A 115,343-nucleotide genomic window follows, 5' to 3' on the forward strand; every position below is an offset into this window, starting at 1 on the left:
CGGCCAGGAGCCGGATCAGTTCCGCGACCGGAACCGGGCCGGGCACGAAGCGGCCGTACGCGCCGTAGAGCGTGACGATGAGAGACCGTGGAGCATGCTGGTCGGACACGTTGATCATCTTAGGCCGACAGCATCGCCGCTGGTCACCTCGGGTGCGTAACCTGAACTTTCACAGTCCGCAGGTCACCGCGAGGGGCGGGAACGGTCAGGCGGCGACGGCGAGTCGGTCCGCCGGCACCCGGTGCGGGGCGACGATCCGGCCGTCGGGAAGCACGGCGCCCAGGTCGTCGAAGACGATCGCGCCGTCGCACAGCAGCGTCCAGCCCTGTTCGGGGTGGGCCGAGACGATGTGCGGGGTGGTGGTGTCGGCGGCGGTCACGGGGCACGAGGACTGGTGGGAACACATGGCGTACCTCCACGTCGGATGCGATCCGTTCCGGCGGCTCCGTCACCGCCCGCATCGCATATACAGACCATCCTCCCGCCGCGAACTCATCGGAACCGCCCGCTGTGAAGCGTGACAACACGCGGACAACACTCGGACCGTTCCACGACGCTCGGTGCGGAGTCGCCACCTGAGGAGTGACGATCAAGGCGCGGTGCGGACTCGCCACCGAAGGAGTGAGGATCACGGGAGTCGGGGCGGTCGGGCGGTACCAGTGGAGCCTCAACTCCAGGAGGTTCTCCATGTCCATGCGTTCCGTCCTCGGTACGGCGGCCGGTGCCGCGCTGCTCCTGCTCGCCGCCGCGCCCGCCGCCACCGCGTCCGCCGCCCCGTACGAGACGGTGACGGTCGACCCCACGGGCAGCATCGCCCCGGACGGCACCGTCACCCTCTCCGGCACCTACCGCTGTCTCGGCAACTCCGGTGCAGCCTTTGTCAGTTCCTCCGTCGTCCAGGGCGACTCCCCGGTCCGGCACGGCATCGGCGGCACCCGCGCGGTCTGCGACGGCATGGAACACACCTGGGAGAACTCGGGCAAGCCGTCGTCCGACCCGCTCACCCCCGGCGCCGCCAAGGTCGAGGCCACGGTGATGGAACTGTCCTCCGGGGGCGGCCTGCCGCTGCCGCGCTTCCACGCGGTGCAGCAGCAGGACATCACCCTCGCGAAGAGCTGAGCCCGCGGCATCCCCGTACCCTGAAGCCCGCCACACGACTCCGGCCCGACCCCAAGTGGGGCCGGGCCGGAGGTAGTTGGATCCGTCAGTGCTGGGTGTTGCTGGCCCAGATCGCGGTCGAGCCGCCGGAGTAGATCACCATGTTGCCGTCGCCCTGGAGGCGGAGGATGGCGCCGTCGTGGCCGCCGGTGTTGCTGGCCCAGACGGGCTTGTTGGCGGAGGTGTAGACGACGAGGTTGCCGTCCGCCTGGAACACCGCGTGGTAGTTCGAGCCGAAGGTCATGGTGGCCCAACGGGCCTTGTTGTTCTCGTCGTAGAGCACGAAGTTGCCGTCGGACTGCATACGCAGCCGCGCCTTCTTCGCGTTGATGGACTGGCCCGCCTTCAGCACCCGGGTGGCCGTGACGAGGACGTCCGACGGATAGCTCGATGTGGTGGTGGTGCTCGACTTCGTCCCGGACTTGGTCGTCCCGGACTTGGTCGAACCGGACTTCGTCGTCGTGGACTTCTTCGTCGGCTTCGCCGCCGAGGCCGGCTTGTTCGTCTTGACCGTCGTCGGCTCGCTCACCGGCTGGGCGACGGTCCCCTTGCCGGATGAGGTCTTGTGCGGTGTGGCGATCTTCGGTGAGGCGTGTCCGGCGGGGGCGGTCGGGGTGCCCGAGGCGTACGCCCCGGCGCCCGGTGTCGCCGCGCCGTCGCCGAGAATCGTGCCCGCCTGGTCGGCGACCACCCGGTTGTGGGTCTCCGGCGTCTTGTCCCGGCTCATCAGCAGTCCCGGCACCGCGATCAGCAGCGCGCCGAGCACGGCCGCACCGGCCAGCAGCGGACGGCCCGGACGGCCGACGGACGCGGTCGCCGTGTCTTTGGGGGTCGGTCCGTCGCCCTCGGGCATGCTCGCGGCCAGCGCCCCGACGGGGGCCTCGGCCTCGGCTTCCGGCCGGGCGGCGGCCGCGGGTTCCGGGCCGGCCGGCTCCGCGGGCTCCTCCCGCGTACGGCCACCGGCGAGCGCCTCGGTCTCCGCCGCCGAGACCGCGGGACGACTCAGCTCGGCCGCGACGGACTCCGCGGAGAGAGCTCCGGGGGACCCGAGTGAACCCGCAGCCCCTGAACGGGACTTGGGCACCTCGCCGGCCGTACTCGCCGCCGCTGCCTCGCTCGCCGTGGTCGAGGTCTCCTCGGCGGACGCCGCCGCTGATATCGATGTCGATGCCGTCGGGTCCGCCGCCGTCGCCTCGCCGGCCGGGGCACCCGTCACGGAATTCTCTGCCGTGTTCTCTGCCGCCGTATTCCGCGCGGCCGGTCCGGTTCGGTCTGTCATCCGCCCTGTCCGCTCTCAATCGTCCAGCAGTTCGTCGTACGTCTGTGTGCGCAATCCTATTCACGTCCCATCACGCTCATGAGCCAACAGCGGTTCCTTTCACCGGAGTTAACAATCGACACGCACAAGCCCCGGCGCTGGTACGGCCGTTGCGCAACAGCCCATAATTCGCCGTACGGCACTGTTGTGCCGCACCGCGCACCCCCGCTCCGGACGTTCCGCTTTCCGGACCGGAGTGGGAACGGGCGTGCGGGGACGGCATGATGGGGTTGCCGCAACCGACAGGTGCCGACACGAGGAGGTCAGCTGAGTGCGCCAGGTACTGACGGTCTGTCCGGAGGGCACCGGGGACGCCCGGACGATCGGAGAGGCCCTGGCGAGGGCGCGCGGAGGCGCGGTGCTGAGTGTGCGCCCGGGGACGTACGAGGAGAATCTCGTCGTCACCACCCGGGTCACCATCGTCGCCGAACAGGCGCGCGGCACCGTCCGGTTGGCACCGCGCAAGGGCATCGTGATCTCGCTGCGCGTGGACGCGGTGATGCTGACCGACCTGGTGGTCCAGGGCCACGACGAGGAACAGCCGGCCGTGGACGCCTCGCACGGGCAGGTCGCCATGCAGGGCTGTGATCTGTCCGGCGCCTCGTGGACGACCGTACTGGCCCGCAACTCGGGCTCGCTCGCGATGCGCGAGTGCCGGGTGTCGAACCGCACCGGCGCCGGTGTCGTGGTCACCTCGTCCACGGAGAGTTCGCTGGAGTCCTGCACCTTCGAACACTTCGGCACCAGCGGCGTGGTGATCAGCGAGCGCGGCCGGGCCACCCTGCGCGGCTGCACGGTGCGGGACGCGCGCGGCAACGGCGTGCTCGCCAACGGCGACGCCCAGGGCTCCGTGGAGGACTGCGACCTCGCCTCAACCGACAAGCCCTCACTGGCACTTGAGGAGCGCAGCGCGATACGGGTGCTGCGGACCGTGATCCGCGACACGTCGATCGGTGTGCACATCACCAGCACCGCCCGCTGTGAGCTGGAGGAGGTGCGGGTCACCGGCTCCAGCGGGCCCGGCATCATCGTCTCGCACGGCAGCGACCCGGTGCTGCGCCGCTGCCGCACCGCCCGCACCACGGGCAACGGCCTGCTGGTGACGGACCGTTCGCGCGGCACCTACGAGGACTGCTGGCTGACCGGCGCCCAGATGTCGGCGCTGCGGGTGGCCGGGGCCTCCTCGCCCACGCTGACCTCGCTGACCGTCCGGGACGGCGAGTCGGACGGCGTGCTGCTCGAAGAGGACGCGGCGGCCGAGCTGGAGCGCGTGGAGATCATCGACGTCAAGGGCGCCGGTGTGGTGATCCGCGGCAACGCCAACCCGCTGGTGCGGCGCGCCAGGATCACCGGCGCGGGTGGCTGTGGCGTCTCGGTGCGCGACGGCGGGCGCGGCCGGGTCGAGGACTGCACGGTGGAGGCGCCGGGCGGCGCGGGCGCGGAGGTCGCGGCGGGCGGCAACGTCTATCTCGCGGGATTCAAGGTCAACAACCCCGGCGGTGCCGGTCTGGAGATCGGCGGCGAGGGCACGGCGGCGCTGCGTGACGGCGAGCTGGTCTCGGCCGGCGGCTGCGGTGTACTCGTGGACACCGGCGGCGAGTTGACGGCGAACCGGGTGCGGACCGCCGCGTCCGCCGAGCACGGTTTCCTGGTCCGTGACGGCGGCCGGGCCTCCCTGAACGGCTGCGAGGCGGCAGGCAACGACCGCGACGGCATCCGCGTCGAGTCGGAGGCACCGGTGTCGGTCGTGGGCTGCACGGTCCGCGACAACAAGGGCGGCGGCCTCGTGCAGGCCAAGGCGGGCGGCCGGCTCGCGGTGGAGAACCTCACCAGCACCGGCAACGAGTCCCGCGACGCCTGGGGCTTCGGCGAGGCCGAGGGCACCGACCCGGCAGGCACCGTGTCCGCCTCGGACGGCCCCGGACGCCCCGACGGACCGATGGCCGCGCTGGAGAGTCTGATCGGCCTGGACAACGTCAAGGAACAGGTCCGCACCCTCGTCAACCTCACCCAGCTCGCCGCCCGCCGTGCCCAACTCGGCATGTCCGCACCGCCGATGAGCCGCCACCTGGTCTTCGCGGGCCCGCCCGGTACCGGTAAGACCACCGTCGCCCGCCTCTACGGCACGATCCTCGCCGAGCTGGGCGCCCTGCGCTCCGGACACCTCGTCGAGGTCTCCCGCGCCGACCTCGTCGCCCAGGTCATCGGCGGAACGGCCATCAAGACCACCGAGGCCTTCGAACGGGCCCTGGGCGGTGTCCTGTTCGTCGACGAGGCGTACACCCTCACCTCCGACTCCCGTGGATCCGGGGCCGACTTCGGGCGCGAGGCCGTCGACACGCTGCTGAAGTTGATGGAGGACCACCGCGAGGACGTGGTCGTCGTCGCGGCGGGCTACTCCGACGAGATGCGCAGCTTCCTCGGCTCCAACCCCGGTCTGGCGTCCCGCTTCTCACGCACCGTCGAGTTCGAGAACTACTCGGTGCCGGAGCTGGTCGAGATCATGGAGAGCATGTGCGTACGCCACCAGTACGCACTCGCCGACGAGACCCGACTCGCCCTCGCGGTGCACTTCGAGCGCATACCCAAGGACGCCGGGTTCGGCAACGGCCGTGCCGCACGGCAGGTGTTCGAGGAGATGGTGGACCGGCAGGCCGTACGGCTGTCCGCGCTCACCGACGTCACCGAGCAGGACCTCTCGCTGCTGCTGCCGCAGGACATCAGCGAGGAGGCGGCCCGCACCGCCGCCGACGGCCCGAACGCCGTCGACCCCGGCGACGACGCGCTCAGCAGGCTGGACGCGCTGGTCGGACTGCACGCCGTGAAGCGGGACGTCACCGACCTCGTCAACCTGGTGTCGACCGCCAAGCAGCGCGAGGCCGCCGGACTCCCGGTACCCCGGCTCAGCCACCACCTCGTCTTCACCGGCCCGCCCGGCACCGGCAAGACCACCGTGGCCCGCCTCTACGGCGAACTCCTTGCCTCCCTGGGCGTGTTGCCGCGCGGCCAGCTCGTCGAGGTGTCCCGCGCCGACCTGGTCGGCCGATACGTGGGCCACACCGCGCAGTTGACCCGGGAGGTCTTCGAACGGGCCCTGGGCGGCGTCCTGTTCGTCGACGAGGCGTACACCCTCACCCCGCGTGAGGCGTCCGGTTCCGACTTCGGCCGGGAGGCCGTGGACACCCTGCTGAAGCTGATGGAGGACCACCGCGACAAGGTGGTCGTCATCGTCGCCGGGTACACCCAGGAGATGGAGAACTTCCTGGCCTCCAACCCGGGCCTGTCGTCGAGGTTCTCGCGCCGGGTCGAGTTCGCGGACTACTCCTCCGACGAGCTGGTCACCATCGTCCGCGAGCACGCCGTACAACTCGGCTACGAGTGCGCTGCCGGACTGGGACCGGTCCTGCGGCAGTACTTCGACTCGCTGCCCCGCGACCGGTCGTTCGGCAACGCGCGCACCGCCCGTCAGATCCTGGAGCGGATGATGACCCGACAGGCGGGCCGGCTCAGCCGACTGGCCGTCCCCAGCCTCGACGACCTGCGAATCCTCCTCCCGGAGGACCTCGCCGACCCGACGGCCACCTCTCCCTCCTCCAGCGGGGCGGCCCGCGCATGACGACGATGTACGGCAAGGTCTCCGCCACCGGTCTGGCACTGCTGCTGACGGCCGCCGCGAGCGCCGTCGGCACCGGATCCGCGTCGGCGGCGGGAAGCACGGTCCAACTCCCCGTGCTGGCCGCGCGGTTGGACTCCGACGCGGCCTGTGCGGCGGGCTCGGACCAGCGCGCCACCGACGTGCCCTGGGAGCAGGTCTCGCTCCAGCTCAGCCGCACCTGGTCGTTCGCGTCGGGCGCCGGGGTGACCGTCGGCGTGGTCGACACCGGGGTCTCGTCCTCCGCACCGGCGCTCAAGGGGCGGGTCACGGCGGTCGGCGACGCCGGGACCGACTGTGTGGGACACGGCACCTTCGTGGCCGGGCTGGTCGGCGCCGCCGTAGCGGACGGTGTGCGGTTCGCGGGGGTGGCGCAGCAGGCGCGGATCCTCGCGGTGCGCGGCAGTGACGCGCGCGGGGCGGTCACCGCCGAGCGGGTCGCGGACGGCATCCGGGCCGCGGTGAACGGCGGGGCGAAGGTGGTGACGGTGTCGGCGGCGCTCGCGGCCGACACCCCCACGCTGCGCTCGGCCGTCGCGCTGGCCGCGAAGAAGGACGTCCTGGTGATCGCGGCGGCCGTACCGGACACCCCGGCGACGGCGACCTCGACGGACACCCCGCCCGCCCGCGACTACTACCCGGCCGCCGACGACGGTGTCCTCTCCGTCCTCGACGTCGACGTCTCCGGCAAGCGGCCGACCGGTGCGTACACGACCTCCAGCGCCTCGATCGCCGCCCCCGGGGACGGAGTTGTCGGCATCGGTCCGAAGAAGGCCGGGCACTACATCGGCTCGGGCGCGTCACTGGCCGCCGGTTTCGTGGCGGGGGCGGCGGCACTGGTCCGCTCCGTCCACCCGGACCTGACGGCCACCCAGACCGCGGCCCTCCTCCGCTCCTCCGCCTACCCGGCCGACGTCCCCCGCCTCGACCCGTACGCGGCGGTCACCTCGGTCCTGACCGGCACCGCCGCCGCACCGGCCCGGGGCGACTCGGGCACCCCGGTCCACCTCCCGGAGGACAAGGCGGCAGGCCCCCTCCGCCGCGCCCTGTGGCCCGCGTCGGCAGGCCTCGCCGTGATCATCGCGGTGGTGTGGCTCGGCCTGATCCTGCCCCGGGGGCGCCGCTTGGGCTGGCGTCCGTCCAAGCCGGAGCGTACGGCCGGGCCCCAGCCCGAGAGCGCGGAGAGCCCGGTTCCGGTGGGCACCGGTGCTCAGGGGGCCTCGGAGAGCTGACGGCCGGCAGCCACGCAGGTGTGAAACGGAACGGCCCCGGGCGACGAACAGTCGCCCGGGGCCGTTCCGTTCAGTGCCTACGCTTCCTCTTCCGCTCCCGCCGCCAGTGCCGTCTGGATGAGGGACGGCTTGCGGCGGACGATGTGGAGGGCTCGGCCCGGGGGGAGGACCCGAGGCTTGACGTTGCCGAAGACATAGCCCTCGGACGGGGAGCAGGACATCAGGATGCCCGGGGTGTTGACCTCGTCCAGGCGGCGCAGGAGCTGGTCGTTCAGGCCGCGGCCGGCGCCCGTGGCGGAGCGGGCCACGACCACGTGGAGGCCCAACTCGTGGCCCAGGGCGAGGTGTTCGAAGAGCGGGGCGAAGGGGTGGTCCATGACCGTGCCGCCGCCGACCATGTCGTAGTCGTCGACGAGGACGAACAGGCGGGGGCCCGTCCACCAGTCGGCCTGGCGCATGCGGGCCGGGGTGATCTCCTGGCCGGGGACGCGGGTGCGGAGGGCCTTCGCCGAGCCGCCGACCAGTTGTTTCAGGGCCTCCAGAGCCACCGCGTGGCCGAGGCGGTACTCCTCGGGGACCGCGTCGACCAGGCCGCGGCGGTAGTCCACGACCAGGATGCGGGCCTCGGCGGGGGTGTAGCGGGCGATGACCGCGTCCGCGACCAGCCGGAGGAGGTTGGTCTTGCCGCTTTCCGTGTCGCCGACGGCGACCAGGTGCGGGGTGCGGGAGAAGTCGTGCCAGACCGTGCCGAGGGTCTCCTCGTCCTGGCCGAGCGCGAGCTTGAGGCTGACGCCGTCGCCGAGTTCGGGCTCGGCCAGTTCGGCCGCGGGCAGGCGGTGCGGGAGCATCCGGACCTGGGGGGCGCGTGGGCCGTGCCAGGCGGAGGCGATGCGGTCGACCAGGTCCGCTACGCCCTCGCTGAGGGTTTCGTGGTCGGTGGAACCGTCACCTCGGGGCAGCGCCGAGAGGAAGTGGAGTTTCGTCTCCACGGTCAGACCGCGGCCGGGTATCTGCGGTACCGCGCTCGCCTTGCGGATGTCCACGACGGAGTCCATCGTGTCGCCGAGCCGGAGTTCGAGCCGGGTCGCGGACTGGTCGCGGACCGGGGCGGTGAGTTCCAGCCAGCGGGCGGTCGCGACGATGAGGTGGATGCCGTAGTTGAGACCGCTGGTGGCGATCTGGTTGAACGTGGGGATGAACTGGTCGAAGTTCTGCCGGACCGCCGACCAGCCGTCGATCACCAGGAAGATGTCGCCGTGCGGTTCGTCGGGGAACTCCCCGGCCGCGCGGCGGCGCCGGTAGGTGGACATCGAGTCGATGCCGTTGTCGAGGAAGAACTGCTCGCGCTGGGTGAGGACGGCGGTGACCTCGGCGACCGTACGGCTGATCCGCTCGGTGTCGAGGCGGGCCGCGACCCCGCCGACGTGCGGCAGACCGGTGAGCTGGGAGAGCGTGCCGCCGCCGAAGTCGAGGCAGTAGAACTGGACTTCGCGCGGGGTGTGGGTCAGCGCGAGCGCCATGATGAGGCTGCGCAGGACGGTCGATTTGCCGCTCTGTGAACCGCCCGCGACGGCGACATGGCCGCCCGCCCCGGCGAGGTCCACCACGAGCGGATCGCGGCGCTGGTCGAAGGGCTTGTCGACCAGGCCGACCGGGACCCGCAGCTTCCCGGCGCCGACCCAGCGGGACGCGCTCAGACCGCGGTCCGGGTCCTCGGCGAGACCGCCGAGCAGGACGTCCAGCGGGGAGGCGGTGTCCAGCGGCGGCAGCCACACCCGGTGGGCGGGCGGTCCGGAGTCGCGCAGCCGGTCCAGCGCCACCGCCAGCAGGCTCTCGGCGGCCTCCTCCGCCTCGGGCTCCGGCGCCGCGATCGCGGCCGGTGCCGGAGCGCGCGGCACGATGTACCCGGTCGACCAGGGCACCACCTGGGTGGCGACCCGGGCCTGCGCGACCGCGCCACCGCGCCTGCGGTAGGGGCCGGAGACGTAGGCGGCGCGGAAGCGGGTCAGGGCCTCGATGCCGGACTTGAGGTAGCCGCTGCCGGGCTGCGAGGGCAGTTCGTAAGCGTCCGGGACCCCGAGCACACCCCGGGACTCCATCGCGGAGAAGGTGCGCAGACCGATCCGGTACGACAGGTGCGACTCCAACTGGTGCATCCTGCCCTCGTCCAGGCGCTGCGAGGCGAGCAGCAGATGCACGCCGAGGGACCGGCCCAGGCGGCCGATCATCACGAACAGCTCCATGAACTCCCGGTGCGAGGCGAGGAGTTCGCTGAACTCGTCGACGACGACGAACAGGCTGGGCAGCGGGGCGAGATCGGCGCCGCCGGCCCGTGCCCGCTCGTACTCCAGGGCCGAGGTGTAGTTGCCGGCCGACCTCAACAGCTCCTGGCGGCGGATGAGTTCACCGTGCAGCGCGTCCTGCATACGCTCCACCAGGGCGGCCTCGTCGGCGAGGTTGGTGATGACGGCGGAGGTGTGCGGGAGTTCGTCGAGACCGAGGAAGGTCGCGCCGCCCTTGAAGTCCACCAGCACGAAGTTCAGGGTCTCGGAGGAGTTGGTGAGCGCCAGGCCGAGGACCAGGGTGCGCAGCAGCTCGGACTTGCCGGAACCGGTCGCGCCGATCAGCATGCCGTGCGGGCCCATGCCGCCCTGCGCGGACTCCTTGATGTCCAGCTCCACGGGCCGGCCGTCCGCGCCGACGGCGACCGGGACGCGCAGTCGGGCCGAGCCGGTGTGCCGCCGCCAGATCGTGTCGGGGTCGAGCCGGTGCAGGTCGGCGATGCCGAGCAGCGTGGTCAACTCCGTGTCGTTCGACAGCGGTTCGACCGCGTCCGAGGAGAGCGTCATCCGGTACGGCGCGATCAGCCGGGCCAGCGCCTCGGCGGCGACCGGGCCCACCCGGTCGGGACGGCCCAGCACGGTGGACTGTTCCTTGCGGCTGCGGTCGGTGCGGACCAGGGCGACCGCGTCCGGGGAGACGTCGAGGCGCAGCGTGGTGCGGCCGGGGCGCCAGGTGAGGCTGTCGGAGAGGTCCACGACGACGGCGTTGCGGTAACCGGGGCCGTCGAAGCGGTGGCCCGCCGGGATGGCCGCGCCGTCCACGATGACGACCACCAGTGGCTCGTCACGGCCGGGCACCGCGTCGGGGTCGAACGCGGGCCGCTCGGAGAACTCGCTGCCGAGCTGGTCCTCCAGATCGGTGAACGCGGAGGCCACCATGCGCAACGGGCCCGCGCCGTCCGTCTCCTGGGGGTGCTGGTTGTGCGGCAGCCACTTCACCCACTCCCACTCGGCGCGTACCTCGTCAGCGGCACAGACCGCGATCCACAGCTCCTCCGGCGGGTGGAACAGGGCCAGTTGGGCCAGCGCGGCGCGCAGCATCCCGCGGGCGGAGTCGTGGTCGCCGTGCACCAACACCCGTGACCAGGACCGCAGATACAGCGCGATGGGCTGACCGGGAACGGTGCTGTAGGCGCGGATGAAGCGGCGCAGGGCGTGCGCGCACAGCGGTTCCAGGTCCTCAACGGGCTTGCTGGAGACGGGAGTCAGCCGCATGGCGAGCTGCTGGTCGCCGACCGCGATCCGCACCTCGCCGAAGTCCTCGTCCTTCACCCGGCGCTCCCACAGCCGCGTGGTGCGGACCATGGTGCGCAGCACCCGGGGCTCGGGATGCCGCCAGGCCAGGGCGAGCTGCTGCTCGATCACGGCACGCTGCACCGTACGTCGACTTTGCGCCAAGTACCGCAGATAGTCCCGGCGTTCGCCGCGCAGCCGCTGCTTGCGGTCGCCGGCCTTGCGCATGACCTGACCGATCATCATCGCACCGGCGGCCATCACCATCATGCCGAGCGCGATGTACATGAAGATGCCGCTGGACTGTCCGCCCGACCGCATGAACATCATCATCATCGAGACCGACATCATCGCCATCGGCAGATACGTCCACACCGCGGACGTGTCCGGGACGGTCTCCATGAGGGTCGGCGGCTCCTGGAGGACCAACTCGCCGGCGGGCATGTCGGGTCCGCGACGGCGGGCCGGACGACGGAACAGGACCACGCTCAACGCTTGGGGCTCCTAACGGACTTCGCGCACCGCGGCGGCATGTGGGGGCATGCACCGAAACTGGCCTCGGTACTGGCACGGTGGAGGACGCTGTCAACACCGTTGGTGGGGGCTCCCGTTGACACGAGTCGTAGGGAGTGTCAGTAGTGTGCACCCCGTCAACTCTGTACGTCCATGTCACCCCCCGCTTCACCGGCACCCTGTTTCCCTCGTTTTCTCCTCGTTGTCCCCTCGTTGTCCCCTCGTTGTTCCCCTCGTTCCCCCCACCCCGCACGCCGCGCCGCGTGCCCCCGTTTCGATGTCCAGGAGACGTGAGCCCCGGTATGACCGACACTTCCGTGACCGGCCTGTGCCATCTGACCGTGCGGGCCCCCGCCCGCACCATCGACCTCGCCGTGCCGTCCGACGTGCCCGTCGCCGACCTGCTGCCCACGGTGCTGCGGTACGCGGGGGAGGAGGCCGAGGAGACCGGTCTCGAACACGACGGCTGGATACTCCAGCGCCTCGGCGGACGGCCGCTCGACGACGAGGCGACCCTCGCCTCGCTCGGGCTGACCGACGGCGAGGCGCTCCATCTCCGGCCGCGCACCGAGGCGTTGCCCGAGGTGCGCCTCGACGACCTGGTCGACGGCATCGCCGCGGTCACCCGGGACCGGCTGCACGGCTGGAGCCCCGAGGCGGCGAGACGGCTGCTGCGCGGCCTGCTCGCGGTGGCGGTGCTGGCCGGTCTTGTCCTGCTGGCCCTGCCGGGCGCCCCGGCGTCGCTGCGCGCGGCCACCGCCGTGGGAACCGGCCTGCTGCTGCTGGCCGGGGCCGCGTCGGCGAGCCGGGCGGTGGACGACCCGATGACCGGCGTGGTCCTGGGCCTGCTCGCCTCCCCGGCACTCGCGCTCGCGGGCTGGCTGGTGCCGGGCGGTGAGCTGAGCGGTCCCCAGGCCCACCAGGTGCTGGGGGCACGGCTGTTGGGGGCGGCGGCGGCCTGGGCGGGCGGCGCGGTGCTGGCCCTCGCGGCCTCCGCGGCCCGTACCCCGCTGTTCCTGGCCTCCGCGCTGGTGGCGCTCGCGACGGCGGTGGGCGGCGTCATGATGACGGTGTTCGACGTGCGGGTGGCGGGCGCGGCCGGTGTGGTCGCCGCGCTGACGGTGCTGCTGGGCGGTCTGGTGCCCGCGCTGTCGTTCAAGTTCGCCGGGATGCGGATGCCCGCGCTGCCCACCAACGCGGAACAGCTCCAGGAGGGCATCGACCCCTACCGGGGCAACGACGTCGCCGTGCGCACCGAACTGGCCGGCGAGTGGATGACCGCGCTCTACGGCGCGACGGGCGTGCTCTCCTCGGCCTGCCTGGTGGCGCTGGCCCGCCGCCCGAGCCTCCCGGCGCTGCTGGTCGCGCTGGTCCTGTCGCTGCTGCTGCTCCTGCACGGCCGGGGTCTGGTGAACACCGCGCAGCGGCTGGTGCTGGTGCTGCCGGGCGCGTGGGGTCTGCTGCTGCTCGCGTTCGGTTGGGGGCTGCGGCTGTCCGACACCGAGCGGATCCTGCTGGTGGGCGGGCTGCTCGCGGTCGCGGCGACGCTCACGGTCGCGGTGTGGACCGTACCGGGACGGCGCATGGTCCCGTACTGGGGGCGCGCGGCGGAGATCCTGCACTCCCTGCTGGCGATCGCCCTGCTGCCACTGACCCTGTGGCTGCTGGGCGTCTTCGGCACCCTCCGCGGCATCTTCGGCTGACCACGTGTCGGTACTGCGGACGAGAAGCGGGTGAACTGGCTCCCGGCGCGGGCTGGTTGGCGACCATCGGTCCTGACCGGTCCGGGAACCGCCGGTTCGCGGGCAGGTCCCTGGCCCGCGGAGCGGGACGGGAGACGGAAGCGGGGCGCGGGTGGACTCGCTCGTCGTTCCGTGACGGGGACCGGGTGAACTGGCCGCCGTTCCGGTCCGGTTGGAGAACCGTCGGTCTGCGAGCAGGTCCGGGGCACGCGGAACGGGACGGGGGCCGGAAGCGGAGTGCGGGCGGATTCGCCCGCCGGTCCGTGACGAGGATCGGGTGAACTGGCCGTCGTTCCGGGCCGGTTCGAGGACCGGTGGTCCGCGAGCGCGGGCCGGGCATGTCGAATGTCGAATGTCGAACGAGAGCAGGAACCGGACGCGGTGTCACGGGCCGATCGGCCCGTTGATCCGTGAGCAGGGTCCGGGCACAGCCGAGCGAACAAGAAGCTGAACGACCAGCCGGGAGGAAAGCGTGCGGTCGAAGCGCGACCAGGTGCAAGCGCACACGTTCATGATGGGCCGCCTGACCTCGGGCATGCTGCTCGCCGACCCGGACGCACCGGAGAGCCCGCTGAGCCGTACCAGCCGGGGCGCCCTGGTCGGGGTGATCGTCGGGGTGCTGTTCTGCGGCGGGGCGCTGGTGTTCGGGCTGCTCAAGCCGGGCGGCAACGACGCCTGGCGCAGCGGCGACACCCTGATCGTCAACAAGGACACCGGCGCCCGCTACCTGTACGCCGACGGCAGGCTGCGCCCGGTGCGCAACTACGCCTCGGCCATGCTGATCGGCGGCGCCGACCTGACGACCACGTCGGTCGGCTCGAATTCGCTGGCGGGCACGCCGGTCGGCCGGCCGGTCGGGATCACCGGCGCCCCCGACTCCGTACCGGGCACCGGCGACCTGGAGTCCTCGCCGTGGGAGGTCTGCTCGACGGGCTCCGGCGCGCAGACGACCCTCGTGCCGGGCGCACCGGTGGAGACGGACTCCGTCGGCGCGAAGTCGGCGCTCGTGGTCAAGGGCCCTGACAAACACACCTACTTGGTGTGGCAGGGCAGCCGCCTCGAGCTGGACGAGGACTCGGGCGCCGCGGAGTCCCTCGGCTACGCGCCCGTGACACCCCGCCCGGTGTCCGCCGCCTTCCTCGACGCCCTGGTGACCGGCCCCGACCTGGCCACCCCGAAGGTCGACGGCCGCGGCACGACCGGGCCCGAACTGGGCGGCCGGGCCACCCGGATCGGCCAGGTGTTCCGCGTGGTCGCGGGCTCGGGCAACCAGGAGTACCTCCTCCAGAAGGACGGCCTGCACCCGGTGACGGACACCCAGTCCGCGCTGCTGCTCGGCGATCCGGACACCCGCAAGGAGGCCTACGACGGCGGGGCCCCGGACGTCGTCACCCTCGACGTCTCCGACCTGCGCGCCCACCAGGCACCGGGGACGGCCGGCACGGACGCGTCGGTCGCCGGGCTGCCGGACACTCCGCCGAGCGCGCTGTCGCTGACGGCGGGGCAGGCGGTGTGCGCCCAGGTCGACCCGGCCGACGGACAGGTGAGGGTGACCTCGGTACGGGTCCAGGAGACCGCGCTGTCCCCGGCGGCGCAGGCCGACCCGACGGCGCTGACCCCGGCCTGCGTGCCGGTGGACCAGGTGGTGGCGCGGCCCGGACACGGCGCGCTGGTACGGGCGTTGGGCGCGGCCGGCGGCACGGTCGGCGACACCACGTTCCTGGTCGGCGACGACGGGGTGAAGTACCGCATCCCGGACGCGAGCGCGCTCGCCGCCCTCGGCTACGGCGGGGCGACGCCGGTGGAGGTGCCGTCCACGCTGCTGTCGATGCTGCCGACCGGGCCCGAACTCAGCGCCCGGGCCGCGGCGTCGGACGCGGGCTCGGTGGGCGGGGCCATGGGCGGCGCGGCGACGCAGTGCGGCACCGGGACCGGCGGCGGATCCGAAATCGGCGGCGGCGTGGGCTCCGGCCTGCCCGCGATCGCCGGGAGTGTCCCGGCGGGCGGTGGTTCCGCAGCCGTACCGCCGTCGGACTCGAAGGCGGGCTCGAAAGCCGAAGGGGCCGCCAACTCGGCCTCGGGAACGGCGAACTGACGAAATCACGCCGATCGAGATCGTGTTCACGCCAAACCGGATTCGCTCTAGAACCGTCTGCCACGGAATCGCGTGTTCCGGTCAAGTTGCATACCGGTAAAAGCCTTTGAGCGGAACCTGTCGGCAACCTCAGATCTTCCTCAGTTCGTTGTCAGCGCAACTACCGTCAATCTAGGCTCAGTTGCACTCGTACCTCAGATCGACTTACGAAAGGTGGGACGATGGCTGGAGATGGCCAGCAGTCAAGCGAAGGTTCGACCCGGAACGGAATCCAGGCCCTGGAGAGCGCTTTCAGCGGCATCGTGAAGATCCGTCAGGACGTCGACAGCACCCGTTCCACCCTGGGCAGCGGCTACCAGGGCAGCGACGGCGGCCAGTACGGCCAGCTCCTCGCGCAGTGGGACGGCCAGTGCAACGTCATCCTCAAGAACCTCGAGGACGTCATCGACCGGCTGAACCAGAGCCTCGTGGAACACAACAAGACCCAGGGTTCCTCGAACGACTCCATCAACCAGGCGTACAACGCGTCGCAGTCGGCCTTCGACCAGCTCGCCGGCTGACCGACGCCCGCTTCCCCGTGACCTCGCGGTCACCTTCGATCCCCCATCGCGTAAGAGAGGCAAGCTGTGGCAGACAACCTGTCCGACGGTGTCATCTACGTCAGCTACAACCACATGTCGAACGCCGCGGACGACATGGTGGCGCAGACCAAGGCGATCGCCCAGACGCTCTCCAGCCTTGAGCAGGAACTCGGCGAGCTGTCCAAGACCTGGTACGGCAACGACGCCGACACCTACCGCCAGAAGCAGGCGGCCTGGGACGGCGCGGTGCAGAACATGGAGACGCTGCTCACCTCGCACTCGCAGCTCCTCAACGAGATCTCCAGCAGCTACAAGTACAGCGAGAACTCGCTCAGCCAGATGTGGTCCGAGGTCACCATCGGCCGCTGAGCCGGCCGGCTCCACCGCACCGACCGGTCTCCTCGCGGTCGGTGCGGGTCGTCCAGGCTCCTTCCCGTTCCGTCGCCGCGCCCTACGCCAGGGCCGGCGCGTTCCGCCCGCGGAGGCATCCATGGCAGACCTGACCCATCTCGACTCGACCGCGCTGAAGAACTTCAAGAACACCGACGTCGCCGACTTCATCAGCGATCTGCTGGAGATCCGCAAGGACAACCCGGCGGGCGTCCGGTCCCTGAAGAACCTGATCGCCGAGACCGGTGCCGGCTCCGCCCAGGGCCTCGCCAAGATCCTGCGCATCGGCCTGATGAACGGCGGCGACAGCTCGGACCCGGTCGGCGGGGGCACGCTCGTGGAGGCGCTCAAGACGCAGGCGACCGCGCTGGACAAGATCCTCACCGGCCAGAAGACGCTCTTCGACGACATCGACTCCGCGCTGGACGAGACGATCACCACCCTGCTCAAGACACAGGGCGACAGTCTCGACAAGATCGACGGCGAGAAGCTGCTGGACATCTTCGACACCGTCGACGGCGACATGAGCGGCAGCGACTCGAAGACCTCCTGAGCCCGGTGCGGCGCCCGCCGGCTCCTGCTGAGCCCCGGGCCCCGCACTCCGCTCCCTCCCCGTCCTCGCCCCCACATTCCCAGCAGCGGAGTTCCGCCTCATGAGCACTCCTCCCTCCGGGTCCCCCACCATCGACCCGGACGACTACTTCGCCCAGGCCGTCACCTACTTCACCGGCTATACGATCCCGACCCGGTCGAGCCTGTTCACCAAGCTCAGCAGCAAGAGCGACGACTCCTTCGGCGACCTCAAGCTGTTCCGGATGGAGATCTCGGGCATGGACATGCGGTCGGTGACCGCGGCCGACTACTCGGCGATCGGCGGCTGGCACGTCAACTCGGGCGAGGACTACGACCTCGCCTTCTACGACGCCGGCGGGGACGGCAAGCACAACAGCGTGGAGATGAAGAAGGCCCGGATCGTGATGATCGGCGTCACCGTCGACGAGAACGGCCGCGCCACGCTCTGGAGCGGTGGGGACATCGTCAGCGGGGGTGCGTTCGAGGGCTCGTACTCGCACACCCAGTGGGACTCGGGGCCGATGGCCCAGTACATCTCGGGCAGCAAGCTGGTCCTCGACCACCTGCTGGCGGCGCCGTACTCGACACAGGGCTTCTCCTACAGCGGAATGTCGGTCGTCGACGCCAACGCCGTCGACATGCTCTCCTTCGAGAACACCGGGCAGTCCTTCGACCGGGTGGTGCAGTTCTTCAAGGACCACTCGGACATCGTCAACCAGTGGATGACCTCGCTCGGCGAGGACCAGGCGGCCTGGAAGGGCAAGGCGGCCAGCCTCTTCTGGCATCTCCTGGACGAGCTGAAGACCAACTACGACGGCTACGTCTCCCAGTTGGGCGGCCGCGACTACACGGCGACCAACAGCACCCTCGGCGGCTACGTCCCGAAGTCGAAGCTGAGCGACGCGCTGGCCGCCGCGCAGCTGGCCCTGAAGAACGCGGTCACCGCGATGCAGGCCGCGTGGAGCGACTGGGCGTCGGACGGCCAGCACGACCCGCACTACCACGTGAAGAAGATCCTCGACGAGATCAGTCAGTGGGTCATCAACAACAACATCAACCACGTGCTGGAGGAGACCACCGCCGCGGGCGAGGCCGTCGTCACGACCTATTCGACCACCGACGCGTTCAAGCAGAACGTCCCCGAGTACGGCGACCTCACCCAGAAGACCACCTGGCAGAAGGTCGCCGACGCCGCCGTCAAGAGCTGGTCGGACCACGCGGACTCCAAGCTCAAACAGCCGTCCATCGACGCGCTCAGCGCCGTGAAGAACGCCTGGGCCGATGTGCAGGACGCCTTCGCCAACGAGATCACGAACAAGAACAACGAGACGCTCTCCGAGGTCCTCCAGAAGGAGGAGAACGAGATCGCCGAGGACGAGGCCAAAGAGAACCAGGACAAGCTCAACGAGGACCTCAACAACCTCGGGAACAACGTCAACAACCTCGGCAACAACCTGAACAACCTCAACGACAACATGAACGACAACCTCAACAACCTGGGGGACAACCTCAACAATCTGAACGACGGCCTGAACGACAACCTCAACAACCTCGGCGACGGCCTCAACAACCTCGGCACGAACCTCAACACGAACCTGAACGACAGCCTCAACAACATCGGCGACGGCCTGAATTCGAGCCTCAACAACCTGAACGACGATCTCGGCAACAGCCTGAACAACGTCGGCAGCGGGCTCGACGACCTCAACAACCTCGGTGGCGGCAGCGACAGCCTGCTGAACGGCGACGGTTCGAACGGCACCGACCCGAGCCAACTCGCCAGCTCCATCCTGAACGGCGGCCTCAGCCCGTCGCTCCTGAACGGCAACGACTCCACCAAAGACGGCTCGACCACGCTCAACTCCCCGACCGGGGGCACCACTCAGCTCAACGGCGACGGCACGCTCACCACGACGTTCCCGGACGGCTCCACCCAGACCATCGACCCGGCGACCGGCCTCGTCACCACCACGAACCCGGACGGCACCACCTCGGTCGGCCAGCTCAACCCGGGCACCACCATCACCAACCCGGACGGCTCGACCACCACGCTCAACGACGACGGCACGCTGACCACCAAGTTCCCGGACGGCACGAGCCAGACCATCGACCCGACCACCGGCCAGGTCAGCACGCTCAACCCGGACGGCACCACCTCGCTGTCGCAGCTCAATCCGACCGACGGCTCCTTCACCACCCCGGACGGCTCGACGGCCCAGCTCAACTCCGACGGCTCGCTGACCACGCACTTCCCGGACGGCTCCACCGAGACGCTCAACCCGGACACCGGCCAGGTCACCGTCACCGACCCCTCGGGCAACGTCACCACCACGCATCTCAACCCGGGCGACTCCTTCACCAACCCGGACGGCTCGACCACCACCCTGAACGACAACGGCACGCTGACCACCAAGTTCCCGGACGGCTCCGTCCAGACCCTCAACCCGGACACCGGCCAGCTCACCACCACCGACCCGTCGGGCCACACGACCACCACCGACATCGACGGCACCGACCTGCCCTCGTCCTCGATCGACACCAGCAACCTCAACGGCAGCGGCATCGACACGAGCGGTCTGAACAACGGCAGCAGCCTCGACACGAGCGGTCTGAACACAAGCGGCCTGAACACGACCGGGCTCAACAGCGGCGGACTGAGCAGCGGTGGTCTCAACACCTCGGGCAGCGGCCTGGATTCGGGCCTCGACAGCGGCTACGACGACTACGACAGCACCCCCTACACTGGCGGCCCGCTGCGCTCCGACGCCCTCGACACCGCCTCCCTCGCCGCCTCCACCGGAGAGCAGAGCGCGTCGAGCGGCACCCCGCTCAACCCGATGGGGATGGGCGGCATGGGAGGCATGGGCGGCGGTATGGGCGGAGGAGGAGGAGGCGGCGGCGGACAGGGCGGCACCACCGAGCGCACCCGGGCCGTCCTCACCGACCCCTCCAACACCTCCACCCGGCGCGGCCGGAACAACCGGGCCGCGTCCGTGGACGAGGACGAGGACATCGTGCTGACCCGGCCCACCACGTCCAGCGCCCCGTACCCGGTGGGCGGTCCCGGCAACAACGGCGCCGGCCAGAACGGCCGCTCCACGGAGAGCGGCGACCGCGCCCGCGACGCCTGGCTCACCGAGGACGAGGACGTCTGGGGCACGGACGAGGGCGGTTCACCGGCGGTGATCGGCCGATGAGCCACGAGTCGATCGAGCAGCGGCTGGCCAAGGCGGTGGCCGAACTGGAGGCCACCGAGGCCGCGGTGGCGCGCGCCGAGGGCGAACTCGCGCACGCCGAGAGCACGGTGCGCTCGGCGGACCGCGCGGTCGAGGTGACCGTCAGCGCGCAGGGCGACCTGCGCAAGCTGACCTTCCTGGACGACAAGTACCGCACGATGCCCGCCGGTCAGCTCTCCGCGAGCGTGCTGGAGGCGGTGCAGGAGGCCCGGGCCCGGATGGCCCGGCACGTCATGGCCACCTTCGAGCCCTTCACCAAGGCCAACCCCGAGGCACCCGAGATCACCGGCTTCGACGTGGACTGGAACAAGATCTTCGGCCCCGGTGTCCTGGAGGGCCCCAAGGGCGGCCGACGGCGCGGGGCCGGCCGGCTCCGCGACGAGATCAGCGAAGATCCGGAGGACTGAGAAGAAGATGTCGAACGCCTACTCCGCCAGCCCGCCCGCGCTCGTCGCCGGCACCCGGCAGATCGAGCAGATCAGCCAGTTGGCCAATGAGATGATCAGCGAGTTCATCACGGACGTGTCGTCCACCTCCGGCTGGCCCGGACACGACGACGACTTCGCGAACCAGATGCGGCCGCAGGAGAAACAACAGCGGGAGGGTTCCGTCCAGACCGGCTCGTCCCTGTCCGAGGCCATCGTCAGCATCGGCGACGGCACCCTCACCAACCTCAAGAGCGTGCTGGGCACCCAGAACGGCGTACTGGACGCCATCCACGACTCGAGCACGGGCGACACCGACAGTGGCTCGCACAACGGAAAGCACTGACGCGGCGGACCGCCCCTGATGACCATCCACGCGACGCCCCAGCTGAACAACCTCCTGTTCGTGCTCATCGGCGAGAAGTTCCTCCAGGCCGACGAGGACATGGCCTACGCCAACGGCAAGCCGTACGAGCGGCTGGGCCGGCGTATGCGTGACCTCTCGGACCTGATCGAGCAGACCGCCGGTGGGGTCGGGCGCGCGTTGCCGCCGCAGGTCGGGAACAACTATGTGCGGGCGATGCACATGTTCCTCGACAGCGGCGGCGTCAACTACCTGAAGGATTTCGCCGACCAGCTCGACGGCATCGGGCAGTCCCGGACCAAGTCCTCCATGGACATCATGGAGTCGAAGTGGCAGATCATCGCCGAACTGGTCCGGCTGCTCATCGAGTTGCTGATCATCGCGGTGCTGTCCGCCTTCACCGGAGGTGCCGCCTCCAGTCAGGCCGCGGTGGCGAAGGCCCGCAGCCGGGTCGCCATTCTCACGGCGCTGGAATGGCTGATGAAGAAGACGCATCTGCTGCCGAGCCTCACCGAGGCGATCGAAGAGGCGTTCACCACCTTCGCGGTACGGCTGGCCATGATGCTGGGCGCGCCCAAGGGCCGCCGCCCCAACAGCTTCGACTGGTCGCAGATCGTCCAGGACGGTGTCTTCGGCGCCTTCACCGGTCTGTTCCACGGCGTGCTCACGGACGTCGGCAAGTTCCTGAAGAAGAACCTCAAGAACATCTTCAACGGCCACAACCCGTTCAAGGACATCAGCGACAACGGGAAGAAGTTCAACAACCACAAGTTCGACAACCCCGAGGTCAACACCAAGCCGAACCCGAAGCCGAACGCGACGCCGAACCCGAAGACCACGCCCACCCCGACCCCGACCCCGCACCTCACGCCGACCCCGACCCCGACGCCCACACCGAAGCCGAAGACCTTCGGCGACAAGGTGAAGCACGAACTCGGCGAGGACTTCGAGCACTTCGTCACCGAGGGCGGTGCGGAGACGCTCGGCGAACTCGCCACGGCGTCCATCTACGGCTTCCCCGTCGACTCCTGGAACACCTTCCTGGGCGGCGGGCTCAGCTCGGTCAGCGAACGCCATCTGGGACAGGGCGCGAGCGCGCTGGGCAGCAAGTTCAACTTCAACGGACTGCCGCAGGTGAACACCCTGGGCACCGCGAACATCCCGGGAGAGTCCGACACCGACACCGACACCAATTCCAGTTCGCACTCCAACTCCAACTCCAGCTCCAGCTCCAACTCCGGCCCCAACTCCTCGACGACGACCACGTCGGGCCCTGGCACCACCAACACGACCTCGAACAGCGGCAGTTCCTCGACGAGCGGCGACCCCCAGCGCACCTCCACGAACACCACGCCGACCCAGTCCACCGACCTGGACGACGTGAGGGACCTGGACGTTGTGAAGGTCGACGGGGGAGACCTGGACCTCCAGAGCAACGGCCCGCAGGGGACGACGAGTACACCCACGAGCACGTCCACGGACACCTCGGACACCGGCGGCACCCCGCACACCAACAACTCGTCAACTCCGGCGCCCGTGCGCACCGTTCAGCAGCAGCCGAACAGCACCGGCGACGGCGAGCAGACGAACCAAGGCGACGGGGCGCAGGAGACACCGTCGGGTCAGGACACACCGTCGGGTCAGGACACGCAGGAGTCCACGCAGGGGACCGGCCAGCAGAACGACACCTCGGACACCTCAACTCCGGCGCCCTCGCAGGGAGTTCCGGTCGCGAGCGGGTCCGACACCACCGTCGTACCGCCGAGCACGAATACGAATACGAATACGGGGACGGGGACGGGGACGGGTACGACCGGGTCCGGTGTTCCCACTTCGACCGGGACGAACACGGGGAGCCCTGCGCCCAGTTCGAGCTCGCCCTCGACCTCGCCCTCGAACTCCAACTCGCCCACGAACAGCGGCGGCACCCCGCGCACCACGACACAGGGGCGCCCCGAGAACACGACGTCCAACGGCACCGGCACCACCGACAACACCGGTACCGACAGCTCGAACAACACGGGTACGGGCAGCACCGACACCTCCCACTCCGGGTCCGGCACCGACAGCACCACGGACACGAACACCGGGACCGGCAGCGACACCGGCACGAACACCCGTACCGAAACGAACCCCCACACCGACACCGACACCGACACCGGTACCGGTACCGACGCGCCCACCCCCGTTGCTACCACCAGCAACAGCGCGCCGCCCACGACCAGTTCGGTACCGGACACGGATCCCGCGTCGGACACCGCCTCGCTGCCAGGCGACAACTCCGGTACCGACACCCCGGCACCGACCCCCGTGCACACCTCCTCGGACCTCTCCTCGAACCCGGCACCGGAGCCGGACAACACGCCCGAACCAACCTCCACCCCCGCTCCCGCCCCGGAACCCGTGGTCCTCACCCCCTCCGTCACGCCCAACTCCGCACCGGAGCCCGGGAGTTTCGCGGACGCGCGGGCCGGGGTGACGCCAACGGAGCGCAGTCACACCTGGGTCGACCCGGTCTCCCGGCCGCTCGGGGCAGACGGCACGCGCACCCAGTACGTCGTGCGGGCCGGGTTCGCCGTGCGGCGGTTCAGCCATGACGGGGAGCCGGTCACCGATCTCACCGTGACCTACCGGCTCACCGGCAACCCGAGCCTGGGGCCGCAGGTCGACGGGGTGCAGCAGCGGCTGACGGACGGTGTGCAGCGGGTGTTCAACACCCCGGGGCACAAGCTGGGGGACGGGAGCCGGCTGCACGTCACCGTCGTGCCGGCCGCACCCGGCGAGACACCGCACCTCGACGTCACGCTCACCGACCCGGCGGACGGCAATCCGGCCACCCATCACTCGTGGCCCGCCGACATCTCCGACGCCGACCTGGCCCACGAGGTCGGCCATCAGCTCGGCCTGCGCGACGAGAGCGGCTTCGACTCGGCGGCCCCGCACCGCGGCGGTACGGCCAGCCTGATGGGCGACCCCACGCGGTTCACGCCGGAGCAGGAACCGGCTTACGCGTCAGGCGGGTTGAGGCCTCGTCACCTCGCGCTGATCGGCACCCTGGTCGGCGACCCGGCGGACGACCCCCGGGGCACCGGTACCGGTCGGCGGGGTCCGGCCACGGGCGCGCCGGGTGCGGACCCGCCCGCCCCGGTCAAGCCCACCGCCGACGCGGCCGACACCGTGCCGACCCCGGTGGCCACCACGTCCACGTCCCTGCCCACGTCCACGCCCGTGACGGTGTCCCAGGACCCGACCACGCAGGACAGCGAACCCACCGACACCGACCCGACGGAGACCGTGACGGAGACCGCGCCCGCGGTTCTGCCGGTCCCCGAGATCACCCTGACCACCCCGGAGGGCGACACCACCGCGCCCACCGAGGTGGTGGCCGGCGGTGGACGCCGTCCCTCCTACCTCGGTGGCTACGGGCAGCGGCACGACGGCCAGATGGGCCTCGTACAGATGGAGCCGTTCTCGCCGGACCTGGTCGACGGGCTGCACCAGCAGGTGCTCGGCGCGCTCAACAGGCCCGCCGCGGGACCGGACGACCCGGTGCTCGCGCAGCTGCGGGACGTGCTGTCGGAGCAGCAGCTGACGCAGCACATGCCGTATCTGCGCAGCCTCGGCGGTCACCGGATCACCGTGTCGGTCAACGGTGTCGACCGGCAGGTGGACGTACGGCTGTCGCTCACCGGACGGCGGCCGTCGGCGCGGCAGGGCGCGCTCGACGAGAGCGATCCCGACAAGCACGTGGAGCGGCGCGGATACGGCACCCGGGAGATCGTCTCCTCGCAGCCGTCCGGCACGTTCTCGACGCTTCCGGTGCCGTGGACCGGTTCGAAACCGGAGGATTCGCAGGGCCCGGTCCGCGCCCTCGACCTCGCGCTGTCCGCGACCATCACCCACAACCAGGCGGACGGCTCGACCACCGTCACCCAGGTCGTGCAGACCACCAGCGCCCAGCGCAGCAACGAGCCCTCCCGCGCCTACGACTTCACCACCAACTGGCAGGTACGCGTGGCCGCCCCGGCCGCGAACACGGCGGTTGCCGTCGCCAACCCCGGTCCCGCGCACGGCTGGACCGCGGCACAGCAGCACGGGCCGGTCACCGGGTGGTTCCCGCAGCACCTCGTGGAGGCCCACGAGAATCCCGCGCAGGATCTGCCCGCCCCGGCCGACATCAAGAAGCTGCCGATCTACGGCGTGGACTCGGTGCTGAACCCGCGGCGGCTGTACGAGGGTGCCGCCGAGCACTTCCGGGACGACCTGGACACCACGTCCTCGGCCCAACTCGCGGACTTCCTCGACGAGTCGATCCTGCGGGGCACCCTGCCGATGCAGGTCGAGGGCGGGCTGTACTCGCAGGTGCTCACCGACGCGCGCGGACGTGCCGTCGGCATGATGCGGCTGGAGGCGGTCGTCAACCGGACCACCCCGGTGGCCAAGAGCCTCGACAAGAAGATCAACCTGGAGAGCCATGTCGTCAACACCGTCAAGAACGACCAGAACACCGCGTTCAACAGCGGGCTGAACCTCAGCGGCAGTCTCGGCCCGACCTTCACGAAAGACCACGAAGCGGGGCACTCGAACAACGCCCACGTCATCGGCGGCACCGTCAACGGCAAGCTCAGCGGCAGCTTCGCGACGCAGAACGTGTTCGGCACCAACGCCCTCGCGGGCACCATGCACGCGGTGCGCACCAACCGCAGCCATCTGCTGACCGAGGCGGACGTCACCTACACCCTCACCCTGATCCGGCCCAACGGCTCCATCTCAACTTACGCGCCAGGGACTTGGAGCCACGCTCTCGACCTGCGGGTGCTCAGCGCCGAGGACGCGGCGGGACACCCACCGGCCGAGGACGAGACGCGCGCGCTGCCGCACGAGCTGGCGACGCTGGAGTCGATCGGGCAGTCCACCGCGCCGCTCGGGGTGAAGGACGGCGAGGCGGAGCCGCTGTTCCGCGAGGCGGAGACCTGGCTGCGCGACGCAGGCTTCCTGCCACCGCCGGACACCGCCCCGCGCCGGAACGTGTTGGTGCCCGACGAGGCGCTGGTGCAGGCCCAGTTGAACAATCTGCGGCGGCTGCAGGAGCTGCGTTCCCCGCTCGGGCTGCGCGCGGCCACCGACTCCATGGTGGACGGCGGCCACTCGCTGTTCCTGGAGATCCCCGGGGTGGCCGGGCGGCGCCGGGTCCGGCTGGAGCTGGGCGCGCAGCGCGACCCGAACCTGCCGGTGGTGCACAGCACGGTGCTGCCCGACGTCCAGGTCATGGGCCTGGCGCAGGCGGGCGCCGGTGGCACCGGCCGGCGCGGCAACACCTACGGCGGGGGCGGCGGGGTCGGCGCCGGGCTCACCGCGCCCACCCCGCACGGCGGCACCTGGACCCTGAGCGCCACCGGCGACTACCAGTTCGTCGCCCAGGCCACGGTCGGCAACACCACCGGAACCACGCTCGGCCACGACCAGTTCTTCATCGGCAGCGGGCAGAACACCCACGAGTTCGAGGTACCGGCCCGCCTCACGCTCGACCTGTACGAGGGTTCGGGCCAGGAACCGGTGCGCCGGTTCGGCGAGGTGCAGGCGCCACGCGCCGAGGGCGACCTGGAGGCCGGTCAGCAGCCCCCCGGCGTGCGGGGCGTCGCCGGTCACATCCGGCTGGCCGTACCGCACGGGCGGACTGTGGACGCCGTGCAACCCGCCCCGGCCGGTGCGCCGTACACCGTACGGCGGCCGACGCCGCAGGACACGCAGCGGCTGGCCATGACGGACCCGGGGGGCACGCCGGTCGCGGGCGTGGTCCGTATCCCGGACGACGCGCTCATCGACGTGGTGCGCGGTTCGGCGGCGCTTGAGGACGCCTTCCGGCGGATCGTCACCGGCGTCGGTGCCGGTCCGCAGCCCAATGCCAACGCGAACCCGAACGCCAATGCCGCCAACGGCAACAACGCCGCCGGCGGGCCGGCCGCGCGTCCCGGGCCGGTCTCCCGGCTGGTGGACGGCGTCACCGGGTTCCTGAGCAGTTCGCTGGTCGGCAGTCCGGCCGCCGACACCACCACGGTCGGCGCCGAGTCCCGGATCGCCGCGCTCTCGCCCGGCTCGCTGATCGGCCGCGGACACCAGATCTTCAGCGGCACCTACGTCGTGGAGGGACTGACGCTGCCCGGGCTCGGTGCCGACGGTCAGCTCGCGATCGAGATCGAGGCCGTCGCCCACACGCCCCATCTCACGCACAGCGTCAACCAGTACCTGGAGACCGGCATCTCCACCACCGACTCGGCGCAGCAGCTCAAGGGCCTCAGCAAGACGAACCAGTTCGGCATCGGCGGCTCGGCGACCCAGAACAACCCGCCGACTCCCACCCCTGTGGAGGGGCAGCCCGCCGTCCCGGCCCGCACGCCGTCCCGCTTCAACCCGTCCGGGCGTTACCAGTACGACCGCAAGACCGACAAGCCCGACACCCTCAGCAGCAGCACCGGCACCAACCGGACGCCCACCCAGTCGGGCCTCCAGCACCGGATCACGGCCGATGTCACCTATCTGATCCGGGTACGGACCGGACGCCGCAACGTGGTCGCCAACTCCCTCGGGTACGGGCCCGGCGAGGACATCCAGCTCGCCGTGGACGTGCCGCGCGGGCTCCAGTTCCTGATGACGGAGAGTCAACTCCGGCGCGACGGACGGTGGATGGGCGCCTTCAATCCCCCCCTGCCCGCCCCGTCGGATACCGACCTGACCAGACCCACACTGCCCGACCGCTACATCCACGACGGCACCCTCGGCCTGGCCACGGTCAACTCGGTCACCGAGTTCTCCGCCCCGCCGGGGACCACGCGGGCCGAGCGACGCGATCGATTCCACAGCGAGACACGGGAGTTGGTGGAGCAGTACGCCCCCGGTGTGACCACCCCCGGCCACGCCTCCTATCTGCCCGGAGTCGCCGCGCTGATCGCCGACAACACCGGTGTCGCCGGCAAGCGGGCGCTGATCGGACGCGGCAACGGCCAGGCCAGGTTCACCTTCCGGCACCACCGGTTCGGCGGGGCGGCACTCGTCGAGGTGACGTTCTCGGCCCGCCCCGTCGGCGGCTCCGTGAACCGGCGCGGGGTGCTGGGCACCTCGGTGCCGGGCGACAAGTCCGGTATCGAGCAATGGGGTTCGCACACGGCGGAGGGCCGCTCGCTCTCCTCCTCCGTGGGCCGGACGCACCGGCTCACCGTCAACCCGACGGCCCGTTTCACCCGCCCCGACGCCGACGACCGCACCGACCGCCTCGGTCTCTCCGGCAATGTGGCCCGCTCCACCGCCAAGGTCGGCAAGCAGGGGCGCACCGCCGAGGACCGGTACTGGCTGCGCACCGACAGCGCCGCCGACTTCGACGGCCTGGACTACGAGCTGGTCGCCACGGTCCGCTCCACCCTGGTCACCGACTGGCCGCCCAACGTGCTGGGCGCGCTGGTGCAGCGCGGGATCATGGCCTGGGACGACGCCGACCCGCAGACCCGCTCCTGGTTGAGCCGCACCCTGTCCGGCGACTTCGGCGGCCAGGTCCGGATACCGGCCCAGGTGAGCCTGCGCTTCACCGGCAGCGAGACCAACCGCCCCCCGCTGCCCGCGCCCCCGCCGCCCGCGCTGGCCCGGGTCGACCCCCGTCAACAGCCCGGCGCACAGCCCGCGTTGCTCGACGCGGACCTGTTCCACCCGACCGGCTCGGTCCCCGTCTACGGCTTCGACGCCTGGACCCAGCTGTACACCGCCCTCGACGAGGTCGCCCCCCGCACCTCCAGCAGCTGGAACTCCCAGCCCGCCTCGACCTCCGACGAGAACGCGTCGGTGCGGCTCGGCGAACTCATCCAGGCGGGCACCCTGTCGCTGGACAACCCCCGGCAGGTCGGCGGCATGCTCTCGGGGATGCCCGGCGCGTATCCGACGCCCAACGGACCGAACCAACGGCCCACCCTCACCGTCTCGTTGTACCGGCCGACGGCGGTCAGCGACGGCGGCGACATCGCCGTCGACCGGCTGCGGATCAGCTCGCAGAACAGCAGCACGGTCTCCGGCGGCAACACCGCCGCCGGGCTGTCCCTGCCGTTCGTCGGGAGCACCGACGACCCCGACCGCTATCTCCTGGGCGTGACCCCGCCGGTGCTCCAACGCCCGGTGGACGCGAGCAACTTCGGCAGCGGAGTCTCCGGCGGGCGCCGCGACTGGCTCAAGACCGGCAGCACCAGCCTGCCCGCCGACGGCCGCGGCACCCGCAGCTACGAGGTCCGGGCCGACGTACACATCGAGGTCTCCGGCCCCGACGGCGTACGCCATGTCACCGGCACCGCCACGATCCGCATCGAGGAGCGCGACGCCCTCGGTCACGGCATCACCGCGCCCCGCCCGACACCCCAGGTCTACGACCTCCCGGCACTGCTCAGCCCCAACGCGCCGCAGGACTGGGCGGCGACCCAGCTGCCGCGGGTACGGAACGCCCTGAACGAGGGCGTCGACTTCACGGACGAGGGCTTCCAGTTCTGGGTGGCCACCGGCCCCGATCCGGACGGCTCCCGCCTGACCCTGGCCCTCTACGCCGCCTCCCGCGCGGCCCGGGACAACGGGCGCCCGGTGGAACTGGTCACCCGGGGCCCGGAGGGCCTGCGCATCTGGGCCTTCGACCCGGGCGGCACGCTGACGGGCGCGCCGACGGTGCGGACGGGGCCGGGGGACACGGCCCCTGGTACGGGTACGAGTGACACGGCCCCTGGTACGGGTACGGGGATCACGGGTACGGGCGACGGGGCCCCGAGCACGGGCAACGTGCCGCCCGGCACGGGGAGTTCGACTTCGGGCACCGCCACCGGTGTCACCGCCCTGGACCGGGCATGGGCGACCTTCGAGCAGGCCGCCACCGCGTTCGACCAGGCCGACAGGGACCACGGCAAGGCGCTCGACGACGAAGCCGCGGAGCGGAACCTGCGGGTCGAGGCGCAGGAGGTCCTGAACGAGGCGACGGCCGACTTGACGGAGGCGGCGGACAAGGCCACCCAGACCGAGACGGACGCCACCACCGCCGAGCAGGACGCGAACCGGGCCGAACAGGCCCTCCACGACCTCACCGACCGTACGGAGGCCCTGGTCGGCGGGATCACCCAGGCCCGCCTCGCGCTCGGCTCGCTCACCGACGCGGTCTCCGACGGCCAGCGCGCCGAGATAGACCTCAGCGCCCGCCTCAAGACCGCCCGCCGCGACCTGAGCGAACTCACGGCCCGCGCCGCCGCACCCCCGACGACAACACCCTCCGACTCCGGCGACCCGCAGAACGCGACCACGCCGCCCCCCGCGGCGGACCCCCATCTCACTCAGCGGATCGACGAAGTCACCGCAGAGGTCGGCCAGTTGGATGCTCAGCTCACCGCCGCGCGGGACGGGCTGGCGCGGGACCGCGCCACGCTCCAGGACACCAAGGCCGGTCTCGAACGGGACGAGGCGGCCCTGAACGAGGCTCGGGCGCAGCTCCCGGGAGTCCGGGACGAGGCCGGCACCCTGCGCGCGGACGCCAACGAGGCCCGCGGGCGGGCCGACAGCGCGGCCCTCGACCACGAGGACGCACGCGACATCCACGAGCAGGCGGAGCAACTGCTCGGTGGCATCAACGCCCAGATCGACAACGCCGTCGGCAGGCGCGTCGCCGCCTTGGCGAGCCGAGCGGCGGCGGAGACCCAACTGCTGGGCACCACCGGCCCGGTGCTGGCCGTCGCCCCCTCGACGCTGCCCACCTCACACTCGACCCTCGCCTCCATCGCCCCGCGCTGGCCGGGCTCGGGCCGCCCCCGCACGGCGGGCCCCTCCACCGGCAACACGCCCGGCCCCGACGGCGGGGTCACCCCCACGAACGCCAACTCCACCACCGCCAACTCCACCACCGCCAACTCCACCACCGGGAACGGGAATTCGGGGGGCGGCAACAGCTCGGACGCGACCAAGGATCCGACCACGTCCGACTCGACCACCTCCGACCCGACGTCCCCCGTCGCGCCGAAGGACACCTCGTCGACCGGCAACGACACCACCACGGACGGGAACCTGGGCGGCACCTCCGCCCAGGACAGCGCGTTCGACGTCCTGGTCGGCAACTCGGGTGAGGGCAGCGGCAGTACGACCGCCGACCTGCACGGCGCACCGACCGACACGGACACGACCAGCTTCACCCCGGACGAGACCGGCACCGACGCCAAGGGCAAGACCGGCGCCAAGACCGACGCCAAGGGCAAGGGCAAGGCCAAGGACGTCTCCGGCGTCGGCTCCACCGACCTGGCCCAGGACGACGCCGATCTGACGTCACCCGACCATGTGCGGGAGGCGCGAGGCCATGCGATCCCGACCGTCGGCGACGGCCGGTGCATGCTCTACGCGATCATCGGCAGCGACCCGGAGCGGGTCCGTGACCGGCTGCCCGGCCTGCGCACCGAGGCCCCGCAGACCTACGCCTGGCTCGGCCGGCCGAGCGAAGTCCGCCGGGATCTGGCCGAGTTCACCCAGTGGCACGGCGGCAACACCGCGATGCCCGAGGGCGGCCGACGGCTGCTGAACGTCGCCGACCGGCTGCGCACCCTCGCCGAGAACCGGCTGGACAGCGGACCCCCGTTGCCGCACGAGGTGGTGGGCCAGCTACGGCAGTCGCTCACGGAGTGGTTCTCGGATCGCACGGACAACATGACCAGGCCCCAACTCCGGGCGGCCCTCGACGAGTACGGCATCACAGAGGTGACGGAGCCGGAGCAGTTGGACGATCTCCCCACGCTCTACACACTGGCGGTGACCGAGAGGGGTGAGACCGTTCAGGCGGGGGCCGGCGCCCCGGCCATGTTCGCGGACCTGCGCGACAACGGCCAACTGCCCACGCTCGACGCCCTCACCGACGATCAGCTCCGCACCGTGCTCGGCCACGGATACACCGTCAGCACCGCCCAGTTCACCCCCGCCGAACTGAACCACGCGCGCGGCGCCGTCCAGAACTGGGCGCAGGTGTATGACGACGACGAGGGCGAGTTGTTCCTCCCACTGCTGGCGGACACCCTGGACGTGGCAGTGGAGACACTGCGGCCGATCGGGACGACCAACCGCGGCCCCGTCACCCGGGTCGGCCCGCACACGGCCACGCGGGTCCTGGAGGTCCACTACACGAGGTTCCCGAGCCACTACAGCGCCACCAACGCGGGCCCCCTCATCGAGGACCCGGCGGCCATCACCCCGTCCAACGCGCCCCGGGGTCCTGGGGATGCCAACAGCGTTCAGCCGGACGGCCGTTACCGTCCCGCGCCCACACGTAGCGCCGCCGACGACCGGCCCGCGTCGCTCGTCGTCGACCCGGCTCCGAAGGATTCCTGGCACGGCCTACGCTTCCACGCCCGCCCGGCCGTTCACTCGACCGAGCGGTTCGACGCGCACGCGGATCAGTCCAACGCGCCGCGCCCCGGGGTGTTGAGCGGTGCGACGACTCTTGTCCGCACTCAGATCCGTCGTATCCAGGCGCCCAACGGCACGTGGGTACGCGACTACACGCTCAACCTCCCGGTCACCACCGCGAACCCGGATCTCACCCAGCAGCTCAACGAGCGCATCACCGGTCTGCTGGACACACACCTCAACTCCGGCCTCGCGCTGCCGAGTTCAGGCGACCAGCTGCACATCAACCTGAACCTGATCGACGATCCCGCGCACCCCGAGGCGATCACCCTCACCAACACGTCAGACCCGGCCCGCGCAGACCAACTCCACCTCGACGCCAACCACTCGGACGCGGACCTCCTCCACGAAGTCCTGCACTACATGGGCCTGCCGGACGAGCAGCGCGACAACGACTTCCTGTTCCGCAACCACCCGAACAGCACCGCGGTTCGCACGACGGGCCTGATGGCCACGACCCAGACCCCCGTCCACATCCCGCGGCGCTACCTCCGCACGATCGAGAACGTCACCGCTTCCGGCCCCCAACTCCACGACCACACAGGCCAGGACGAAACCACCCCGCCCCAGAGCCCCGACACCACCCCCATCCCCACAGACAGCACCCTCACCTGGCCCACCTCCCAGGCCCCGACCGCCCTGCCACCCGCGCGGGGTCAACTCCCGTCGTCCTACGTGGCCTCCTACGGTGCGGTCCCGGACGGCACGGTCGGGTTGGTGTACGCGGAGCCGTTCTCGGACGAGGTGATCGCGGGGCTGCACGGTCAGGTCTACGAGGCGCTGGGGCTGGACCGTGACAACGCGCCCGAGTCGGTGCGCGAGCAGGTGACGGACTCCCTGAGCCGGGAGAACCTCGCGCTCCAACTGCCGTATCTGCGCTCGAACGGCGGTCACCGCGTCACCGTCCGGGTCGATGGTCGCGATCGCACCGTCGACGTACAGCTGACGCTCTCCGAGCCCCGTGCCTCGTTGCGGCAGGGGCGTTTCGACCCGCGTGACGCGGACAAGCATGTCGAGCGGCGTGGGTTCGGTACGCGGGAGAACTTCTCCAGTCAGCCGTCGGGCACCTATCGGACCTTCCAGGTGCCGTGGACCGGTTCGTGGCCGATCACGGCACCCACGGCGGTACGGGGTGTGGACGGGTCGGTCACTGCGGCCATCACGCACAACCAGGCGAGCGACGCCACCACGGTCACCCAGGCCATCCAGACCACGTCCTCCCAGCGGTCCAACGAGCCCTCGGATCCAGTGGAGTTCACCACCCGCTGGCGGGTACGCACCGGCGCCCCCGCGGTCACCGCCGCGCCCACCACGGCCCCGGCCGCGACGGCGACCCCGGCGCCCGTGCCCGACGGATGGGGTGCTGCGGAGTCGCACGGCCCCACCACGATCTGGTTCCCCCGGCACCTCACCACCGCCGACCCGGCGCCGGGTTCGCTGCCCGCACCCGCCGCGATGGCCGATCTTCCGCTCTACGGCGTCGACTCCGTGATCGACCCCAGGGCCCTGTACGAGCATGTCCACCAGACCTTCCACACCGATCTCGACGCCACCGCCGCCGGGCAGGTCTCCGACTTCCTTTCCGAGCAGGTGCTGCGCGGCACGCTGCCGATGCAGGTGGACGGCGGGATCTACTCGCCGGTCATCACCGACGCCGGCGGCAACGCGGTCGGCATGCTGCACCTGGTCACCGTGCCCACCGTCGGTACGCCGTTGCGGCAGAGCACCCCGGGTCAGATCAACCTCGAAAGCCACCTGGTCAACACGGCGAAGGTCGACCTCTCCTCGAAGTACACCAGCGGTATCGGCATCAGCGGCAGCGGTGCCGCCGCTCTCACCGGTGACCACAGCCAGGGACACCCGGACGCGTCCAGCACCATCGGTGGCAGTCTGGGCCTGCGCGGGCAGACGCAGGCGACCGTCACCAACACGTACAGCGCGAGCAGTTCCGCCGGCACGATGCACGCCATCCGCACCAACCGGGGCCACCTCCTCACCCCCTCCGGCGTCACCTACCAGGTCACCCTGATCCGGCCGGACGGCACCGAGACGGCGGCGCCCCCGCTCACGCAGGCGCACGGCATGGACCTGCGCGTCCTGAGCAAGGCGGACGCCACCGGGCACGCGCCGACCGACGACGAGATACGTGAACTCCCGGACTCCCTGGACCGGTTGGACGGCATCGGGCTGAGCGCGGCCCCGCTGGATGTGACCGGCACGGACGGCCTGTTCGACGAGGCCGAGACCTGGCTGCGCCGCGAGGGCTTCCTGCCGCCCGCCCCCACGGCCACGCGTCCCACCGGGATCGGCGCCCGCCTGAAGCAGGCGGCGCGGGACCACGAGCCCGAGCACCAGATCCGGTTGCACGCCCAGCTGAACAACCTGCGGCGGTTGCGTGAGGCCCGTTCCCGTACGGGTCTGCGTGCGGCTACAGACGCCATGGTGGACGGTGGGCACGCCCTGCACTTCGAAGTGCCGAACAGCACCGACACCGGCGTCCGTCGGGTCCGGCTGCTGCTGACCGCCGAGCGTGACACCCCGCAGGCCAGCACCCACAACCTGGTGCTGCCGGGCATCCAGGTCATGGGTCTGGCCCAGATGGCGGGCAGCGACGCCGAGCAGCGGGGCGAGTCGTACGGCGCCGCGCTCGGACCGATGGCCAGCGTCAGCGGACCGCTGGGTGTCTGGGGGTCCATCGGGTTCGGGGCCGACTACCAGTACGGCCACCAGGTCACCCACGGCGACACCGTGGGCGGCGCCACCTCGCACGACCAGTTCTACATCGGCACCGGCCAGGACAGCCACGACTTCGCGGTGCCGGTGCGGTTGGCCCTGGACGTGTACGCGGACGACACCGATCAGCCCAGCCAACGGTTCGGGCAGAACGTCAACCAGGCCCTCGCCTCGGAAGCGGAAGCGGAAGCGGACGCGGATGGGGATGCGGATGCGGATGCGGACCCGGCCGTCCCTGCGGACCCGGCCGTGGCCGGTGCGCCGCCCGTCGCTGCCGTGCCGCCAGTCGTCCATCCGCCGACGGTCGCCGGCACGCTGCGGCTCGCGGTGCCGCACGGCCGTACCCAGGCAGCGTCGGTGATCCCCGCGGCGCCCGCCGCACGTGCCGACGGGGCGCCGCGCCCGACCAACGTGGTCGACATGGCCCGGCTCGACGCGACCGACGCCGACGGCGTCCCGCGCCAGGACCTGGTGCGGATACCGGACGACGCGCTGATCGACACCGTGCGCGGCGCCGCGGCCATCGAGTCGGTCTTCCGGCGGGCCGCCGCGGAGATCCGCAACCAGGCCCGGCCGACACCCCCCGCCGACACCGGCACGGGCCCGATCCTCCCGGTCACCGCCCCCGGCGTGCCGCTCGCCCCGTCCACCACCGGTACGTCCACGGGCACCGCCCCCGCCCCGGCCGCCACTCCGCCCGCACGCGACGGCATCTCCCCGCTCGCCGGGCACGGGCTGACGGACAGCAGGACGCGGGCCGCCGAGACCCGGCACGCCGCGATCACCCCGGGCAGTCTCATCGCCCACGGCCACGAACTGTTCAAGAACTCCTACATAGTTGAAGGCCTGAGCCTGCCGGGGACGCTCGCTGACGGCCAGTACTCCCTGGAGATCCAGGCCGTCGCGCACGGACCCCGACTGCTGGACACCACCCGGCAGTACCTGGAGACGGGCGTCTCGGCCACCGACAACGCCCAGCAGCTCAAGTCCCTCGGAAAGTCGCACCAGTTCGGCGGCAGCGGGGTGCTCACCCAGAACCCGCCCACCCAGCCCGCGGGCCCGGCGAACGCGGCCGGGCAGGGCAACACCGGCCCGGAGTCGGACGGTTCGGTCTCCACCAGCCAGACCAGCGGCAAGTCGTACAAGGGCCTCTTCAACCCCTCGGCACGGCTCGGCTATGTCGCCCGCACCGACACCGCCGACACCCTCTCCGCCAGTACGGGCGTCAACCGCACCCCCACCGAGAGCGGCGACCTGCACCGGGTGGTCGCCGACGTCACCTACTTCGTCACGGTCCGCGCGGGCTCCCGCGCCCTCCTCAACGGCGTCGGCGGGCCCGTCCCGACAGGCCCCGTCACCCGTCTGACCACGACCGGCTCCGGCTCCCGCCCGCTGCTCACCGGAGGCGGCGAGCACGGCACCATCGCCCCCGTCACCTTCGCGGTCGACGTCCCGGACGGCCTGCAGTTCCTCATGACCCAGGGCCAACTCGCCCGCGACGCACGGTGGATGGGCTCGGTGGACGGGCTCGCCCCCGCGCCCGCACCGACCCTGACGGCGGCCCTCCCGGCGCCGTACACCCGCAACCGCGAACTGGGCCTCGGCGGGGTCCTCTCGGTCATCGAGTACGACCGTCCCGTCGCCGCCCCCGTCCCCTCGACGGGGCCCACCGCCGGCCACATCCCGTTGCAGTCGGTCAACCAGAGGGAGCGGCGCGGGCAGGTCGGGCGCGTGCTGCTGGCGCTGGTGGAGGCCGAGGCACCCGGAGCCGTCACCCCGGGGCACTCCGGCTACCAGCAGGGCGTGCACAGCCGTATCGCGCAGCTCACCTCGTCCGGCGGGCTGCGGTCGCTGCCCGGGCGCGGTCCGGACGGCACTCCGCGCCGGTCGACCACCCGCTTCCACTTCCGCCACCACGGCTTCGGCGGTGAGCGGTTGGTCGAGGTCACGCTGACGGCGGTGCCCCGGCGGACCCAGAACCTGGCCGCCGTGCAGGGTTCCTCGACCCCGGGCTCGGGTCTCGAACAGTGGCAGTCGCACACCGCCGCGGGCCGCACCACCACCCGCGCCTCCGTCCGGCAGAAGCAGCTCCCGGTCACCCTGACCACCCGCTATCTCCGCCCGAACCAGGGCCCCGACCCGTCCAAGACGGACCGCGCGGCGCCCGTGTTCACCCCCCAGTCGGCCACCAGCATCTCCGCCCGGCGGGCGACCACCGCCGACAACCGCTTCTGGCTGCGCACCGACAACGGCGCCGACTTCGACGGCCTCCAGTACGACTACGAGGTATCCGTCCGCTCGGCGCTGGTCGCCGACTGGCCGCCCAACGTCATCGGCGGTCTCATCCAGAACGGCGTCATCGCCTGGTCCGACGCGGACGGCGACGCACGCCGGTGGATGAACGCACTGCTGGCCCGGGGCACCCCGCGCACCGGCAGCGTCCCGGTCACTGTGACGCTGCGCTTCACCGGCACCGAGACCAACCCGCTCGTCGGGCCGGTTCCGGTGAACCCCCCGTCCGTCGTCTCCGACACCGACCCGCGCAACACCGTGCTGCCGCTCGGCCCCGCCACCCGTCCGTATCTCGCCGACGCGCAGATGTTCCACCCGGTGGGGCCGACCCCGGCGTTCCACTTCGACGGCTGGGCGCACCTGGGGACGGCGCTGAACGACGTGGCGCCGCGCGGTGGTCAGAGCTGGCACTCGCAGGTCACCTCCGTCTCGGTGGAGGGGCAGGCGGTCCGGCTCGGTCAGTTGATCCAGGCGGGACGGGTCTCCCTCGACCGTCCCCGGTTGGCCGCCGACCTCACCCGCAAGATGCCCGGCACCACACCCTTCGAGGGGGCGCCGGGACAGGCCCCGTCGATCGCGGTCACGCTCTACAACCCGCGCCGTTCCACCCACGCCGACGACGTCACCCTCGACCAGCTCCACAACACGACCGACACGGTGAGCACCGCCGCCGGAGCCGACCACTCCCTCGCCACCTCGTACACGCAACTCCTCAGTGGTGACGACGACAACCAGGAGATCGCCGGGATCAGCGTGCCGCTCGCCCAGCGGCAGACCCAGCCCTCCACCTTCGGCGGCACCACCACCGGCAGCCGCCGTGACTGGCTCAAGACCGGCAGCACCTCCGCACCGGCCAACGGGGCCCGGGGCACGCGCAGTTACGTCGTCGACGTCGACGCACACCTGCTGGTCGAGGGACCCGAGGGCACCCGCCATGTCACCGGCACGGTCACCCTCCGCGTCGAGGAACGCGACCTCCTAGGCCACGGTCTCCTCACCCCGGCCGAGACCCCGCCGAACCTCTACGACCTTCCGGCGCTCGTCCCCGACTGGGCCACCGCCGAGCCGCACACCCTGCCCGAGCGCCTGCACTCCGCGATCCCGCCCGGCAGTGACGGCGTTCAGTTCTGGGTGGCCCTCGGCGCCGATCCGGACGGCGAACACCTCGGCCAGGCCCTCTACATGGCCTCCCGTACGGCCGTGCTCGGCAACCGCCCGCTGGAGCTGATGACCCGCGACCCCCAGGGCATCCGGCGTTGGGAGTTCACGCCCGAAGGCGCCCTCGTCACCGACGACCCCGACCTCACCACCGCGTGGACCGCGTTCCACGCCCAGGCCGAACTCCTGCACACCGCCACCGACACCCTCACCGACAGCCCGCAGCGGCTGAACCTCCTCACCGGCGCCCTCCAGCAGGCCAACCGGACGCACACCGCCGCCGTAGCAGCCCATGGGAAGGCGGAACTCGCGGTCACGAACGCGACCGCCGCCCACAAACAGGCGACGCGGACGGCCGCCGAGTCCGCCAAGGCCGCGCGCGAGGCCGAGGCACTGGTCGCACGGCTGAAGCGGGACCTCGCGGAAGCCCGCAACACCGTCACCACCCTGCCGTCGGTCATCGAGCGGCACGAGCGGGACGAGACGAAGGGCCGCCACGACCTCCAGACCGCCCTGGCCGCGCTGACGCGGGCCGAGAACACCGTGCGCGAAGAACGCGCCGCCGCCGCACGGGCCGCCGCCGAACAGGCCGCGAAGAACGGGCAGCCGAGTCCCGCCCCCGCCCCCGTACCGGCTCCCGTGGTACCGGGCACCCCGCGCTCCCACGCCCCCGCGGCCGACGTCGCCGACGACTCCCGGGTGCGGGCCACGGTCCCCGCGATCACCGCCGCCGAGAGCGCGATCCAGCAGGCCACCGACCAACTAGCCGCGCAGCGGCCGGTGTTGGCGATGGCGCAGCGCGTCGTCGACACCGTCCCGGCGCGCATCAGCGAGGAGGAGGGGAACCACGCGGAGGCCGTGGAGGAGGCGCAGGAAGCAGCGGCAGCCGCAGTCGTCACGGCTCGCAACCTCCAGGTCGCCACGCAGGACGAGACCGTCGCCCAGGGCCTGGTGACCGCGGCCGAGACCGAGGTCGACCGGCGCAACGGGCAGGTCGCCGCCGCCGTCACCGCGCAAATGCAGGCCGCCGCCGACCAGATGGCGGCCACCGCCGCCCTGCCGGACCTGTCCAGCGACGTCCAGGACAGCGCCCCCACCCCCGAACAGTCCCTGCGGACCACCTTCGCCACCACCCCGCCGCGCTGGCCCGCCCCCGACGCCCGAGCCACCCCCCTCCCGGCCGGCGGCCAGACCCACACCCCCGCGCCCGCCACCGGCACCGGCACCACCGACGCCGGGACCACCGGGACCACTGGGACGAACCCCGACACGTCCCCGTCCACGCCCGCACCGACCACGTCGAAACAGCAGCCGAAGAAGAGCGCACCGCCCAAGTCCGGTACGAGCAGCGCCAAGACGGACAAGACTGCAGGTAAGTCCGGTAAGTCCGGTAAGTCCGGCACGTCCGGCACGTCCGGCAAGGGCAAGAAGTCGGCCACCGACAAGGCGGACAAGAACAAGAAGCCGGCCACCGACAAGAGCACGAGCAAGGACACCGCCAAGAGCACCGGCGTCAACAAGAGCACCGGCGTCAACAAGGGCAAGGGCGTCGACAAGGGCAAGGGCAAGGCCCCGGCCCCCGGCACGACCTCGACCACCACCGCCTCGACCCCGCCGTCCCCCTACGTCACCCCCACCGGCAACGCCGTCCCGACCCCCGGCGACGGCAACTGCCTCCTGTACGCCGTCATCGGCAGCGCGCCACACCTGGTCCGCACCCATCTGCGGCGGGCCGCCCCGGGTGGCCTCAACGCGGGTACCGACAACTGGCTCGCCCGGCCCGACGACGTACGGCAGACCCTCACGACGGTGACGCAGGATCCGCAGAGCACGGACCAGGGAGCAGGCCATCTCCGGTTCGTGCAAAGGGAGTTGCAGAACCTGGTGCAGGCCCGGCTGGCAGCGGCACGCGACGGCAGCCGACCGCTTCCGCCGCAGGTGCTCGGCCAGCTCCGGGGCGTCCTCGTCGTTCCCTTCACGACGCGGGTCCAGGGCCTGTCCGACACCGAGGTCACCGGCCGACTGGCCCACTACGGCATCCAGGGCGTCACGCAGGCAGAGGACCTGGACCCGGTCGACCTCCAGGCCCGCTATCTGCAGGCTGTCTCGACGCCGGGCGCACCGCCCGCACCGGTGGGCGCCGCGCCGAGCAACCGGCGGATGTTCGCCTATCTGCGTGCGGTGGACGGGCTGCCGACGCTCACCGACATGACACCGGACGAGCGCCGTTCGCTGTTGATCGCCGGCTACCACCGGAGCACCGCCCCCCTCACCGGGGAAGAAGCGACCCTGCTCGAAAACGCGGTGCGCAACTGGTCGAACGCGTGGGCGCACCCGGTCGGCGACACCTTCCTGCCCTTGCTCGCCGACACCCTCGACGCCCCGATCCACGTCTTCCAGCCGGTGCCGGACCCGCTGGCCGCGGCCAACGCCGGTCCCCGTGGCATCGCGCTGCGCTACGGCCCGACCACCGACACGCCCGCGCTGGAGGTCCACTACACGGGCCTGAACCACTACAGCGCGAGTGACGCGGGTCCGGCTGCCCTCACCCCGCCGAACGCGCCTCGGGGTCCTGGGGACGTCAACAGCGTTCAGCCGGACGGGCGTTACCGTCCCGAGCCGACCCGCGATGCCGTCGACGACCGTCCCGCGTCGCGTGTCGCCGACCCGGCTCCGAAGGACTCCTGGTTCGGTCTGCGTCCGCACGCCCGTCCCGCTGTTCACAGCACGGAGCGGTTCGATGCGCACGCGGATCAGTCCAACGCGCCGCGCCCCGGTGTTCTGAGCGGTGCGACGACTCTTGTCCGGACTCATATCCGTCGTATCCAGGCGCCCAACGGCACGTGGGTGCGGGACTACACGCTCAACCTCCCGGTCACCACCACTGACCCCGCCCGCACCCAGCAACTCCAGGACCGCATCACCGGTCTGCTGGACACGCACCTCAACTCCGGCCTGGCGCTGCCCGGTTCAGGCGACCAACTGCACATCAACCTCAACCTGATCAGCGACCCTGATCACGCCGAGGCGATCACCCTCACGGACTCCGTGAACCCGGCCCGCGCCGACCAACTCCACCTGGACATGGGCCATTCCGACGAGGACCTGCTCCACGAGGTCCTGCATTACCTCGGTCTGCCCGATGAACAGCGTGACAACGACTTCCTGTTGCGCAACCACCCGAACAGCACGGCGGTCCGTACGACGGGCCTGATGGCGACCACGCAGACCCCCGTTCACATCCCGCACCGCTATCTCCGCACGATCGAGAACGTAACCGCGTCCGGTCCTCAACTCCACGACCACGCAGGCCAGGACGAGACGACCCCCGTCCTGGACCCCGACACCACCCCCATTCCCGCGCAGGACACACCTACCTGGCCCGCTTCCCAGGCCCCGACCGCGCTACCGCCCGCGCGGCGCCAGTTCCCGTCGTCCTACGTGGCCTCCTACGGTGCGGTCCCGGACGGCACGGTCGGGTTGGTGTACGCGGAGCCGTTCTCGGATGAGGTACTGGAGGGGCTGCACGGCCAGGTCTACGCGGCGCTCGGGTTCCGCCGTGACAACGCGCCCGAGTCGGTGCGCGAGCAGGTGCAGAGTGAGCTGAGCCGGGGGAACCTCGCGCTCCAACTGCCGTATCTGCGCTCGAACGGCGGTCACCGCGTCACCGTCCGGGTCGATGGTCGCGATCGCACCGTCGACGTACAGCTGACGCTTTCCGAGCCCCGAACTTCGTTGCGGCAGGGGCGTTTCGATCCGCGTGACGCGGACAAGCATGTCGAGCGGCGCGGGTTCGGTACGCGGGAGAACTTCTCCAGTCAGCCGTCGGGCACCTATCGCACGATCCAGGTGCCGTGGACCGGGTCCTGGCCGATCACGGCACCCACCGCGGTGCGGGGTGTGGACGGTTCGGTCACGGTGGCCATCACGCACAACCAGGCCAGTGACGCGACGACCGTCACGCAGGCCGTCCAGACGACCTCTGCCCAGCGGTCCAACGAGCCTTCTGATTCTGTGGAGTTCACGACTCGCTGGCGGGTACGTACCGGTGCCCCCATGGTCACCGCCGCGCCGGCCACCGCGCCCGTGCCCGACGGGTGGGGTGCTGCGGAGTCGCACGGTCCCACCACGATCTGGTTCCCCCGGCACCTCACCACCGCCGACCCGGCGCAGGGTTCGTTGCCCGCGCCCGCTGATCCGGCCGATCCGACCGCTCTTCCGCTCTACGGTGTCGACTCGGTGATCGACCCTCGGGCCTTGTACGAGCATGTGCACCAGACGTTCCACGCCGATCTGGATGCCACCGCCGCCGGGCAAGTCGCCGATTTCCTCTCCGAGCAGGTGCTGCGCGGCACGCTGCCGATGCAGATCCACGGCGGGATCTACTCGCCGGTGATCACCGACGCCGGCGGCAACGCGGTGGGCATGCTGCGGCTGATCACCGTGCCCGCCGTCGGTACGCCGTTGCGGCAGAGCACCCCGGGTCAGATCAACCTCGAAAGCCACCTGGTCAACACGGCGAAGGTCGACCTCTCGTCCAGGTACACCAGCGGTATCGGGGTCAGTGGCAGCGTTGCCGTGGCTCTCACCGGTGACGACAGCCAGGGACACCCGAACGCCTCGCGCACCATCGGCGGCAGTGTCGGTCTGCGCGGGCAGACACAGGCGACCGTCACCAACACGTACGGCGCGGGCAGTTCCGCCGGCACGATGCACGCGGTCCGCACCAACCAGAGCCATCTGCTCGCCCCCACCGCCGTCACCTACCAGGTCACTCTGATCGGGCCGGACGGCACCGAGACGGCGGCGCCGCCGCTCACCCAGGCGCACGGCATGGACCTGCGGGTCCTGAGCAAGGTGGACGCCGCCGGGCATGTGCCGGCCGCCGACGAGATACGTGAACTCCCGGATTCCCTGGACCGGTTGGACGGCATCGGGCTGAGCGCGGCCCCGCTGGACGTGACCGGCACGGACGGTCTGTTCGAGGAGGCCGAGACCTGGCTGCGCGGGGAAGGTTTTCTGCCGGCTCGTCTCACCGGGATCGCCATGGCGCGGAATCTCGAACCCGAGCACCAGATCCGGTTGCACGCCCAGCTGAACAACCTGCGGCGGCTGCGTGAGGCCCGTTCCCGTACCGGGTTGCGTGCCGCCACCGATGCGATGGTGGACGGCGGGCATGCCCTGCACTTCGAGGTGCCGAACAGTACGGACACCGGTGTTCGTCGGGTCCGGCTGCTGCTGACCGCCGAGCGTGACACCCCGCAGGCCAGCACCCACAACCTCGTGCTGCCGGGCATCCAGGTCATGGGTCTGGCGCAGATGGCGGGCAGCGACGCCGAGCAGCGCGGTGAGTCGTACGGCGGTGTGGTCGGACCGATGGCCAGTATCAGCTGGCGGCTGCCCAGTTGGGGGTCCATGGGGTTCGGGGCCGACTACCAGCTCGGCGGGCAGGTGACCCACGGTGACATGGTGGGCGGCGCCACCGGGCACGACCAGTTCTTCATCGCCACCAACCAGCACAGCCACGACTTCGGGGTACCGGTACGGCTGGCCCTGGACGTGTACGCGGACGACACCGATCGGCCCAGCCAACGGTTCGGGCAGAACGTCAACCGGGCCCTCGCCCAGGCCCAGGCTCCGGCTGTCGCTGCGGCCCCGGCTCCGGCCGTGGCCGGTGCGACGCCCGTCGCCCCCGCGACCGTCGTCCATCCGCCGACGGTCGCCGGCATGCTGCGGCTCGCGGTGCCGCACGGCCGTACCCAGGCAGCGTCGGTGATCCCCGCGGCGCCCGCCGCACGTGCCGACGGGGCGCCGCGCCCGACCAACGTGGTCGACATGGCCCGGCTCGACGCGACCGACGCCGACGGCGTCCCGCGCCAGGACCTGGTGCGGATACCGGACGACGCGCTGATCGACACCGTGCGCGGCGCCGCGGCCATCGAGTCGGCCTTCCGGCGGGCCGCCGCGGAGATCCGCAACCAGGCCCGGCCGACACCCCCCGCCGACACCGGCACGGGCCCGATCCTCCCGGTCACCGCCCCCGGCGTGCCGCTCGCCCCGTCCACCACCGGTACGTCCACGGGCACCGCCCCCGCCCCGGCCGCCACTCCGCCCGCCCGCGACGGCATCTCCCCGCTCGCCGGGCACGGGCTGACGGACAGCAGGACGCGGGCCGCCGAGACCCGGCACGCCGCGATCACCCCGGGCAGTCTCATCGCCCACGGCCACGAACTGTTCAAGAACTCCTATGTCGTGGAGGGCCTGAGCCTGCCGGGGACGCTGGCGGACGGCCAGTACTCCTTGGAGATCCAGGCGATCGCGCACGGACCCCGGCTGCTGGACACCACCCGGCAGTACCTGGAGACGGGTGTCTCCACCACCGACAGCGCCCAGCAGCTCAAGTCCCTGGGCAAGCCGAAGCAGTCGGGCGGCACCGCGGTGCTCACCCAGAACCCGTCCACGGTGCCGGCGGGGCAGGGCAACACCGGTCCAGAGTCGGACGGTTCGGTCTCCACCAGTCAGAGCGCCGGCAAGCCGAACAAGATTCAGTTCAACCCGGCGGTACGGATCGGTCATGTCTCCCGTACCGACACCGCCGACACGCTCGCCGCCAGCACCGGCGTCAACCGCACGCCCACGGAGAGCGGCGACCTGCACCGGGTGGTCGCCGACGTCACCTATGTGGTCACGGTCCGCGCGGGCTCGCGCACCCCGGCCAACGGGCTCGGCGAGTCCGGCACGGTCGACCCCGTCACCTTCGTGGTCGACGTCCGGGACGGCCTGCAGTTCCTCATGACCCAGGGCCAACTCGCCCGCGACGCACGGTGGATGGGCTCGGTGGACGGGCTCGCCCCCGCGCCCGCACCGAGCCTGACGGCGGCCCTCCCGGCGCCGTACACCCGCAACCGCGAACTCGGCCTCGGCGGAGTCCTCTCGGTCATCGAGTACCAGAGGCCCGCCGCCCCGGCCACCGTCGCCGGCGGCGCGATCCAGCTGGCCCCGGTCAACCGGCGGGAGCGGCGCGGCCAGGTCCGGAGCGAGCTGCTGGCGCTGGTCGAGATCGAGGCACCCGGAACGTTCACCCCTGGGCACTCCGGTTACCAGCCCGGTGTGCACAGCCGTATCGCGCAGCTCACCTCGACCGCCGGACTGCGATCCCTGCCCGGGCGCGGTCCGGACGGTACCCCGCGCCGGGCCACCACCCGCTTCCACTTCCGCCATCACGGTTACGGCGGTGAGCGGTTGGTCGAGGTCACGCTGACGGCGGTGCCCCGGCGGACCCAGGATCTGACCGCCGTACTGGGTTCCTCGACGCCCGGCTCGGGTCTCGAACAGTGGCAGTCGCACACCGCCGCGGGCCGCACCACCGCCCGTGCCTCGGTCGGGCAGATTCAGCTCCCGGTCACCCTGACCAACCGTTATCTCCGTCCGAACCAGGGTGCCGACGAGTCGAGGACGGACCGGGCCGCACCGGTGTTCACCCCGCAGTCGGCCAGCAATGTCTCCGTCCGGCGGGCGACCACGGCCGACAACCGGTTCTGGCTGCGTACCGACAACGGCGCGGACTTCGACGGTCTGGAGTACGACTACGTTCTGTCGGTCCGCTCGGCGCTGGTCCTCGACTGGCCGCCCAACGTCATCGGCGGTGTCATCCAGAACGGTGTCATCGCCTTGTCCGACACGGACGTTGACAGACGTCGGTGGATGGACGCACTGCTGGGCCGGGCCGATGCGCGCACCCGCACGGTCCCGGTCAGTCTGACGCTGCGTTTCACCGGCACCGAGACCAACGCACCCGTACCGCCGGCCACGGTGACCGCCCCGTCCCTCGTCTCCGGCGTCGACCCGCGCAACAGAGTGCTGCCCGGCCCTCCCCCCACCGCGTATCTCGCCGACGCGCAGATGTTCCACCCGGTGGGGCCGACCCCGGCGTTCCACTTCGACGGCTGGGCGCAGCTGGCGACGGCACTGAACGACGTGGCGCCGAGCACCGGCCGGGCCTGGCACTCGCAGGTCACGTCCGTGTCGGTGGAGGGGCAGGCGGTCCGGCTGGGGCAGTTGATCCAGGCCGGGCGGGTCTCCCTCGACCGTCCCCGGCTGGGCGCGGACCTCACCGGCGAGTTGCCCGGCAGCACGCCGTTCGAGGGGGCGCCGGAACAGCCCCCGTCGATCGCGGTGACGCTCTACAACCCGCGCCGTTCCACCCACGCGGACGACGTGACCCTCGACCAACTGCACAACACGACCGACACGGTGAGTACAGCCGCAGGTGCCGACCACTCGCTGGCCACCTCGTACACGCATCTCCTGAGCGGTGACGACGACAACCAGGAGATCGGCGGCATCAGTGTTCCGCTGGCCCAGCGGCAGACCCAGCCGTCCGCTTTCGGTGGCACCACCACGGGCAGCCGTCGCGACTGGCTCAAGTCCGGCAGCACCTCCGCACCGGCCAACGGGGCGCGCGGCACGCGCAGTTACGTCGTCGACGTCGACGCGCACCTCCTTGTCGAGGGACCGGAGGGCACCCGTCACGTCACCGGCACGGTCACCCTCCGGGTCGAGGAACGCGATGTCCTCGGTCACGGTCTCCTGACCCCGGCGGAGACCCCGCCGAACCTCTACGACCTTCCGGCGCTCGTCCCCGACTGGGCCACCGCCGAGCCGTACACGCTGCCCGACCGTCTGCACTCCGCGATCCCCGCCGGCAGTGACGGTGTTCAGGTCTGGGTGGCCCTCGGCGCAGACCCGGACGGCGAACACCTCGGCCAGGCCCTCTACCTGGCCTCGCGTACGGCCGTGCTCGGGAATCGTCCGCTGGAGCTGATGACCCGCGACCCCGAGGGCATCCGCCGCTGGGAGTTCACCCCCGACGGTGCCCTCGTCACCGACGACACGGCCCTCGTCGCGGCGTGGACGCCTTTCCACGCCCAGGCCGAGCTCCTGCACTCCGCCACCGAGACCCTCGCCGATATTCCGCGGCGGCTGAACCTCCTCTTCGCCTCTCGCAGGCAGGCCAACCGGACGCACACGGCCGCCGTGGCGACCCACCGGCAGGCGCAGGCCGTGGTCACCGCCGCGGACACCGCCCACGAAGCGGCGGCGGAGACGGCCGCCGAGTCCACCGAGGCCGAGCGCGAGGCCGAGGAGCTGGTCGCAGGGCTGAAACGGAAGCTCGCGGACGCCCGGCAGGCCGAGACGACACTGCTGTCGGCGATCCCGGCGAACGAGCTGAAGGAGACCCAGGGGCAGCAGCAACTCCGGACGGCCCTGGCCGCGCTGACGCGGGCCGAGAACACCGCGCGCGAACAACGCGCCGCCGCCGAACAGGCCGCGCAGGACGGGCAGGAACGGCAGGACGGGCCGTCCAGTCCCGTTCCCGCCCCGCCCGGCACCGCGCGCTCCCACGCCCCCGCGGCCGACGTCGCCGACGACCCCGGGGTTCAGGACACGGTCCGCGCGATCACCACCGCTGAGAACGCGATCCAGCAGGCCACCGAACAGCTCAGGACCGACCGGGCGGCGCTGGTAACGGCGCGGAAGACCGTCGCCGACGGACCGGGTGACATCCGCAGGGCGGAGGAGGTCCACAAGAAGGCCGTGGAGAAGACAGGGCAGGACGCGAATGCTCTGCTCGTCGAGGAAGAGAACCTGCGGGTCGCCAGGGAACGCGCGGCAGTCGCCGAGGCGGGGGTGACCGAGGCCCGGACCGAGGCCGACCGCCAGGAGCGGCTGGTCGTCGACACCGTCGCCGCGCAGGTGCGGGCCGGCGACGGCCTGGTGGCGGCCACCGACGCGCTGCAGGGCCTGTCCGCCGCCGTCCAGAACAGCGCTCCGACCCCCGAACAGTCCCTGCGGACCACCTTCGCCACCACCCCGCCGCGCTGGCCCGCCCCCGGCGTCCCGGCCGCGCCCCTGCCGGCCGGCGGCCAGACCCACACCCCGGCGCCCGCCACCGCCACCACGGGGACGAACCCCACGACGCCCACACCGACCACGTCGAAACGGCCGCCGAAGAAGAGCGCACCGCCCAAGTCCGGTACGAGCGGCGGCAAGAACACCGGGACCGACAAGAACGCGAGCAAGAGCAAGACCAAGGCCGCCCGCGTACAGCCGCCCCGGCCGCACGCCACGCCGACGGCCGCCGCGCTGTCCCCGTACGTCACCCCCAACGGCCGCGCCGTCATGACCCCCGGCGACGGCAACTGCCTCCTGTACGCAGTCATCGGCAGCGCACCGCACCTGGTCCGCACCCGCCTACAGCAGGCCGACCCGGTCCTCGCCCCGCGCACCGCCGGCTGGCTCGCCCGGCCCGACGAGGTACGGCAGACCCTCACGACACTGGCGGCGGACCCGGGGACCCACAACCTGGCAACAGACCATCTGGAGGTCGTGCAGCAGGGGTTGCAGAACCTGGTGCTGACCCGGCTGGTGGCGGCGGGCGACGGCAGCCGGCCGCTCCCGCCACAGGTGCTCGGCCAGCTCCGGGGCGTCCTCGCCGACGGCTTCGCCGGGACGGTGCGGAGCATGTCCGACACCGACGTCGACAACGGACTGGCCCGGTACGGCATCCAGGGCATGACGCGTGCCGAGGACCTGCACCCGGACGACCTCCAGGCCCGCTATCTGCAGGCCGTCTCGACGCCGGGCGCACCGCCCGCACCGGTCGGCGCCGTACCGAGCAACCGGCAGCTGTTCGCCTACCTCCGCGCGGTGGACGCACTGCCGACGCTCACCGACATGACACCGGACGAGCGCCGTTCGCTGCTGACCGCCGGCTACCACCGGAGTACCGCCCCCCTCACCGCGTACGAGGCGGGCGAGCTCGGCCACGCGGTGAGCAACTGGTCCACCGAGTGGGAGAACCCGCTCGGCGACACCTTCCTGCCGCTGCTCGCCGACACCCTCGACGTCCCGATCCACGTCTTCCAGCCGGTGTCCGACCCGCTCGACGGCGCCACCGCGACCGTCGTTCCCCAGGGCATCGTGCTGCGCTACGGCCCGACCACCAACACGCCCGCGCTGGAGGTCCACTACACGGGCCTGAACCACTACAGCGCGAGTGACGCGGGTCCGGCTGCCATCACTCCGTCGAACGCGCCTCGGGGTCCTGGGGATGTCAACAGCGTTCAGCCGGACGGGCGTTACCGTCCCGCGCCGACCCGCGATGCCGCCGACGACCGTCCCGCGTCGCGTGTCGCGGACCCGGCTGCGAAGGACTCCTGGTTCGGTCTGCGTTCGCACGCCCGTCCCGCTGTTCACAGCACGGAGCGGTTCGATGCGCATGCGGATCAGTCCAGCGCGCCGCGCCCCGGTGTTCTGAGTGGTGCGACGACGCTCGTCCGGACCCAGGTTCGTCGTATCCAGGCGCCCAACGGCACGTGGGTGCGGGACTACACGCTCAACCTCCCGGTCACCACCACCGGCCCCGCCCGCACCCAGCAACTCCAGGACCGCATCACCGGTCTGCTGGACACGCACCTCAACTCCGGCCTGGAGCTGCCCGGTTCAGGCGACCAACTGCACATCAACCTCAACCTGATCGACGATCCCGCACACCCCGAGGCGATCACCCTCACGGACTCCGTGAACCCGGCCCGCGCCGACCAACTCCACCTGGACATGGGCCACTCGGACGAGGACCTGCTCCACGAGGTCCTGCACTACCTGGGCCTGCCCGACGAGCAGCGCGACAACGACTTCCTGCTCCGCAACCACCCGAACAGCACGGCCGTCCGTACGACGGGCCTGATGGCGACCACGCAGACCCCCGTCCACATCCCGCACCGCTATCTCCGCACGATCGAGAACGTCACCGCGTCCGGTCCTCAACTCCACGACCACGCAGGCCAGGACGAGACGACGCCCGCCCAAGACCCCGACACCACCCCCATCCCCGCGGACTCCCCGCTCACCTGGCCCACCTCCAACGCCCCGGTCGCCGCGCCCTCTTCGACGTACGTCCTCGCCTACGGGTCCCAACTGGACGGCAACGTAGGCCTGGTGTTCCTCGAACCGCTGTCGGCGGCCGTGGTGAACGGGCTGCACCAGCAGGTGATGACGGCGCTCGGGCTGCAGGCCGCGCCGGACACGCATCCGGTGCGGGAGCAGTTGCGGACGGTGGCGAGCGCCGAGGCGCTGGTGCTCAACCTGCCCTATCTGCGCGGGAGTCTGGGCTTCCGGATCACTTTGCGCGTGGACGGCCGGGACCGGGACGTGGACCTGCGGATGCGGCTCGCGAACCCGGTGGCGGCGGCCCGGTACGGGCAGGCCGAGGGTGCCGAGCGGGACGTACGGGTGGAACGGCGTGGCATCGGCTCCCAGGAGTCGGTGTCGTCGGAGGCGTCCGGCAACATCCGTACGCTGATGCTGCCTTGGACCGCGCTGTTCCCGGTGAGCCGGGCCATCCCGGTGCGCGGTGTCGATGTCGCGCTGACCCTCGCGCTGACGTTGAACCAGCTCTCGTCGACCGCGTCGGTGACCACGGTGGTGCAGTCGACGACGGCACAGCGCAGCAACGAGCCCTCGGAGCCCTACGACTTCACCGCCCTGTGGGACGTACGGCTGGACACTCCGGCGCTGGCCGCGCCCGTCACCTGGGGGGCGACACAGGCGCACGGGCCGGTGACCTTCTGGTTCCCGCAGCATCTGGCGCGGGACGAGGAGGGGGAGTTGCCGCCGGCTGCGGGTCTGGACGTTCTGCCGGTGTGGGGCGTGGACACGGTGGCGGAGCCGGGGCGGCTGCTCGCGGAGGCGCTGCAGCACTTCGACGCCCAACTGCGGACGCTGGACAGGGACTCCCTGGCAGAGCTGGAGACGTTCCTGTCGGAGCCGTTGCTGCGGGGAACCCTGCCGATGCAGCGGGACCGGGGTGTCTTCTCGCCGGTGCTCCTCGACGGTTCCGGGCGCGCGGTCGGCATGTTCCAGTTGCTGACCGACGTGGAGGTGGGGCAGCCGCTGCGGCGGAGCGTCCCCGGGAAGATCAACCTGGAGAGCCACCTGATGCAGGTGGTGAAGATCGACGCCCAGTCGAGGTTCAGCAGCGGCGTGTCCCTGTCCGGGAGCGTCGGCCCGGCGTTCACCGGCGACCACACCGAGGGGCACCCGGACGCGTCCCGGCGTCCCGGTGGTGGTTTGCTGGGGCGGGCCTCGGTCCAGGCGGCGACGAACGGCGCGCTGACCCAGAGCAGCAGCGCGGCACTGATGCACGCGGTGCGCACCAACCGCAGTCATCTGCTGGCCCCGGCCCAGGTGCACCACACCCTGGTGCTGCATCTGCCGGGCGGCGGGCGGCGGACCTTCGAGCCGGGTGACTGGCCGCGCGGTATGCATCTGCGGGTGCTGACCGCCGAGGACGCCCGGGGGCATGCGCCGTCGGAGGACGAACTGCGGCTGCTTCCGGCGGAGTTGGAGCATCTGCGGGCGATCGGCACCACGGCGACACCGCTGGAGGTGCAGGGCACCGAACCCCTCTTCGTGCACGCCGAGAACTGGCTGCGCCGCGAGGGATTCCTGCCCGGCGACACCACCGCCCGCAACCGCGTGCTGCCCGACGAGGCGCTGGTGCAGGCCCAGTTGAACAACCTGCGCAGGTTCGAGCAGACCCGCTCGCAGGTCGGGCAGCGGGCCGCGGCGGACGCCATGGTGGACGGCGGCCACTCGCTCTTCCTGGAGATCCCGACCGTGAGCGGCACCCGCCGGGTGCGGTTGGTGCTCAGCGCGGTGCGCGGCGCGGGCGAGAGCACGCACACCACGGTGCTGCCCGATGTGCAGGGCATCGGCCTGTCCTCGCTGTCGACGGTGGCCACCGACCAGAACGGCTCGCAGTACGGGGCGTCGTACGGCGGCGGCGGTTCGTTCGGACTGCCGGTGCGCGACGGCGCCTGGACCGTCGGCGGTACCGGCGACCATGTGCGCTCCCACCAGGTGCAGCACGACAACAGCGCGCAGCTGTCCCTCGGGCACGACCAGCAGTTCATCGGCAGCGGGGCGGGCCAGCGCAGCGAGGTGTTCGAGGTGCCGGCCGACCTGGCGCTCGACCTGTACGAGGGACCGGGGGAGGAGCCCCTGGTGCGGTTCGCGCACGAGACGGTCCAGCAGCCGTACGTCCCGCACGGCGCCCCTCAGCCCGGCCCCAACGACCCGGCCCTGCCCCCGCCGCCGGACCGGGTGCCGGGCCTGCTGCGGCTGTCGGTGCCGACGCACCGTACGGTGCCCGCCGACGAGCCCGTCCCGGTGGCGCCCGGCGCGCACACCGTGCGGGCCGCCACCGACGCCGACCGCACGCTGCTCGATCTGACCGACGCGGCGGGCGGCCCGCTGCCCTACTCGGTACCGCTGCCGGACGACGCGATGGTGGAGGTGTTCCAGGCCTCGGCCGCGCTGGACGAGGCGTTCCGCGCGGTGCTCGGCAACACCTACACGGGGCATCCGGCACGCGGTCTGCTGGACGGGATGCGGGACGCGGTCGCGGAGCGAACTCCCGCTCCGGTGGCGCGTGTCGGACGCGCCGTCGGCGAGTCGCTGGCCGGCGCCGCGGTCACCGACCCGACCACGGTCACGGCCGAGATGCTGACCGCCGCCCGCAGCCCCGCCGCCCTGCTGGCCCGCGGCCACCAGGTGTTCAAGGGCGCCTACGTGGTCGAGGGGCTCACCCTGCCCGGGCTCGCCGCCGACGAGGTGCTGTCGGTGGAGATCCGGGGCGCCCTGCGCGCGCCGCGGGCCTCGGGCGAGATCACCCAGTACTTCGAGACCGGGCTCGGAGCCGCCGACGGCGCCGGACAGCAGCGCGGGGTGTCCAGCGCCGCGCAGTGGGCGGGCGGCCTCACCGCGGTCCGCAACAGCTCCTCGGTACAGACCCCGGGCTCCGACCAGGCCGCCGGCAACGACGGCGACGTCGGCGGCCTCGACGACGGCGCCACGCTGCTGCGCCGCGCCGACGACCCGGAGCAGCAGGAGGGCGCCGCCACGACCACCGCCGCGCCCCGCAGGACGACTCTCAACCCCTCGGGCCGCTACACCCGCACCACCCGCCGCGACAAGGCACGGGGGCTCACCTCCTCGACGGTCGTGAACCGCACGGCCACCGAGAGCGGCGCCCAGCACCGCATCACCGCCGACGCGCTCCTGCTGGTCACCTTCCGACGCGGCACCCGCAACGCCGTGGGCAACGCGCTCGGGCAGGGCGAGGGCCGCGCCGTGACGGTGGCGATCGAACTCCCGGACGCCGTACGGTTCCTGGCCACCCCGGCACAGCTCCGGCGGCACGCCGCCTGGTTCACGACCGTGCCCGGGCTGACCCTGCCCGCGCCGGTACCGGGCTCCGTCCAGCTGCCGCGCCGCTTCGTCGCCTCCCGCGAGGTGGGCCTCGGCAGCGTCCAGGCGATGGACGAGTACACCGACGCCACCCGCACGGTGCAACGCCCCGACCTGCTGCGCCGCCAACTCCTCACCCTCGTCGAGGACGAGGCCCCCGGCACCACCCGCCCGGGCCACGCGTCGTACCTCTCCGGCGTCGCCACCCGCATCGCCGACCTCACCTCCACGGCGGGCCTGCGCACCTTGGCAGGCCGCGGCCCCGGCCACGTCCAGCGCTTCGGCTTCCGCCATGTCGGCTACGGCGGCGCCCGCCTCGTCGAGGTCACCCTCGCCGCCCGGCCGGACGCCGACGACCACGCGCTGCGCCTGCTGCGCGGCCACCCGGCGGCAGCGGGTTCCGGCATCGAGCAGTACCACGGCCACACCCCGGCCTCGGTGACCGACCGGACCGCCGACAGCACCCGGCACTCCGGGTTCGCCCAGCTCCAGACCCGGCTCCCGAGGCCCACCGGCGGCCCCCGCACCGACCGCGCGGGCGCGCTGCTCGGCGTCGACACGGTGCGCGGCAACTCCGCCCGGGTGACCCGGGCCGCCGAGGACCGGCACTGGCTGCGCACCGACAACGTCGCCGACTTCGACGGCGTCCCGTACCGGATCGTCGCCACCGTACGGTCCACGCCGACCGCCGACTGGCTGGTGGACCTGCCGGGCAGTGTGTTCCAGCACGGCGTGCTCAGCCTCACCGACGCCGATGTCCCGCTGGCCAACCGCATCGCCCACCTCTTCCTCGGCCGCCCGGCGCGGAGCGTCACGGTGCACACCGCCGCCGCGCTGCGCTTCACCGGCAGCGAGACCGCCGAACCCGCCGCGCCCGAGCGGCAGTTGACGGCGGGCCACTCGGTGCGCCGGCCGACGACGACCGGACGGCGCTTCACGCCGGGCGGCCCCGCACCGGTCTTCGCCTTCGACGCGGGTACCGAACTCGCCACCGCACTCGGCGAGGTGGCCCCCGCCCTGACCCGTTCCTGGCGCGCGCTCGCCGCCTCCGACTCCGCGGACGCCACCGCCGTACGGATCGGCGAACTCCTCCAGGCGGGCACGATCTCGCTGGACCACCCGCGCGGCTCCGCCGGTCTCACCACCACGGTGCCGGGTGCCTACCCGTTCCAGAGCGCTCCCGGCACCCCGCCCCGGCTCACCCTGGAGCTGTACCGGCCGCGCCCGGTGACCGACACCGGGGACGTGACGATCGACCGGGTCCGGCTCAGCACGGTCAGCGCGGGCTCCGCCTCGCACGCGGGCATCACCGGCAGCCTCGCGGCGCAGGGCGGCTTCAGCGCCGACGACTCCAACCGCCAACTCCTCGGCTTCACCGTGCCGGTACTGGCCCGCCAGCCCCAGGACCCCGGCACCGGCGCGGCCGTCGGCGGTACCCGGCGCGAGTGGCTCAAGCACGGCAACACCACCACCCCGGCGGGCTCGCGCGGCACCCGCAGCCACGAGATCGTCGCCGACGCCCTGCTCACCGTGCACGGCCCGAACGGCACCCGGTACGTCTCCGGCACGGTCCGGCTGCGCCCCCTGGAGCGCGACCTCCTCGGCCACGGCGTCACCACCTCCCGCACCGACCCGGGCGTGTACGACGGCGCCTCCCTGACCCGCGAGGCCGCCGACGCGCAGGCACCGGGCGACCGTGCGGACGAGGTGCTGCGCGACTGGCGCACGGTCCCGCTCCGCGACCTCCCGACCCTGCTGTCCCAAGGCATCCAGGCGGACCCCGAAGCACCCGGCGCCGACGACACGCTCCAGCTGTGGCTGGCCACGAACGGCAGCCCCGAGCAGACGGCCCGCGCCCTGTACGCCGCTTCGGGCACGGCCACGCTGCTACGGCGGCCCGTCGAACTCGCGCTGCGGGACGGCGAGGGCGTGCGGTTCCGGCGGTTCGACGCCGCCGGGAATCCCGACGTGGCGCCGGGGTCGGACGAGCGGGACGACGAAGGGCGGGACGGCGCGGGTCCGAGCGGCTCGGGTCAGGACGGTGCGGGTCCGAGCGACGCGGGTCGGGACGGAGCGCGGCGGGACGGCCGGGGCGCCCCTGCTGACGACGCCTACTGGGCGGCCGTACGCGATCAGATAGGTGTGCTGGAGGTGGCCGGGCACGCGGAGGACGCCGCGCGGGCACAGGAGGCCCAGCTCCAGGCGGAGGTGCCGGACGCCGAACGCGCGCTGGCGGAAGCCCTGCCGCCGCTGGCACGGGCGGAACAGGACCTGAACGACGCCCGCACCGCCGCGGACACCACGACCGCCGAACGCGTCGCCGCCGAGCGGACCGTCGTGGCCGCCGCCCGCGCCGATCAGGAACGGGGCACCCGCGTCGCGGAGTTGACCGCGGATCTCGACGACCAGACCGAGCGGGTGGCGGACACGACCCGGGCGGCCGGGGAGTACCACGACGCGGTCCGGACGGCGGAGGGAGAACTGGCGGCGGCGGAACGGGCCGTACAGCAGCAGCCTGCCGACTCGGCCACCCAGGGCGGGAGTTCGCAGCGCGCCGAGGGCAACTCCGCCGCGGGCGGCCCCGATTCACCCGCCCGGCGTGAGTCGCGCCGGATCCGGGCGGAACGCGCAGTGCACCAGGCCCGGATCGCGGCCTCGGCGGCCGACCGCGCCGTCGAGACCGCCCGGCACGCCGCCGACGACACCACGCGCCGGCTCGGTCTGGCCCGGGACGCGGCCCGCACCGCCGCCCAGGACCTGACCCGGGCCCGGGCCATCGCCGTGACGGCGACCGCGACGGACCGCACGGCCCAGGCGGAACTCGCCGAAGCCACCGCACACCGCGACCAGATGACCGCCGCGCGGGACGAGGCCCGGGGGACGTTGGACGCCCTCGGCCGCGACATCGCCGAGGCGCTGGCGGAACAGGCCGAGCAGGCGACCCGGCAGCGCAACGCGCAGCAGGATCTGGCCGACGTCGTAACCCTCCTGGAGACACAGCGAGCGGCGACCGGCGACGGCACGGCCCCCCTCCCGACCGGCTCCCTCGCCGCCACCCCGGCCACCTGGCCCCGCCGCACTCCCCGCCCGACACCGGCCCGCATCGGCCCGGGCCCGGCGCCCGAACAGACGGAGGACCCGCAGGAAGAACCCGAGGGCGAGCCCGAAGTGGAGCCCCAGGAACGGGAGTTCCGGCCGGGCGCAGCCGCGGGCGTGACCGCCGGGGAACCCGAAGGCGAGGAGTCCGACGGCGAGGAGTCCGACGGCGACGAGGACGGCGACGAAGAGAGCGACGGTGAAGACGGCGGCGACGGCGGCGGCGACGAGGACGGCGGCGCGAACGGGCAGCGCGGTGCAGGCTCCGGCGGTGCCCGCTATCGCCTCGCCGTATCGCGGGCGGAGCGCCCAGCGACGTTCGTCCGTTCGCTGGCGCGGCTCCTCGCCGCCCCCGGCACCTCCGCCCATGCCACCCCCGCCCCCACCTGGACCGGCACCCGCGACCCCCACGCCGCCCTCCTCACCTGGGCCCAGGTCGACGTGGCGGCTCACGGTGCCCCCGACGACGCGGTGCTCCCGGCGCCCGGCGCCTCGGTGCGGACCGAAGCGCTGGCCGAAATCGGCGCTCTCACCGAGGAGTTGCGTGCCCAGTCGATCCTCCAGAACGGCACGGTGACCGTCGCGGAGGCCGGACTGGACGACGTCGCGCGCCTCGCCCTGGTGCTGGCCCGCCCCGACACCCCCGCCTATGTGTCCACCCTGGCCGCACTGGTCGCACGCGACACCGGGCGGCCGGTCCAGGTGCTCGGCCCCGACGACCTCACCCACCGGTTCGGCCCGGCCGACGGCACCCCGCTCACCCTGTACTTCGACGGCAACCGGTTCTCGGTCAACCCGCCCGCCCCGGAAGACGACTGACCGGTCGTCACCCGATCACTTTTCTGGAAGGAACAGCATGTCCGGCAAGAACAGCCCGCAGCACCAGGCAGCGACGGGCGGGACGGAGCCCGCCCCGGCCCCGGACACCACCGCGGGCGGCGCCCCCGAGACCGAAGCGGCGGCACTCCCGCCGACCAGCGGCGAGACGACGGCCGCCCGCACCGGCGCCCCGGAGACCGCGGCGGAGGCGGAAACGGAAGCGGCAGCGGCACATACGGCCCCGGCCCAACTCGCCGCCGCAGGCACGGGAGTTGCCGCAGCAGCCGCCGTCGGTACCGACGAGACCGCGACCCCGGAAGCGGCAACCGGCACCCACGCCTACCCCGATACCGCCCCCGACCCGGGCGCCGACGCCCTGGCCGCGACGGCGGCCGGATCCGGATCCGGGTCCGAGCCCGGCGAAGACGCGGCCACCGCCGCCGCGCCCGCCTTCGGCCGCCCCTCCCGAGGCATCCTCGCCGGAGCCGCGATCGCCGGCGCGCTGCTGATCGGCGTGCCGTTCCTGGTGTCCGGAATGCTCGGCAAGTCGGGTTCGGACTCGAAGCCGTCGGACCAAGTGGCCGACGCCGGCACGGTGTTGAACGGCGCGTCACCGGACATCGGCGCCGGCGCCTACGGTTCGGCCAGCCCGGACCCGACCGCGACGAAGCCGAACCCCTCGCTCACGACGGGCGGCGGCAAGAAGAACACGGTGAAGAACGGCGCGGGCGCCGCGGTGGCCGGCGGCGCCGGTGCCGGAGTGGTCGTGGGCAGTTCCGCCGAGGCCCCCAAGAAGGCTTCCTCCGGCGGGAGTTCGAAGAAGAAGTCCACCACGACCAAGGCCACGGCCACCAAGGCCAAGACGGTGACCACCGCCCCCGGCACCACCATCTACGGCCATGCCTCCAACAAGTGCATCGAGATGGTGAGTCACAAGGGGACCGACGGTTCGCCGCTGCAGATCAACAGCTGCACCGGCAAGAACTGGCAGAAGTGGGACTTCCGTTCGGACGGCACGATCCGCTCGATGGGCCTGTGCATGGACGTCGCCTGGGGTTCGTCGGCGAATGGCGCGGTGATCCAGCTCGCGGTGTGCAGCGGCAACCCGGCCCAGCAGTTCCGCCTCAACTCCAGCAACGACCTGGTCAATCCGCAGGCCAACAAGTGCGTGGACGTCAAGGACCAGAAGACCGCGGCCGGCACCCGACTCCAACTCTGGGACTGCAACGGCCAGGACAACCAGAAGTGGAGTACGCGTTAACCGCGGCCGTCGTCCGCACCCACGTCGCCGTACCGACCGGCTCGATGCCGTAACAACCTTCGAGAGGTGATGGATCAGTGTCCTGGCTGGAAGAAATACGGCGCATCATGCCCTCTCCTCCGGGAGCCGGTGACTCCGTGGACTGGGATGCTGTCGAGGCCAGTTGGGGAACACGCTTCCCCGGCGACTACAAGGAGTTCATGGCCGAGTACGGCGAAGGTGCCATCGAGGACTATCTGTCGCTGATGGCACCTGAGATCCACGTCGGTCCTGGTGGCGAGTCTTCCTACATGGGCATGCAGCAGGAATCGGCGAACGCCGAGGACGTGTGGCGAGCCGCTGGGCGAGGGGCGGCGGAGACTCCGCGTCTCATCGCCTGGGGAGCGGATTCCAGCGCGGACATTCTGTGCTGGCCGGCCACGGACAGCGATCCGGACAAGTGGCCCGTGGTGGTGTGGGGCCGGGGCGACGCGCGATGGACCGAATACCCGTACGGAATGGTGGAGTTCCTTTGCCGCCTGTTCCGCGCGGAATTCGACGAGTGCCCGCTGGGTGCTGTCTTGCTCTGGGGAGTCGGTTCCGCCCGCTTCCTGCCCAAGGAGGAGGAACAGCGGCTCCGGAAGGCCGGAATCTCTCCGTGGACCGGTGAACCGGACCCGTATGCCGGAATGTTCGGAGACTGAGCCGTCGCGGATGCCGCCGCACCCGTAAAAGGCACGGCGGCAACCTACGACAACGCCTCAGATGTCGCGGAAGATCTCGATCTGCGCCCCGACGGAGTTGAGCCGCTCCGCCAGGTCCTCGTAACCGCGGTTGATGACATACACGTTCCGCAGCACGGACGTGCCCTCCGCCGCCATCATCGCGAGCAGCACGACCACCGCGGGCCGCAGCGCCGGCGGGCACATCATCTCGGCGGCCCGCCAGCGGGTCGGGCCCTCGACCAACACCCGGTGCGGGTCGAGGAGTTGGAGGCGCCCGCCGAGGCGGTTGAGGTCGGTGAGGTAGATCGCGCGGTTGTCGTAGACCCAGTCGTGGATGAGGGTCTGGCCCTGCGCGACCGCCGCGATCGCCGCGAAGAACGGCACGTTGTCGATGTTCAGGCCGGGGAACGGCATCGGGTGGATCTTGTCGATCGGCGCCTCCAGCTTGGAGGGCCGGACCGTGAGGTCCACCAGCCGGGTACGGCCGTTGTCCGCGACGTACTCGGGGGTGCGGTCGTGGTCGAGGCCCATCTCCTCCAGGACCGCGAGCTCGATCTCCAGGAACTCGATGGGCACCCGGCGGACCGTCAGCTCCGACTCGGTGACGACGGCGGCGGCCAGCAGGCTCATCGCCTCGACCGGGTCCTCGGAGGGGGAGTAGTCCACGTCGACGTCGATGGTCGGCACGCCGTGCACGGTGAGGGTGGTGGTGCCGATGCCCTCGACCTTGACGCCCAGCGCCTCCAGGAAGAAGCACAGGTCCTGGACCATGTAGTTGGAGGACGCGTTGCGGATGACCGTGACGCTCTCGTGGCGGGCGGCGGCCAGCAGCGCGTTCTCGGTGACGGTGTCGCCGCGCTCGGTCAGCACGATCGGCCGGCCGGGGGAGACGGACCGGTCGACCTGCGCGTGGTAGAGCCCCTCGGTCGCGGCGATGTCGAGTCCGAAGCGGCGCAGCGCGATCATGTGCGGCTCGATCGTGCGCGTCCCGAGGTCGCAGCCGCCCGCGTACGGCAGCTTGAAGCTGTCCATGCGGTGCAGCAGCGGGCCGAGGAACATGATGATCGAGCGCGTCCGGCGGGCCGCCTCCGCGTCGATCGACTCCATCTCCAGCTCGGCCGGCGGCACGATCTCCAGGTCGACGCCGTCGTTGATCCAGCGGGTGCGGACGCCGATCGAGCCGAGTACCTCCAGAAGGCGGTACACCTCCTCGATCCGCGCGACCCGGCGCAGCACTGTGCGCCCCTTGTTGAGGAGCGAGGCGCACAGCAGTGCCACGCACGCGTTCTTGCTGGTCTTCACATCGATCGCGCCGGACAGCCGGCGACCGCCGACCACCCGCAGATGCATCGGACCGGCGTAGCCCAGAGAGACGATCTCGCTGTCCAGGGCTTCACCGATTCGAGCGATCATCTCAAGGCTGATGTTTTGGTTGCCGCGCTCGATGCGATTGACGGCGCTCTGACTGGTGCTGAGCGCCTCGGCAAGCTGCGTCTGTGTCCAGCCCCTATGTTGCCTGGCGTCACGGATGAGCTTGCCGATACGTACGAGGTAGTCGTCTGCCATGAGGCCGAGGTTATCTCAGATATGAGATGGCGCCTCTTGAGGGGGCCGTTCGGGTGACGACCGGTCAGCAGTCCTGCCGGCTGCCGTCAGTCGTCCTTCTTGGTGCGCGTCTTGCGCCACCCGAACGGCCCGGGCAGGTTCATCGATGTCGTACGGCGCCCCGAGGTGCTGCGCGTGTAGCGCGGGCCACTCTTGCCACCTGTCGTGAACGACATGGACCCCTTGTTGATGTTCAGTCGAAGCCAAGGAAGGATCCGGAAGCTCTTGCGGAACGTGAGCGGCATGCCCGCCCCCTTTCGTCCCGCACCGGGTACCCCGAAGTCCCGGAGATATGGCGTCAGTTCAGTGGAGCGGGCGCCGGGGTGCCGTAGAAGGTGAACGACTGCCAGCCCCGGGAGGCGGCGAAGTCGTTGAGCAGGTCGGCGATCTCCGCCGGGGTGATGTCGTTGGCCTCCGGTGGTGCCTCGCTCGCGGAGACGCTGAACTTGATCGTGAGCCGCGGATTCTCCGGGTTGACGCCCAGGAGGGCCGTCCCCGCGAAGAGTGTTCCCTTGGGGAAGTCGGGCGCCGTGGTGTCCGCGGTGTCGGTGGCGTCCGCAGCGGCCTGGGCGGCCTGGGCAGGCTGCGCTGCCGCCGCGCCGCCGACCATCGCGCCGACAGCGGTCGTTCCGGAGTATTCGAGCAGAGACCGTCGCGAAATTCTGGACAAAGTACCCCCTCGTTCAGGGCCGCACGGGTATCTCCCGAGGCCCGGGCCATATCGTACGCATGTTCGATCTATGGGGGGAGGTGAACGAGGTCGTCCGAATGTGAGGGGGTGGGGGGCGGCCGGGCATGACCAATCCGCCCCCGTGTACTAGAGTTATCTCGACATCGAGATATATGCCGAGGTGCACCGCAGCCGCACACTCCGCCGATCTAGCAGTAAGGCTTACCTAACTTAGCCTTACCTTAGCGGATCGGCCAAGACGTCGTAGCGGCAGGATGCGGTGGGAACGCGCACATCAATGAAGGAGACTGTCGTGTCGGCGAACAGCTTCGACGCCCGCAGCACGCTGCAGGTGGGCGACGAGTCGTACGAGATCTTCCGCCTGGACAAGGTGGAGGGCTCGGCCCGGCTCCCCTACAGCCTTAAGGTCCTGCTGGAGAATCTGCTCCGCACCGAGGACGGCGCGAACATCACCGCCGACCACATCCGCGCCCTCGGCACCTGGGACTCGGAGGCCCAGCCGTCGCAGGAGATCCAGTTCACGCCGGCCCGTGTGATCATGCAGGACTTCACCGGCGTGCCCTGCGTGGTGGACCTCGCGACCATGCGTGAGGCCGTGAAGGAGCTGGGCGGCGACCCGGCGAAGATCAACCCCCTGGCGCCGGCCGAGCTGGTCATCGACCACTCCGTCATCGCGGACAAGTTCGGCACCCACGAGGCGTTCGCGCAGAACGTCGAGCTGGAGTACGGCCGCAACCGCGAGCGCTACCAGTTCCTGCGCTGGGGCCAGACCGCGTTCGACGAGTTCAAGGTCGTCCCGCCGGGCACCGGCATCGTCCACCAGGTCAACATCGAGCACCTCGCCCGGACCGTCATGGTCCGAGGCGGCCAGGCCTACCCGGACACCCTGGTCGGCACCGACTCGCACACCACGATGGTCAACGGCCTCGGTGTGCTGGGCTGGGGCGTCGGCGGCATCGAGGCCGAGGCCGCGATGCTCGGCCAGCCGGTCTCGATGCTCATCCCGCGCGTCGTCGGCTTCAAGCTGACCGGCGAGCTGACCCCGGGCACCACCGCCACGGACCTCGTGCTCACGATCACCGAGATGCTCCGCAAGCACGGCGTCGTCGGCAAGTTCGTCGAGTTCTACGGCGAGGGCGTCGCCGCCACCTCCCTCGCGAACCGCGCCACCATCGGCAACATGTCGCCGGAGTTCGGTTCCACCGCCGCGATCTTCCCGATCGACGACGAGACCCTGAAGTACCTGCGCCTGACCGGCCGTGACGAGCAGCAGGTCGCGCTCGTCGAGTCGTACGCCAAGGAGCAGGGCCTCTGGCTGGACCCGGCCGCCGAGCCCGACTTCTCCGAGAAGCTGGAGCTGGACCTCTCGACGGTCGTCCCCTCGATCGCCGGCCCGAAGCGCCCGCAGGACCGCATCGTCCTCGCGAACGCCTCCGAGCAGTTCAAGTCGGACGTGCGCAACTACGTCGCCGACGACGACGAGGCGGGCAAGGAGTCCTTCCCGGCCTCCGACTCCCCGGCCGCCAGCAACGGCGTGCCGAGCAACCCCGTCACGGTCACCGCCCCCGACGGCTCGACGTACGAGCTGGACCACGGCGCGGTGACGGTCGCGGCCATCACCTCCTGCACCAACACCTCGAACCCGTACGTCATGGTCGCCGCCGCGCTCGTCGCGAAGAAGGCCGTGGAGAAGGGCCTGACCCGCAAGCCGTGGGTCAAGACCACTCTCGCCCCGGGCTCCAAGGTCGTCACCGACTACTTCGACAAGGCGGGGCTCACCCCCTACCTCGACAAGGTCGGCTTCAACCTCGTCGGCTACGGCTGCACCACCTGCATCGGCAACTCCGGCCCGCTGCCGGAGGAGGTCTCCAAGGCCGTCAACGACCATGACCTGGCCGTGACTTCGGTGCTCTCCGGCAACCGCAACTTCGAGGGCCGGATCAACCCGGACGTCAAGATGAACTACCTGGCGTCCCCGCCGCTGGTCGTCGCGTACGCCCTCGCCGGCTCCATGAAGGTCGACATCACCAAGGACGCGCTCGGCGTCGACCAGGACGGCAAGCCGGTCTACCTCGAGGACATCTGGCCGACCGAGGCCGAGGTCAACGACGTCGTCGCCAACTCCATCGGCGAGGACATGTTCAACAAGTCCTACGCCGACGTCTTCGCGGGCGACGCCCAGTGGCAGGCGCTGCCCATCCCGGAGGGCAACACCTTCGAGTGGGACGCCCAGTCGACCTACGTGCGCAAGCCCCCGTACTTCGAGGGCATGACGATGGAGACCACCCCGGTCTCGGACATCGACGGCGCCCGCGTGCTGGCCAAGCTCGGCGACTCGGTGACGACGGACCACATCTCGCCCGCCGGTGCCATCAAGGCCGACACCCCGGCCGGCAAGTACCTCACCGAGCACGGCATCGAACGGCGTGACTTCAACTCCTACGGCTCCCGCCGAGGCAACCACGAGGTCATGATCCGCGGCACCTTTGCCAACATCCGCCTGCGCAACCAGGTCGCGCCCGGCACCGAGGGCGGCTTCACGCGTGACTTCACGCAGGCCGACGCCCCCGTCTCCTTCATCTACGACGCCTCGCGCAACTACATCGAGCAGGGCATCCCGCTGGTCATCCTGGCCGGCAAGGAGTACGGCTCCGGCTCGTCCCGCGACTGGGCCGCCAAGGGCACCGCGCTCCTCGGCGTCAAGGCCGTCATCGCCGAGTCGTACGAGCGCATCCACCGCTCGAACCTCATCGGCATGGGTGTCGTCCCGCTCCAGTACCCGGCGGGTCAGACCGCCGAGTCCCTCGGTCTGACCGGCGAGGAGTCCTTCTCCGTCGCGGGCATCACCGAGCTGAACGACGGCACCACCCCGAGCACGGTCAAGGTCACCACCGACACCGGCGTGGAGTTCGACGCGGTCGTCCGCATCGACACCCCCGGCGAGGCCGACTACTACCGCAATGGCGGCATCCTGCAGTACGTGCTGCGCAACCTGATCCGCAACTAGCGGCTACGGCAAGGCAGTTGAGGGCCGCATCCCCGGCGACGGGGGTGCGGCCCTCCGCGTCTGTCCGCCGCATGTCCGCGCAGGTCATCGCCAGGACTCAGGTGGAACACAGGGTTCCCCCAGCAGGCCGGGACAGAATCGGGACATGACTGGCACATCGGGGTCCCGCGGCAGCCGAGTACGCGTGCTCATCGTCGACGACGAGCCCGCGCTCACCGAGCTGCTCTCCGTCGCGGTCACCGAGGCCGGCTGGCGGCCCTACCCCGCGCCGGACGGACACAGCGCGCTGCGCATCGCCCGCGGCTGCGCCCCGCACGCCGTCGTCCTCGACGGCATGCTGCCCGACCTCGACGGCATCCAGGTGCTGCGCCGACTCCGCTACGAGAACCCCCGGCTGCCCGTCCTCATGCTCACCGCCCGCGACGCGATCGAGCACCGCCTCGACGGCCTCGAAGCGGGCGCCGACGACTACGTCACCAAGCCCTTCTCCCTGGAGGAGGTCGTGCTGCGGCTGCGCGGACTGCTGCGCCGGGCGGGCAGCGAACAGACCCCGACCGACGACTCCGTACGGGTACTCGGCGATCTGGTCCTGACCGGCGAGACCCGCGAGGTGCGGCGCGCCGGTGAGCCGGTCCAGCTCACCGCCAAGGAGTTCGACCTGCTCACCCTGTTCCTCGACCATCCCCGCCAGGTGCTGAGCAAGGCGCAGATCCTCGACCAGGTGTGGAGCAGCTGCTTCGACGGCGGCGGCAACCTCGTCGAGGTCTACATCTCCAGCCTCCGCCGGAAGATAGACCGGGGCCGCGCTCCTATGATCCACACCGTGCGCGGGATGGGATACGCCCTACGGCCCGTGGAGGACGCCAGATGAACCTCCGTATCCGCAAGCTCCGTATCCGTATCCGCAACCGAGGCCGCCTGCACGGCCGTTCACTGCGCACCCGACTCCTGCTCTTCATCAGCGCCACCCTGTTCGTCGTGTGCGCCGCGATGTCCCTCACCACCGTCTTCGTCCAACGCGCCTATCTGCTGGGCAACTTGGACGACCGGGTCGGCAACGCCGCCGAACGGAGCCTGGGCGGGGCCCAGCATCATCCGGCTGCCCCCGGGGACCTCGGGTTCCTCCTGGAGAACGGCCATGCCGTCGGCACGCTCGCCGCACGGTTCGACGCGAACGGCTCGATCATCGCCGCGGCCGTGGTCAGGCAGGACGCCCGGCCGCAGAACCTCACCGCCGCCCAGCGCGCGGCCCTCAAGGGCATCACGGCCGACGGCGCGAAGCACACCCGGACCGTGCCCGGCCTCGGCACCTACCGGCTCACGGCCCTCAACACCGATGGCGTCCGGGTCCTCACCGGCCTCCCGATGGACGACGTACAGGACATGATCAGCGGTCTGGTGGCGGTCGAGGCGGTCGTCGCCCTCGCCGGCCTGACCGTCGCGGGCTGCCTGTGCGCGGTCGTCATCCGACGGCAGCTACGGCCGCTGGGCCGGGTCGCCGCCACCGCGGTCGAGGTCTCCCGCTCGCAGCTCGGGCACGGCGAGGTCACCGCGCTCACCCGGGTGCCCGAGCGGGACACCGACCCCGGCAGCGAGGCCGGCCAGGTCGGTGCCGCGCTCAACCGGATGATCGACCACGTCGAGTCCTCGCTCGCCGAACGCCAGCGCAGCGAGGAGCAGATGCGCCGCAGCGAGGAACGCATGCGCCGCTTCCTCGCCGACGCCAGCCACGAACTCCGCACCCCGCTCGCCTCCATCGCGGGCTACGCCGAGCTGATGAACCGCGGCACCGACCGCATCGAACCGGGGCTCGCCTGGCGCCGGGTCACCGCCGAGTCGGCGCGCATGACGGGCCTGGTGGAGGACCTCCTGCTGCTCGCCCGGCTCGACGAGGGCCGCCCGCTGCAGTCCGCCGAGGTGGACCTCGCGGCGGTGCTCGCCGAGGCGGTGTGGGACGCGCGCGCCGCAGGCACCGGCCACGACTGGCAGCTTCAGCTGTCCCTGGACGCCCCGGCCCTGGTCATCGGCGACGAGGCCCGCCTGCACCAGGTGTTGGCCAACTTGTTGGCCAACGCGCGTATGCACACGCCTGTTGGCACGACGGTCACGGCGAGCGTCCAGGCCACCGCCGCCCACACCGTCGTCATCCGGGTACGCGACGACGGCCCCGGCATCCCCCCGGCCCTCCTCCCCACCGTCTTCGAACGCTTCACCCGCGCCGACGCCTCCCGCGCCCGGTCCGGCGGCAAGGAGGGCGGCTCCGGCCTCGGCCTGGCCATCGCGACGGCGATCACCGGAGCCCACGGCGGCCGCATCGACGTCACCAGCGTCCCGGGCCGCACGGAGTTCACCATCGAACTCCCCGCGGCCCAACTCCCGCCCGTCGAACCGGCGATGCGCGCCCGCACGGCGCCGGTGTAGGAGAGCACCGAGCGCCGTACGGAACCGGGGGAGTGGTCTAGGGGCTGGTCGTGAACCCGTCGAAGTCGGCCTCGCCCGCCGTGCCCGAGGCGTGCGAGGTCTGAGTGAGGCCGACGTCCTGGGTGGCGGCGGCGGTCGGGACGTCGATGGTGCCGACCAGGTTCCAGGTGGCGTTGTCGGTCGAGTAATAGCCGCTGTACGAGGTGCCGTTGCGGACGAGCTTCAGCCACGAGGGGTAGGCGGCGGTACCGGCGGAGTCCTGCGAGTCGAGCTTTCCGTCACCGTCACTGTCCCAGTCGAGGAGATAGCCGTTGCCCGGGGTCGCGACCAGGGCCACATACCCGGGGGACGTGTTCGACTGGGTGATGTCGTTGCGGACCATGATCCCGGCCTTCGCCCAAACATCGGTGTCCGACTGCGAGTTGAGCTTCACGGTCGTCACCGAACCGTCGTGCTCCGCACCCGGCAGATAGATCGCGCCGTACTCATTGGTGCCGTTGTACAGATCCGCACCCTGCGCCCGGATACCGAGTTGGGTACCGGACTCGCTGAAGCTCGCGGTGGTGGAGGCGAACGTCCGGTAAGGGGCGGTCACTTGGTGGTTGACGGTGATCGTGTCACCGGCGGTGAGGCGGGTCTTCCCGCCCGACCGGAAGCGGTAACTCGCCGTCCCCTGGAAGTCGTTGGAGGCGAAGAGCTTCGCCGAGGGCGCGATGGACACGGAGTACGTGACCTTCAGCGCGTGACCGCCGCGGATCGTCCGGGCCCGTGTCACGTCACGCGTGGTGATCTTCGTGCCGGCCGGCCCGGTGAGGGTCAGGTCGGCATCGGTGACGGACCGAGACCCGTTGTCGGACAGGACCGCGGTCACGGTACGGGTGGTGCTGTCGCTGGACGCGGGCGCCCAGTTGAGCCCGAACGACACGTCCGGAGCCGCGCCGGCCACCGTGCGGTGAGTGGCGTGGACCCGGTACAGGACCACACCGTGCGCCGGCACATTGGCGGTGATGCGCCCTGCGGACTCGGTCAGCCGCTTGCTCCACAGATCCCGCAGGGCGTAGTCGCGCGCCGCGGGCAGCCCCAACGCGGAAGCGGTAGTGGCGACTTCGCGGGGAGCCGACCCGGTGTTGAACAGACCGACCACGACATCCCCGTCGGCCTCGGTCTTGGCGAACACCTGTGAATTCGCGTCCGAGGAGATCCGCTTGGCGTCGATACCGTCCTGGTCGACCGCGAGAACGTCGGTGTTCTTCAGCAATGCGAGGTCGGCCGGGTCGAGATGGGTCAGGTCGGTGCCGAGGATGAGCGGCGAGGCGGCCAGCGACCACAGACTCATCTGGGTCCTGCGCTCGTCGGGGGTGAGCCCATTGTTGGCGCCGTTCCCGATTTCGAGGGAGTCGTAGTCGTTGTAACCGCCGGGCCCGCCGTACGGCGCCCAGGCCGCGACCTGGTCGAAGCGGGAGGCGATGGAGGCCCAGGTCGTCAGGGGGTAACTGCTGTCGTCAGGACCGCAGTAGCACTCGATGTCGCCGCCGGTGCGCCAGCCGTTGGAGAGCTTCTTCCAGGTGGCCGCGTTGTTGATGTCGAGGTTGTTGGACAGCTCCAGATGGATGGGTCGGCCGGTCTGCCGCAGCGCCTCCGACCAGGCCTGGACGTCCTGTTGGTCGGAGGTGCCGACGCCGTCGATCTTCAGATAGTCGATGCCCCACCCGGCGAACTGACCGGCCCACGAGTCGATGAACTCCTGGGCACCGGGCCTGGCGTAGTCGATGCCCACCATGCCGCCGCAGTTGTAGTTGCTCTCCGTCGTCGAGGTGGCGATGTCCCGGGCGTGGTACGCGGTCCCCTTGATCTCGGTGTTCTTGACGACCGCCTGCTGCGAGATGCCGGGCGTGACGTACAGGCCGAACTTCAGCCCCAGGGAGTGCACATAGTCGGCGACGACCTGGACGCCGTTCTCACCGCCGCGCGGCGGGAATTTGACGGGGTCGGTGACCCAGCGGCCGTACTGGTCGACGTCCGGTCCCTGGCTGCCCGGGCACTGGTACCAGAAGTCGTCGACGTTGGCGTAGACGAAGCCGTTTTTCGCCAGCCCGCTGGTCTTGAGCGCCTTCGCCTGCGCCTCGATGGTCTGCGCGGTCGGGTTGCGGCGCACAAAGCTCCAACTGCTCCACCCCAGCACGGGTTTGAGCCCGACACCGTTGTCATCGGCTCTCGCCGACTGGCCGCCGGTCGCGGTGACTCCACTGGTGAGCAGCAGTGCTCCCGCGAACGCGGCCAGCACACCGCGGATCCGTCTTCTCATGAGCTGTTCCTCCATCGCAACGCTCACCTGACTCAGAAACCGTCAAGAACAAACCCCGTGGACATGGCAAGTCAACAGGACCGAACGCGAGTCACCGCATGGCGCGGTTGGCCAAAACTGGGTCAAGTCTGTGGGGCCACTGTGGCGGGGGTGGTGAGGGAAGCGGTGCGGGACGGGGGCGGGGACCTGGCACCGACTGATCGCCGTGCATAAGGTTCCCTGCGTGGACGACGAGATCATGGCCGCGGTCGGCCACCAGTTGTACTCGTTCGACGGCCGAGTACTGGAGATCTTCGGCAATCACCCCGAACGCTTCCACATCCGGTACATGCGCCTGAGTGTCACCGGCCCCGACCGGAAGGGGAGGCGGACCGTGGAGATCAACGCCCTGGGGAGGAGCTCCACCAGGAACTACACCGCCGCGGAGTGGGAGCAGGTGCCCGACCTCGCCGCACTGCTGGAAACGGTACAGAGGGCCATCGACTCCGACCCGGGACACTGCTGGCCCGGGTGACCTGAGCTGCCGCTTACCGGTGCGTCCCAGGGCCCGACTCCCGAACAGGGCCACCCCAAGCGCCACTTCGAGTGCCGCCCGCCGTTTACAGCCTCCCCAGTCCGCGCTAACTTCACGGACAGTGGGGTGGGAGCGCTCCCACCCGCCCGGCGGTCCGGAACCCGTCGGGTGGCCGGGTCGCCCCACCCCACGTCTCCACCTCCGCACGTTCCTAGGCTGTGTCCGCAAGGTCCCGCCTGCCCAGCGACGCCCGGCACGCACTCTCGCCGCACCGGCCGAAAGCCCACGTACAACCAGTACGAGGGCTTCCGTCCGACACTCCCCCAGCCTCCGGCCGGGGGGACCCCCAGAGCACGCACCGAACGCCGCGGGGCCTGCCCTTCGGGCGGACGACGGGACTTTGCGGACGCGGCCTAGCACCCGCCGACCGAAGGGACGTAGAACTGTCATGCCTATGGCAATGCCAATCCCAACTCCCCACGCGGTGACGCGATTACCGCGCCCCACCCCCCACCGAGCCCTCTTCCTCGTCCTCCTGGCCCTGCTCACCACGGTCCCCGCCCTGGCGCTCATCCTCGCGACCGGCGGCAGGGCCGAGGCCCACGGCACCCCCATGAAGCCCGGCAGCCGCACCTTCCTCTGCTGGCAGGACGCGCTCACCAGCACCGGCGAGATCAAACCGATCAACCCGGCCTGCAAGGCGGCCCAACAGGTCAGCGGTACAACGCCGTTCTACAACTGGTTCTCCGTGCTGCGCTCCGACGGCGCCGGCCGCACCCGGGGCTTCGTGCCGGACGGTTCGCTGTGCAGCGGCGGCAACCCGAACTTCACGGGCTTCGATCTCCCGCGCGACGACTGGCCGTTGACGCATCTGACCTCCGGCGCGACGGTCGACTTCTCGTACAACGCCTGGGCGGCGCACCCGGGTTGGTTCTACGTCTACATCACCAAGGACGGCTTCGACCCGACGAAGACCCTCACCTGGGACGACATGGAGGACACCCCGTTCCTCACGGTCGACCACCCGCCGCTCAACGGCACCCCGGGCACGGTCGAGGCCAACTACTCCTGGACCGGGCAGCTTCCGGCGAACAAGTCGGGGCGGAACATCGTCTACATGGTGTGGCAGCGCTCGGACAGCGCGGAGACCTTCTACTCCTGCTCGGACGTCGTCTTCGACGGCGGCAACGGTGAAGTGACGGGTATTCACGATCCGGGCAACCCCACCGACCCGGTACCCGGCGTCTGTTCGGCCACCCGGCACACGACCGGAACCTGGCCCGGCGGCTACCAGTCCGAGGTGACCGTCACCAACTCCGGTGACGTCCCGATGCTCGGCTGGATGGTCAACTGGGCACTCCCCGCAGGCCAGTCGGTCGCCAGCCTCTGGAACGGCAACGCGACCTACACCGGCCAGGACGTGATGGTCCACAACGCCGACTGGAACGGCTCACTGAGTCCGGGGCAGAGTGCCACCTTCGGCTACGTCGTGAACGGTGACGGCGGGGACACGGCAACTACCCTGCCCTGCCAGGTCGGTTGAGTCTGAGCTCGGGGCGGACCCGGTGGTCGGGGGCCACCGGGTCCGCGAGCCGGACAGGCAATGGGGGTTGAACCTGCCCGGGTGGAGCGTGGCTTGGGCGACACTGTGGTGCGACAACGTTGTCGAATGGTCTGCATATGACTCTACCGCCCCAACGGACAACGATGTCAAGCCAGTTGGCCTGCGGACGCCGTCCGAGTGGCCGGCCCGCGTGCCCCCACCGGCGCACGCGCTCTTCCGTGGTACGGGTGGCGCACGTTACTGTCCCTGCGGCTTGTGCGACCTGTGGTGCGCGACCCGTCCGAAGGAGGAGGGGCCGCGTCATGCGTTTCCGTCCCATGTCCCTGGCACTGGCCGCCGCGCTCGCGCTCGGCGGCGCCACCCCCGCCCTGGCGGCGACCGCTGCCGCCCCACCACAACTCGTCAAGGACCCCACCGCCTACGTCGATCCGCTGATCGGTACCAAGAACGGCGGCAATGTCTTCCCGGGCGCCGTCGTGCCCTTCGGCATGCTCTCCTGGAGCCCGGAGAACACCAGAGGCAGCGCAACGAGCACGGCCGCGCCCGGCGGCTACCAGTACGACGCCACCCGCATCCGCGGCTTCAGCCTCACCCACATGTCCGGCACGGGCTGCGCGGGCGGCAGCGGCGACATCCCGTTCTACCCGTACGCCGGTGAGGTCACCTCGTCCCCGGCGAGCGACACCAAGGACGCCGTCTACGCCTCGGACTTCAGCCACACCGACGAGACCGCCGAACCCGGCCACTACAAGGTCGGCCTCGCCTCCGGCGTCACCGCCGACCTCACCGCGACGGCCCGCACCGGCTCCGGCCGCTTCACCTACCCGGCCGACAAGCCCGCCTCGCTGCTGATCCGCACCGCCAACTCCGAGGTGGGCTCCACCGATTCGTCGGTCACCATCGACCCGAAGACCAACACGGTCTCCGGCTCGGTCACCTCCGGCAACTTTTGCGGCTACCTCGACCCCGAGGGCCAACGCGCCTACTACACCCTGTACTTCACCGCCACCTTCGACCGCGCCTTCAAGACCACCGGCACCTGGCAGGACGACAAGCTGACCCCGGGTTCGACGAGCGCGACCGGCGGCACGGGCGGCTTCAGCACCGGCGGCCGTCCCGTCGCGGGCAAGGGCGCGGGCGGCTACGTCGAGTTCGAGCCCGGCAGCGGCCCGGTCGGCGTCAAGGTCGGTATCTCGTACGTCAGTCAGGCCGGCGCCCAGGCCAACCTCAAGGCGGAGAACCCGCCGAAGCGCACCTTCGACGCGGTCCAGGACGCGGCCCACCGCGCCTGGCGCGACCAGCTCGGCGCCATCAAGGTCGGCGGCGGCACCGACACCGAGCGCACCACCTTCTACACCGCGCTCTACCACTCCCTCCTGCACCCGAACGTCATCAGCGACGCCGACCGCAGATACACCGGCAGCGACGGCAAGGTGCACAAGGTCAGCCGGGGTCATCAAGCGCAGTACGGCACCTTCTCCGGCTGGGACATCTACCGCTCGCAGGTTCAGCTGCTCACCCTCCTCAGCCCCCGCACGGGCTCGGACATCGCGCAGTCCCTCTATGAACTCGCCCAGCAGAACGGGGGAGTCTGGGACCGCTGGCTGCACGGCGCGAGCGGCACCCACGTCATGAACGGCGACCCCTCACCCACCGCCCTGGCCGGCATCCGCGCCTTCGGCGGCACCGACTTCGACCTCAAGGGAGCCCTCGCCTCCCTCGTCCAGGCGGCGACCGTACCGACCGCACAGGACCTGTCCTCCTCGGGCAAGCCGGTGCTCTCGGTCGGTCAACGCCCGTCCCTGGACAAGTACTTGAACCTGCACTACATGCCGTCCGTCTCCAACGCGTGGGGCGGCGCCGCCGAGACGCTGGAAATGTCCACGGCGGACTTCGCGCTCTCCCAACTCGCCACGGCGGCAGGGAAGAAGAGCACGGCGGCCGACTTCGCCCAGCGCGCCCAGTGGTGGCAGAACAACTTCAACATCGCCGCCGACCCCACCGGCGGCTACATCGCCAACCGCAAGGCGGACGGCAGTTGGGTCACCGGCTTCACCCCCGGCACCGGCAACGGCTTCGTCGAGGGCACGGCCGCCCAGTACACCTGGATGGTCCAGCACAACCCGGCCGGCCTCTTCGCGGCGATGGGCGGCACGGACAAGGCCCTCGCCCGCCTCGACTCCTTCTTCCATGAGGCGGACGGGAGTTGGGCCTTCACGGGCAGCGGCGGCGACAAGTCCGAGCTGGACAACGAGCCGTCCGTCAACGTCCCGTACCTCTACGACTACGCGGGCGCGCCCTACAAGACCCAGGAGACGGTCAGGGCGGCCATGAAGCAGCTCTGGTCCACCGACCCGGCCGGCATCCCCGGCAACGACGACCTCGGCGAGATGTCGTCCTGGTACGTCTTCTCCGCGCTCGGCATGTACCCCCAGGTCCCCTCCCGCGCCGAACTCACCCTCGCGTCCCCGCTGTTCGAGCGCATCGAGATCAAGCGCCCGCAGGGCAACGACATCTCCATCCGCGCGAAGGGCGCCGCGACCGACGCCCCGTACATCCAGTCCCTGAAGGTCAACGGCCGTAGCACGCAACAGCCTTGGCTCTCGTCCTCCCTCGTCAAGAACGGCGGCACCCTCGACTACACCCTCTCCACCACCCCGAACCGCACCTGGGGCAGCGCCCCCGCCGACGCCCCGCCGTCCTTCCGCACCGGCGAGCAGCCGTACCAGATCGGCGTCGGTCCGACCGCCGCGACCCTCGTCCCCGGCGACACCACCAAGGTCACCATCAAGGCCCTGTCCCTGAACGGCGGCACCGGACCCGAGGTCCGCTACACCGTCGAGACGCCCGTCGGAGTCACGGCAACTCCCGCACAGGGCACGGTCGTCGACGGCTCCCAGGACATCACCCTCACGGCCGCCACCGACGTCCGGCAGGGCTTCTACGACGTGAAGGTCACCGTCACCTCGGGCGACACGTCGTACGAGCAGCCGGTGTCCCTGACCGTGGCCGCGCCCGGTACCCTCCTCGCCGCCTACAACAACACCGGTGTCTCCGACGACACCGGCGAGCACGACGAGGCGGACTACGACGGAGGCGGCTGGAGCTACTCCCTCCAGGCGCTCGCGGCGGCCGGGCTCACCCCGGGCGGCGCGGGCACGGTGGACGGGCTCGGCTTCACCTGGCCCAGCTCGCCGAACGGACGCCCCGACAACGTCTCGGCAGCCGGTCAGACCGTCCAACTCCCGCAGCCCGCGGCCAACTTGTCGTTCATCGGCAGCGCGGTCAACGGCAACCAGCAGACGAAGGCGACCGTCACCTACACCGACGGCAGCACCGACGCCGTCGACCTGTCCTTCACGGACTGGACGGTCGGCGGGGGCGGCGGCACCGTGCAGTACGGCAACGAGGTCGTCGCCAGGACCGCGTACCGCAATGTCGCGGGTGCGGACAAGGATCCGGTCGTCACCTATGTGTTCGCCACCAAGCCGTTCGCGGCACCCACGGGCAAGACCATCAAGAGCGTGACACTTCCGGACGACCCGGATCTCCATGTGTTCACCCTTGCGGTGAACTGACGTCCACAATGTGTGCCCAAGGCCCCGTCGTCACATTCCCGCCTGCCCGGCGACGCCATGCACGCACTCTCGCCGCACCGGGCCCAGACCCGAGTACGTCCAGTACACGGGTCCGGGCCCGGCACGCCGAGAGCACGCACCTGACGCCGCCGGGCCCGCCCTCCGGGCGGACGACGGGAATGTGACGACGGGACCTTGCCCGTTCCGGTGGCGGGGGCACATCGTCGCGTGCGAGCATCCGCAGATGGTGAAACGGCCGCAGCTGCCCGAGGAGTTCCGGGCCGAAGCCCGTACGGCCTTCGCGTTCCTGGTGGGGGACGAGGGCTTCGCGCCGCCGGAGGACATAGACGGCGGCCTGCGCTATCTGCGCGGGGATCTGATGGTGCGCGTCTGGTTCCTGGGCGGCGCCGAATCGGAGGTCCTGACACGACTGATCCCCCTGGCGCCGGACGGCACCAGGGGGAGCGGGGCGTGGCTGGACGACCTGTACGCGGCCGCCGCGTGCGGTCCGGCCCAGGACGTCCCCGTCTTCGCGTCGACCAGGAGAGGCGTGCTCAGACGGGTTCACCAACACGCGGAGGCGTTGCGGAAACTGCTGCCCCGCCTCCCCGTGTCGTGAGGTGAGCTCAGGCCAGCAGTTCCACCTCCGCGAGTGTCGCGGAACTGTCCAGCACCAGGCGGTAACGCGCGTACGAGCCCGGTGACTTGACCGAGAAGACGCGCGTCTGCTTGTCCCAGGTGAAGGACTCGCCGGAGCGCTTGTCGAGCGTCTTCCACGTGGTGCCGTCGGTCGAGCCCTGGAGGGTCCAGCCGGTCGGTGCCTGCGTGTGGTCCGCCGACGACGTGAGCGTGTACTGGATGCCCTTGGTGGCCTTGGCGATCGGCAGGTCCACCGAGGTCACCGTCGCGCTCGTGGCCGACGTGTTGTCGAACAGGGCGCCGACACCGGCGAGTTGGTCGCTGCGGGGCGTCGGCACCTTGTCGTTCTTGGTGATCGACACCGGCGCCGCGTTCTTGCCGCTGCCCCACGACGAGGGCTTGGAGCCCATGGAGAAGTCCAGCACTCCGCCCTTCTCCAGCAGCGAGTGGGGGAGTGAGGTCTTCGTCCAGGTCTGGCCGTTGACCTTCAGCCCCTGCACGTAGATGTTCTTCGTGCTGTTCTTCGGCGCCTTGACGACCAGGTCCTTGCCGTTCTCCAGGTGCACGGTCGCCTTGGTGAACAGCGGGGAACCGATGGCGTATTCGCCGCTGCCCATCACCAGCGGGTAGAAGCCGAGCGCGGAGAAGAGGTACCAGGCCGACTGCTCGCCGTTGTCCTCGTCGCCGTGGTAGCCCTGCCCGATCTCGCTGCCGGTGTAGAGCCGCGACAGCACCTCCCGCACGTCCTTCTGCGCCTTCCAGGGCTCACCGGCCGCGTCGTACATGTACGTGACGTGGTGGGCGACCTGGTTGGAGTGGCCGTACTGGCCCATGCGGACGTCCCGCGCCTCCGTCATCTCGTGGATGACACCGCCGTAGGAACCGGCGTTGGTGGGCGAGGCGGTCTCCGGGGTCGAGAAGTACTGGTCGAGCTTGTCGCCGAGGGCCTTCTGGCCGCCGTAGAGGTTGGCGAGGCCGCGGCTGTCCTGCGGGGCGGTGAAGGCGTAGCCCCAGCCGTCGGTCTCCGTGTAGTCGTAGCCCCAGACCTTCGGGTCGTAACTCGCCGAGTCCACCCGCCAGTTGCCCTTGGCGTCCTTGCCCTGGAAGAACCCGGCCTGCTTGTCGAACAGGTTCACATAGTCCTGGGCGCGGTTGAGGAAGTACTCGGACTCCTCCTTGTAGTGCTTCTCGCCGGTCTTCTTGTAGAGGGCCTGGCCCATCTGCGCGATGCCGTAGTCGTTGACATAGCCCTCCATCGCCCAGGAGAAGCCCTCACCGGTGTCGGTGCTGGTGTAGCCGAGGAAGGGCGAGGTGGTCATGCCCTTGCGGCCGACACCCGAGGCGGGCGGGACGACGGTCGCGTTCTTCACGGCCGCGTCGTAGGCCGACTTGGCGTCGAACTTCACGCCCTTGACGTACGCGTCCGCGAACGCCACGTCCGAGGACGTGCCGGTCATCAGGTCCGCGTAGCCGGGCGAGGACCAGCGCGAGGTCCAGCCGCCGTCCTTGTACTGCTGCACGAACCCGTCGACCATCTCACCCGCCTGACTGGGCGTCAGGAACGAGTAGGCCGGCCAGGTCGTCCGATAGGTGTCCCAGAAGCCGTTGTTGACGTACACCTTGCCGTTCACGATCTTCGCGCCGGTGTGCGTCGGGGTGTCCTGGCTCGTCATCGGGGAAAACGGCGAGGCGTACTGGTACGTCGAACCGACCTTCTCGAAACCGGAGTTGGGGTACAGGTACAGCCGGTACATGCTGGAGTACAGGGTCGTCAGCTGGTCCGGCGTGGCGCCCTCCACCTCGACCTTGCCGAGCAGCTTGTCCCACACCTTCTGGGCCTGCTTCTTGACGGTGTCGAAGGAGGTGCCGTCCGGGATCTCCTGGCGCAGGTTGTCCTTCGCCTGGTCGACGCTGATCAGCGAGGTGGCCAGGCGCAGGGTGACCGTGTGGTCGGCGCCCGGCTTGAACTTCAGATAGCCCTTGACCCCGCTGGAGGAGCCGTCCGTCACGGGCGCGTCGAACGTGCCGTAGACGAAGAGCCGCGTAGCGCCGGTGGACAGCCCGGACTTGACGTCCGAGTAGCCGGTGACGGTCCCGTTGGTCTTGTCGAGGGTCAGGCCCGCCTGCTCGGTGACGTTGTCGAAGATGACGCTCGCGTCGTCACCTGGGTAGGTGAAGCGCAGCGAGGCCGCGTGGTCGGTCGGGGCCATCTCGGCCTTCAGACCGTTCTCGAACGTGACGCCGTAGTAGTACGGGCGCGCGGTCTCGTTCTCGTGCTTGAACGCCAACTCCCGTGCTGTGGGAGAGGTGTTGGGGGTGCCCGAGGCGGCCGACGGCATCACCTGGAAGGTCTGCCGGTCGCCCATCCAGGGGCTGGGCTCATGGCTCAGGCTGAGCGCCTGGAGCGTCGGCAGGTTGTCGTCGTTGTTCGCGCGTGCGTAGTCGTAGAGCCAGCTCAGCGACGACGAATTCGTCACCGGGGTCCAGAAGTTGAAGCCGTGCGGCAGCGCCGCGGCGGGGAAGTTGTTGCCGCGCGAGAAGCTGCCGCTGGAGTTGGTGCCCCGGGTGGTCAGCGCGTAGTCGGACAGATGCGCCTTCGGCCTCTCCGGCGCGACCGTCTTGAGGCTCACGTCGTCCAGCCAGCCCCGGAACTTCGCCGGCCCGCTGGGGGAGTCGTAGTCCAGCAGGATCCGGTCGACGGTCTTCCCGGCCGCGACCGAACCGATCCGCGAGAGGACGTTGTTCCACTGGTTGACGTAGAGGATCTTCGCCGCGCCCTGCCCCTGCGGAGTCAGCGCGAAGCCGTGCGAGTCCGTCGCGCCGAGGTCGCTGAGGTAGGTGCCGTCGGTGAAGGCGAGGTCGACGGAGACGTTCGTGGCGTCGTAGTCGAGGTCGCCGTCGGACATCTGCGGGAAGATCTTGTACGACAGCGCCGTGTCCTTGCCGACCGGCACGTTCACGTCGAAGACCTTGTTGTACGAGTACGCCCGCCCCGTGGCCGTGTGACGGCCCGCGTAGCGCAGTGCGCGCTTCCCGGTGAAGCCGGCGCCCGCCTTGGCGGTGGGGGAGCCGCTGGGGCCCCGGTCGACCAGCGAGAGCATGTCCTCGGGGATGGGCGCGGTGGTCCCGCCCGTCGAGAACTGGACGTCGGCGAGCTGAAGGATGCCGCTCGCGCCGTTGTTCTTCGTGATGTCGAGCCGGAAGTGCTGGTACTCGGCCGGCTCGGCGAGGTCGTACGACTTCGTCTGGAACCGGTCGGCGAAGCTCTCGCCCGAGCGGGTGTCCAGGGTCTTCCAGTCCTTGCCGTCCGTCGAGCCCGACAGCGTCCAGTCCTTCGGATCGCGTTCAGCGAAGTCGTTCGCCGAAGTCAGGGCGTACGTCACTATCTTGGCCGGCTTGTCGAGGTCGAACTCGACCCAGCCCGTGGACGCGAACGTCAGCCACTTGGTGCCGGACTCGCCGTCGACGAGGTTCTCCTTCACCTCGCCGCCGCCGGTGTTCTCGGAGCTGGCCCGGACGTCGGTGACATGATCGGTCACATTTCCCGGGATGCCGGTGCTGTAGCCTCCGTCGACACCCGAGGCCCGCTTGGTGCCGTCCGGCGCGGTGTCGACCGTGTTCAGCCAGTCCGGTGCCGGATCTCCCGACTCGAACGAGGAGGCGAACTCCCCGCCGGTCGGGGCCTTTGCGGGCAGGGCGACCGTCACCCCCTGCGAACCCACGAGCAAAGCCAGTGCGGCGGTCGACACGACCGCCGTACCCCACCATCTGTGATGCATACGAGGGCATCCTCCCTGCACGCTGGACAACGTTGTCAGATTCGACGCGCAAGCAACAGTAGGGAGTCAAGTGGCCAGGGATGTCAAGGGTGTTGAGTGAGGCATTCGAGGGCAATAACAGGGATTTCTCCGTCATCGAACGCACAGGGCGTTCATATTTCCGCCAGGTCTCACTTCGGAAAAGACCGACAACCTACCCTGCATTCGATCTTGCTCTGTCGGCGGGAAGTGGACTATACCTGTCGCGTTCGACACCGCTCTCACAGCAGCACGCACGAAGTACCTCTGCACGACCAAGCTCGACCTGACCGCGGTGCCGGGGAGGATCCGGTTCACCGCCTGAGTCCTGTTGAAGGCGAGGACTTGAGCATGGGATCCACTTCCGCCGAGAACAACGGTTCCAATGGCGTCGGCCGCCGTGATCTGATCAAGAGGTCGGCCGCACTCGGTCTGATCTCCGTACCCACGATGAGTTTCCTGTCCGCGTGTGCCAGCGGTGGCGGGGACGACAGCAGCAGTGACGACAGCACCAAGGGCACCACGTCGAAGTCGAATCCCTTCGGTGTGAAGAAGGGCAGCACGCTCGACGTCGTCGTCTTCAAGGGCGGTTACGGCGACGACTACGCGAAGGCGTGGGAAGCCAACTTCAAGACGAAGATCGGCGTCAGCTCGACCCACACCGGAACGCAGGAGATCACCGGCAAGCTCCAGCCCCGGTTCAACGCGGGCAACCCGCCGGACATCGTCGACGACTCCGGCGCTCAGCAGATCAAGATCGACGTCCTGTACAAGAACGGCCAGTTGCTCGACCTCTCGCCGGTCCTGGACGCGCCCGCGATCGACGACCCGACCAAGAAGGTCCGCGATCTGCTGATCCCCGGCACCCTCGACCCGGGTGTCCAGGAGGGCAAGGTCGTCGCCCTCAACTACATCTACACGGTGTGGGGGTTGTGGTACTCCGGCAAGCTCTTCAAGGACAAGGGTTGGACCCCGCCCAAGACCTGGGACGAGTTCATCGCCGTGTGCCAGAAGGCGAAGGCGGCCGGTATCGGGGGCCTCGCCCACCAGGGCAAGTACCCGTACTACATCAACGTCGCCATCATGGACCTGATCGCCAAGAAGGGCGGGATCGACGCCGTCAAGGCGATCGACAACCTCGACCCCAAGGCGTTCGTCGGCTCGGCCGCCGCGCAGGCCGGCGTCGAGGCGATCTACGAGGTGGTGGAGAAGGGCCTGTTGATGCCCGGCACCAACGGCCTGACCCACACCGAGTCGCAGACCCGCTGGAACCAGTACAAGGCCGCGTTCATCACCTGTGGTTCCTGGCTGGAGAACGAGCAGCTGAAGCTGACGCCCACGGACTTCGACATGAAGTTCCTGCCGATGCCGCTGCTGGCCGACAGCAAGATGCCGTTCGAGGCGATCCGGGCCGGCTCCGGCGAGCCCTTCATCATCCCGGCGAAGGCCAAGAACCTCCCCGGCGCCAAGGAGTTCATGCGCCACATGCTCTCCAAGGAGTGGTCGACGCTCTTCGCCAAGGAGGCCAACTCGCTCACCATCCTCAAGGACGGTGTCGACTCCAGCGTCACCCTGCGCCCGGGCACCCAGTCCACGGTCGACGCGTCCAAGGCGGCCGGCGACAACACCTTCCGCTTCCTGTACCCCGACTGGTACAGCGAGATGGACACCTCCATCCAGAACGCGTCCAACGAGCTGATGGCCAAGCGCATCCAGCCCAAGGAGTGGCTGAAGCGCTGCCAGGCCGCCGTCGACAAGCAGGCCAAGGACCCGGCGTCCAAGAAGAACGTGCACTCCTGATCACAAAGGCCTGATCGCACCACCTGATCACGCTCGGGACACCAGGGGCAGGAAACGCCAATGCGCAAAGGGCAGTACAGGTTCGTCACGGGATTTCTCTTCGTTCCCGTGGCGCTCTATCTGATCTTCGTGATCTGGCCTTACATCCAGACGTTCGGCTATTCGCTGACCGACTGGAAGGGCGAGTCACAGACCTTCAAGTTCGTCGGACTGGACAACTATCGAGCGCTGCTCCACGACGACGTCTTCAAGGAGGCCATCTGGCACAACCTCCTGTTCCTGGTGTTCATCCCCGTGATCACCATTCTGCTGGCCCTCTTCTTCGCCTTCATGGTGAACGCGGGAGGGCGCAGCAAGGCCGGCGGAGTGCAGGGTGTCGCCGGTTCCGGGTTCTATAAAATCGTCTACTTCTTTCCGCAGGTCCTGTCGCTGGCGATTCTCGCGGTGCTGTTCAACGCGGTGTACCGCAGTGACGGCGGCGGCCTGCTCAACGGTTTCCTGATCAAACTCCACCTGGTGGACGTCAACAATCCGGTGGAGTGGCTCAACGAGCCCAACGTGGTGCTGTGGGCGCTGATGGCGGTCGTGGTGTGGCACGGCGTCGGTTTCTATCTGGTGCTGTTCTCCGCCGCCATGCAGTCCATTCCCAGGGACATATACGAGGCGGCCCTGATCGACGGCGCGAACCGCTCCCAGTCCTTCTTCCGGATCACGCTGCCGCTGCTGTGGGAGACCGTCCAGACGGCCTGGGTGTATCTCGGCATCATCGCGATGGACATGTTCGTCCTGGTCTCCTCCATGACCTCGAACATGGGCGCCTACGGAGGCGGTCCCGACCACGGCAGCGACGTCATGTCGACCGTGATGATGCGCAACTTCCTCTACTTCGGGAAGAGCGGCTACGCCTGCGCGATGGGCGTCGTCATGCTGCTGCTCACCCTGGTCCTGTCCGTGGTCACGCTGCGCGCCACCCGCCGTGAGCGCATCGAGTTCTGAGCGGGAGACATACGACGATGAGCGCACCCCTGAAGGAGACCGCCCCCACGGGCGGCACCGTCCCGCCGCAGCCGTCGGTCGGGAAGTCCAGTGCCCGGCCCGGTGAACCGCGCGGCGAGGGCGTCGTACTGAACGTGTTCTCGCACGGCTTCCTGGCCCTGTGGGCCCTGCTGATCGTGCTGCCGCTGCTGTGGCTGGTGCTCAGCTCGTTCAAGACCGACGTGCAGATCGGCAACTCGGCCTTCGGCTGGCCGCACAACTGGACGTTCGACGTGTTCCGCCGGGCCTGGAGCAAGGGCATCGGCGACTACTTCCTGAACACCTTGATCGTTCTGGTGTTCTCGGTCCCGCTGACGATGCTGTTCGGCTCGATGGCCGCCTACGTGCTGGCCCGGTACCAGTTCTGGGGCAACCGGCTGCTGTACTACTTCTTCGTCGCCGGCGCGATGTTCCCGGTGTTCCTGGCGCTGGTCCCGCTGTTCTTCATGGTCAAGCGCCTCGACATGCTGAACACGTACCAGGGGCTGATCCTGGTCTACATCGCCTACTCGATGCCGTTCACGGTGTTCTTCATGCACGCGTTCTTCCGGACGCTGCCCACCGCGGTCTTCGAGGCGGCCGTCCTCGACGGTGCCTCGCACACCCGGACGTTCTTCCAAGTGATGTTGCCGATGGCGAAAGCCGGATTGATCAGCGTCGGCATCTTCAACACCCTCGGTCAGTGGAACCAGTTCATCCTGCCGACGGTCCTGATGCAGCCGCAGAGCGGCTCGGACCCGGAGCGCTATGTCCTCACCCAGGGGCTCATCCAGCTCCAGCAGCAGCAGGGCTACGCCTCCGACCTGCCCGTTCTCTTCGCCGGTGTCACGATCGCCATGATCCCGATGCTGGTCGTCTACCTGTCGTTCCAGCGCCAGGTGCAGTCCGGTCTGACCTCGGCGACGCTGAAGTAGCACCCCTGGACGACGCGACAGAGAGTGATCGTTCCGACACCGCTCCCGGCAGGCCGGGAGCGGTGGTCACGTATGTGTCCGAGACCCCGGATGCGGTTCAACCTCTTGACGGGAGGCGACCCGAACAGCTCAGCTTAGAGTTCACTAGTTGGACATAGACGGGGCCTCATCGATGCGGTCCCGCGCGCAGGAGGTCGTCGTGGAGACTCCGGGGTCGCAGTCGTCACTGCACCGAGCCAATCTCGAACGGGTCGTGCGAGCGGTGCGGTTGGCCGGGTCGCTGACGCAGGCGGAGATCGCGAGGACGACGGGCCTGTCGGCCGCGACGGTCTCCAACATCGTGCGCGAACTCAAGGACGGCGGAACGGTCGAGGTCACGCCCACCTCGGCGGGCGGCCGCAGGGCCCGCAGCGTCTCCCTGAGCGGGGACGCCGGCATCGTCATCGGCGTCGACTTCGGGCACACGCATTTGCGCGTCGCGGTCGGGAATCTCGCCCACCAGGTGCTGGCCGAGGAGTCCGAGCCCGTCGATGTGGACGCCTCCTCGACGCAGGGCTTCGACCGGGCCGAAGAGCTGGTCAACCGGCTGATCACGGCGACCGGAGTGGACCGCTCCAAGATCGCCGGGGTGGGCCTCGGCGTGCCCGGTCCGATCGACGTCGAGTCGGGCACCCTGGGCTCCACCGCGATCCTCCCGGGCTGGACCGGCACCAGACCCGCGGAGGAGCTGGGCAGCCGTTTGGGCGTACCGGTGCACGTGGACAACGACGCGAACCTCGGCGCCCTCGGTGAGCTGGTCTGGGGCAGCGGGCGGGGCGTCAGGGACCTGGCGTACATCAAGGTCGCGAGCGGGGTCGGCGCCGGACTGGTCATCAACGGCAAGATCTACCGGGGCCCGGGTGGCACGGCGGGAGAAATCGGGCATATTACTCTTGATGAGTCCGGCCCTGTCTGCCGCTGCGGAAACCGGGGCTGCCTGGAGACCTTCACGGCGGCGCGCTATGTGCTGCCGCTCCTCCAGTCCAGCCACGGCACCGACCTGACCATGGAAGGAGTCGTACGGCTGGCGCGGGACGGAGACCCTGGTTGCCGTCGGGTGATCGCCGACGTCGGCCGCCACATCGGCAGTGGAGTCGCCAATCTCTGCAATTTGCTGAACCCGAGCCGAGTGGTCCTCGGTGGCGATCTCGCCGAGGCCGGTGAGCTGGTGCTCGGGCCGATCAGGGAGTCTGTCGGCCGCTACGCGATCCCCAGTGCGGCGCGTCAACTTTCCGTTCTCCCGGGGGCACTTGGAGGCCGTGCGGAAGTGCTCGGAGCGCTCGCTCTCGCGCTCAGCGAGATGGGCGATTCGACCCTTTTGGACGGGTCGCTGACCGCAGCGACACCTGTCTTCACTTAGAGAACGCACGACGCCGTTGCCATCTCGTTAAGTATTTACTTCTTGACGCCGAACGCGCGGCCGAGTTGACTTCCAGCCACCTCGGCCGCAACGACGCGGCCTCGTCAGGGAGGTTTCAAAGTGAACACGCGTATGCGTCGTGCCGCCGTTGCAGTGATCGCCACCACCATGGCCGTTTCGATGGCCGCCTGTGGCAAGGCGGGCGACGACAAGAAGTCCGACAGCAGCTCCAGCTCCTCGGGCGGCTCCACCGCGAAGATCGGTCTGCTCCTGCCCGACAGCGTCACCGCTCGGTACGAGAAGTTCGACAAGCCGTACTTCGAGGCGAAGGTCAAGGAGCTCTGCTCCGGCTGCACCGTCGAGTACAACAACGCGAACGCCAGCGCCGCGACGCAGGCCCAGCAGGTCAGCAGCATGATCACCAAGGGCGTCAAGGTCATCGTGATCAGCGCCCAGGACTCCGCCGCGATCAAGTCCTCGATCCAGCAGGCCGTGAACAAGGGCATCAAGGTCGTCGCGTACGACCGTCTGGCCCAGGGCCCGGTCTCCGCGTACGTCTCCTTCGACAACGTCCAGGTCGGCAAGCTCCAGGGTGAGGCGCTCCTCACCTCGCTGGGCTCCAAGGCGACCACCAAGTCGAAGATCGTCATGATCAACGGTGACGACGCCGACCCGAACGCCGCGCAGTTCAAGAAGGGCGCCCACGAGGCCCTCGACGGCAAGGTCACCATCGCCTACGAGCAGTCCGGCCTCTGGAAGGACACCGTCGCCAACCAGAAGGTCACGGCGGCCATCACCCAGCTCGGCGCCAAGAACATCGCGGGCGTCTACGCCGCCAACGACGGCATGGCCGGCGGTATCGCCACCGCCCTCAAGGGCGCCGGCATCAGCGGCATCCCGCTGACGGGTCAGGACGCGGAGCTCGCCGGTATCCAGCGCATCGTCGCCGGTACCCAGTCCAGCACCGTCTACAAGGCCTTCAAGCCGGAGGCCGAGGCGGCCGCCACCCTCGCCGTCGACCTGGCGCAGGACAAGAGCATCTCCTCGCTCGCCACCACGACCCAGACCAGCGGCTCCGGCAACAAGGTGCCCTCGCAGCTGCTGACCCCGGTGTCGGTCACCAAGGCCAACATCAAGGACACGGTCATCAAGGACGGTCTCTACACCGTCGCGCAGATCTGCACCGCCGACTACGCCAAGGCGTGCAAGGCGGCCGGTCTGTCCTAACCACCGCCCAGCGGTGACAAAGCCCCTTCGGCGTCCGCCCCACCCTCAAACCCCGCTGTGGGGCGGGCGCCGATCGGAACCCGTGCGAACGCAGCCGTTGCCAACTGGCATCGGCCGCGCGCATGTTCATCTTGTAAATCTGTGCCTAGGCACAACCCTCCGCGGCTTTTGACAAGCGCGGCATCCCCGCCGGTCAGGCGGCGAAGGAGATGGTCAACGTGTCCGCTACGCCCGTGCTGGCGTTGCGCGGAGTCTCCAAGCGATTCGGTGCGGTGCAGGCCCTCACCGAAGTAGAGCTGGAGGTTCACGCCGGAGAAGTCGTCGCACTGGTCGGCGACAACGGCGCAGGAAAGTCCACCCTGGTGAAGACCATCGCCGGAGTGCACCCCATCGATGAGGGAGTCATCGAGTGGGAGGGCAACCCGGTCAGCATCACCAAGCCGCACGACGCCCAGGGACTCGGCGTCGCGACGGTCTACCAGGACCTCGCCCTGTGCGACAACCTCGACGTCGTCGGCAACCTCTACCTCGGGCGTGAGCTGCTGCGCCACGGGGTCATCGACGAGGTCACGATGGAGAAGAACTCCCGTGAGCTGCTGAGCACGCTCTCCATCCGCATCCCGAGCGTGCGCATCCCGATCGCCAGCCTCTCCGGTGGTCAGCGACAGGTCGTCGCCATCGCCCGCGCGCTGATCGGCGACCCCAAGGTCGTCATCCTCGACGAGCCCACCGCCGCCCTCGGCGTCGAGCAGACCGCCCAGGTCCTCGACCTGGTCGAGCGGCTGCGCGAGCGCAACCTCGGCGTCATCCTCATCAGCCACAACATGGCCGACGTCAAGGCGGTCGCCGACACCGTCAACGTGCTGCGCCTGGGCAAGAACAACGGCTCCTTCCCGGTGAAGGACACCAGTCAGGAAACGATCATCGCCGCGATCACCGGTGCCACGGACAACGCCGTGACCCGTCGTGCGGTGCGCAGCACGGAGGCGGCAAAGTGAGCGACACGTCAGACACCGTGAAGAAGGACGCGGAGGCCACGGCCAACGCGGCGCCCGCGGACGACCCCACGGCGGCGGCCGCGTCCGCCACCGTCGTCGACCCGCGGCTGCTGGTCCGCGAAGAGGGCTACAAGGGCTACATCACCGAGTTCAAGCGCAAGATCAAGGGCGGTGAACTCGGCTCGCTGCCGGTCGTCGCCGGCCTGATCGTCATCGGCATCATCTTCCAGTCGCAGAACAGCCGGTTCCTGAGCGCGGACAACCTGTCCAACATCAGCTACTACCTGTCGGCCACCGGCATGCTCGCCATCGGCCTGGTCTTCGTGCTGCTGCTCGGCGAGATCGACCTGTCCGTCGGCTCGGTCAGCGGTCTGGCGTCCACCCTGTTCGCCGTCTTCGTGGTCAACCACGGGATGAACGGCTGGCTGGCGCTGGTCCTGACGATCATCACGGGCATCGGCATCGGCGCGCTGCACGGCTTCTTCTTCGCGAGGATCGGCGTACCGGCGTTCGTCGTCACACTCGCCGGCTTCCTCGGCTGGAACGGTCTGATGCTGTGGCTGCTCGGTTCGAGCGGCACCATCAACATCCCGGACGAGGGTCCGGTGCACCTGCTCGGCCAGGGCTCCTTCTTCATGGACCAGTCGATCGCCGGTGCCTACATCCTGGCCGCGCTCGGCGTCGCCTCCCTGGCCTACGGCTCGCTCGTCGAGCAGCGCCGCCGCAAGGCCGCCGGGGTGCCGTTCCGGCCCACCAGCGAGATCGGGCTGCGGGTCGGTCTGCTCGCCGTGGCCGCGTTCGTCACCGCGTACGTGCTGAACTCCTCGGCCGGCGTCTCCAACTCGCTGGTGATCTTCCTCGCGTCCCTGGTGATCGTGGACTTCGTGCTCCGTCGTACCCCGTACGGCCGTAAGGTCTTCGCGGTCGGCGGTGGTATCGAGGCCGCGCGTCGTGCCGGTATCAACGTGTCCATGATCCGGATCACCGTGTTCGCCATCTCCGGCGGCTTCGCGGCGGTCGGCGGTATGTTCTTCGCCGGTCAGACCCAGAGCGCCACGCTCAACGCCGGCGGCGGCAACACCCTGATGCTGGCCATCGCGGCCGCGGTCATCGGCGGTACGAGCCTCTTCGGCGGTCGCGGCACCGTCTGGTCCGCCCTCCTGGGCATGCTCGTCATCCAGTCGATCCAGACCGGCCTCGACCTGCTCAACATGAACACGTCGATCCAGTACATGATCACCGGCGGCGTTCTGCTCGGCGCGGTCGTCATCGACTCGGTGTCCCGCAAGAGCCAGAAGGCGTCCGGTCGCGGCTGACCTGCCCCTTCGCGCAGACTGTGCCCGGTACCGAACGCGGTGCCGGGCACCGTCATGTCGTAGGAAAGGCTGTTCGTGGGTACAGCCGATCGCGTGACGTATGACGCAGAGCCCGGGCGCCGGGCGCAAAGGCGGAACATTAGACTCGACAAGCCCGGCAACAGCTCGATCAGCTCTACTCGCAAGGAGGCACGGGTGCCGCTGCTGACCCGCATCAGGGGACCGCGCGATCTGGACCGGCTCAGCCTGGAGCAGCTGGACCAGCTGGCCGGGGAGATCCGGACCTTCCTCGTCGACGCCGTCTCCAAGACCGGCGGCCACCTCGGCCCGAACCTCGGCGTGGTCGAGCTGACCATCGCCCTGCACCGCGTCTTCGAGTCGCCGAAGGACCGGGTGCTGTTCGACACCGGCCACCAGTCCTACGTCCACAAGCTGCTCACCGGCCGCCAGGACTTCTCCAAGCTCAAGATGAAGGGAGGCCTCTCCGGCTACCCCTCGCAGGCCGAGTCCGAGCACGACGTCATCGAGAACTCGCACGCCTCGACGGTCCTCGGCTGGGCCGACGGCCTCGCCAAGGCCAACCAGGTCCTCAAACGCGACGACCACGTGGTCGCGGTCATCGGTGACGGCGCGCTGACCGGCGGTATGGCCTGGGAGGCGCTGAACAACATCGCCGACGCCAAGGACCGCCCGCTCGTCATCGTCGTCAACGACAACGAGCGCTCCTACGCACCGACCATCGGCGGCCTCGCGAACCACCTGGCGACCCTGCGGACCACCGACGGCTACGAGCGCTTCCTGGCCCGCGGCAAGGACCTCCTGGAGCGCACTCCGGTCGTCGGCAAGCCCCTCTACGAGACGCTGCACGGCGCGAAGAAGGGCCTGAAGGACTTCATCGCCCCGCAGGGCATGTTCGAGGACCTCGGTCTCAAGTACGTCGGGCCCATCGACGGGCACGACATCGACGCCCTGGAGTCCGCGCTCGCCCGCGCCAAGCGCTTCGGCGGACCGGTCATCGTGCACTGCCTCACCGAGAAGGGCCGCGGCTACCAGCCCGCCCTCCAGGACGAGGCCGACCGCTTCCACGGCATCGGCCCCATCCACCCCGACACCGGCCTGCCCATCAAGGCCTCCGGCGCCGACTGGACCTCCGTCTTCGGTGACGAGATGGTCGCCCTGGGCCAGGAGCGCGAGGACATCGTCGCGATCACCGCCGCGATGCTCCAGCCGGTCGGCTTGAAGAAGTTCGCCGACGCCTTCCCCAACCGCATCTACGACGTCGGCATCGCCGAGCAGCACGCCGCCGTCTCCGCGGCCGGCCTCGCCACCGGCGGACTGCACCCCGTCTTCGCCGTCTACGCCACCTTCCTCAACCGCGCCTTCGACCAGGTGCTGATGGACGTGGCCCTGCACAAGTGCGGGGTGACCTTCGTCCTGGACCGGGCCGGCGTCACCGGCACCGACGGCGCCTCCCACAACGGCATGTGGGACATGTCGATCCTCCAGGTCGTCCCGGGCCTCCGGCTCGCCGCACCCCGCGACGCCGACCAGGTCCGCGCCCAGCTGCGCGAGGCCGTCCAGGTCGAGGACGCGCCGACGGTCGTCCGCTTCTCCAAGGGCGCCGTCGGACCCGCCGTACCCGCCGTGGGCCGCATCGGCGGCATGGACGTGCTGCGCGCGCCCGGCACCGACGCCCCGGACGTGCTGCTGGTCTCGGTCGGCGCCCTGGCGCCCATGTGCCTGGAGATCGCCGCCCTGCTCGACAAGCAGGGCATCACCACCACCGTCGTCGACCCGCGCTGGGTCAAGCCCGTCGACGAGGCCATGGCCCCGCTCGCCGAGCAGCATCGAGTGGTCGTCACCGTCGAGGACAACTCCCGTGTCGGCGGCGTCGGTTCGTCGATCGCGCAGGCGTTGCGCGACGCGGGCGTCGACGTCCCGCTGCGCGACTTCGGCATCCCGCCGCGCTTCCTCGACCACGCCTCCCGCGCCGAGGTGATGACGGAGATCGGCCTGACCGCTCCCGACATCGCCCGCCAGGTCACCGGCCTGGTCTCGAAGCTGGACGGCCGGTTCGAACGGCCCACGGCCGAGGTCGACTCGGTGGAGTCCGCACGCGACTGACAGGTGACCGGCACCGCTGAACGGGCCGCTTCCGCCACTCTTTGCAGTGGTGAAAGCGGCCCGTTCGCGTGAATCGGCTCGCGCCGGGGCATACGGACTACGCCCCCTCTCGATCATGTCGAGGACGCCAAGCGTGGGAGGTACACCCGTGAGCAGCACCCTCTTCCGGACGAAGAGAGTCGAACAGTCCATCAAGGACACCGAGGAACCGGAGCACGCGCTCAGAAAATCCCTCTCGGCCCTGGATCTGACCGTGTTCGGCGTCGGTGTCGTCATCGGCACCGGCATCTTCGTCCTCACCGGCACGGCCGCCAAGAACACCGCCGGCCCCGCGGTGGCCCTGTCCTTCGTCGTCGCCGGCGTCGTCTGTGCCCTCGCGGCGCTCTGCTACGCCGAGTTCGCGTCCACGGTCCCGGTCGCGGGCTCCGCGTACACCTTCTCGTACGCCTCGCTCGGCGAGTTCCCCGCCTGGATCATCGGCTGGGACCTGGTCCTCGAACTCGCCCTCGGTACGGCGGTGGTGGCCGTCGGCTGGTCCGGCTACATCCACTCGCTGCTGGACAACGCGGGCTGGCAGCTGCCCGAGGCGCTCAGCGGCCGGGACGGCGCCCACGGCTTCGGCTTCGACATCCTCGCCGCCGCGCTCGTGCTCGTCCTCACCGCGATCCTCGTGCTCGGCATGAAGCTCTCCGCGCGGGTGACCTCCGTCGTCGTCGCCATCAAGGTCGCCGTCGTGCTCGTGGTGATCGTCGCCGGCGCCTTCTTCATCAAGGGCGACAACTACAAGCCGTTCATCCCCAAGTCGCAGGCCGTGGAGGCGGGCGGCAACCTCAAGGCCCCCCTCATCCAGCTGATGTTCGGCTGGGCGCCCTCCAACTTCGGCGTCATGGGCATCTTCACCGCCGCCTCCGTGGTCTTCTTCGCCTTCATCGGCTTCGACGTCGTCGCCACCGCCGCCGAGGAGACCCGCAACCCGAAGCGGGACGTGCCGCGCGGCATCCTCGGCTCGCTGGTCATCTGCACCACGCTCTACGTCGCCGTCGCGGTCGTCGTGACGGGCATGCAGAAGTACAGCTCACTGTCGATCGACGCCCCGCTGGCCGACGCGTTCAAGGCCACCGGCCACCCGTGGTTCGCGGGCCTGATCAGCTTCGGCGCCGCGATCGGCCTGACAACGGTCTGCATGATCCTGCTGCTCGGCCAGGCCCGCGTGTTCTTCGCGATGAGCCGCGACGGACTGCTGCCCCGCTTCTTCTCCCACGTCCACCCGCGCTTCCGCACCCCGTACCGCCCGACCATCCTCCTCGGCGTGATCATCGCGATCGTCTCGGGCTTCACGAGCCTCAGCGAACTCGCCGAACTGGTCAACATCGGCACGCTGTTCGCGTTCATCGTGGTCGCGATCGGCGTGGTCATCCTCAGGAACAAGCGCCCGGACCTGCCCCGCGCCTTCCGCACCCCCCTGGTCCCGGCCCTCCCGATCGTCTCGGTCCTGGCCTCCTTCTGGCTGATGCTCAACCTCCCCGCCGAGACCTGGCTCCGCTTCGCCATCTGGATGGCGATCGGCTTCGCCGTGTACTTCTTCTACGGCCGCACCCACAGCCGCCTGGGCCTCCAACAGGCGGCGGAGGCGGGCAAGTCGGCGGCACCGCCGAGCGGAAACGCCTCGTAGTTCCTTCGCGATCAACCCAGTTGGCCGTCCGGCCCCGCAAGTCCCGCTCGGTGGAGGAGACTTGCGGGGCCGTATCGCGTGTGTGCCGGCCGCCGAGTGTCAGCCCCGTACGCTCCGCGGTCCCGTGACCTCCGCGCCCAACTCCGTGACCCTGCGCCGCAGTTCGCGGTCCGCGGTGACCACCAGGCAGGGGCGGCCGGTGGCCTCGGCGACCAGTTCGACCATCCGGTCGTCGCCGCTGCCGGGTGCCGAGTCCACCCGTACGCCCGGGACGGACGCCACGCCGCGGGCCGCGCCCTCCACGACGAGGACGAGTTCCACGGGGTCCGTGCGGCCCGGCAGACCGTCGCTCGCGAGCCGGTCGCGGAGGCGCTCGGCGGCACCCTTGCGGTCGCGCCACCAGCCGTCGGGCACCGAGCCCACGACGTTCGCGCCGTCGACGATCACCAGCAGGGGAGTGTCCTCGTCCATGGGGCAAGGGTCGCACGCGGGCCGGGGGTGCCCCGCGCGGCAGTGGCCGCCCCAATTACAGTGAACCGGTGAACGGCGACTGGCTCATGCGCGGCCGTGACGGCCGGCTCAGTGTGTATCTGCCCTCGGGCGACGCCGTCCTGTGCCGGGCGGAACGCGGCCCCGGCGGCTTCTGGAGCGACCCGCGCAAGATCGGCGGCGACCAGAAGCTGCACCCGGGGCTGCTCGGCGTAGGACAGGGCGCGGACGGCTACGCCCACCTGGTGTCCTGGCGCCCCACGCGGGCCGGCGAGTCCGGGCTGGTCCACTCCACGCACTTCCGGCCCCGCCTCGCGGCCCTCGACTGGTATCCGATCGGCCACCCGAACAGGACGGGCGACCGTACCGGTGTACCGGCGGTCGCGGTCGACGCGGAGGGCCGCGCCCATGTCTTCGTGCGCGACGCGGCGGGCGGGGTGAGCATGCTGGCCCAGAAGGAGAAGGGCGGCTGGGACCCGTGGCGCGACCTCAAGGGGAGCGACGTCCACGAGGACCTGGCGGCGGTGACGGGGGAGTCCGGCACGGTCGAGCTGTATGCGGCGGTACCCGGCGCGATCCTGCACTGGCGCCAGGAGGAGCCGGGTGAACAGCCGGTGTTGGAGGAGGCGATGGAGTCCGGCATCCGCCCCGGCACACTCCGCGCCCTGGCCACCTCGCCGGAGCACACCACCCTCTTCTACACGGACGACTCCGGCGACCTCTGCGTCTGGCGCCCCGGCACCAAGCCGCTCGCTCTCCTCCCCTCGGCAGGCCCCGGCCCGGTCTCCGCGATCCGCTGCGAACTCGACGGCCACGACTGCACGTTGCTCGCGCAACGCTCGGCCAGCGGCCGGATCGCCTTCGCCGCGTATCCGACGGAGCAGGAGTCCGCGGGCGCCTGGTGGACCGAGTCGGGGCCCCAGCTCCCGGCGGACGCCGAGGTCTCGCTGACGCTGGACGAGGATGAGCGGGTGGCAGCCGCGACGGTGTCTCCGTCCACCGGTCAACTGCTGGTCACACGGCGGAAGGACGAAGAGGGGCTGGCGTTGGAGGCCTGGCGGGAGGTCTGAGCGACCGCTTCGGACCCGTCAACCAGCCGTAGGTGAACGGCAGTTGCCGCATCCTCGGAAGCAGCCCCCGGAATCCCTCCGGGAATCGGTTCCGGCGCCTCAGGACGAAGTGCCGCCCGTGGCAGGTGACTTCTTCGCCGACTCGGGGATCGTCGCGTCGGTGCGGAGCGCCTTCCACAGCGTCGACGCCTGCGGCTCCGCCGCGACCACCCGGTTCGGGTCGACCTTGTCGTACGCCACCGGGAGCATGATCGTCTCCATGGTGGACGGGTTGACGCCGTTCAGGCTGCGGCCGAACTCCGCGAGCTTGGTGAGCGAGGCGAGTTCGGAGTCGGTGGTGAGCGCGGCGGTGAGCTGGTCGGCGATCTTGTACGCCTTGACGGGGCTGCCCAGCAGGTCCTGCTTCTGGATCTCGGTGAGCAGGGCCAGCATGAACTTCTGCTGGAGGCCGATCCGGCCGAGGTCGCTGCCGTCGCCGATGCCGTGCCGGGTGCGGACGAACTCCAGGGACTGAGTGCCGTTCAGCCTGTGGGTGCCCTTGGTCAGGTCGAGGCCGCTGGAGGTGTCGTGGATGTCCTGGTCGACGGTGACGGTCACGCCGCCTATCGCGTCCACCAGGTCCTTGAAGCCGGCGAAGTCGACCTCGACGTAGTGGTCCATGCGGACCCCGGACATCTCCTCCACCGTCTTCACCACACAGGCCGGACCGACCTGCGAGTAGATGGAGTTGAACATCACACGCTTCGCCGACGCGACCGAGGAGCCGTTCGACTTGGTGCACGTGGGGCGGGTCACCAGGGTGTCGCGCGGGATGCTGACGGCGACGGCCTTCTGGCGGCCCTCGGGTATGTGCATCACCAGCGCGGTGTCCGAACGGGCGCCGGAGACGTTGCCGGTGTTCAGCTTCGCGTTGGCGCCGGCGCGTGAGTCGGAGCCCAGTATCAGGATGTTCTGGCCCGAAGTGGGCAGCTTCTCCGGCCGGTTGTCACCGATCGCCTTGTCGATGTCGACGCCCTTGATGTTGCCGTCGATCCCGCTGTAGAGCCAGTACGCGGTACCCGCTCCGGCGAGGACCAGGACGGCCAGCGAGAGCAGGATCCAGCGGCCGCTGCGGCGCTTGCCGGTGCGTCCGCGCTTGCGTCCTCGCCCGCCGCCGCGCCGCGAGGGCGTGTCGGAGTCGCTGTGCTGGGGCGTCGAGACATGGCTCATCCTGCGTCGAGTCCTCGTGGGTCGTGCCCCGGAGACGGGGCGGTGGTGTGGCGTGAGGACTCGGGTGGGGGGAGGCCGGTCCCAGTACTGCTGCCCGGTGGAATCCACCCAAGGGCGGACGATCGCACGATCATGCACAACCGGTGATGTATTTGTAAACAGCAGCCAAAGAAATAGTATGCCCGCCATGACTTGGCTGATAACCGGCGGTGCGGGCTTCATCGGAGCCCATGTCGTCCGCGCGATGCTCGCCGCGGGCGAGCGCGTCGCGGTGTACGACGACCTCTCGACGGGCGACCCCGCCCGCGTCCCCGACGACGTGCCCTTCGTGAAGGGTTCGGTGCTGGACGCCGAACTGCTCCGGGCCACCTGCACCGGTCTCGGGATCACCGGAGTGGTCCACCTCGCGGCGAAGAAGCAGGTCGGCGAGTCGGTCGAGCGGCCCTTGCACTACTACCGGGAGAACGTCCAGGGCCTGCAGACCCTGCTGCAGGCCGCCGCCGACACCGGCGTCCGGAGCTTCCTGTTCTCCTCCTCGGCGGCCGTCTACGGCATGCCCGACGTGGACCTGGTGACGGAGGACACTCCCTGCGTCCCCGTCAACCCGTACGGCGAGACCAAGCTGGCGGGAGAGTGGCTGGTTCGCGCTGCCGGCCGGGCGCACGGCATGACCACCGCCTGCCTGCGCTACTTCAACGTGGCCGGAGCGGCGGACGAACTCCTCGCCGACTCGGGCGTGTTCAACCTTGTCCCGATGGTCTTCGAGAAGCTGAGCCTCGGCAGCGCCCCGGTGGTCTTCGGCGACGACTACGACACCGCCGACGGCACCTGCGTACGGGACTTCATCCACGTCGAGGACATCGCCTCCGCCCATCTGGCGGCCGCACGCGCGCTGTCCGCGCGGGAACCGGGCAGCGATCTGACGGTCAACATCGGTCGTGGGGAGGGGGTTTCGGTACGCGAGATGATCACGCTGATCGCCGAGGTCACCGGCTACGGTCCCGCGGCGGCGCCGGTGACCGCACCGCGCAGGCCCGGCGACCCGGCGCGGGTCGTCGCCTCCGCCGACCGCGTCCGTGCCGAGCTCGGCTGGACGGCCCGCCACGACGTCCGCGCGATGGTCACCTCGGCATGGGCGGGCTGGTGCCACGGCCATCCCGAGGCCCGCCGCTGATGGCCACCACGGTGCGGGACGGTGCCGTCACGGCGCGACCGGCCGGCGGGACCGCGGCCGGCCGCACGGTGCGGTCCGGGCCGTGGCTGCTCACCGGGCACGACGGCCGCCTGATCGTCTACGTGCACGTCGACGACGCCGTGCTGCGGTGGACCGAGAGCAGCCCGGGCGGCCCCGACTGGACCGGCCCGGACGTCCTGCCGCTCAAGGGCGTGAGCGAACTCACCGTCGTCCAGGGCGGCAACCGCTACGCACACCTGATCGGCCGCCGGATCCGGGGCACCGCCGACGCACCCCCGGCCGTGGACCTGGTCTACGCGATCCAGTACCAGGCGGGCCGCCCGCTGAGCGAGTGGCGGTCCGTCGGCAACCCGCACGCCAAGCGGGAACGCACCGCGCAGATGGGCACCCCCACCGCTGTCGTCGACACGTCGGGCGCCCTGCACATCCTCGTCCCCACGGCCGAGGGACATCTGGCCGTACGGCGGGAGGGCACGGGCGGACGCTGGGAGCCCTGGCTGGACCTCAAGGTCGCGGCCGTCCTGGACACACCGGCCGCGGTGGCCACCTCCACCGGCGAGGTGCACCTCCTCGCCCCGGCGGGCACCGGCGCCCTGACCTGGTGCCAGCCGCGGCCGGGCGGGGCGCCGGCACGGGGCCAGGACCTCGGCGTGGTGGTGCTGCCCGGCTCCGCGACCGGTGTGGAGACCTCACCGGGCCGGGTCACGTACTACGTCACCGACGCGGTCGGCGGCGGTGTCGTCGCCGTACGGCCCGGCGCCTGGCCGGTGCCCGTCGGCGGGAGCCCGGGGGACGGACGGCACACCGCGCTCGCCACCGTCCTCGACGGCTACTCCTGCACGGTGCTGGCCCACCGCGACACCGAGGGCCGGATCGTACTGGGCGTGTGCGGCGCGGAGGACGAGCACAACGGCGTGTGGTGGACCGACACCGGCACCGTCTGCGTGGGCGATCCGGTGCTGGCCCGCGACGGTCTCGGCCGGATCGTGCTGCTGGCCCTGACCGAGGACCGCGGGCTCGCGCTGACCCGCCAACAGGACGGCCCGGGGCTGACCCTGGGCGACTGGAGACCGCTGTGACCGTGCACCGCGAGAAGGACGTGAAGGCATGACACGCAGATCCGCCGCCCAGGTGCCCGAGGGCCGCGGGCACGTGGTCGCCGTCGTCGTACCGGAACCCCGGGACGCGGTGGGGCCGGTCGGTCGGGAGGCCCCCGGCGCGGAGATCGCCGTGGTCTGTCTGCGGCCGGGCGGCAAGGACGGCCGGGCGGCGCTCGACCGGGCGCTCGCCGCGGCCGAGGCCCGGGGCTGCCGGGTGCGGGGCGGCCCCCGGGTGCTGGACGCCGACGCCGGGAACGCGTCGGCCGCGCTGGCGGCGGAGCTGCTCGCGATCGATCCCGAACGGCTGCACACCCTCGATCCGGACCCCGTGCACACGGGCGTCGACGAGGCGACCGGTGTCCTGTCGTACGGCGTGCCGGACGAGCACGCCGAGACCGCCGCCGTCGTCCTCGCCGCGGCCCGGGCCCATCAGGCCGCTACGGGACGCCCGTTGTACGTCGAGTGCCGTCGGGCCGAGCGGGTACCGGGGCCCGGCGACGACACCCCCGCGCGCTACCCGGTGCCCGTGAACTGGCTCTCGGCCGGCTTCGACGGCCGGCTCAGCGCCTTCCTGCCGACGGCCGCCGGTGTGGTCCGCTGGCACGAGGAGGTGCCGGGTGGACGGTGGCGCGGTCCCGAACTCCTGGAAGGCCAGGGCCTGTTGCCGGGCCTGCTGGTGATCCGGGACCCGCACGGGCTGCCGCATCTCCTCGCCCTGCGCCGGACCGCGCGCGGCGACGGCGGCGCGGACGTCGAGGTCGTGCACGCGGCCCAGTACCGCACCGGCCGCCCGCCGACCCCCTGGCTCACCCTCGGCGGCCCCAACTCCGCTGCCTGGCGCAAGGGGCGTGAAGTCGGGTTCCCCGCGGCCGCGTTCGACGCCGCCGGAGATCTCCACGTGTTCGTGCGCAACTTCGGACACAGCGTCAGCCACCGCCGCCGCTCGGCCGACGGCACCTGGACGCCGTGGCAGCACCTGAGCGGACTCCGCGTCGCCGACGAACTCGTGGCGGTGACCGCCGAGCACGGCGGGGTCGAGCTGTACGCCCGGGCCCGGGACACCCCGGCCGTACTCCGGTGGTACCCCGGCCCCGGACCCGGCGGAGCGTGGAGCGAGGACCGTACGCTCCCGTTCGCCGCGCGTCCCGGCACGCTCGCGGCGGCGGCCGAGCCGGGCGCCGTTCTGTTCCGTGACGCCCGCACCGGCCGTACCTGCTTCTGGCGGCCCGGCGCTCCCGGTCCGTACCCGCTCGACGACCCGGCACCGGAGACCGGGGCCGACGGGCCCACAGCCGTGGCGCCGGGCGTCGAACTGGCCGGCTGGGGCTACTCCGTGCTGGTCGGAAAGGGCGCGGACGGCGGCTGTTCCCTGGGCGCCCACCCGGCCGCCCGGCCCGACACCGGGGTGTGGTGGCAGGACGTAGGCGCCCCCTCGTACGGTGCTCCCGCCGCGGCCGTCAGCCGGACGGGACGGCTCGCCGTGGCGACCCGGCTGCCCGGCGGACGCCTGCTGGTGGCGCGCCGTGACGAGAGCCGGGAGGACGGTCTCGTCCTCGGCGGCTGGCGACCCGTGGCTTGAATTCGCAAGGGAACGCAAGGGGAGCGGAAAGGCGTTCCCAAGCGCGGCCCATGGTTTCCCGATGTGAAGATCGCAAATGGTTGTACGGGTCGCCTGTGATCAAGGTCGCGGTCAATCGCAGGTCAACGCGCGTCGACACTTAGGTGAAGGATTGTTAAAGTTCGGGGCGCTCATGTGATTGAACTGTGAAGCGACAGGCGTATCTGATGAAGGAGTGACGGGGGGCTATGGCCAGGCTTTCGCTGCGGGCTGTCCAAAAACTGACCTGCAAGAAACGAGACGCCTGGTGGACGGTCTTCCTCGTCGACCCCGTCGCCACCCGACTGCTGCTCGTCATGGCCAGGTTCCGGTTCATCACCCCGAACCGGGTCACCTGGGCCGCGCTCTTCATCGGCCTGGCCGCGGGCGGCTTCTTCCTGAAGGGCGACCGTCAGTCGCTGATCATCGGGGCCCTGCTCTACCACCTGAGCTTCATCCTCGACTGCATCGACGGCAAGCTGGCCCGCCTCAAGGGCACCGGCACCGTCTTCGGCGGCTGGCTCGACTACGTCTTCGACCGCATCCGCGTGCTGTTCTGCGCGCTCGCCCTGATGGGCGGACAGTTCTTCCCCCAGGACGACGAGCGGTACCTGGTGGCCGCCCTGGTCGTGGTCTTCCTCGACATGCTGCGCTACGTCGACGCGCTGCAGATCTACAAGATGCGCATGTCGATGCGGACCAAGATCGAGAAGGTCACCAAGAGCCGCGCCGAGGCCGAGCAGGCGGAGCGGGCGGAGCGGGCGGAGCGGGCGGAGCGGGAGGCCCAGGAGGCGGCCGCCGAGGGCCCGCAGGTCGTCTTCATGGAGGATCTGCTGCGGGAGAACCCGCACATCTCCACCGAGGACCTGCGCGCGGAGGCGGGTGCCTCCAACGTGGTCGACCTGCACGAGCAGTTCCGCGGCCAGTTCCCCTGGTACACCCGGATCCGCCGGGCCATGCTGCGCACCCGGGTGCGCCCGCACCTGATCAGCGGCATCGAGTTCCAGATGTTCGTCTTCATCGTGGGCCCGCTGATCGGCCAGATCCTGTGGACCACCGCTGTCTCGGCCGGCCTGCTGATCGGCTTCGAACTCGTCATCATGTACAAGTTCTGGCTCTCCACCCGTGACTTCACCCGGGTCATGGAGGAGCTGAACCCCGACGCGGACACGGCCGGCACCATCGCCCCGCACCTGCACCGCGGCCGCCACCGCCAGCGCGGTGCCGCGCAGGCGGCCCTGCTCGCCGACGAGCGCTACCAGGCGCCCGGGCCGGAGGAGGACCCCTTCTTCCAGCCCTACCCCCAGCCGAACGTCGCCTCCCCCGAGTCCGACGTCCCCGACCAGAACGACGGGCTTCCGCACATCCCGAGGCCGCACGGCGACACCATGCCGATCCGCCAGTTCGGGCAGGCGCTGCCGGGCACGTCCCGCAAGGCGCCGGGGGCCTGGGAGAACTCCTGATGAGAGCAGGCGCGGGACACCACCCGATGCAGCAGACGTACGACGGCGACAACCTCTGGGTCACCGTGGTCATCCCCGCCTACAACGCGGCCACCACGATCGGCAAGGCCCTCCAGTCGGCCGTGAACCAGACGTACGAGCTGGTCGAGGTGATCGTCGTCGACGACGCCTCCACCGACGGCACCATCGAGGTCGTCGCCAACTTCGCCGGCACCGACCCCCGGGTGCGCGTGCTGCGCCGCAAGCAGAACAGCGGCGGCGTCGGCGCCCCGCGCAACTGGGGCATCGCCCAGGCCGCCGGCCGGTGGGTGACGTTCCTGGACGCCGACGACGAACTGCCGCCCCGCGCCTGCGAGCGGCTGGTCGCCTCCGCCCTGGAGACCGGCAGCGACATCACCGCGGGCAAGGCGCTGCGCGTCAACCGGGCCACCGGCGACTCCGAGGCCTGGGCGCCGGAGGTCTACGCGATGGGCCGTACGGTCTCCGGACTGGAGGAGTTCCCCCTCCTGCTGTCCGACCCGATCGCCGCCGCCAAGCTCTACAGCGTGGAGTTCCTGCGCTCGTCCGGGGTGTGGTTCCCCGAGGGCGTGTTCTACGAAGACACCTACTTCTCCACGGTCGCCGGCTGCCTGGCCCGGGGCATCACCGTGCTCACGGAGCCCGTCTACCGCTGGATGTGGGAGTCGGAGGGTGGTGCCTCCATCACCGGCCGCACCGGCGAACTGCGCAGCATCAGCGACCGGATCGCGGTCCACCGGGCCACCGACGCCTTCCTGCTGGAGCGCGGCCTGTGGCAGCTGAAGGTACGCAAGGACGCCAAGTTCCTCGCCCACGACCTGCGCCTATACATGCGCGCGCTCGCCGAGGGCGACGCCGACTTCCAGCAGGGCTTCGCCGACATCGTCAGCTCCTACCTGTTCTCCCTCGGCGACGAGGTGTTCGACCTGTGCGGTCCGGTCGACCGGGTGCGCGCCTACTTCCTGATGTACGAGGAGATCGAGGCCGCCCTCACCACGCTGGACTACACCCAGCGCAAGAGCGTGTTCTCCTCCCACCTGGTGGAGGAGGACGGCCGGGTGTACTGGTCCGCCGACCATCTGCACCTGCCCGACGCCCGGCGCATGCTGGACGTCACCGAACTGGGCCTGGCCGCCGCCCCGGTGACCCAGATCCCCCTCTTCGCCCAGCTCGACACCTGGCGCGTGGCGGGTACGGAGCTGACGTACACCGGCGAACTCGTCAACCGCTTCGGCCGTATCACCGCGGCCGACTCCGTCTCCCTCTCCCTGGCCGTACGCAACCGGCACACCAAGAAGGACGTCCTGGTGCCGGTCCCCAAGGTCTCGGTCGACGACCGCCTCGTGACCTTCGAGGGCACGGCCGACCTGGTCCGGCTGCTCGGGAACGACCTCGCCGACAGCACCGTGTGGAACGTCTCGGTCGTCGTCGAGTGGAACCGCAGCCGCTCCCGCTCCGCGCTGAACGTCCGTGACATCGCCCTGGAAGGCCTCACCTTCGACCGGGACGGCGAGGAGTACGAGGGGTACCGCACCGTCAGCGGCAACCTCGCCCTCCGCTCCGCCACGGCCGGCCGGCGTACCTTCGAGACCGAGCAGAGCGACCCGAACGCCCCCTGGATGTGGTGGCGCGACCGGATCCACCCGCCGGTGCGCCGGCTCACCGGCCCCTTCGAGCTCGCCGTCGTGGTGCCCTGCTACAACGTGGCGAAGTACCTCGACGACTGCCTGGCCTCCCTCGCCGCCCAGCGCGGCTTCGCCACCGTCCAGGTCATCCTGGTGAACGACGGCTCCACCGACGAGACGCCCCAGATGCTGGAACGATTCGCCGGCTACTACGCCAACGTCACCGTCGTCCACCAGCGCAACGGCGGCCTCGGCAACGCCCGCAACACCGGCCTCGACCAGGTCCGCGCCCCCTACGTCACCTTCCTCGACTCCGACGACATCCTCGGCGAGGACGCCCTCGCCGCCATGGCCGAGGCCGCGTACCGCGACGGTTCCGAGGTCGTCATGGGCGACCTCGTCAACTTCCCCGACCGGCCCTACGGCCCGTGGAAGGACTACTTCGGCGACGGCGACCGCCTGGTCACGGACTTCGCCGAGATCCCCGACATGATCTTCAGCGGGTCGGCCTGCAACAAGCTCTTCAGCACCGCCCTGCTGCGCCGCCTCGGTCTGCGCTTCGGCGAGGGCGTGCACTTCGAGGACGCCTGGCTGACCCTGCCCGCGATGCTCCGCGCGAACTCCCTCAGTCTCGTCGACCGACCCGTCTACTGGTACCGGGGCCGCCCCGACGGCTCGTCCATCATGGACTCGCTGTGGAGCAAGCCCGCCAACTACCGGGACCACCTGCGCCTCAACCACTTCCTGCTGGACCACAGCGCCGAGGAACGCCCCGAGATCCGCCGGATGTTCCAGCGCTACGCCACCCGCACCTACAAGGGCTTCCTGTGCAACGCCCGCAATGTGATGGGCCGTTCGCAACTCGCCGAGATGTTCCCGGACATCCACCGGCACTACGCGCAGATCCCCGACGACGTCATCACCGAGTTCGTCACCAGCCCCGCCCAGCAGCTCGACCACTACGCGGCGAAGACCGCCAACTTCCCGCTGTTCTGCGACCCGGAACCGGCGCTCGCCGCCGCCCCGCCGATCGTGGACGTGGACGACGACGGCTTCTACCGCACCTTCCCCGGCGGGACGCGGCCGAGCAGCGCGGCCCGGGTGAAGGACCCGAACGTTGTCGTGGAGAGCGTCCGCACCCGCGACGACGTACTCGTCCTCGAAGGGTGCATGGCCTTCCCGGGCCTGGACCTCAGCGGCCCGATGGGCAACCGCCTGGAGCTCGTCTACCAGGTCCGCGACACCAAGGTCACCGTCCCGCTCACCCAGGTCTACCGCCGAGACCTCTACAACGCCCGCGGCGAACGCGACCTGTACGCCGGCTGGTACGCGGAACTCCCCGCCGCGAAACTCGCCGAAAGCGGCTTCGGCGTCGGCGACTTCAGGCTGCGCGTGCACCGCGCCGACGGCACCCGCCACCGCAACGTGATCATGAAGGCCCGCCTGGCCCTGCACCGCCTCAAGGGCCCGGGCAAGGTCGGCCGCCACCCCTACATGCTGACCATCGGCGCCCAGGACGCCCTGCACCTACGGCTCGTGGCCGCCGGCCGCTTCGCCCGCGCCCGGCACACGATGTGGCGGGCCGGCCGTGAACTGCGCATCCTCAGGACCCGCAACCCCGGCTGGCGCATGCGCCTCGCCTACTGGCTGACGTATCCCCTCCTCAACGGCAAGGAGATCTGGCTGATCGGCGAGCGCTCCGACACCGCGCAGGACAACTCGTACCACTTCTTCAAGTGGATCCGGGAGAACCGCAAGCGCCGCAAGGCGTACTACGTCATCGACGCGTCCTCGGCCGACCACGCCAAGATCGCCCCGTACGGCAACGTCCTGAAGCTGGGCTCCTTCAAGCACCGGACGTATCTGCTGCACGCGACCAAGCTGATCGGCTCCTACGACTCCGAGTCCTACCTCGTCCCCGAGGGCTACAAGAAGGCGCTCTTCCTGCACCGCTTCGGCGAACTGGTCTCGTACCAAAGGGTGTTCCTCCAGCACGGCGTGACCTACAACGACGTCACCTCCGGCGCCGACCAGCGCATCGCCAGCTACGACCTGCTGGTCACCGCCGGCCGTCAGGAGCGTGACTTCATGGCGCTGGAGGCCGGCTACGGAGACCGGGCCCAGCCCGTCGGCTTCCCGCGCTTCGACGCGTTGAAGAGGGAACCGAGGGACAAGCCGCGCATCCTGCTGATGCCGACCTGGCGGCAGTGGATCGTCACCGCCTCCTACAAGAAGTCGGCCGGACCGGCGAAGACCAGCTTCACCCAGTCCGAGTACTACCGCTTCTACAAGACGCTGCTCTCCGACCCCCGCCTGGGCCGTGCGCTCGACCACTTCGGTGTGGACCTGGAGTTCTTCCCCCACTACGAGATCCGCCCCTACCTCCACACCTTCCAGTTCTCCTCACCGTCCATCCAGGTCGCCGACCCGCACACCCGCAATGTCCAACAGGCCATGAAGGAGTGCTCGTTGATGGTCACCGACTACTCGTCGGTCTTCTTCGACGTGGCCTACATGGGCATTCCGCTGGTCTACGTCCCCTTCGACGAGGAGGACTTCTACGGACGGCACTACAAGCGCGGCTACTTCAATCTCGCCGAGGACGGCTTCGGCCCGGTCTGCCGGACCGTCGACCAGGCCGTCGACGAGATCATCGCCGCCGTCCGCCGGGACTTCACCGTCGAGCCCGTCCACCGTGACCGGGTCGAGGAGTTCTTCGTGCACCGCGGCGGCGGCAACTGCGAGCGGGTCTTCGAGGCCATCGATGCCCTGGGCACCGCCTCCGCGGCCGAACTCGCCCCCGAGGGACCGGTGGGCGCGCTGCCGGCCGCCTCCCGGTGGATCGACGCGGCCTGACCTCCGGGGCGTGGCCCCTGTACCGCGTTCCCGGACCACCTCTCAACTGTCAGCAGGAGGAAAGCACTTGAGAGCACGCGCCTGGCTCGCCACCATCGTGACGACGGTGGCGATCGCCGTCCTGCCCACCACCGCACACGCCGACGACACACCACTGGTCACCACCGGCCCCGTCTTCAACGACCCCTCGGGCGACGCCACCGCCCAGAAGGAGATCCTCACGAAGATCGGGCGGCTGACGCAGGGCGCGACCGCCGGCTCCCGGATCAGGATCTCGATCTATCTGATGTGGTCGCAGTGGATCGCCGACGAACTCGTCAAGGCCGCCGCCCGCGGCGTCTCCGTCCAGGTGATCGCCGACTCGGACAGCAACAGCACGGCGTACACCTCCCTGAAGAACGGGCTCGGCACCGACACCACCGCCGACTCCTGGGTCCTCACCTGCCCCCAGGACTCCGCCTGTCTGTCCCAGGACCCGAACCCCGGCGACGCGTACACCACCGTCAACCACAACAAGTTCTTCCTGTTCAGCGAGACCACCGGCACCTCGGCGAGCGGCGCCACCCCGGTCCGCGACGTGGTGCTGCAAACCTCGTCGAACCTCACCGGCGACGATCTGACCCTCGCGTGGAACGACGCCATGATCGTCGTCGGCAACAGCGCCCTCCACCAGGCCTACGCCGACTACTTCGAGGACCTGCGGGCCGCGGGGAGCGGCGAGACCGCACAGGTCGCCGACTACCCGGTGGAGACCCAGGCCGGCGTCGCCAAGCTGTATCTCTTCCCGCGCGCGAGTGCCGACCCGATCCTCAACATCCTCAACACCGTGGACGATCCGGTCGGCGCGAACGCCGCCTGCCACGGCAACTCCACCGGCTACGGCACCTCCGACGGCCGCACGGTCATCCGGGTCGCCATGCACCAGATCACCCGGCTCGCGGTCGCCAAGAAGCTCTGGGAACTCGACAACGCCGGCTGCTACGTCGACATCGTGTACCACTGGCTGGACGAGTCGGCCTCCGGCGCCGTGGCCGCGCAGCTGGCGGCCCCGACGGCGTACGGCGGCATCGCGCTGCACCGGATGGACGAGAACACCGACGGCTACTACACCCACAGCAAGTACCTTCTGGTGGAGGGCACTTACAAGGGACAGGCCGACCAGAAGATCGTCTGGACCGGCAGCCACACGTACACGGTGCGCGCCCTCCAGGGCAACGACGAGGCCCTGTTGAAGTACGACGACCCGACTGTGCACGACGCCTACCGCCTCAACTTCTGGCACCAGCGTTCCGCCGCGGACGCGGCACCGTGACGACAGGACCGTCCCGGGCCTCCCGCGCTCTCCGCGCCGTGACCGCCCTGGCCGTCCCGCCGGCCGAAGCCGAGGCATGAGAAGAGGGCCTCCGCCCGAAAGCGGAGGCCCTCATCACGTCACGGTCAACTCACGTCCGCACGGCGGTCGTTACGCCGGAACGCTCGCCACACCCGGCGCCAGGAACGGCTTGCCGTTGACCCGCTCCGAGACACCCTCCCGGTCCAGGTACGGCGTGATGCCGCCCAGGTGGAAGGGCCAGCCGGCGCCCGTGATCAGGCACAGGTCGATGTCCTGCGCCTCGGCGACGACACCCTCGTCGAGCATCAGCCCGATCTCCTGCGCCACCGCGTCCAGGACCCGGTCCCGCACCTGCTCCTCGGTCAGCACGGAGTCGCCCTGCTGGAGCAACGCCGCGACCTCGGGGTCGAGTTCGGGCTTCCCGCTGTCGTAGACGTAGAAACCGCGCTTGCCCGCCTTGACGACGGCCGCGAGGTTCGGGGAGACCGTGAAGCGGTCAGGGAAGGCCCGGTTGAGGGTCTCCGAGACGTGCAGCCCGATGGCCGGACCGACCAACTCCAGCAGAACGAGCGGGGACATGGGCAGGCCGAGCGGCTCGACGGCCTTCTCCGCGACCGCGACCGGCGTGCCCTCGTCGATGACGTTCTGGATCTCGCCCATGAAGCGGGTGAGGATGCGGTTGACGACGAACGCCGGGGCGTCCTTCACCAACACCGCCGTCTTCTTCAGCTTCTTGGCCACCGCGAACGCGGTCGCGAGCGAGGCGTCGTCCGTCTGCTCACCGCGCACGATCTCCAACAGGGGCAGAATCGCCACCGGGTTGAAGAAGTGGAAGCCCACGACCCGCTCGGGGTTCTTCAGCTTCGACGCCATCTCGCTCACCGACAGCGAGGAGGTGTTGGTGGCGAGGATCGCGTGCGCCGGGGCGACCGCCTCGACCTCCGCGAACACCTGCTGCTTGACGCCGATCTCCTCGAAGACGGCCTCGATGATGAAGTCGGCGTCGGAGAAGCCCTCGGCCTTGTCCAGCACACCGGTGACCAGCGCCGTGAGGCGGTTGGCCTTGTCCTGGTTGATACGACCCTTGCCGAGCAGCTTCTCGATCTCGGCGTGGACGTAGCCCACACCCTTGTCGACGCGCTCCTGGTCGATGTCCGTGAGGACGACCGGTACTTCGAGGCGGCGCAGGAAGAGCAGGGCGAGCTGCGAGGCCATCAGACCCGCACCCACGACGCCGACCTTCGTCACCGGACGCGCCAGCGACTTGTCCGGCGCACCCGCCGGACGCTTGCCACGCTTCTGCACGAGGTTGAACGCGTAGATGCCGGCGCGCAGTTCGCCACCCATGATCAGGTCGGCCAGCGCCAAGTCCTCGGCGTCGTAACCCTGTTGGAGGTCGCCGTTCTTCGAGGCCTCGATGATGTCGAGGGCGCGGTAGGCGGCCGGGGCAGCCCCGTGCACCTTGGAGTCCGCGACGAAACGGCCCTTGGCGACGGCCTGGTCCCAGGCCTCGCCGCGGTCGATCGCCGGACGCTCGACCTTGATGTCGCCCTTGAGGAGGTTGGCCGTCCAGATCAGCGACTGCTCCAGGAAGTCGGCGCCCTCGAAGAGCGCGTCGGCGATCCCGAGGTCGAAGACCTGCTGGCCCTTGAGCTGCTTGTTCTGGTTGAGGCTGTTCTCGATGATCACCGAGACGGCCTTCTCCGCGCCGATCAGGTTCGGCAGCAGCGTGCAGCCGCCCCAGCCGGGGACGAGGCCGAGGAAGACCTCGGGCAGCGAGAACGCCGCGATGTGCTTCGAGACCGTGCGGTACTCGCAGTGCAGACCGACCTCGACGCCACCGCCCATGGCCGCGCCGTTGTAGTACGTGAAGGTCGGTACCGCGATGTCCGCGAGGCGCTTGAAGACCTCGTGGCCGCCCTTGCCGATGGCGAGCGCGTCGTCGTGGTTCTTGAGGAGCTCGACGCCCTTGAGGTCAGCGCCGACGGCGAAGACGAACGGCTTGCCGGTGATGCCGACACCAACGATCTCGCCGGCCGCCGCCTCCTTCTCGACCTGGTCGATGGCGGTGTCGAGGTTCGCCAGCGAGGCCGGACCGAAGGTGGTCGGCTTGGTGTGGTCGAAGCCGTTGTCCAGCGTGATGAGCGCGAACCGCCCAGCGCTGTACGGCAGTTCGAGGTGCCGGACGTGCGCGGACGTCACGACCTCGTCCGGGAACAGCTCGGCCGCACCCTTCAGAAGCTCGGTGGTGGTGCTCACTTGTCCCCCTCGAAGTGCGGGTTCTCCCAGATGACCGTGGCGCCCATGCCGAAGCCGACGCACATCGTCGTCAGGCCGTAGCGGACGTGTCGCTGCTCCTCGAACTGCCGGGCCAGTTGCGTCATCAGACGCACACCCGACGAGGCCAGCGGGTGACCGAAGGCGATCGCGCCGCCGTACTGGTTGACGCGCTCGTCGTCGTCCGCGATGCCGTAGTGGTCGAGGAAGGCCAGCACCTGTACGGCGAAAGCCTCGTTGACCTCGAAGAGGTTGATGTCCTCGATACCGAGACCCGCCTTGGCGAGCGCCTTCTCGGTCGCCGGGATCGGGCCGTAGCCCATGACCTCCGGCTCGACGCCCGCGAAGGCGTACGACACGAGACGCATCTTCACCGGCAGGTTGTTCTCGCGCGCGAAGTCCTCGCTGGCGATGATCGACGCGGTGGCACCGTCGTTGAGACCGGCCGCGTTGCCGGCGGTGACCCGCCCGTGCACACGGAACGGAGTCTTCAGCCCGGCGAGGTTCTCCAGGGTCGTCCCCGGACGCATCGGCTCGTCGGCGGTGACGAGACCCCAACCGACCTCGCCCACCTGCTCGTTGGTGTTGCGCACCGAGATCGGCACCAGGTCCTGCTGGATCTTGCCGTTGGCGTACGCCTTGGCGGCCTTCTCCTGCGAACGCACCGCGTACTCGTCGGCGCGCTGCTTGGTGATGTGCGGGTAGCGGTCGTGCAGGTTCTCCGCGGTCATGCCCATGAACAGCGCGGAGTCGTCGACCAGCTTCTCGCTCACGAACCGCGGGTTCGGGTCCACGCCCTCGCCCATGGGGTGGCGGCCCATGTGCTCGACACCACCGGCGATGACGGCGTCGTAGGCACCGAAGGCGATGGAGCCCGCGGTGGTCGTGACGGCGGTCAGCGCACCCGCACACATACGGTCGATCGAATAGCCCGGGACGGACTGCGGCAGCCCGGCGAGAATGCCCGCGGTCCGCCCCAGGGTCAGCCCCTGGTCACCGATCTGCGTGGTCGCGGCGATGGCGACCTCGTCGATCTTCGCGGGGTCGAGTCCGGGGTTGCGGCGCAGCAGCTCCCGGATCGCCTTCACGACGAGGTCGTCGGCCCGGGTCTCGTGGTAGATGCCCTTCGGGCCCGCCTTGCCGAACGGGGTGCGGACGCCGTCGACGAAGACGACGTCCCTGACGGTACGAGGCACGATTGGCTCTCCTCCAGGGTGCGGGATCGGCACTGCCGCGATGCGCTGAGCGCGCGCTCAGTACCCATGCTACTTGCGGGTAACCAACCTGCCCACCCCCGGGGCCCCAAGCGGCGAACGTCACACTGTGAATCCCGTTCCTCCCCACATGCTGCTACATGCGGCCTGAGGATCTTGGCGTGATCTCGATGGTCGCCGACTGGCTGAGGCGCCCCTGAAGGGGCGCGGGGCTGTGTCAATTTGCGGCTCCGCCGCGCGGGCGCGACCAGCCACCTCGACACCCCGGTCCCGCTTCCGAGGCCCTTGTCTTTAGAGGCGCGGGGCTGTATCGATATGCGGCTCCGCCGCGGGGCGCGACCAGCCACAGCGAGCCCGCACCCGCAAAACAACACAGACCCCTACGGCGCCTTCGCGGTCAACGCCTCCACCAAAACCGGCGCAACCTGCTCAACCTGCCAAGCCCGAGCCCCATACCCGGCAAGCGCGGCCCCCACGGACTCCACATCCACACTCTTCGGCGGCTCCCAGCAAACCCGCCGCACGGTGTCCGGAGTAATGAGGTTCTCCTGAGGCATGTTGAGCCCCTCGGCCACCGCCGACACCGCAGCCCGCGCCGCGGACAACCGAGCCGCAGCCTCAGGATCCTTGTCGGCCCATGCGCGGGGCGGAGGCGGCCCGGTAACAGGCTGCCCCGGCTGCGGCAACGCAGAGTCGGGAAGGGCCTTGGCCCGATCGACCGCCGCCTGCCACTGCTCCAGCTGCCGCCGCCCCATCCGATGCCCGAATCCGTTCAACCCGGCCAACGCCTGCACATCCAGCGGCAGTGCCAACGCCGCCTCCACGATCGCCGCGTCCGACAGCACCTTCCCCGGCGACACATCCCGCCGCTGCGCGATCCGGTCCCGCGTCTGCCACAGTTCCCGTACGACACCGAGCTGCCGACGCCGCCGCACCTTGTGCATCCCGGACGTACGACGCCACGGATCCTTGCGGGGCTCGGCCGGCGGCGCCGCGGCGATCGCGTCGAACTCCTGGCGGGCCCAGTCCAGCTTGCCCTGCCGGTCGAGTTCCTTCTCCAGCGCGTCCCGCAGATCGACGAGGAGTTCGACGTCGAGCGCGGCGTAGCGCAGCCAGGGTTCGGGCAGCGGGCGGGTGGACCAGTCGACGGCGGAGTGCCCCTTCTCCAGGACGAAACCCAGCACACCCTCGACCATCGCGCCCAGGCCGACCCGCGGGAATCCGGCGAGCCGACCCGCCAGCTCGGTGTCGAAGAGCCGCGTCGGCACCATGCCTATCTCACGCAGACACGGCAGGTCCTGGGTGGCGGCGTGCAGCACCCACTCGACGCCGGAGATGGCCGCACCGAGGCCGGAAAGGTCGGGGCAGGCCACGGGATCGATCAGTGCGGTGCCCGCGCCCTCACGGCGCAGCTGCACCAGATAGGCGCGCTGTCCGTAGCGGTAGCCGGACGCGCGCTCGGCGTCGACGGCCACGGGACCCGTGCCGGCGGCGAAGGCCGCGATCACCTCGGCGAGGGCGTCCTCGTCGGCGATCACGGGCGGAATGCCCTCTCGGGGCTCAAGCAAAGGGATCGGCGCCGTTTCGACGTCGTCCGGAGGGGCGCCTCCGGTGGTTCGCAGTGAGCTGTCTGCTGCGGTTTCTTGGGCGTCGGTCACCTGTCAAGGGTATCCGTGTATGGACAACGCCCGCCGACGGAACGTTCCGTCGACGGGCGTCTGGGGGTCGTAAACCAGTCAGGTAAGTGAAAGATCCGGTTCACGGCTCGAAGGGGGAGCGGGAAGGAGAGCCGAAGGGGGTGTGGGGACGGGGTTGCGGGACAGGGTCAGTGGATGATTCCGGTGCGCAGCGCCACCGCGACCATGCCGGCGCGGTCACCCGTGCCGAGCTTGCGGGCGATGCGGGCGAGGTGGCTCTTGACGGTCAGTGCGGACAGGCCCATGGAGACGCCGATCGCCTTGTTCGACTGGCCCTCCGCGACCAGACGCAGGACCTCGACCTCTCGGCCGGACAGTTCGCGGTAGCCACCCGGGTGGCTCGGGGAACCCGGGGGGCGGCGGTGCATACGGGCGGCGGCGGAGCCGATGGGGGCGGCGCCGGGTCGGGTGGGGAGCCCGACGTTGTTGCGGGTGCCGGTGACGACGTAGCCCTTGACGCCGCCCGCGAGGGCGTTGCGCACGGCACCGATGTCGTCGGCGGCGGACAGGGCCAGGCCGTTGGGCCAGCCTGCGGCTCTGGTCTCGGAGAGCAGGGTGAGACCGGAACCGTCGGGAAGGTGGACGTCTGCCACACAGATGTCACGGGGGTTGCCGATGCGGGGACGAGCCTCCGCGACGGACGAGGCCTCGATGACGTCGCGCACACCGAGCGCCCACAGGTGGCGGGTGACGGTGGAGCGTACGCGCGGGTCGGCCACGACCACCATGGCGGTCGGCTTGTTCGGGCGGTAGGCGACCAGGCTTGCGGGCTGCTCGAGGAGAACGGACACCAGGCCTCCTGGGGTGTGGGACGACTTTCAAGGTCACAGTCGTCTTCGGCACCAAACCCCAGGTCCTTTAGAGAAAGATCACGATTTAGTGAGTATCAATCAGTGCAATTCGGACACGCTGTCGATCGTTCGGTGAACGAAACGGCTCGTTCGATGGGCCACTCCTGATTGAAAGTGGCCGTATCGACAAAGACACCGGAAGTGATCGGTAAGACCTCGGTGTGCCTCGGGTAAGGCTCAGCGTGACTGCGGGCCCCGGCGTTGCGGCAGCGTGACGATGGACGCGTCGCCCGGACCCGCCGGCGGCAGGCCCGCGACCTGGGCCAGCAGATCGCACCAGGAGGCCAGATGCGCCGCCGTGTCCGGAACACCGCCCAGCCCCTCGCGCGGAGTCCACGAGGCGCGGATCTCGATCTGGGACGCGGACGGCCGCTCGGACAGCCCGCCGAAGTAGTGGGAGCTGGCCCGCGTGACGGTGCCGCTCGGCTCGCCGTACGTCAGTCCGCGCGCCTGGAGCGCACCGGTCAGCCATGACCAGCACACGTCGGGCAGCAGCGGGTCCGCCGCCATCTCCGGCTCCAGCTCCGCGCGCACCAGCGTCACCAGCCGGAACGTGCCGTGCCAGGCGTCGTGCCCGGCCGGGTCGTGCAGCAGCACCAGCCGGCCGTCGGCCAGGTCCTGGTCGCCGTCGACGACCGCTGCCTCCAACGCGTACGCGTAGGGGGCGAGCCGCTGGGGCGCGGGCGTCGGATCGATCTCGATCTGCGGCCGCAGCCGGCTGTTCCGCAGCGCCTGGACCGCTGCCTGGAAAGCCGGCGGCGCCGTACCGCCCCCATCCCGGTCCCCCTCCTTGGAGTCGTCCATCCCGTCAGCGCCATCCGACAATCGTCCCTGAGCCGCAGCCATGCGGGAAGATTAAGGGGAACGGAGGCATCGTGCGGGACTAGACACCCGCTCTTGCGTTCAGCACACCGTGTAATCGCGTTCTGCCGCCGTGCGAGACTTGCCCCCGTGAGTGCCAACCAGAGCCCCGCGGGCCAGCAGCAGACCGCCACTTACGACTCCGCCTTCATGAAGGCGTGCAGGCGCGAGCCCGTCCCGTACACGCCGGTGTGGTTCATGCGGCAGGCCGGGCGCTCGCTGCCGGAGTACCACAAGGTGCGTCAGGGCATCCCCATGCTGGAGTCCTGCACGCGGCCCGAGCTGGTCACCGAGATCACCCTCCAGCCGGTGCGCCGGCACGACGTGGACGCGGCGGTCTACTTCAGCGACATCGTCGTCCCCCTCAAGGCCATCGGCATCGACCTCGACATCAAGCCCGGCGTCGGCCCGGTCGTCGAGAAGCCGATCCGCACCCGCGCCGACCTGGCCCAGCTCCGCGACCTCACCCCCGAGGACGTCTCCTACGTCACGGAGGCCATCGGCCTGCTGACCGCCGAGCTCGGCTCCACCCCCCTCATCGGCTTCGCCGGCGCCCCGTTCACCCTCGCGAGCTACCTCATCGAGGGCGGCCCGTCCCGCACGTACGAGAACGCCAAGGCGATCATGTACGGCGACCCCGAGCTCTGGGCCGACCTCCTCGACCGCCTCGCCGACATCACGGCCGCCTTCCTCAAGGTCCAGATCGAGGCGGGTGCCAGCGCCGTCCAGCTCTTCGACTCCTGGGCCGGCGCGCTCGCCCCGGTCGACTACCGCCGCTCGGTGCTCCCCGCCTCCGCGAAGGTCTTCAAGGCCGTCGAGGGCTACGGCGTCCCGCGCATCCACTTCGGTGTCGGCACCGGCGAGCTGCTCGGCCTGATGGGTGAGGCCGGCGCGGACGTCGTGGGCGTCGACTGGCGCGTCCCGCTGGACGAGGCCGCTCGTCGCGTCGGCCCCGGCAAGGCGCTCCAGGGCAACCTCGACTCGACCGTCCTGTTCGCCCCCACGGAGGCCGTCGAGGCGAAGACCCGCGAGGTCCTCGACTCGGCCAAGGGCCTGGAGGGGCACATCTTCAACCTCGGGCACGGCGTGATGCCGTCCACCGACCCGGACGCGCTCACCCGGCTCGTCGAGTACGTCCACACGCAGACGGGCCGATAGGCGCGCTCACCACGTGTGCCGGGGCCGGGCCCGCCTGCCGAACAGCAGGCCGCGCGGTTCCGGCGGCGGGGGCGTGCCCGCCTTGAGCGGCCAGGCCAGCAGCATGCCCGCCAGGAACCCGACGACATGCGCCGCGTACGCCACGGTGCCCGCGTCGGAGACGCCCTCGCCGGACGAGTAGAACGCCTGGAGCACGAACCAGAAGCCCAGCACCAGCCAGGCCGGCAGGCGCAGCGGCAGGAAGAACAGGAACGGCACCAGGACCCACACCCGGGCCTTCGTGTACAGCACCAGATAGGCGCCCAGGACACCGGCGATCGCCCCGGAGGCGCCGATCAGCGGGTCGGTCGAGTCGGCGTTGAGCAGCGCGAAGCCGTAGCCCGCCGCGTAACCGCACACTACGTAGAAGAGCGTGTAGCGGATGTGGCCCATGCGGTCCTCGACGTTGTTGCCGAAGATCATCAGGAACAGCATGTTGCCCAGCAGGTGGATCCAGCTGCCGTGCAGGAACATCGCGGTGAAGACGCTCAGCGGGGCCGACTTGTCGTAGGCCGGCGGGCCCACGGCGCAGCCCGCGCCACCGGGGCCGGCCTGGACGGCGCCGGTCGGGACGACCTGGGGCATCTGATGGTGGATCAACTCCCGCGGTACGGCCGCGTAGTGGTCCAGGAACGCCTGCAGATGGCACAGCTGCGAGAGGTCGCTGCCGCCCGCCACGGAACCCGCTATTCCGGGCGTGAACAGGAAGACGAGCACGTTCGCGGCGATGAGCGCATACGTCACCCAGGGGGTGCGGCGCACCGGGTTCACGTCATGGACGGGGATGACCACAAGGGATTAGTGCCCCCGATCCGCGCGGTGAACCGGTGAACACCGCCGTCCGCCTGTGCGTATGAGTCCTCAACCGCCTGCGGCGCGGGGAAGGCGTGTCGCGGGGACGACGTGAGGAACAGGCGATGAACGACCGGATTTCCCCTCAGATGACCGCCACGCCCGACGGCGAGGCCGAGATCTCCCTGGTGGTGCGCCTCCCCTGGGAAGACG

The 115,343-nt window shown here is 70.4% G+C and carries 56 protein-coding genes (2 of these 56 only partly in view); 39 read left to right on the top strand and 17 right to left on the bottom strand.

Annotated features, from left to right (window positions below):
* On the bottom strand, positions 1-118 hold the 5' end (the start) of the coding sequence (locus OG588_RS37690; RefSeq protein WP_405951123.1) for a PaaX family transcriptional regulator C-terminal domain-containing protein. Its footprint begins 710 nt before the window's first position; 118 of the gene's 828 nt are visible here — the first part of the coding sequence; the start codon lies at positions 116-118; the stop codon falls past the left edge of the window.
* Positions 119-205: 87 nt separating this feature from the next.
* Entirely contained in the window at positions 206-406 is a 201-nt protein-coding gene (locus OG588_RS37695) for a DUF5999 family protein (RefSeq protein ID WP_019065069.1), read from the bottom strand.
* 281 nt (positions 407-687) lie between these two features.
* Between OG588_RS37695 and OG588_RS37700 the strand changes: the two genes are divergently transcribed.
* On the top strand, positions 688-1,119 hold the full coding sequence (locus OG588_RS37700; RefSeq protein WP_405951124.1) for a DUF6299 family protein: 432 nt from the start codon (positions 688-690) through the stop codon (positions 1,117-1,119).
* An 85-nt stretch (positions 1,120-1,204) separates the two neighbouring features.
* Here OG588_RS37700 and OG588_RS37705 read toward each other — a convergent pair whose 3' ends face one another.
* The gene (locus tag OG588_RS37705) at positions 1,205-2,374 is read right to left on the bottom strand and encodes a hypothetical protein (protein ID WP_405951125.1); all 1,170 of its coding nucleotides are present in this window, start codon (positions 2,372-2,374) and stop codon (positions 1,205-1,207) included.
* A 373-nt stretch (positions 2,375-2,747) separates the two neighbouring features.
* On the opposite strand from OG588_RS37705, the gene OG588_RS37710 reads away from it, so the two are divergent.
* Positions 2,748-6,092 carry a right-handed parallel beta-helix repeat-containing protein gene (locus OG588_RS37710; protein ID WP_405951126.1) on the top strand — a complete coding sequence of 1,115 codons (3,345 nt, stop codon included), beginning with the start codon at positions 2,748-2,750 and terminating at the stop codon, positions 6,090-6,092.
* The gene (locus tag OG588_RS37715) at positions 6,089-7,360 is read left to right on the top strand and encodes a S8 family serine peptidase (RefSeq protein ID WP_405951127.1); all 1,272 of its coding nucleotides are present in this window, start codon (positions 6,089-6,091) and stop codon (positions 7,358-7,360) included. The genes OG588_RS37710 and OG588_RS37715 overlap by 4 nt, the downstream gene beginning before the upstream one ends.
* A 77-nt stretch (positions 7,361-7,437) precedes the next feature.
* On the opposite strand, the gene eccCa is transcribed toward OG588_RS37715, so the two are convergent.
* Complete coding sequence (gene eccCa / locus OG588_RS37720) at positions 7,438-11,379, bottom strand: type VII secretion protein EccCa (protein WP_405953305.1); 3,942 nt, start codon at positions 11,377-11,379, stop codon at positions 7,438-7,440.
* Between the two features lie 371 nt (positions 11,380-11,750).
* Here eccCa and eccD point away from each other — a divergent pair, with 371 nt between their 5' ends.
* The 11 genes from eccD to OG588_RS37775 all read left to right on the top strand — a co-directional run bounded on the left by eccD (position 11,751) and on the right by OG588_RS37775 (position 59,659).
* Positions 11,751-13,151, top strand: coding sequence for a type VII secretion integral membrane protein EccD (eccD, locus tag OG588_RS37725; RefSeq protein WP_405951128.1), 1,401 nt, complete (start codon positions 11,751-11,753; stop codon positions 13,149-13,151).
* 511 nt (positions 13,152-13,662) lie between these two features.
* Positions 13,663-15,285, top strand: coding sequence for a type VII secretion protein EccB (gene eccB, locus OG588_RS37730; RefSeq protein ID WP_405951129.1), 1,623 nt, complete (start codon positions 13,663-13,665; stop codon positions 15,283-15,285).
* A gap of 221 nt (positions 15,286-15,506) precedes the next feature.
* A complete protein-coding gene (locus OG588_RS37735) occupies positions 15,507-15,845 on the top strand; it encodes a hypothetical protein (protein WP_019065061.1) in 339 nt (112 codons plus the stop codon).
* 66 nt (positions 15,846-15,911) lie between these two features.
* Positions 15,912-16,235 (top strand): WXG100 family type VII secretion target, encoded by a 324-nt coding sequence (locus OG588_RS37740; protein ID WP_019065060.1) that lies wholly within the window; start codon positions 15,912-15,914, stop codon positions 16,233-16,235.
* 121 nt (positions 16,236-16,356) lie between these two features.
* Positions 16,357-16,809: a type VII secretion system-associated protein gene (locus OG588_RS37745; RefSeq protein WP_366099435.1), complete on the top strand. Its 453-nt coding sequence runs from the start codon at positions 16,357-16,359 to the stop codon at positions 16,807-16,809.
* Between the two features lie 100 nt (positions 16,810-16,909).
* Positions 16,910-20,026 (top strand): AAWKG family protein, encoded by a 3,117-nt coding sequence (locus OG588_RS37750; protein WP_405951130.1) that lies wholly within the window; start codon positions 16,910-16,912, stop codon positions 20,024-20,026.
* Complete coding sequence (locus OG588_RS37755; protein WP_019065058.1) at positions 20,023-20,472, top strand: YbaB/EbfC family nucleoid-associated protein; 450 nt, start codon at positions 20,023-20,025, stop codon at positions 20,470-20,472. The genes OG588_RS37750 and OG588_RS37755 overlap by 4 nt, the downstream gene beginning before the upstream one ends.
* A 7-nt stretch (positions 20,473-20,479) precedes the next feature.
* Positions 20,480-20,836, top strand: a complete 357-nt coding sequence (locus OG588_RS37760; RefSeq protein ID WP_405951131.1) for a hypothetical protein — start codon at positions 20,480-20,482, stop codon at positions 20,834-20,836.
* A gap of 18 nt (positions 20,837-20,854) precedes the next feature.
* Complete coding sequence (locus tag OG588_RS37765; protein WP_405951132.1) at positions 20,855-57,715, top strand: hypothetical protein; 36,861 nt, start codon at positions 20,855-20,857, stop codon at positions 57,713-57,715.
* 37 nt (positions 57,716-57,752) lie between these two features.
* Positions 57,753-58,976, top strand: coding sequence for a ricin-type beta-trefoil lectin domain protein (locus tag OG588_RS37770; RefSeq protein WP_405951133.1), 1,224 nt, complete (start codon positions 57,753-57,755; stop codon positions 58,974-58,976).
* Between the two features lie 107 nt (positions 58,977-59,083).
* A complete protein-coding gene (locus OG588_RS37775) occupies positions 59,084-59,659 on the top strand; it encodes an SMI1/KNR4 family protein (RefSeq protein WP_405951134.1) in 576 nt (191 codons plus the stop codon).
* A 57-nt stretch (positions 59,660-59,716) separates the two neighbouring features.
* Here OG588_RS37775 and OG588_RS37780 read toward each other — a convergent pair whose 3' ends face one another.
* The 3 genes from OG588_RS37780 to OG588_RS37790 all read right to left on the bottom strand — a co-directional run bounded on the left by OG588_RS37780 (position 59,717) and on the right by OG588_RS37790 (position 61,955).
* Positions 59,717-61,246 carry a helix-turn-helix domain-containing protein gene (locus OG588_RS37780; protein WP_405951135.1) on the bottom strand — a complete coding sequence of 510 codons (1,530 nt, stop codon included), beginning with the start codon at positions 61,244-61,246 and terminating at the stop codon, positions 59,717-59,719.
* A gap of 86 nt (positions 61,247-61,332) precedes the next feature.
* The gene (locus tag OG588_RS37785; RefSeq protein WP_266862955.1) at positions 61,333-61,530 is read right to left on the bottom strand and encodes a DUF4236 domain-containing protein; all 198 of its coding nucleotides are present in this window, start codon (positions 61,528-61,530) and stop codon (positions 61,333-61,335) included.
* Positions 61,531-61,583: 53 nt separating this feature from the next.
* On the bottom strand, positions 61,584-61,955 hold the full coding sequence (locus OG588_RS37790; RefSeq protein WP_405951136.1) for a hypothetical protein: 372 nt from the start codon (positions 61,953-61,955) through the stop codon (positions 61,584-61,586).
* A gap of 313 nt (positions 61,956-62,268) precedes the next feature.
* Between OG588_RS37790 and acnA the strand changes: the two genes are divergently transcribed.
* The 3 genes from acnA (at position 62,269) to OG588_RS37805 (ending at position 67,404) form a co-directional block, all read left to right on the top strand.
* Entirely contained in the window at positions 62,269-64,983 is a 2,715-nt protein-coding gene (gene acnA / locus OG588_RS37795) for an aconitate hydratase AcnA (protein ID WP_405951137.1), read from the top strand.
* 145 nt (positions 64,984-65,128) lie between these two features.
* On the top strand, positions 65,129-65,854 hold the full coding sequence (locus OG588_RS37800) for a response regulator transcription factor (RefSeq protein ID WP_026151399.1): 726 nt from the start codon (positions 65,129-65,131) through the stop codon (positions 65,852-65,854).
* Positions 65,851-67,404 carry a sensor histidine kinase gene (locus OG588_RS37805; protein WP_405951138.1) on the top strand — a complete coding sequence of 518 codons (1,554 nt, stop codon included), beginning with the start codon at positions 65,851-65,853 and terminating at the stop codon, positions 67,402-67,404. The genes OG588_RS37800 and OG588_RS37805 overlap by 4 nt, the downstream gene beginning before the upstream one ends.
* A gap of 37 nt (positions 67,405-67,441) precedes the next feature.
* Here the strand turns inward: OG588_RS37805 and OG588_RS37810 are convergent, their stop codons facing one another.
* Positions 67,442-69,709, bottom strand: coding sequence for an NEW3 domain-containing protein (locus tag OG588_RS37810; RefSeq protein ID WP_405951139.1), 2,268 nt, complete (start codon positions 69,707-69,709; stop codon positions 67,442-67,444).
* A 223-nt stretch (positions 69,710-69,932) separates the two neighbouring features.
* Here OG588_RS37810 and OG588_RS37815 point away from each other — a divergent pair, with 223 nt between their 5' ends.
* The 4 genes from OG588_RS37815 to OG588_RS37830 all read left to right on the top strand — a co-directional run bounded on the left by OG588_RS37815 (position 69,933) and on the right by OG588_RS37830 (position 75,984).
* The gene (locus OG588_RS37815; RefSeq protein ID WP_405951140.1) at positions 69,933-70,223 is read left to right on the top strand and encodes a hypothetical protein; all 291 of its coding nucleotides are present in this window, start codon (positions 69,933-69,935) and stop codon (positions 70,221-70,223) included.
* 454 nt (positions 70,224-70,677) lie between these two features.
* On the top strand, positions 70,678-71,766 hold the full coding sequence (locus OG588_RS37820; protein ID WP_405951141.1) for a lytic polysaccharide monooxygenase: 1,089 nt from the start codon (positions 70,678-70,680) through the stop codon (positions 71,764-71,766).
* A gap of 323 nt (positions 71,767-72,089) precedes the next feature.
* Entirely contained in the window at positions 72,090-75,365 is a 3,276-nt protein-coding gene (locus OG588_RS37825; protein ID WP_405951142.1) for a GH92 family glycosyl hydrolase, read from the top strand.
* A gap of 244 nt (positions 75,366-75,609) precedes the next feature.
* Positions 75,610-75,984 carry a hypothetical protein gene (locus tag OG588_RS37830; protein WP_019063287.1) on the top strand — a complete coding sequence of 125 codons (375 nt, stop codon included), beginning with the start codon at positions 75,610-75,612 and terminating at the stop codon, positions 75,982-75,984.
* Positions 75,985-75,991: 7 nt separating this feature from the next.
* On the opposite strand, the gene OG588_RS37835 is transcribed toward OG588_RS37830, so the two are convergent.
* On the bottom strand, positions 75,992-79,783 hold the full coding sequence (locus OG588_RS37835; RefSeq protein ID WP_405951143.1) for a GH92 family glycosyl hydrolase: 3,792 nt from the start codon (positions 79,781-79,783) through the stop codon (positions 75,992-75,994).
* Positions 79,784-80,152: 369 nt separating this feature from the next.
* Here OG588_RS37835 and ngcE point away from each other — a divergent pair, with 369 nt between their 5' ends.
* The 9 genes from ngcE to OG588_RS37880 all read left to right on the top strand — a co-directional run bounded on the left by ngcE (position 80,153) and on the right by OG588_RS37880 (position 92,286).
* Positions 80,153-81,601 (top strand): N-acetylglucosamine/diacetylchitobiose ABC transporter substrate-binding protein, encoded by a 1,449-nt coding sequence (gene ngcE / locus OG588_RS37840; protein ID WP_405951144.1) that lies wholly within the window; start codon positions 80,153-80,155, stop codon positions 81,599-81,601.
* A 60-nt stretch (positions 81,602-81,661) separates the two neighbouring features.
* Entirely contained in the window at positions 81,662-82,597 is a 936-nt protein-coding gene (locus OG588_RS37845) for a carbohydrate ABC transporter permease (protein ID WP_266862966.1), read from the top strand.
* A 17-nt stretch (positions 82,598-82,614) separates the two neighbouring features.
* Positions 82,615-83,550, top strand: a complete 936-nt coding sequence (locus tag OG588_RS37850; RefSeq protein WP_405951145.1) for a carbohydrate ABC transporter permease — start codon at positions 82,615-82,617, stop codon at positions 83,548-83,550.
* Positions 83,551-83,749: 199 nt separating this feature from the next.
* Positions 83,750-84,949, top strand: coding sequence for an ROK family transcriptional regulator (locus tag OG588_RS37855; RefSeq protein ID WP_019063292.1), 1,200 nt, complete (start codon positions 83,750-83,752; stop codon positions 84,947-84,949).
* A 120-nt stretch (positions 84,950-85,069) separates the two neighbouring features.
* Entirely contained in the window at positions 85,070-86,176 is a 1,107-nt protein-coding gene (locus OG588_RS37860) for a sugar ABC transporter substrate-binding protein (protein ID WP_405951146.1), read from the top strand.
* A gap of 209 nt (positions 86,177-86,385) precedes the next feature.
* Complete coding sequence (locus OG588_RS37865) at positions 86,386-87,174, top strand: ATP-binding cassette domain-containing protein (protein ID WP_405951147.1); 789 nt, start codon at positions 86,386-86,388, stop codon at positions 87,172-87,174.
* Positions 87,171-88,490 (top strand): sugar ABC transporter permease, encoded by a 1,320-nt coding sequence (locus OG588_RS37870; protein ID WP_405951148.1) that lies wholly within the window; start codon positions 87,171-87,173, stop codon positions 88,488-88,490. Before OG588_RS37865 ends, OG588_RS37870 begins: the two co-directional genes overlap by 4 nt.
* A gap of 195 nt (positions 88,491-88,685) precedes the next feature.
* Positions 88,686-90,614: a 1-deoxy-D-xylulose-5-phosphate synthase gene (gene dxs / locus OG588_RS37875; protein WP_405951149.1), complete on the top strand. Its 1,929-nt coding sequence runs from the start codon at positions 88,686-88,688 to the stop codon at positions 90,612-90,614.
* Positions 90,615-90,762: 148 nt separating this feature from the next.
* Positions 90,763-92,286 (top strand): amino acid permease, encoded by a 1,524-nt coding sequence (locus OG588_RS37880; RefSeq protein WP_405951150.1) that lies wholly within the window; start codon positions 90,763-90,765, stop codon positions 92,284-92,286.
* A gap of 99 nt (positions 92,287-92,385) precedes the next feature.
* On the opposite strand, the gene OG588_RS37885 is transcribed toward OG588_RS37880, so the two are convergent.
* Entirely contained in the window at positions 92,386-92,757 is a 372-nt protein-coding gene (locus tag OG588_RS37885; protein ID WP_366092968.1) for an NTP pyrophosphohydrolase, read from the bottom strand.
* Between the two features lie 68 nt (positions 92,758-92,825).
* Here OG588_RS37885 and OG588_RS37890 point away from each other — a divergent pair, with 68 nt between their 5' ends.
* Positions 92,826-93,845: a hypothetical protein gene (locus OG588_RS37890; RefSeq protein WP_405951151.1), complete on the top strand. Its 1,020-nt coding sequence runs from the start codon at positions 92,826-92,828 to the stop codon at positions 93,843-93,845.
* A 99-nt stretch (positions 93,846-93,944) separates the two neighbouring features.
* Here the strand turns inward: OG588_RS37890 and OG588_RS37895 are convergent, their stop codons facing one another.
* Positions 93,945-95,054, bottom strand: coding sequence for an LCP family protein (locus tag OG588_RS37895; RefSeq protein ID WP_405951152.1), 1,110 nt, complete (start codon positions 95,052-95,054; stop codon positions 93,945-93,947).
* 187 nt (positions 95,055-95,241) lie between these two features.
* On the opposite strand from OG588_RS37895, the gene galE reads away from it, so the two are divergent.
* The 6 genes from galE (at position 95,242) to OG588_RS37925 (ending at position 106,220) form a co-directional block, all read left to right on the top strand.
* Positions 95,242-96,228: a UDP-glucose 4-epimerase GalE gene (gene galE / locus OG588_RS37900; RefSeq protein ID WP_405951153.1), complete on the top strand. Its 987-nt coding sequence runs from the start codon at positions 95,242-95,244 to the stop codon at positions 96,226-96,228.
* Entirely contained in the window at positions 96,228-97,328 is a 1,101-nt protein-coding gene (locus tag OG588_RS37905) for a hypothetical protein (protein ID WP_405951154.1), read from the top strand. Before galE ends, OG588_RS37905 begins: the two co-directional genes overlap by 1 nt.
* Before the next feature lie 28 nt (positions 97,329-97,356).
* The gene (locus OG588_RS37910; RefSeq protein WP_405951155.1) at positions 97,357-98,928 is read left to right on the top strand and encodes a hypothetical protein; all 1,572 of its coding nucleotides are present in this window, start codon (positions 97,357-97,359) and stop codon (positions 98,926-98,928) included.
* Positions 98,929-99,155: 227 nt separating this feature from the next.
* Positions 99,156-100,409 carry a CDP-alcohol phosphatidyltransferase family protein gene (locus OG588_RS37915; RefSeq protein WP_405951156.1) on the top strand — a complete coding sequence of 418 codons (1,254 nt, stop codon included), beginning with the start codon at positions 99,156-99,158 and terminating at the stop codon, positions 100,407-100,409.
* The gene (locus OG588_RS37920) at positions 100,409-104,908 is read left to right on the top strand and encodes a glycosyltransferase (RefSeq protein ID WP_405951157.1); all 4,500 of its coding nucleotides are present in this window, start codon (positions 100,409-100,411) and stop codon (positions 104,906-104,908) included. The genes OG588_RS37915 and OG588_RS37920 overlap by 1 nt, the downstream gene beginning before the upstream one ends.
* Before the next feature lie 67 nt (positions 104,909-104,975).
* The gene (locus OG588_RS37925) at positions 104,976-106,220 is read left to right on the top strand and encodes a phospholipase D-like domain-containing protein (RefSeq protein WP_405951158.1); all 1,245 of its coding nucleotides are present in this window, start codon (positions 104,976-104,978) and stop codon (positions 106,218-106,220) included.
* A gap of 150 nt (positions 106,221-106,370) precedes the next feature.
* On the opposite strand, the gene OG588_RS37930 is transcribed toward OG588_RS37925, so the two are convergent.
* The 5 genes from OG588_RS37930 to OG588_RS37950 form a co-directional block, all read right to left on the bottom strand.
* A complete protein-coding gene (locus OG588_RS37930; protein WP_405951159.1) occupies positions 106,371-108,500 on the bottom strand; it encodes a 3-hydroxyacyl-CoA dehydrogenase NAD-binding domain-containing protein in 2,130 nt (709 codons plus the stop codon).
* Positions 108,497-109,714: a thiolase family protein gene (locus tag OG588_RS37935; RefSeq protein ID WP_405951160.1), complete on the bottom strand. Its 1,218-nt coding sequence runs from the start codon at positions 109,712-109,714 to the stop codon at positions 108,497-108,499. Before OG588_RS37935 ends, OG588_RS37930 begins: the two co-directional genes overlap by 4 nt.
* A 398-nt stretch (positions 109,715-110,112) precedes the next feature.
* Positions 110,113-111,390, bottom strand: coding sequence for an HRDC domain-containing protein (locus OG588_RS37940; RefSeq protein ID WP_405951161.1), 1,278 nt, complete (start codon positions 111,388-111,390; stop codon positions 110,113-110,115).
* Between the two features lie 167 nt (positions 111,391-111,557).
* Positions 111,558-112,220 carry a response regulator transcription factor gene (locus OG588_RS37945; protein ID WP_019063311.1) on the bottom strand — a complete coding sequence of 221 codons (663 nt, stop codon included), beginning with the start codon at positions 112,218-112,220 and terminating at the stop codon, positions 111,558-111,560.
* Positions 112,221-112,457: 237 nt separating this feature from the next.
* Positions 112,458-113,084: a DUF3000 domain-containing protein gene (locus OG588_RS37950; RefSeq protein ID WP_019063312.1), complete on the bottom strand. Its 627-nt coding sequence runs from the start codon at positions 113,082-113,084 to the stop codon at positions 112,458-112,460.
* 147 nt (positions 113,085-113,231) lie between these two features.
* Between OG588_RS37950 and hemE the strand changes: the two genes are divergently transcribed.
* Positions 113,232-114,299, top strand: coding sequence for a uroporphyrinogen decarboxylase (gene hemE, locus OG588_RS37955; RefSeq protein ID WP_405951162.1), 1,068 nt, complete (start codon positions 113,232-113,234; stop codon positions 114,297-114,299).
* A 6-nt stretch (positions 114,300-114,305) separates the two neighbouring features.
* Here hemE and OG588_RS37960 read toward each other — a convergent pair whose 3' ends face one another.
* Positions 114,306-115,130, bottom strand: a complete 825-nt coding sequence (locus tag OG588_RS37960; protein ID WP_405951163.1) for a rhomboid family intramembrane serine protease — start codon at positions 115,128-115,130, stop codon at positions 114,306-114,308.
* A 125-nt stretch (positions 115,131-115,255) separates the two neighbouring features.
* On the opposite strand from OG588_RS37960, the gene OG588_RS37965 reads away from it, so the two are divergent.
* Positions 115,256-115,343, top strand: the 5' end (the start) of a protein-coding gene (locus OG588_RS37965) for a hypothetical protein (RefSeq protein ID WP_019063315.1). It continues 239 nt past the right edge of the window; 88 of the gene's 327 nt are visible here — the first part of the coding sequence; its start codon is at positions 115,256-115,258; its stop codon lies beyond the right edge, outside the window.

Source organism: Streptomyces prunicolor (genome assembly GCF_045162825.1).
GTDB lineage: Bacteria > Actinomycetota > Actinomycetes > Streptomycetales > Streptomycetaceae > Streptomyces > Streptomyces prunicolor.

Bases quoted from the DNA above. Each gene is read 5' to 3' on its own strand.
- OG588_RS37715 (WP_405951127.1), top strand. From the start codon at position 6,089: ATGACGACGATGTACGGCAAGGTCTCCGCCACCGGTCTGGCACTGCTG.
- OG588_RS37895 (WP_405951152.1), bottom strand. From the start codon at position 95,054: ATGAGCCATGTCTCGACGCCCCAGCACAGCGACTCCGACACGCCCTCG.
- OG588_RS37755 (WP_019065058.1), top strand. From the start codon at position 20,023: ATGAGCCACGAGTCGATCGAGCAGCGGCTGGCCAAGGCGGTGGCCGAA.
- OG588_RS37745 (WP_366099435.1), top strand. From the start codon at position 16,357: ATGGCAGACCTGACCCATCTCGACTCGACCGCGCTGAAGAACTTCAAG.
- OG588_RS37760 (WP_405951131.1), top strand. From the start codon at position 20,480: ATGTCGAACGCCTACTCCGCCAGCCCGCCCGCGCTCGTCGCCGGCACC.
- OG588_RS37765 (WP_405951132.1), top strand. From the start codon at position 20,855: ATGACCATCCACGCGACGCCCCAGCTGAACAACCTCCTGTTCGTGCTC.
- OG588_RS37915 (WP_405951156.1), top strand. From the start codon at position 99,156: ATGGCCAGGCTTTCGCTGCGGGCTGTCCAAAAACTGACCTGCAAGAAA.
- OG588_RS37865 (WP_405951147.1), top strand. From the start codon at position 86,386: ATGGTCAACGTGTCCGCTACGCCCGTGCTGGCGTTGCGCGGAGTCTCC.
- OG588_RS37810 (WP_405951139.1), bottom strand. From the start codon at position 69,709: ATGAGAAGACGGATCCGCGGTGTGCTGGCCGCGTTCGCGGGAGCACTG.
- OG588_RS37950 (WP_019063312.1), bottom strand. From the start codon at position 113,084: ATGGACGACTCCAAGGAGGGGGACCGGGATGGGGGCGGTACGGCGCCG.
- OG588_RS37785 (WP_266862955.1), bottom strand. From the start codon at position 61,530: ATGCCGCTCACGTTCCGCAAGAGCTTCCGGATCCTTCCTTGGCTTCGA.
- OG588_RS37885 (WP_366092968.1), bottom strand. From the start codon at position 92,757: ATGGACGAGGACACTCCCCTGCTGGTGATCGTCGACGGCGCGAACGTC.
- OG588_RS37825 (WP_405951142.1), top strand. From the start codon at position 72,090: ATGCGTTTCCGTCCCATGTCCCTGGCACTGGCCGCCGCGCTCGCGCTC.
- OG588_RS37920 (WP_405951157.1), top strand. From the start codon at position 100,409: ATGAGAGCAGGCGCGGGACACCACCCGATGCAGCAGACGTACGACGGC.
- OG588_RS37700 (WP_405951124.1), top strand. From the start codon at position 688: ATGTCCATGCGTTCCGTCCTCGGTACGGCGGCCGGTGCCGCGCTGCTC.
- OG588_RS37910 (WP_405951155.1), top strand. From the start codon at position 97,357: ATGACACGCAGATCCGCCGCCCAGGTGCCCGAGGGCCGCGGGCACGTG.
- OG588_RS37735 (WP_019065061.1), top strand. From the start codon at position 15,507: ATGGCTGGAGATGGCCAGCAGTCAAGCGAAGGTTCGACCCGGAACGGA.
- OG588_RS37905 (WP_405951154.1), top strand. From the start codon at position 96,228: ATGGCCACCACGGTGCGGGACGGTGCCGTCACGGCGCGACCGGCCGGC.
- OG588_RS37770 (WP_405951133.1), top strand. From the start codon at position 57,753: ATGTCCGGCAAGAACAGCCCGCAGCACCAGGCAGCGACGGGCGGGACG.
- OG588_RS37830 (WP_019063287.1), top strand. From the start codon at position 75,610: ATGGTGAAACGGCCGCAGCTGCCCGAGGAGTTCCGGGCCGAAGCCCGT.
- OG588_RS37835 (WP_405951143.1), bottom strand. From the start codon at position 79,783: ATGCATCACAGATGGTGGGGTACGGCGGTCGTGTCGACCGCCGCACTG.
- eccCa (WP_405953305.1), bottom strand. From the start codon at position 11,379: ATGCCCGCCGGCGAGTTGGTCCTCCAGGAGCCGCCGACCCTCATGGAG.
- ngcE (WP_405951144.1), top strand. From the start codon at position 80,153: ATGGGATCCACTTCCGCCGAGAACAACGGTTCCAATGGCGTCGGCCGC.
- OG588_RS37820 (WP_405951141.1), top strand. From the start codon at position 70,678: ATGGCAATGCCAATCCCAACTCCCCACGCGGTGACGCGATTACCGCGC.
- OG588_RS37845 (WP_266862966.1), top strand. From the start codon at position 81,662: ATGCGCAAAGGGCAGTACAGGTTCGTCACGGGATTTCTCTTCGTTCCC.
- OG588_RS37805 (WP_405951138.1), top strand. From the start codon at position 65,851: ATGAACCTCCGTATCCGCAAGCTCCGTATCCGTATCCGCAACCGAGGC.
- OG588_RS37850 (WP_405951145.1), top strand. From the start codon at position 82,615: ATGAGCGCACCCCTGAAGGAGACCGCCCCCACGGGCGGCACCGTCCCG.
- OG588_RS37775 (WP_405951134.1), top strand. From the start codon at position 59,084: ATGCCCTCTCCTCCGGGAGCCGGTGACTCCGTGGACTGGGATGCTGTC.
- eccD (WP_405951128.1), top strand. From the start codon at position 11,751: ATGACCGACACTTCCGTGACCGGCCTGTGCCATCTGACCGTGCGGGCC.
- OG588_RS37780 (WP_405951135.1), bottom strand. From the start codon at position 61,246: ATGGCAGACGACTACCTCGTACGTATCGGCAAGCTCATCCGTGACGCC.
- OG588_RS37695 (WP_019065069.1), bottom strand. From the start codon at position 406: ATGTGTTCCCACCAGTCCTCGTGCCCCGTGACCGCCGCCGACACCACC.
- OG588_RS37750 (WP_405951130.1), top strand. From the start codon at position 16,910: ATGAGCACTCCTCCCTCCGGGTCCCCCACCATCGACCCGGACGACTAC.
- OG588_RS37800 (WP_026151399.1), top strand. From the start codon at position 65,129: ATGACTGGCACATCGGGGTCCCGCGGCAGCCGAGTACGCGTGCTCATC.
- galE (WP_405951153.1), top strand. From the start codon at position 95,242: ATGACTTGGCTGATAACCGGCGGTGCGGGCTTCATCGGAGCCCATGTC.